Source organism: Pantoea sp. JK (assembly GCF_026130245.1).
GTDB classification, from domain to species: domain Bacteria; phylum Pseudomonadota; class Gammaproteobacteria; order Enterobacterales; family Enterobacteriaceae; genus Pantoea; species Pantoea trifolii.
This window is the reverse complement of record NZ_JAINFN010000003.1, coordinates 1-113,471: the sequence shown is the minus strand read 5'-3', so window position 1 is coordinate 113,471 and position 113,471 is coordinate 1. Positions and strand designations below refer to the sequence as shown.

Below are 113,471 nucleotides of genomic sequence, written 5' to 3'. Positions count from 1 at the left end.
CAATCTTATCGTCTCGCGCAAACTGGTGGTCACCATGGGCGCGGTTTTGATGATTGCGCCAGGCACCATCGGTTTGTTCACCAGTCCGTATGTCGCGATTGGGCTGCTGTGCGTCGGCGGGTTTGCCCATCAGGCGCTTTCTGGCGCGCTGATCACACTCTCTTCGGATGTGTTTGGCCGTAACGAAGTGGCTACCGCCAATGGCTTAACCGGCATGGCGGCCTGGACGGCGAGCACCATGTTTGCGTTGGTGGTTGGTGCGCTGGCGGATACGCTGGGCTTCAGCCCGCTGTTCGCGGCGCTGGCGGTGTTTGATCTGTTAGGCGCGGTGGTTATCTGGACGGTCCTGAAAAACCAGCCGGTTTCAGAACTCGACGATCGGTCAGCGGTGCAGTCCGCTGCGGTACGCACCTAAGCTCATCGGGCTGGCATCGGCCAGCCCATTTCCTCTGTGCGGCTGAAGTGGTATAACAACTCAACTTTCTCCCACAGCGGACCGCGCAATGGACCTGACCGAATCACGACGCCTCTATCAACAGCTCGCCAGCGAACTCAAACGCCGCATTGAAGCCGCCGATTACCGGGTTGGCGACAAATTGCCTGCTGAACGTCTGATTGCGGAAGAGATGCAGGTGAGCCGTACCGTGGTGCGTGAAGCGATCATCATGCTAGAAGTGGAAGGTTACGTGGAGGTGCGGAAAGGTTCCGGCATTCACGTCATCAGCAGCCAGCAGCAGAACCGCGTGGTGACGTCCAGCCTGCTGGAGTTCGCCAATTTCGGTCCCTTCGAGTTACTACAGGCGCGCCAGCTGATTGAAAGCAACGTGGCTGAGTTTGCCGCTACACAGGTAACGCGTCAGGACATCGTGGCATTAATGGGGATCCAGGAGAAAGCGCGTCAGGAAGATCATTCGCGCGATTCTGCGTGGGATATGGAGTTTCACGTGCGCATCGCGCAATCAACGCAGAACAGCGCTTTAGCGGCGATTGTCAAGAAGATGTGGCTACATCGTCTGCACAATCCTTACTGGCTAAAGCTGCACGAACACATTGATGCCAAAAATATCACTAGCTGGTGTGACGATCACGACCAGATCCTCAAAGCTCTAATCCGCAAGGATCCCGCCGCCAGTAAGCTAGCAATGTGGCAACATCTGGAAAATACTAAGCAGATGCTGTTTAACGCCACCACCGACGATTTTGAGTTTAACGTCGACCGTTACATGTTTGCTGAAAATCCGGTCATCCTGCCTGAAGGTAGCGAAAACCCACGCTAATCCTGCTTATTTTTCAGCCGTTTTGTTGCCGAAAAAGTCAGTTAGTCTGCAATAGTGTCAGCTCATGTAAAGCTCCTTTGGACCACCTGCGTCTAAAGGTAAAACTCCTGTGCGGCAGGCACTTTCCCCTGTCTGGATAACGTTATTTTTGTTACAGTTATCGCCCTTTTATTACCCTTTGCGACAGGGCTTTTATAAAGTCGCTGATTTAACAATCAATTCTGGAAGGATCCGGAAACTCCTGCTCAGGCTGCTTATCTAAAATGTATAACCAACGCCAGTCTGCGCCTAAGCCCCTCACGGGCACGTTTAACAATGATGTTCAGGAATGATTGATGGATATTTTGCAAGCATTGCTGCATGCCTTATGGCAGCAGGATTACGAAATGCTCTCCGACCCGACGCTGGTTTGGGCCATTTATGGCGTGCTGTTCATGATTCTGTTTCTGGAAAATGGACTGCTGCCCGCCGCGTTTTTGCCCGGCGATAGTTTACTGATTCTGGTGGGTGTGCTGATTGCTAAAGGCACCATGGGTTTCCCGCTGACACTGCTAATTCTGACCACCGGTGCCAGCCTTGGCTGCTGGGTAAGCTACATTCAGGGCCGCTGGCTGGGTAATACGCCTACCGTGCAAAAATGGTTATCGCACCTGCCTGCGCAATATCATCAACGCGCCCACCGACTGTTCCATCGCCATGGCTTGTCAGCATTGCTGGTGGGTCGCTTTATTGCCTTCGTCCGCACCTTGCTCCCGACCATCGCTGGGCTTTCTGGCCTGAGTAATGCGCGCTTTCAGTTCTTCAACTGGGTCAGCGGCTTCCTGTGGGTGCTGATTCTTACCGTGCTGGGCTTCGCGCTGGGCAAAACGCCGATTTTCCGTCGTTACGAAGATGAGCTGATGTTGTGCCTGATGCTGCTGCCACTGGTGCTGCTGGTAATTGGTTTGATCGGTTCTTTAGTGGTGATTTGGCGCAAACGTCAGTCGACGCGTAACGGGAATTCACAGTCATGATCAAATTCCGTGGATTCCCAAGGCGTTTCCTGCCTTGGGCGCTGGGTGGCGCGTTGGCGCTGCTGGCGATCTGTTTCGTTCCGACCCTGATGCAGCATGAAACCGTGGTGCAGATTCGTGTCGCCAACAGCGGCACCAATCTGCCCGATGGTTTTTATCTCTATCAGCAACTTTCCGCGCAGGGCGTGCGTATCAAAAGTATTACGCCTTCAGGCGATGCGCTGGTGATTCATTTTGAGAATGAAGAACAGAGCCTGGCGGCGCAGAAAGTGTTGAAGCGCCTGTTGCCACAAGGCTTTGTTGTTGCCGCTGGCCCGCAGGCCTCGCAGCAATATCCTGACGCCAGTCGCCCAACTTTTAGCTAAATTTCACCGCCTGACGTCAAGTCAGGCGGTGAGCTAATCCCCCGCTATCCCCGCGTCTTCTTTGAATTTTTTCGTCTGCTGTCTATCCTTAGAGATAGCGTAAGCCTAAGACATGCTGGGAAGCCTCTCTTGTCTACTCTCAGACAGGTCATCAACAATGGAAGGTCACAACCTGATGAAACATCAATTACTGCTAGGTGCTATTCTTTTTTCACTCTCGGGTTCGCTGCTGGCGGCTGAATCGCTCTGCCAACAAAAAGAGCAGGACATTCAGCGCGAGATCGATATGGCGAAACAGCACGACAACCAGCGCCGCGTTACCGGGCTGGAGCGCGCATTGACCGAAGTCCGCGCAGGCTGCACCGATGAGAAGCTGAAATCCGCACACAGTGAACGTATCGCTGATCAGAAGCACAAAATCGCCGAACGTGAGCGTGAGCTGAAAGAAGAGCGTCAGGATGGCGACAAGGACAAAATTGAGAAGCGCGAACGTAAGCTGGAAGAGGCGCAGCACGAACTGAAAAAGCTTGAAGCTGAACCTTATTAATCGGACTTAACTAAATGCTGTAAAAGGAGATTTCCATGGCTAAAGAAACAACATCTGAACATCTGCGCGCTGAATTGAAAAATCTGGCTGATACTCTGGAAGAAGTGCTGAGCAGCTCAGCAGATAAATCCAAAGGCGAGCTGGATAAGTTGCGTCATAAAGCGCGCGGCGCTATTGAAAGCTCCCGTGAACGTCTCGGCGATTCCGGCGAACGTATTGCACAAACCACGCGTGAAGCGGCGGAAAAAGCCGACGAATACGTACGCGATAATCCGTGGCACGGCGTAGGTATTGGTGCAGCGGTAGGTATTCTCATCGGCATTTTAATTTCACGGCGTTAATGATGAGTGATAGTCAGCAAAGCCACGGCCCCGGCAAAGGGGTCTTTAACATCGGTCAACGGGTCGTTACCACGCTGGTTAGCATGGTCGAGACGCGCGTCCGACTGGCGATTGTGGAACTGGAAGAGGAAAAGGCTAACCTGATTCAGATGCTGATGATGGTGGGCCTTACCATGCTGTTTACCGCTTTCGGTCTGATGAGCCTGATGGTATTGATCATCTGGGCGGTGGATGCACAATATCGCCTAATGGCGATTGCCATTACCACAGCGGTGCTATTTGCTCTGGCGCTGATCTTTGGTTTGTGGACATTGTACAAATCGCGCCAGTCAACGTTGTTGCGCCATACGCGTAAAGAACTGGACACCGATCGCAAACTGCTGGAGGAGCATCGCTCATGAGCCGCCGCGAACGTGAAGCACGCATTCACGAATTGCTCAATCAGGTGCAGCAGCAGCGGCTTGATCTCAGCGCCGACAGCCGCGACTGGCTGATTAGCACCGCGCAATACGATCGCGGCTGGTTAACCATCATTGGCATGCGTCGTTATCTGGCGATTGGCAGCAGTGCATTGGCCATCTGGTCGATTCGCAGCCCCAATCGCCTGCTGCGCTGGGCCAAACGTGGTTTCGGCGTCTGGAGCACCTGGCGCATGATCAAATCAACCCTGAATACTCGCTAATTCCTCTCTCTAAAACCGGATCTAGTCGATTCGGTTTCGCCCTCCTCAAATTTACTGAATAACATTGACAGTTTATCTCGCTTACAACTCTTTCAACCTGCGATTATCATCTCCCTCCATCAGCCCACTGAACTGAAACAACCGGTTCAAGGGGATTCAAAACCCGCAGGCCAACAACCTGCAACAAAAACCTTGTTGGAGTAGATGATGAAAAAATTCGAAGACTCAGGCCTGCTGGTAGCACGCGTATTAATGACCATTCTGTTTATCACCGCAGGCTGGGGCAAAATCACTGGCTACGCCGGTACCGCACAATACATGCAGGCGATGGGCGTCCCAGGCTTCCTGCTGCCGCTGGTTATTCTGCTGGAGTTCGGCGGCGGTCTGGCGATTCTGTTCGGTTTCCTGACGCGCTTTACCGCCCTGTTCACCGCTGGCTTTACTCTGCTGACCGCGTTCCTGTTTCACAGCAACTTCGCGGAAGGTGTTAACCAGCTGATGTTCATGAAAAACCTCTCCATCGCCGGTGGCTTCCTGGTGTTGGGTCTGGTAGGTCCAGGCGCTTACAGCATTGACCGTCTGATTCGTCAGCGCGTTCAGCCAGCGGCTGCACGCTAAGCAGCACAAGCGTTAGAGAACACATATACTGAATTGCAGGGGCGGGGATTTTCCTCGCCCCTTTTTATTATGGAGGGCTTATGGGACAGCTGATTGATGGTGTCTGGCACGACACCTGGTACGATACGAAGTCAACCGGTGGCCGCTTCAAACGCACAGAAGCCGTCTGGCGCAACTGGGTTACCGCCGATGGCAGCGCCGGTCCAACCGGCAAAGCGGGCTTCGCTGCTGAGCGTGATCGCTATCATCTTTACGTCTCGCTTGCCTGCCCGTGGGCGCATCGCACGCTGTTGATGCTTAAGCTCAAGGGATTAGAAGAGATGATTTCAGTTTCGGTGGTGCATCCGCTGATGCTGGAGAACGGCTGGACCTTTGACGCCAGTTTCCCTGACGCCACCGGCGACGCGCTGTATCAAAAAGAGTTTCTTTATCAGATCTATCTGCACGCCGATGCACACTACTCCGGCCGCGTGACCGTGCCGGTGCTGTGGGATAAAACCCAGCAAACCATCGTCAGCAATGAATCCGCCGACATCATGCGCATGCTTAACAGCGCGTTCGATGCGCAAGGTGCCCGTGCGGGTGACTATTATCCGGCGGCGCTGCGCGACAAAATTGATGAAGTGAACAGCTGGGTGTACGACACGGTCAACAATGGCGTATATAAAAGCGGTTTTGCCACTTCGCAGGCGGCGTACGATGAATCGGTAACGGCGCTGATCCATTCGTTAGCGCGTCTCGAACAGATTCTCGGCCAACACCGTTATCTCACAGGCGACCAACTGACCGAAGCGGATTTACGCTTGTGGACCACGCTGGTGCGCTTCGATCCGGTCTACGTCACCCACTTCAAGTGCGATCGTCACCGCATCAGTGATTACCGCAATCTGAACGGCTTCCTGCGCGACATCTATCAAATGCCGGGCATCGCCGACACGGTCAATTTGCCGCACATCCGCCATCACTACTATTGCAGCCACAAAACCATCAACCCAAGCGGCGTGATTTCGCTGGGCCCAGCATTTGACTGGGATGAGCCACACGGCCGGGGTTGATGCTCTTACCCTCTCCCAAGTGGAGAGGGAACCTTAGGCGAACTTAATCAGCACCATACCGAGCAACAACAATCCCACGCCCAGCCAGCCAACCCGACTCAACCGCTGACCAAACAGAATCCAGCCCGCCGCCACGGTGGCAACCAATCCCAGCCCACCCCACAATGCGTAGGCTACCGTTAAATCAATGCCTTTCACCGCCTGCGCCAGCGCGCTGAACGCTGCCAGCACCGCCACCAGCGATAACACGCCAAACAATGGGCGGCGGAAACCGTTGGAGTATTTCAGGAAGATATTGGCGACAATCTCCAGGCCAATGGCCAGCGCCAGCCACGCGATATGTAGCCCGTTAAACGTTGCCATGACGCAGCTCCTTGCGACTCAGCGTGCCTGATTTGATCAGCACAATGCCGAGGATCAGCGTCAGCAGGCCAGCGACTTTAACGGCGGATAAGGCTTCATCGAACAACAGCACGCTAAACAGCGTAATAAACAGAATGCCAATGCCTTCCCACATGGCATACGCCACGCCAAGGGCAATCCGCTTGATGGCGAAGGATAAACAAATATAAGACAGCGCGATCATCACCAGCATAAAAATATAGCCGGCGTTGCCACCGTTTACGCTGGCCCATTTCATTGAGACGGTGCCAATAATTTCCGCAGCGATCGCCAGCGCTAATAAAATCCAATACAGCATGATTTCTCTCCTGAACGAGAAATAAACGCCACCCACGCGAAAATAAGCGTGTTAGCAAAGTTAAATTAAAAAGTCAGAATAGGAGAGAACGGAACTAAAGCGCGAAGCGCCAGTGCTGATCGCAGATTGAGCAGTTTGATTCGAAGAGAGAGGAAGAGAGTGAAGCCTTATTTAGCGCGAACATTTTGTCCATAAAATTACAACTTATCCACGTTGTTGCTTCTCGTCAGTGTGGATTAAATTTGTCCTCAGTAGTTAAACACGCGCTTATTCTGGCATAGCGGCAATAATGTTTTTCAGGGATTTTCATTTCTTTACGTGGGAGGGTTTAATTAATTATGTGCGGGTTGATGCCCTCACCCTAGCCCTCTCCCAAAGGGAGGGGGGAACAGTCCGCTGCGATTTGGCGTATCGCTCGATCGGTCCCTTCTCCCGCCTGCGGGAGAAGGTTAGGATGAGGGCCAGCGCGCACCTGGCCCCAGAAAACACAAAACCCGCCGAAGCGGGTTTGTGTTTAAAAAAGTCGAAACTGACCGATAAGCCGGGTTCTGTCGTGGACAGTCATTCATCTAGGCCAGCAATCGCTCACTGGCTCAAGCAGCCTACCCGGGTTCAGTACGGGCCGTACCTTGTGAACCCCTATTTGGCCTTGCTCCGGGTGGAGTTTACCGTGCCACGAACTGTTGCCAGCCGCGCGGTGCGCTCTTACCGCACCCTTTCACCCTTACCTGATCCCATTACTGGGCCATCGGCGGTTTGCTCTCTGTTGCACTGGTCGTAGGCTTGCGCCCCCCAGGCGTTACCTGGCACCCTGCCCTATGGAGCCCGGACTTTCCTCCCCTTTGCCCGTCTCCCCTCGAAAGAGGACGACGACAAAGCGGCGACTGTCTAGTCAGCTTCGGCGCGGGATAATAGGCGATCTGGCAGCGTTTGTCACGCCTCTTGCTGCTCCAGCGCGTACTTATAAAGCGCGTTCTTCTTCACAGCATGAATTTCCGCCGTCAGCGCAGCGGCTTTCTTCAATGGCAGCTCTTTTTGCAGCAATGCCAACGTACGCAGCGCCTCCGCTGGCAACGCTTCTTCATCGGCTTTATGGCCTTCAACGATCAGCACCATTTCGCCTTTGCGACGGTTTTCATCTTCCAGCACCCACGCCAGCAGTTCGCCGACCGGCGCGCCCTGAATAGATTCCCACGTTTTGGTGATCTCACGCGCCAGCACCACATAGCGCTCGCCGCCCCACACGCTGACCATATCTTGCAGGCTATCGATCAGGCGATGGGTCGATTCATAGAAAATCAGCGTACGCGGCTCTTCACCCAGCGCACGCAGCACATCGCAACGTCCTTTGCTTTTGGCCGGTAGAAACCCTTCGTAACAGAAACGATCGGACGGTAACCCCGCCGCGCTTAATGCTGTAATCGCCGCGCAAGCGCCTGGCAACGGCACCACGCGCACGCCTGCTTCCCGGCAGCGACGCACCAAATGGTAGCCGGGATCGTTGATTAACGGCGTGCCGGCATCGGAGACCAGTGCGATGCTCTGGCCCTCTTGCAGCTTGGCTAGCAGCACCTCAGCTTTCTGCTGTTCGTTGTGGTCGTGAAGTGCGAAGAGTCGCGCATTGATGGCGAAATGTTGTAGCAACAGCCCGGTATGACGTGTATCTTCCGCTGCGACTAGATCGACGCTTGAGAGCACCGTCAACGCTCGTTGAGTGATATCACCCAGGTTACCGATCGGGGTAGGAACGATATAGAGCGTGCTGGCAGAAATCTCTGCCCGATCGAGTTGTTTCATTGTTTCATCCGAATTGCCGATTTAATATTGAGCATCTTGAAAAAAACATCACTGGATACAGTATGCTTCCTTCAAAAGTCGTACGTCATAAAGCAGGACGCTTAGTACCTGTTCTTCTCGCTGGGCTGATTTTATCCGCCTGTAGTGGTCAGGGACCGCAACAAACCTCTAACGTCAATATTCAGGGTCCTGCGACTGGCCGGTCTGACTATTATCTGCAACAGGTGCAGCAAAGCAGCGATGATAGCAAGACCGACTGGCAATTACTTGCCATCCGTGCCCTGTTGAAGGAAGGAAAGTATCCGCAGGCAGCGAATCAGCTTAATCAGCTGCCGCAGCAGTTAAGCGATGTGCAACAGCAAGAACTGCTGCTGCTGCGCGCGCAGATGCAGATTGGTCAGCAGAATTACAGCGGTGCACAACAACAGCTTGGTCAGGTGAAAGTCGGTGACCTGTCGCAGGATCAGCAGGTGCGCTACTACGCGTTGCAAATCGCAGCGGCGCAGAATCGCCCTTCACTCCCACTGCTGCGTGCCTATATTGCGCAGGAGCCGCTGCTGAAAGGCGCCGATCACCAAAGCAATATCGATGCAACCTGGCAAGCGCTGACGCAGATGACGCAGGATCAGATCAACAGTCTGGTGATCAATGCTGACGAAAATACGCTGCAAGGCTGGTTGGATCTGCTGAATACCTGGCGTGCAAACAGCCAGGATCCACAAATGTTGAAAGCGGCGATTCAGGACTGGCAGACGCGCTATCCGCAGAACCCAGGCGCGAAGACGCTGCCAACGCAGCTCAGCCAGGTGCAAAACTTCACTAAAGCGTCGACCAGCACCATCGCGCTGCTGCTGCCGCTTAACGGCCAGGCGCAGGTGTTTGCTAACGCGATTCAAAAAGGTTTCAACGATGCGCGCAATGGCGTGCTCAACGCGCCGGCACCGCAAGCCGCGTCAGCGCCTGCTGCAGCCGATGCCAGCGCACAGCCGCCAGCCGACGCCAATAGCGTTGTCAGCCCCGCCGTTGCCAGTAACACACCACCGCAAACCGAGCAGCCACAGCCAGCCGCACAACCGGCCGCGGCACAGGGCAACAGCAATGCGCAGGTAAAAGTGTATGACACCAGCAGTCAGCCGATTGCGCAGGTGATGCAGCAGGCTCAGCAAGATGGCGCTACGCTGGTGGTCGGCCCGCTCCTAAAAAATGACGTTGAAACCGTCGTTAATAGCAACACTCCGCTGAACGTGCTGGCGCTGAACGAACCCGAACAGATCCAGAACCATCCGAATATTTGTTACTTTGCGCTTTCTCCTGAAGACGAAGCGCGCGATGCCGCGCACCATATCTACGAACAAGGCAAACGCCAGCCGTTGTTGCTGGTGCCGCGCAGCAGCTATGGCGACCGTATTAGCAAAGCGTTCGCGCAAGAGTGGCAAACGCTGGGTGGTTCAACCGTACTGCAGCAGCGTTTTGGCGGCGTTGGCGAACTGAAGCAAGGCATCAACAGCGGTGCCGGTATCGCGTTAAGCGGCACGCCGCTGAACGTTGAGCCTGCGCAATCGCAGAGCGTGGCGATGGCGGGCCTTACGATTCCTGCGCCGCAAACCAGCGCACCGGCACCAGCGGCCGATGCCAGCAGCGGTAACGTGGATGCAGTGTACATTGTCGCTAGCCAGGATGAGCTGCAGCTGATCAAGCCGATGATTGCGATGCGTACCAGCAGCCGCAACAACACCGCGCTGTACGCCAGTTCGCGCAGTGCGCAGGCGGGCGCAGGTCCTGACTTCCGTCTGGAGATGGATGGCCTGCAGTTCAGCGATATCCCGCTGTTGTCCGGTAGCAATCCGGGCCTGATGCAGCAGGCGGCGAAGTCGTTTAACAACGATTATTCGCTGGTTCGCCTCTACGCGATGGGCATTGATGCCTGGACGCTGGCGAATCACTTTAACCAGATGCGTCAGGTGCCTGGCTTTGCCATTGATGGCAACACCGGCAAGCTGAACGCCGACACGGATTGCGTGATCAACAGGAAGTTGGCATGGAACCAGTATCGTCAGGGACAGATCGTTCCGGTGCAGTAAACCGCCAGCGCATTGGCGCTGAGCAGGAACAACTGGCGCGCCGCTATCTGGAGCGCGCCGGGCTGCAGTGGTTCGCCAGCAATGTACGCTGTCGCAGCGGAGAAATTGACCTGATTATGCGCGACGCCGATTGCTGGGTATTTGTTGAAGTGCGCTATCGACGCGATGCGCGCTACGGCGGTGCCGCCGCCAGCGTAACGCGCCAGAAACAACAAAAGCTGCTGCGTGCCGCCGCACTCTGGTTGCTGGCGCGTGGCGGCAGTTTTGATACGGTGAATTGCCGTTTTGACATCATTGCCATTACCGGGCGTGAGCTGGAGTGGCTGCCCAATGCCTTTAATGCCGATGGATAGAACCAGGTGGTCTTGTGCAGGACAGAATTAAAGCGTGTTTTACCGAGAGTATTCAGACCCAAATCGCTGCTGCCGAAGCGCTGCCCGATGCGATTTCCCGCGCCGCGATGACGCTGGTGCAGTCGCTGCTGAACGGTAACAAAATCCTTAGCTGCGGTAACGGTGCGTCGTCGGCGAATGCCCAGCATTTTGCCGCCAGCATGATTAACCGTTTCGAGACGGAGCGCCCTAGCCTGCCTGCGCTGGCGCTGAGCGCAGATAATGTGATGCTGACGGCGATTGGTAACGATCGTCTGCACGATGAAATTTACGCCAAGCAGGTTCGAGCGCTTGGTCAGGCTGGTGATGTGCTGCTGGCCATTTCCACCCGTGGCAACACCCGCGATATCGTCAAAGCGGTTGAAGCTGCGGTTACCCGCGATATGACCATCGTTGCGTTAACCGGCCACGACGGCGGTGAGCTGGCGGGCCTGCTCGGTCCGCATGATGTGGAAATTCGCATTCCATCACATCGCAGTGCGCGCATTCAGGAAATGCACATGTTGACGCTGAACTGCCTGTGCGATTTGATTGATAACACTTTATTCCCACACCAGGAATGACTGAAGGAGCTCAAATGAAAGCATTGAACGCTGTCGCCATTCTCTTAACCGCCATGCTGCTGCAAGGCTGTGTTGCCGTGGTTGCCGGCGGCGCTGCCGTCGCCACCAAAACCGCCACTGACCCGCGCACCGTGGGCACGCAGGTCGATGACGGCACGCTGGAGCTGCGCGTATCGAACGCACTGGCCAAAGATGAACAAATCAAAAACCAGGCGCGCGTGGTTGTCACCGCCTATCAGGGCAAAGTGCTGCTGACCGGCCAGTCGCCAACCCCAGATCTGGCGAGCCGTGCCAAACAGATCGCCATGGGCGTTGACGGTGCCACCGAGGTGTATAACGAAATCCGTAGCGGACAGAAAGTCAGCCTCGGCACCTCGTCATCCGATACCTGGATCACCACCAAAATCCGCTCGCAGCTGCTGGGCAGCGATCAGGTGAAATCCTCGAACGTCAAAGTGACCACCGAAAACGGAGAAGTGTTCCTGTTAGGTCTGGTCACTGCAGAAGAAGCGAAAGCGGCGGCCGATGTTGCCAGCCGTGTGAGCGGTGTGAAGCACGTGACTACCGCCTTCACCATTCTCAAGTAAGCGTTACCGCAACGTATCAGGGCGACTTCGGTCGCCCTTTTTTGTGGGTGAGGGTTAGGCGGGAAGGTCAATCACCAGCGCGCGCAGCGGCGTTCTGGCCTGCAGGCTAATCTGGCTCTCATCGCTGAGGAACGCGCCGTCGCCGCAGCTCAGCGGCTGCTGATTGGCACTGCTGGCCTGCACATCCAAAGAACCATGGATCGATTGCAGATAAGCGCGCGGCCCGTGCAATTTCACCGTGTACTGCTCGCCCGGCGCTAACGTCACCTGATGCACCCAAACCTGCTGGCGCAGTTGCAAGCTGCCCTGCGCGCCATCGGGCGAGGCGATCAGCACGCTGGTTTGCTGCGGCAAATCGCGCTTCTGCAACAGCGGATTTTCACGCTCCGGGCAGGCGGCCAGCCACAGCTGCATGCGGGTTAACGGGCGGTCTTTGCTGATGTTGATTTCGCTATAATTCACGCCCTGACGCGCAGAGAGCAGCATCGCCTCGCCTTCGCGTGCCACCAGATGATTGCCTTCGCTGTCGCGATACTCGGCTTCACCTTGCAGCACCAGATTCAGCACATCGACCTGCGGATAGCTGCGCGGCTGGAACGCCGCGCCCGGTGCCAGAATTTCCTGGTTGAGCACGCGCAGTGACGCGTAGCCCATTAATTTTGGATCGAAATAGTGGCCAAATGAGAAGCTGTAGCGCGCCTGCAACCAACCGAAATCGGCCTGGCCACATGCGGACGCGCAGCGGGTTGTCATCATGATAATCCTCCGACGCGCTGCGGTGAGATTCGACCGCAGGCTTGATGGGATCATGGTAAAAGTCTGGACGCCGGATTGTAAGCCAGTTAATCTGCCTGGCATGTTCAAATTTACTGACAGAGAATCGGCATGGCAAAAGACCGCGCGTTAACCCTCGAAGCTTTACGTGTGATGGATGCTATTGACCGTCGTGGCAGCTTTGCCGCCGCGGCCGATGAACTGGGTCGCGTCCCTTCCGCGCTGAGTTACACCATGCAGAAGCTGGAAGAGGAGCTGGATGTGGTGCTGTTTGACCGCTCCGGCCACCGCACCAAGTTCACCAACGTGGGCCGTATGCTGCTGGAGCGTGGCCGCGTGCTGCTGGAAGCCGCCGATAAACTCACCACCGATGCCGAAGCGCTGGCGCGCGGTTGGGAAACGCATCTCACCATTGTTGCCGAGGCGCTGGTTCCTACCGAGCGTTTGTTCCCGCTGGTTGAGAAGCTGTCAGAAAAAGCCAATACGCAGATTTCGCTGATCACGGAAGTGTTAGCCGGTGCCTGGGAGCGGCTGGAACAGGGCCGTGCCGATATCGTGATTGCGCCCGATATGCACTTCCGCGCCTCCACCGAAATCAACACCCGCAAGCTGTACAGCATTATGAGCGTCTATGTTGCCAGCCCGGACCATCCAATTCATCAGGAAGCTGAGCCGCTATCAGAAGTGACACGCGTGAAGTATCGCGGCATCGCGGTGGCAGATACCGCGCGCGAGCGTCCGGTGCTGACGGTGCAGTTGCTGGATAAGCAGCAGCGTCTGACGGTAAGCAGCATGGATGATAAACGCCGCGCGCTGCTGGCCGGTTTGGGGGTGGCGACCATGCCTTATCCGATGGTGGAGCAGGATATCGCTGAAGGTCGTTTACGCGTGGTGAGCGCCGAGTATACGCGCGAAGTGGATATTATTATGGCGTGGCGCCGCGACAGTATGGGCGAAGCCAAAGCCTGGTGTTTGCGTGAGATTCCGAGGTTGTTGGCGAAGCGCGGGTAGATTGTGCACACGCAGTCCCCCACCTCGGTCCTCCCCCATAAATGGGGGAGGAAGATGCTGCCACATGTCAGTGATGAAGCTGCATTTGGGAGGAAGATGCTGCCATATGCCAGTGATGGAGCTGCATGTGGCAGCATCTCCTTCCCCCGCAAGCGGGGGAAGGCCGGGATGGGGGACAGCGCGCACAAACCCTACAACCGGCTCAAACAATCGATCGCCACCGCTTTAAAACTGACAAAATCCGCGCAATCGCGCAGCCGCGTCATCGCTCTTTCGCGCAGGAAGGTGACGAACAGATCGTAAATCGCCATCGCCTCTTCGTATTCACTCTTGCTGATCGCCAGCAGGAAAATCACCGACGCCGTTTCCTCGCCCCAGCTAACGCCGTGCGGCGCCAGCACCGTGTAGACCACGGTTTTCTGCGCCAGCAAGCCAAGTGAATGTGGCAGCGCGATGCCTTCGCCGAGCAGGGTGCTGACAATTGCTTCACGCTCCTCGACCGACGGATAAAAATCCGCATCGACAAAACCTTCGCTCTCCAACTGATCGCACAGCAGACGGAACAGATCCGACTGCGCCATCGGCTTATCCAGCACCATAAAGTGCTGCGCGTCGAAGTACTTCTCCAGCATGTAGGGGCGCGTGCGATCCACCAGCACCAGCTTGCCGAGCTGCTCCAGCTGGAACTCGGTTGGGAATGGCGACATCACCGCAATCGGCTTGTTCTTCTCACTCAATCGGGCGGTGGAGATGACAAAATCTTCATCAATATGCTCGCGCAGTTCATAGTCGCGCTGCGACAGCCGCGCCGTGACCACTAGCTGCGGATATTTGCGCAGCAGCAGCGCCTCAATCATGCGCAGCGTGGAGTTACCGCTGTCGCACACCAGCAGCACCTGCGGATGGCGTTGATAGCCAACGTCGTAATGCCTCTCTAACCCAACGCCGATGTGCAGCACCAGAAAGCCGATCTCGTTCTCACTGATGGTGTAAGGCGTGTATTTACCCCAGCTGGTAACAGCCGCCAGCGTCACATCGTAGGCCATTGGATAGTGCTGCTTGATGTTGCTTAACAGCGGATTGGGGATGTGAATTTGGTAGCGCACCCGCGTGATCATGGTTTTGATATGGGTGAGCAGATCGGCGCGCAGCTGTTCGTCGTGCTGCAGCCGATAGTTGTAATGGGTGTTGATGTAGTTCAGCAGGTAATCGACCAGCGCATCGGCGTCGTCGGCGTTAATGGTGCTGGGTGCCAGCGCCTGAATCTGGCGCGCGGCGATGTTGACCCGCAGCCAGTTCTCTTCCGCCTGTGAAATCGGTTTGCCGACCAGCGGACGCATCAGGTTGATCAGGTCGTGCGCCGCCTCGCGCACTTCATCGCCGACATCTTCCGCACCCGGATCGTTAAGCGGGAAACCTTCACTGATGCGCCGCACCGCCACTGCGCAATAGATTTGCAGATAGCGATCGCCCTCATCGCTGAGGCGAATGGCATGCTGGGCAAAGCACTGTTGCAGCAAAGGTTCAAGCTGGGCCAGAATGCCGCTGTGCAGCGCTTCCACCGTCAGCAGCGGGCTGTCCGGCGTTTCCTGGTCGATCTGCCACAGCAGGTCGGTTAAGCAGGTGCGGATCGCCGCCTCGCTGCCAAACAGCTTCATGCCGTAATGCGGTTTGGTTTCGATATTGAGGTGATAGCGGCCCAGCCATTCGCGAACGATCGCCATATCGCTTTGCAGCGTGGCGCGGCTGACAAACCACTCTTCCGACAGGTCTTCCAGCTTGATCGAATACGCCGCCGTCAGAAAACGCGTCAGTAGATAGCGCACGCGCTCCTGTGAGGTACGCGGCACGCGCAGCGGCGTGGCGCTCTCTTGCTGTAAGCGGCCAAAGCGCGCCGCATCGTCAATTTTGAGTTGATATCCCGCGCCGCGCGCCAGCACAAACTGCGCGCCGTGCTGCTCCAGCAGCGCGTTCAGCGCGGTGATATCGGTGCGCACCGTGCGCGTTGAAACGGAAAAGCGGCGTGCCAGCTCATCCTGCGGCAGCGTTTCATTTTGCAGCGCAGCGAAAAGCTGGGTCAGACGCTGATTGGGAAATCTCACGGAGCCTCACCTGTTACTCATTTGTTACAGCAGTTTCTTGCACGTTGCCAGAAGCTGACGCATATCGTCAATGCGCGTGTCGCCGCTTGCACTATCAATAATCGAACTGTAGACGTGCGGGATCACTTTGCTCACGCCTGCGTCGAGCGCAATACGTACAATCTCTTCGAAGTTATTGAGGTCGATGCCGCCGGTGGGTTCCAGCCAGAAGTCGTGACGCGCACAGGCTTCCGCCACCGCACGATACTCATTCACCGCCTTCAGGCCGCCCATCGGGAAGTATTTCACCGAGCTGCCGCCCATGTCCTGCAACATGGCGATGGCGCTGTCGATCGGTACAATCGCGTCGGCGTTCTTTGAGCTGCGCGGTCCGGTAGAGATTTTCACCCTGCCTGGCGTGCCGGTGGGTGAAATCAAACCATTCACCACGGTTTGGTTCTGGCCGAGCAGCGCACGGCTGGTCGCCACGCCGGTGAATACCTGATTGACGTGCTGCGGTTGCAGCACCGCCGAGATCTCACTCACCATCGCTGACTGGTTCGGATCGCCCGCGCCCAACCCCACCGACAGTGCATTGTCGATCAGCGCCGCATACTCGCGCATATCGGCAATGGCGTCTTCATTGCTGGCGTAGTTTTTTGACAACACACCCACCAGCACATGGCCTTCAGCCGCCTGCCAGATCGCTTTGGCGTTCTGTTTCGAACCCGCCAGCACGTTAAGGCACAGGCGATCCTGATAGAAATTCGGGTTCAGACTCATGCGCGTTTTCCTCCGCTGATCAACGCCTGAATAGCGCTAAAGATGATGTGCAGCTGATCGGCGCTGACGCTGCGCACATCGGCTTCGATAATGCCTTCGTTGGCTTTGTAGCCACGGAAATAGATGGCGATGTCGCCGGTTTTCAGCGCCTGCACCAGTTCGCCAGTCGGCCAGCCGGTGACCCCTTCATCAAACTTGATTTCGGCACGCGCAATATCGCGTCCCGCCGCATCCCACACCACGCGCGCGCTGACGCCGTTCAGCGTGTTGAGGTTGTCGATGAAAGGCGTCATGTTGGCCACCATCTCGGCGCCGGTGGTTTTTGGCTGCACCAGATAGTTTTCAATCGCCTGCGTCAGGCCAAGAATGCCCTCTTTGCCGACTTTCATCGCGCGGCCAATGCCGTTGCTTTGACGTTTCACCCACTCAACGTATTGCGTGCGACCAATTACTAAACCGCTGGTCGGCCCTTCAATCGCCTTGGCGCCGCTGTAAATCACCAGATCCGCGCCCATTTGGTAGTAACACTGCAAATCTTCTTCTGCTGCCGCATCGACGATCAATGGAATGCCGTGTTTGCGCGCCACAACCGCTGCCTGCTCCACGCTGAGATGGCTTTTCTGCACGCAGTGATGCGATTTGATGTACATCAGCGCCGCCGTGGTCGGCGTGATCGCCGCCGCCAGCTGCTCAGGCGAACATTCGTTGCTGTAACCGGCTTCGATCAAACGACCGCCACCCAGCGCTACCATGCTGCCCACCGGCGCGCCGAAGTTCACGTTATGTCCTTTCGGCACCACGATATCGTGCGGCACGCTAAGCGGCGCGGCGTGCAGGTTCTCCAGCAACCAGTCGTTATCTTTCACAATCACCGCCGCCACGCTCTGCGCAATGCCCGCCGAGGCGCACGACACCACCACCGCGCTTTCCACGTCCAGCAGTTTGGCGATGTAAGCGCCGGTCTTGTTGACCAGATCTTTCATCTCGAAGTAGTGATTCAGACCGTAGCTGACGGTATCCACCACTTCTGCGGACGGCGTAGAAACACCGAGAATGGTCATGCGGCCCGAGGCGTTGATGACCTGCTTCAGGTCATATTTTTCATAAATCGAAGACATGATTGGCTTTCCCTTCATCAGTCAGATGCCAGTGACCGGCGATAACCACGGCCTGCGGCAAAATGTGTTGCTGACCCAAAATCTGTTCGCCTTCAGCATCGACGAACGGGCGGGCTTCCTCTTTGACGGTAAAAATGGTCAGGTCGGCGTCATAACCGGCGGTTAAGCGCCCTTTGCCCGCCAGACGCAGGCCTGCAGCGGCATTAACGGTGACGCACTCGATGATTTGCGGCAGCGTCATGCCAATGCTGAAGAATTTCGACATCACGTGCGCCAGGCTATGTACCGGGCCATTGATGCGGTTACGGCAGTAAATGTCGGAGCTGATGGTGTCGGGCAGAATGCCCTGCGCGATCGCCTGACGCGCCACCTCAAAACTGAAGCTGGCGCCGCCGTGGCCGATATCCAGCTTCACGCCGCGTGCGATGGCATTTTTCACCGCCGCTTTCAGCTCGCCCTGCGGCGACAAGATACGATTCGGCTTGCCGTTAAAGCAGTGCGTAATGATGTCGCCGGAGGTCAGCAGATCGGCGATCTCTTCCAGCACCGGCGGGTTGTTGCCGATGTGCACCATCAGCGGCAAATTGCCGGCTGCCTGCTGAATCGCCTTGGCCCGCACCAGCGGCTGAATGCCGTTCTCGCCCACCACGCTGCTGCTCATGCGCGCTTTCAGGCCGACGATAAAGTCCGGACGGCGCTTCACCGCCTGCACCACCGCATCGCCAGCGATCTGCGCCATATCGGCCAGCTCGTTTTGCGTCACAATGCCGGTGCGCGAAATGTTGATCAGCGCGCGCACTTCGGTGGTAGCCGAACGCGTGAGCTGATAAAAGTCGTCGATGTCATCAGCGCCGGTGCTGCCGGCATCCACCACCGTGGTGACGCCTTGCGCCATGCCAATGGTGTCGGCGTCGTCGTGATAAATTGGGGATTTGGGATAACAGTGCACGTGGCTGTCAATCCAGCCAGCGCTCACGTAGTAACGTCCCGCAAGATCGCGCTCCTGCTGTGCCGGGCCGCTCACCTCGCCGACGGCGGCGATTTTGCCGTGCTGAATGGCAATATCCACCAGCTGTTCGTCGCACAAACGTGCGCAGCGCAAAATCAGATCAAACATGCTTACTCCTTACGTGTAGGGTCGCCATTCATGGCGACCGTCCAACATCAGAGAGAAATTGGGAACATCGCACCCAACACCATCGCGCCTAAAATCGCGCCGCCGGTGATCGGCTTATTCCACAGGTAAAACAGCAGCGCACCCACCAGCGAACCGAGACCAATCGGAATCGATGCAGCCATCGCCGACAAGATAATCAACGGTCCAAGGAAACGGCCCGATGCGTTACCCGCGCCCATCATTACGTCTGCGCCGTAGGTTGAGTCGCTCTGATTGATGGTGAACTTACGCGCCAGGATGATCAGATAACCAATCGCTAAACCCACCACCAAACCGGTGGCCAGCGATGCGGCGAAGTTAGCGACCGGGAACACGATGCCCGCACCGAGCAGCAGCGCAGGTACGCCAAGGCCGACGCCGGTCTGGATCGCGCCGCCGATATCGAGAATCCCCACCAGCGAACCTTCGATAATGCGCGCGAACAGGAAGCTGGCACCGAATGCCGCCACCGCGCCGTACACGCCGGTTTCCATACCGGAACGCAGCATCGAGACAAACGCCACTTCGTTAAAAGCACCAATGCCGTACAGGTAATACATGTGCGTACCGGCAAACACGCCGGACGAGAGCAGGCCAACAAAAATCGGGAAAGACCAGTCGGCGTACCAGAACCCTTTGTTTTCGGTTTCGTTCATGCTGATGGCTCCTTATTTGCCGCTGACGCTGTTGTGGATCATATCCAGCCAGCCCGGAATACCCAGCTGGAAGGATTGCAGCAGTTTCATGTCGAAACCGCGGAAGAAGCCGCTCAAAGCAAACAGCAGCACGATGGCGAACATCATCACTTTGGTGACTTTGTTCCAGCCGCTCTCTTCCACACCTTTACCGATCAGGATCCCCAGCACCAAACCCGGTACGGCGTTGCCCATGATCAGCTGCGCCAGGCCGCCGAAGATGGTGGCCCAGAAGCCGGATTTCTTACCGGCATCAATCGCTGCCAGCCAGAAGATCACTGGCATCACGGTGTTCACCAGCAGGTTCGCTGCCGGCACCAGCACTTTCACTGCGGTGACCTGCAAGGCCGCCGGAACGGCAGATGCGGTGCTGTTAAGGAAGGCCACCACAATCATGCCGATGATGCCGCAGGCAATCGCCATGCGTTTCGGATTGTGCAGCGTTTCTGCCACGTTGCGGTTTTTCACCATCAATGCCGCCGCGCCCCAGTTCGGCAAAATGCGGTGATCGACGTCCTGCGTGAAAGAACCCGCTGCAACGGATGATGCCCAGGCGTTAAAGAAGAAGCCGAGACCAAAGGAGAAGTGCGATGCGGGATCGCCTTCGCAGGAATTGAGTTCACCCAAGGTACGGAATGCGCCCATACCTTGCGTGGTCGGTGCGTGGAACATGCGCGCTGCGCCCGCTCCCACCCCGACGCCAACCAATCCACCAATGATTAACGACTTAAACAAAATGATTAAAAACATGTCGTCGTACCCTTGTTGTCATTTTTATTACGTCGCTATGAAGTCCACCTTGTCGGTGTCGATCACAGTGACGCTGACGGTAATGTCCAGCTCAACGCTGTAATTCCGTCGCTCACGCGCGAGGAAGAAGAACAAGAATTTTTCCTTGCGCACGCTCTCCTGCGCGCGCAGCACCCGCACATCCATGGGTTCAATGCGCAACAGAATCTTTTGGCTGGTGCGCAGCACTTGCTGCTGCACCTTGCTCAGCGCATCGGCAAAGGCTTTTGCTTTACTGTCGCCTTTGCCCTGCACCGTTACCTGCGTCTCGTATTGCTGTTTCATACTTAGCTGCCGTGTTTTTTAGTCCAGGCCTGCACCAGACGCTCACCCAGCTCTTCTTTATCCATAAAGCCGAAGCCCAGCACGGTGGCACCTTCATTGATGGCGGTCACGCCTTCGTCAATCGAACGCATGCCGTGCTTGGCTTTGTAGCCATATTTGTTCTGCGCGGTAATCGCACCGGCGCCGCCGCTGCCGCAGAAGGAGATGCCGAAGTCAGCGTTTTCCGCTTTCATTACGTCGCCCAACTTCATGTCGGCTGCCACGCCCGGCACCACCACCGCACGACCACCGGCTTTCTCGATGCCCGCAGCCACTTTCTGACCTTTACCCAGACGATCGCCAATCACTACAGTTACCATGTTGAATTCCTTAAAATTTAAGCTTCGTTTGCACGTGCAACTTCGATATGTACGGATAACAGCCAGGCTTCCTCTTTGGGCAGATTGCCAAACAGATCAACCACCTGCTGCGCCAGCGCCATGGTTTCCGGCGAGATATCTTCAAACAGCTCAGCTTCTACCTCCGGCAGCGCTTCGCCCGTCAGGGAGCGCGATGCCATCGCCCGGACATGCGAAGCCAGCATCTGCTGCTGCACGGCGTTGGCTTCGATGTGATGCGCGGCGTAGATCGCTGCAATTTGGCTTAACACCTTATCCGCCAGCGCCTGGATCGCTTCCGGCGTGCTCTGTTTCAGCGGGACAGCTTCACTCCTCACCTTGTTACTCCTGTTTACAGCGGACAATTACAGATAATTCGCGTTGAAAAGAAATTACGCTTTCCGCTGCAGGCTGTTGAGACGCATCTTTTCCACCTCAAAGTGGAAATCCCACGGGCGAGTGTGCGCCAGATCTCAGGACGCACGAAGTGTGCGAAACCGGTCACAAAATGCGAGAAATGATGGATTTACGTGGAGTAAAGCGGTGAGAAGGCAAGAAGGAATAAGGCCAGCCGCAGGGCTGGCCGGTTTATCAGCGGAATTTCTTATGGTTGGCGTTGCGAATATCTTCCAGTTTCTTCGCTTCAGCCTTGGCTTCGTCCAGCTTGTTGGCTTGCGCCAGCTGATCGACCACATCGATCTGGGCAATCAGCGAATCCAGACCGGCGTGATAATCCTTGATCTGCGCGCTATCGGCCGCCTGACCTTCCAGTTTTTCCGGCGTGGATTGTTTAGCATCCGTCGCCGCCTGACGCATTTTGCCCAGCGCGGTATGCATTTCCTGCGCGTCGGAGGTTTTCTTCACCACGCTCAGACCATCTTTAAGCGCATCCATATCTTTTTCTAAATCGGCCGCAAACACGCTAGCCGAGGAGAACAACAGCGATAACGACAACACTGCAATCACATGCTTATTACGCATTGGTATTTCCTTTTATTATTGTCGGGCCAAAAAAAAAGCAGCCTTGCGGGCTGCTTTCAGAAAGCGATGACTCTTATTGTCCGGCGATTTTCATCTCCGGCAGCAGCACCGAACCGCATTGTATATTGCTGCGGGTTTCAATGTCGTTACCGACGGTTACCATATTGAGCCACATATCCTTGAGGTTGCCAGCGATTGTGATCTCGCTCACAGGATATTGAATCTCACCGTTTTCCACCCAGAAACCGGATGCGCCGCGTGAATAGTCGCCGGTCATACCGTTGATGCTGGAGCCCATCATCTCGGTTACCACTAAACCGGTGCCCATCTGCTTCAGCATGCCGTCAAAGCTGTGGCCCTGACCGGCAATACGCCAGTTGTGGATGCCGCCCGCGTGGCCGGTGCTCTGCAAACCCAACTTGCGCGCCGAATAGCTGGTTAACAGCCAGTTCTGCAGCACGCCATCTTTGATGATGTCACGCGATTGGGTGCGCACGCCTTCGCTGTCGAATGGCGTGGATGCGAGGCCTTTCAGCAGGTGCGGATGCTCTTCGATGGTCAGCCACTCCGGCAGAATCTGCTTACCCAGCGAATCGAGCAGGAAGGTCGATTTGCGGTAGACGCTGCTGCCGCTGATCATGCCGACCAGATGACCAAACAAACCGGTCGCCACTTCCGGCGCGAAAATCACCGGCGCTTTCATGGTCGAGAGCTTGCGCGGCGCCAGACGTGCCAGCACGCGGCGGGCGCACTCGGCACCGACCCAATCGGCGCTTTTCAGATCGTCAAATGAGCGGCCAATGGTGTACGCGTAATCGCGTTCCATGTTGCCGTCCTGCTCGGCAATCACACAGCTGGAGAGCGAATGGCGGCTTGAGCAGTAGCTCTGCAACATGCCGTGGCTGTTGCCGAACACTTTGATGCCAACGTGGCTGTTGAAGCTGCCGCCTTCGGTATTGGTGATGCGCTTGTCAGCTTGTAATGAAGCCTGTTCCGCCTGAGCGGCCAGTTCGATAGCGCGATCGGCATCGATCTCCCACGGATGGTAGAGATCCAGATCCGGCGCTTCAAACGCCAGCAGCTCGGGATCGGCCGGTGCGCCGAACGGATCCACCGAGGTGTAGCGCGCGATGTCGATCGCCGCCTGCACGGTGCGTTTGATCGCATCCGGGCTGAGATCGGTGGAGGAGGCGCTGCCTTTACGGTTTTGATGGTAGACGGTGATGCCGAGCGCACCATCGCTGTTGAATTCGACGTTTTCCACTTCGCCATAGCGGGTACTGACGCCGATGCCGGTGGTTTTCGTGACCGCCACTTCAGCACCATCGGTGCTGGCTTTTGCCAGTTCCAACGCCTGCGCGACAGCCTGTTCCAACACTTTACGTTGTTCTGCAACCTGAGTAGATACGTTCATCGACCTGCCGTCTAATCTTAAGTATGAATTGTTTGAGTCTATCAGACTCAGAGAACAATTTCGCAGTCGCCCGATAAACTGGTAGGATTAGCCTCTTTTTTTTGGGAGCCAAGAGATGACAAAGCAGCCCGATGACTGGCTCGACGATGTGCCGGATAATAATGACGAAGAAGACGAAGAGATTATCTGGGTCAGCAAAAGCGAAATTAAACGCGATGCCGAAGAGCTGAAACGCCTTGGCGCCGAGTTAGTTGATCTGGGGAAAAATTCCCTCGACAAGATTCCACTCGACGAACAACTGCGCGACGCGATTGAACTGGCGCAGCGCATCAAGAAAGAAGGCCGCCGTCGTCAGCTGCAGCTGATTGGTAAAATGCTGCGTGCCCGCGATGAAGATCCGATTCGCCAGGCGCTGGATAAGCTGAAGAACCGTCACAACCAGCAGGTTGCGCTGTTCCATAAGCTGGAGATGTTGCGCGATCGTTTGATCGAGCAAGGTGATGACGCGGTCGCTGAGGTGTTTAACCTCTATCCGCACGCCGATCGTCAGCAACTGCGCAGCATGATCCGCAATGCGCAGAAAGAGAAAGCCACCAATAAGCCACCAAAATCTGCCCGCCAGATTTTCCAGTATCTGCGCGAGCTGGCAGAAGCTTAAGACCGCTGCGGTTTTCCCCTCATCCCAACCTTCTCCCGCAAGCGGGAGAAGGGGCCGACTGAGCACCGCCTAAACATTCCCTCTCCCGCATGCGGGAGAGGGCTAGGGTGAGGGGAAACCGCTAAATCACCGCCCTAACCGCTCCAGCAATTTCTGGTGAATACCACCAAACCCGCCGTTACTCATCACCAGAATCGAATCGCCTGGCTGGGCTTTCTTCGCCACCATTTCCACCAGCGTATCGATATCCGCGCTCCACTGCGCCGGCTGGATGCACGCCTCGGCCACATCGGAAACCTGCCACGGAATATGGTGCGGCTGGAACAGGAACACTTCATCGGCGCGACCCAGCGATGGTGCTAACTCGTTCTTGCTCACGCCCATCTTCATGGTATTTGAACGCGGTTCCAGCACCGCCAGAATGCGTGCCGTGCCGCCCACTTTGCTGCGCAGCGCCGCCAGCGTGGCGAGAATCGCCGTCGGATGGTGAGCAAAATCGTCGTACACCTTGATGGCGTTCACTTCACCACGCAGTTCGAGACGACGACGGGCATTAATGAAACTGCTCAGCGCTTCACCCGCATCCACCGGTTTCACCCCAACATGACGCGCCGCTGCAATCGCCATCAGGCCATTGTGCATGTTGTGCTCGCCCACCAGCGCCCAATTCACTTCGCCGACTTTCTCGCCGTCGAGCCAGATCTCCCAATGTGACGAGTCCGGCGTCAGCTTTTTCGCCTGCCAGTGACCGTTATCGCCGACGGTTTCCTGCTCGCTCCAGCAGCCCATCGCCATCACTTGCTTGATGTTGTTGTCGTGCTCCGGCAGCAGGATCTTGCCCTGGCCCGGCACGATGCGGATCAAGTGATGGAACTGCTTTTGGATAGCGCGCAGATCGTCAAAGATATCCGCGTGATCGAATTCGAGATTGTTGAGGATCAGCGTGCGCGGGCAGTAATGCACAAACTTGGAACGCTTGTCGAAGAACGCGCTGTCGTACTCATCCGCTTCGATGACGAAGAATGGACTTTTTCCTAATTTTGCCGAAACCTCGAAGTTTCCTGGCACACCACCGATGATAAAGCCCGGTTCCAGGCCGCAGGCCTCGAGAATCCACGCTGCCATGCCGGCTGTGGTGGTTTTGCCGTGGGTTCCCGCCACCGCCAGCACCCAACGATCGCGCAGCACGAAATCGTGCAACCATTGCGGGCCAGAGAGGTAAGGAATGTTGCGTTCCAGTACCGCTTCCACACAAGGATTGCCGCGCGTCATCGCGTTACCAATGATAACCAGATCCGGTTGCGGATCGAGCTGGCTGGCATCGTAACCTTCTGTCAATTCAATGCCTTGCTGCTCCAGCAACGTGCTCATCGGCGGATAGACATTGGCGTCTGAGCCGGTAACGTCATGTCCCAGCGAGCGTGCCAGCATCGCTAGTCCACCCATGAAAGTGCCACAAATCCCGAGGATGTGAATACGCATAAAGAGATCCATTACTCAAAAGTTCGGCGCACAGTGTAACGCCGAGTTGAGAGGGAAGAAACGGATTAGGACTATGGTTTTTAAAGTTCAATCGGCTAAACTGCGCTCATACGTTGGTAGCTTGTTACAGCTGCTGCCACTCCATCGTAGATGCAGGGAATGTGTTATGAAAACGTTAGGCGAATTCATCGTCGAGAAGCAACACGACTTTCCACACGCCACAGGTGAACTGACGGCGCTGATTTCTTCCATTAAGCTTGGCGCTAAAATTATCCACCGCGACATCAACAAAGCGGGTCTGGTGGATATTCTGGGTGCCAGCGGCGTGGAAAACGTGCAGGGTGAGCAGCAGATGAAGCTTGATCTGTTTGCCAACGAAAAGCTGAAAGCCGCCCTGAAAGCACGCGGCGTGGTGGCCGGTATCGCGTCGGAAGAAGAAGACGAGTTCGTCATCTTTGAAGGCTCCGAGAATGGCAAATACGTTGTATTAATGGATCCGCTGGACGGTTCTTCAAACATCGACGTTAACGTTTCCGTCGGCACCATTTTCTCTATCTACCATCGCATCAGCGAGCCGGGCACGCCAATCACCGAAGCCGACTTCATGCAGCCGGGTAACAAGCAGGTTGCGGCGGGCTACGTGGTGTACGGTTCTTCCACCATGATGGTTTACACCACCGGCGTGGGCGTGCATGCGTTTACTTACGATCCGTCGCTCGGCGTATTCTGCCTGAGCCACGAGCGCATGACCTTCCCGGAGAAGGGTTACACCTACTCGATCAACGAAGGTAACTACATTCGCTTCCCGCAGGGTGTGAAGAAATACCTGAAGTTCTGTCAGGAAGAAGATATCGCCACCAAGCGCCCGTATACCTCGCGCTACATTGGGTCACTGGTGGCCGATTTCCACCGTAACCTGCTAAAAGGCGGCATCTACCTTTACCCCAGCACCGCCAGCCATCCGAAAGGTAAGCTGCGTCTGCTGTACGAATGCAACCCAATGGCCTTCCTGGCGGAGCAAGCGGGCGGTAAAGCCAGCGATGGTGCTAATCGCATCCTCGACATCCAGCCAGAAACGCTGCATCAGCGCTGCCCGTTCTTCTGCGGCAACGACGCGATGGTGGGCGACGTTGAACGCTTCATCCGTGAATATCCGGACGACCATTCAGCGTAATTTTTTCCCGCTGTAGCAAGCCCGCCTTAGTGCGGGCTTTTTGTTTTCATATTTCTGATTTTTGCCTGGCGATCAATTAACGCGCCATCTTCCGCATAATAACGACTAGGCCAAATTTCTGCGGGCGAAATACCAATCGCATCGGCAATTAATAATTCCCCTTTTGGCCACGGCCGCACTAATGCATTGGCGAGCGTGGTTGAACATAATCCAGATTGCCGCGACACCGCCGCCATTGACGTTCCTTTCTTTCGCAGAGCAGCAATAATATCGGCAGGATGCCAGTCTTGTTTTGCATTATTCACGTAACTCTCCTTAGTCCGCTTATCTGTTCTATTTACGATACTACGTTACTCGTAGTATCTGACAAGCAGTAAATCTACGATTCTCGTAGCCATGAAATCGACCTCCTCTCTCCAGCTAACCTTCCAAAGACGCTTGAAACAAGCGCGTCTGGCTAAAGGTTTGTCGCAAAAAGGATTGGGGATTGCAGCGGGGATCGATGAGTTTGTTGCCAGCACGCGAATTAATCGTTACGAGAATGGAATTCATCAGGTTGATTTGGATACAGCCCAGCGATTGGCGGATGTATTAGAAATTCCCGCTGCCTATTTTTACGCGGAAGATGATGCACTCGCCGAAATCATTCGCACGCATAAAACTAATTAAATTCCAGCTTAATGATTCGCTGCATCTAAATACGTGCGGCGATAAATTAATTATTGGGTCGCTATTTATCGCGACCCAACTTATTTCACGCCTGTTAACTTTATTACGCCGCAGACACGCGGAATTGCGCCATCGAATCCTGCAACTGCTGCGACTGCGCTTCCAGCGATTGGGTTGCGGCGCTGGCTTCTTCGACTAACGCGGCGTTCTGCTGTGCAGCTTCATCCATCTGCGTTACCGCCTGATTCACCTGTTCGATACCACGACTCTGCTCTTCCGAGGCGATAGAGATCTCTTTCATCAACGTGGTGACACGCATCACTTCGCTGGAGATCTCATCCATGGTTTCACCGGCGCGCGTGGCCATATCGCTGCCCTCTTGCACCCGCGTCTGCGATTCCGCGATTAGCTCGCGGATCTCTTTGGCGGCGGTAGCGCTGCGTCCGGCCAGCGTGCGTACTTCATTAGCGACCACGGCGAAGCCGCGCCCTTGCTCACCGGCACGCGCGGCTTCGACCGCGGCGTTCAGCGCCAGAATGTTGGTCTGGAAAGCAATGCCATCAATCACGCTGAGAATGTCGCCGATGCGATTGGAGCTTTGAGTGATCTCCTGCATCTTCTCCATCACGTAGCCAACCACTTCGGCACCGCGATCGGCGCTGTCAGAGACATTGCTGGCAAGCTGATTGGCCTCTTTGGCATTGCTGGCATTGAGACGTACCGTCGCAGTAAGTTGCTCCATGCTGGCGGCAGTTTGCTCCAGCGAGGCGGCTGACTCTTCGGTACGCTGGGAAAGATGCACGGTGCCCGCCGCTAACTCGCGGCTGCCCACATCAATCTGCAAGCTGGCTTCGCGCACCTGACTGACCGAACTGCTGAGCGCCAGCTGCATATTCGCCAGCGCCTGATTGAGACGACCTAACTCATTCTTTCCGGCGGCTGGCAGCGGCTGTGATAAATCGCCCGCCGCAATTTGCTCCAGATGCAGAATTGCACCATCGAGTGGACGCAGCAGCAGACGACGCAGCAGTTGCCAGGCCAGCACAATCAGCAGCAAGGTCAGCGCCATGGAAACGCCAATCAGAATCTTCAGCTGCAGCTCATCATGCGCGGCCTGCGCCAGGCGCGCTGCCGAAACGTCATTGGCGTAGACGCTAAAATCATTCACTGCTTTCGAGTAATTGGCTGCCAGCGCCGACTGTTTGCCTTCCAGCACCTGATAATATTCATCGGTGTACTGCTTTTTCAGGGCATCAATCATCGGTGTGATGCCCTCTTTCTCGTACGCGTTATAGGTCGCGACGACAGCGTCAGCCAGGGTTTTGCCGTGAGCGGTGACCGTGCCGGCCTCCACAAAGGCCTGCAAATACTTATGAGAACTTTCTACTGCCGCCTGGGTTTGTTTGGTGACAACATCGCCGTCATCCAGTAAACCAATTTCAATTTTACGCACCGCCAATGCGGCGCTAGCACGCGCGCGCATCAGTTCGGAACGACTTTGATACAAGGCATTGAGCTCAATCCCCTGTATGCGGTTGAGCGCATCCAGTGATTGATTGCCTGCGTTGATGGCCGAGATGCCCATCGCGCTGACTGCCAGCAGCAGCAGCGTCATAAAAGCCAAAAGCGTGAGTAATGCTGTACGAATTGATAGCTGTTTGAACATGATTATCCCCGTTTGCAAGAAAAGGCAGAAATCCGCTGGCCCTAAAACGGAAAGATTATCGGCCGTTGATCGCAGAAACTTTATCCATTGTTGATGGTCAATTGGCTGACGATCACCCAGACTTCATTTTTACTGAACTCTGCCCCAGCAAAATTTAAGGAATGAAACGATGAAAAAATGGCTCCCGATGGCGTGTTTGTTGGTCAGTGGTTTTGCTGCAGCACAACAAAACCCTATCGATCAGCAGCTCGATCAGTGTCTGAAAGAGGAATCCAGCACCGCCGGTATGTCTCAATGCTACGGCACGGCCAATAAAGCCTGGGATAAAGAGATGAACGCGCAATACACCCAAGCGATGAAAAAATTAACCGGCGCGCCTAAAGACAAATTGCGCAACGCCCAGCGCGCGTGGCTGACTTATCGCGACAGCTGGCTGGATGCCAGCCGCAGCTATTTTGTTAGCAGTCAGGGCACGATGGCCGCGCTGTCGGTTGGTGCGCAGGGCGTGAGTCTGGTGCGCAATCAGGCGCTGATGTTGCAATCAATTAACAAAGGCAGTTGCGCCAACCCCGAGGATTGTTGATTAATGTAAGCGTTTAATACGCTTAGCGCTGGCATCGGCCAGCGCGCCCATTCATCTGCAGGGAGAAACCATGGCTGCTTATGCCTCCACCATCATTCTTGTTTGCCTCGCCGTCCTCAGCTATTTCGTTCATAACAGCGCCGTTACCATTTCGATTCTGATCCTGCTGGCGATTAAGCTCACTCCGCTGTCGCAATTCTTTCCCTATGTGGAAAAACAGGGCATTCAGATTGGCATCATCATCCTCACCGTTGCGGTGATGGCGCCGCTGGCCAGCGGCACGCTGCCTGCTTCTTCGCTGTTGAAATCGTTCGCCAACTGGCAATCGATTATCGCGATTGTGGTGGGCGTTTTTGTCGCCTGGCTGGGCGGGCGCGGCGTGAACTTTATGAGCGTGCAGCCGTCGGTGATTGGTGGGCTGTTGATTGGTACGGTGATTGGCGTGGCCTTCTTCCGTGGTGTGCCGGTCGGACCACTGATTGCTGCGGGGATCGTCTCGCTGTTTGTCACCGCGAAGTAGCGCCTTGGAGCATTCCGAAACGCCAAAAAGGGGGCATACTTTCAGAGTCAGTTGGCTATAATAGCCGTCACTCAACATATGACTAATGAAGGAAAGCCAGATGAGTTTGAACCAGGTGCCTGCAGGTAAAGAGTTGCCAGAAGATATCTACGTTGTCATTGAGATCCCGGCTAATGCCGATCCGATCAAATATGAAGTCGACAAAGAGTCTGGCGCCCTGTTTGTAGACCGTTTCATGTCTACCGCCATGTTCTATCCGTGCAACTACGGTTACATCAACCACACGCTGTCTCTGGATGGTGATCCGGTTGACGTGCTGGTGCCAACCCCGTATCCGCTGGTGCCGGGCTCAGTGATTCGCTGCCGTCCCGTTGGCGTGCTGAAAATGACCGACGAGTCTGGCGAAGATGCCAAACTGGTTGCGGTTCCGCACACCAAGCTGAGCAAAGAGTACGATCACATCAAAGATGTGAACGACCTGCCAGAACTGCTGAAAGCACAGATCACCCACTTCTTCGAGCACTACAAAGATCTGGAAAAAGGCAAATGGGTGAAGGTTGACGGCTGGGACAACGCAGAAGCGGCCAAAGCTGAAATCATCGCCTCTTACGAGCGCGCGCAGAAGAAATAAGCCTCTTTCTGCCATGCATAAAAAAACACCGTCCAATGGACGGTGTTTTTATTTATGCCTCTGTTTCGCCATCTCGCCTTAACCAGTCACCGCTCGCGATATGCGTGCGACCCGCGACTGAGCGCTGATAGACATACAGCCAGGCACTGCCGTAAGGCGTCTGAATAAGCTGGCGTTTGTATTCGCCATTTTTGGTGCGCAAGGCATCAAGTTCGCCGAGCGTGCTGGCGTCAATGCGATACACCTCGCAATAGACGCTGCCTTCTCCTTCCACCACGCCCGGATAGTGACCCAGATTGTAGAGATCAAACCCCACAATCTGATGGTCGCCGAGCCACTGCGCATTCGTCATCCAATGACTGTTTCCCTGTTTGCGCCGTAAACTGCCATAGACAATTATTCGCATTGCTAAAACTCAAACTGATAGAGCAGATCCAGTGCCTGATCGAGACCCGACACGGCTTCTAAATAGAGTTTGGGCATCAGGCGATAACGCAAGGTTAAGGTCGCCAGTGAATCAAATATGCCAACACCGTATTTTACTTGTAGACCCGGCAACACGTAACCACTCACCTGCACCTGCTGGCTATCGCCTACGCCAGCGGTATCAACCGCGAGATTACTGACACCAAAGGTCTCGCCGATTTTACCCACAACCTGACCACTTTGCGCAACCCCCAATCCAACAAGCGCGGAAGTTAATGCGTTGCTGTCGCCATCGCTGTTGAGTCCCTGGCCGCGTAACAGGTAAGAAAGCGCTTCCTGCTGCGACATCGCCGGATCGGAGAACACTTCCACTTTCGGCTCATCCGCCAGCCCGGTTACCCGTAATCCGGCGGTGACATCGTCTTCGGTGGCCTCTGGATTACGGATCGCCTCGAGATTGACGTAAGGCTGATCTGGCGGCCCAGCGAACTGCAGCTCACCTTTACGCACCACCAAATCCTGACCATACGCATGGAAGCGGCCGGATGGGATATTGATCTGGCCGTTTAAGCCTAAGCCATTTTTATCCTGCACCAGTTTGAGATCGCCATTCAGCTTGGCTTTCAGGCCAAACGCCGAGAGCCGTACATCATTGCCGACGTGGATCACCAGATTGCTGTTGATCGGAATCGCGGCGGTTTTCGGCTTAATCGGTTTGAGATTTTGATCCAGCATCACCTCATCAGAAGAGACGCCGGTGGCGCTTTCCGGCACTTCCTGCACGGTAATGCGTGCCCACGGAATATCCACTCTGCCGTCGAGGCTGAATGCGGCTGGCGTGGCCTCAAACACCAGATCCGGCGAGACATCCATGCGCACCATCGGCGGCACGGTGACGCGGATACGGCTGCCTTGCGCCGCCACGCGCGCGCGCCAGTTATCCAGCTGGCTCCAGTCGGCGTTACCGCTCAGGTTAAGATTGCCCTGCGCCGTCTGAATCATGCCGTTGAGCGTTGAACTCATGCCGTTGAACACCATGTTGAGATTGGCGGCGGTGAGATCGACCGGCATAAAGCTGCCATCGACATCCACATCGCTCAGCCCCAACTGACCAAACACCTGCGGCTGCTGCAGCGTGCCGCCAAGGCGCAGATTGCTGTTCAGATTGCCTTTGATTTTCTCGCCCTGCATCAGCGCCGGATTCAGCATCGCCAGCGAAATATTGCTGATGCCGATGTTGCCCGACAGCTGACGCCGGTTCTCCGGATCGGCGATCTGCACATTGCCGCTCAGCTGGCCGTTGTTGACGATATGGATCAGCCAATCAAGCTGGGCGCGACCGTTACGCAGCGCGGCATTCAGGTTCAGCGTATCGAAGGCGATCGGCAAGGTGTTGCCCTGCACGTCCTGCTCCACTTTCACGCCGCTGCCTTTCAGCGCGACGGTGCCGGTTGGCAGCGCGCCGTCGGCGGTCCAGTTGACGCGCGCATCTCCGCTGAATACGCCGTTGAGTTTGGTGGCATCGGTGAGGAACGGTTTGATCATCGCCAGATCGAAGCGATTGAGCACCACATGCGCATGTCCGCTGGCACCGGCTTCAATCGGTTCCGGTACGCACAGCTGCGCGTTCGGGTTCTGCCAGCAGTGCGGCCCAATGGTGGCGCTTTGCTTGCTGTTGAGGTAATCAATCGCCATCGCGCGCGTCAGGCGCCATTCGCCCACTGGCGTGTCGAAACGCGTGTTGTTGAGATTGCCTTGCCAGCGCTCCGTTTTGCGATCAAAGCTGCCGTTCAGCGCCAATTGACCGGAAACCGGTTCGCCCTGCACGTCGAGCTTCAGTTGATGCTGCTTTTCGTTGCCGTCGGCGTTCAGCGTCAGCAGATTCACTTTCAGCGCGTCCTGCTGCAATTGTTCCACACGCAGTTGCAGCTTACCGGCGATCTGATCGCTGGATTTCACATCGCCCTGTAACGCCACGCGACGGATTTGCAGCTGCTGCCAGCGCAAACCGGTAGCGGTGAGATCGGCCAGCAGCTGCGGCGCCTGCAAGGTGCCGCGCGCTTTGATGGTGCCTTTGGCGACACCGCCCAGACCCGGCAGCGCGTTATCCAGATTTGGCGCATCAATGTTGGCATCGAGGTTAAGCGTGTCGCCCAACTCGCCTTTCACATCCAGATGGTTGCGACCCAGCGCAATGTTCAGGCCGGGCACTTTCCACTGGTTGTAGCTGTTGCCACTCAAGGTACCTTTGGCGCTCACCGCGTTCTGTTTGACGTTCCCTATCAGCTCCAACTGCGGCACGCTGAGCTGCCATGTTCCGCCGTACAGGCTGCCGCGCGTGGCAATTTTGCCATCCAGCTTCGCTGGCCAATCCGGGTACTGTTTGGCGGTGTTGATGCCGGACAGCGTCAATTCGCTGCGCCAGCTGATGGCTTTGCTCCAGTCCACTAGCGCCGTCAGATCGATATTGCCCTGCAGCGCCGCCACGCGCAGCTTATCGAGCTTGAACTGCTGTTCGTTGCCTTTGCCGTCCAGCGCAATGGTCGCGGGCGGCACGCCTTCGCCTTTCACTGCGGTGCGCAGCGACATCACGTAATCGGTGGCTTTGCCTTTGAACTGATAATCGAGATTATCCGCCTGATACTGCACCGCGCCGGTGAGCGGCCAGCGCAGCTGCGGGCTGGTGAGTTTCAGCGCCAGCGGCAAACCGGCGACCGCAAGTTGCGTGGTCGCATCCAGCTGCGCACGCACCGGACCGGAAAGATTCAGCCCGAGTTTCAGCTCATCGCGCATCGCGCCCGCAAGGTTCATTTTGATCGTCTCGCCCTTGATCGGGTCGAGATTGAGCGTGCCGTTGAGCACGAAATTCACCGGCCAGTTATCGGCCAACGTCGCTTCACCGCTGGCGTTCACCTGCCCTTGCGGCGAATCGACATCGAAGGTTTCCAGCTGCAGATGACGATCGGCGGTTTTGGCTTTTAACAACAGACGCGTAATGGATACGTCGGTATCGCCGGTAATACGCAGCTGTTCACCCAGCAGTTCCTGCACGGTGATATCCAGCGGCAGCTGGAAGTCCGGCATGTCTGGTAACAGCGGCTTAGCAAACATGGCTTGCAGCGTTTCGCCCAGCGGCTTTTCATCCGGCTGCGGCTGCTGCACTTTTGGCTGCACCACTTGCTCATCTACCACTTTGGCCGCTTTCGGCAGCGCAATCAGCAGGCTTTGGATATGGGTTGGCGTCAGCGTCAGCGCGCGATCCTGCCACTGCAGGCCAGTAGTGAAATCGAGCAGGGAAATCGCCGTGTCATCAACTTTAACGTTGATGTTGTGCAGGCCAACTTTGCTGAGCGTAATCGGATACGGCGTGCTGAGATTGGTGCTGCCGCTCTGCTCTTCCGGCGGCGGTGCGCTGGCCGGCGCCATTTTTTTGCTATCCACCACCACGCTGACATCCTGCAGCGCGATGTCATTCACACACACCGACGAATGCAGCAGGCAGTTGAGATTCAGCGCCAGATGGAAACGTCCGGCATCCACGCTGACGCCCGGCATTTCATACTTCACGCCGCTGAGCGTCAGGTCGCGCCAGCCACCTTCAACCTGTTTGATCGACAAACCTGGCACCCAACGATCGGCGCCTTTCAGCAGCAGATGCAAACCCGGCGTGGTGCCCACCAGAAACGCGATGCTGCCAAACAGCAGCACCAGAAAAATACCGATGCCAATCAGGACCTTTTTCCACAGCTTCATAGTTCAGGCCCCAATCCTACATAAAATTGCAATCCATGCTCCTTGTCGTCACCAATTGGCCGCGCGATATCAAACTTGATCGGCCCTACCGGAGATGACCAGCGCACGCCGAAGCCGGCGCCGGTTTTCAGGTTACTCTGCTTGATGTCGTTGACCGCTTCACCGGAATCGACGAACACCGCGCCCCACCATTTGCCGGTCACGTTGTATTGATATTCAAGTGAGCCGGTGGCCATTTTTGAGGCGCCGGTCAGCTTGCCGTTGTCATCACGTGGCGATACGTCTTTGTATTTGTAACCGCGAATACTGCGGTCGCCACCGGCGAAGAAGCGCAGATCCGGCGGCACTTTGTCGAAGTCGTTGGTTTCGATCCAGCCAACATTGCCGCGCGCCACAAAGCGATGCTTATCGGCGAGCGTGCGAATCCAGACGTTTTGCGCCTGCAGGATGACGAAATCAACGTCCGAACCCCATGTGGTATCCGACACGTCGACCGAGTAACGCTGCGAATCGCCCCACGTCGGCATCAAACCGCCGCGCGAACGGGTGCGGTTGAGGCTGACGCCCGGATAAAGCAGCATGGTGGTGTTGGTGACGCTGGCCTGGGTAAAGTGATCGAGGCTCCAGCGCAGGTTAATTGCTTTCTGCCAGCCGCTGCTGCTGTCCCAGTTACGCGACATCGCCAGCGTGGTGGTATCGGCTTTGGTGTCGTTGAGATCGGTGCGCTTCACGCCGCCAGAGAAGGTGTAATACTGCTCGAGCGGACTTTTCAGCAACGGGACTTTGTAGCTGAGATCGAGCTGCTGCTCCGGCGCAGAGACGTAGGCGCTGGCGGCCAGGCTGTGGCCGCTGCTGTTGATCCACGGTTTTTTCCACGTGCCTTTAATGCGCGGCCCGACATCGGTGGAGTAACCAACGCCGGTTTCAATGGTGTTTTCCACGCGTGGCGATACCACCGCATTCAGCGGCAGCACTTTGGTTTGACGGCCTTTATCAAATTCAGGCGCAACCACCACCGAGTTAAACCAGCCGGTGGCCGATAAACGGCGGTTGAGTTCCGCCAGATCGCGCGAGCTATAGTGATCGCCCTTTTTGAACGGTACCAGATTATGCAGATAGGCTTCGTCAATTTGCGAACCCTGGAAACTCACATCGCCGAAACGGTAACGGGGGCCGCTATCGTAATTGATGTCCCAGAAGGCTTCGCGCCGTTCGACTGATACGCCAAGCTGGCTTTGCTTAAAGTCACCGTCGAAGTAACCATTACGCAATGCCAGGCTGGAGAAGCCATTCTTAAATTTGTCGTAGTCGCCGTGATTGAGCTGCGTACCGACTTTCGGCGTGCCCTGTTTGACCCAGGCTTGATAATCCTTGTCGGTGCGGGCTTCACCTTCAATCACAATGGTGCTGCCGCCGATCTTGACCGGTTCGCCAGGCTTAACGTGCGCGATCAATACCGGACGGCCACCTTGTGGCGGTGCCGGGCGCGATTCGAAATCGATCTCAGGTTCGTAATAACCGAGCGCACGCAGGCCTTCTTTGATCGCCTCTGCAACACGCGCGCGGAAACGGCCGTCGTTCGACACTTCGTCACTGCCGATAGTGGACAAGCGTGCCCTGACGTTCTTCTGTAAATCCCCGCTAAGACCGTCCAACTGCAAGCGCACTTTGGCTGCCTCAACGGCAGGTGCAGCAAGCAACAGGCTGGCCAAACAATAAATATGAAATCGTGGCACACGTACTCCTGTTAATAATGCCGGCCCCTATTCCGCAGGGGCGTTTATTCTCTGGAAGGGTATCACCACCGCGCGTGTACCCATCAGCATAGCCGCCTTTTTTCTGCCTATCGGCTTAAACCCAGCGACTAAGCCAAATTGTGACCTATTGTCGGTAAATGGCATAAACGATACAACAACCAAGCGGCGCTTCTGCTAATTAGAGCTGTTCACTCGGATTAATCCGAGCGCTTATCATGCCCCTATAGCGGCATGATAAGCGCTGCTGCTATAATCAGCGACCAGCAGGCCTCGCCTGCATCTTTTTCTGCCCCGACGTTAACCTTATCTTGTCGATATGGCGCAGACATTTTTGGCACGGATAGCCTGTTTGACTGGCAAGTACCGGATGTACGCCCACTCCCGCGCTGCCCAGGCCAAAAATGACAAGTGATTAACCCAACGGATCTTTTATGCTCGATAGCTTGCTTGTCATTCTTTTACTGATCGTCATCAGTTCATTTTTTTCCCTTTCGGAGATCTCGCTGGCAGCCGCCCGTAAGATCAAGCTGAAGTTGCTGGCTGACGAAGGCAACATCAATGCCCAGCGCGTGCTGAAGATGCAGGAACAACCTGGCATGTTCTTCACCGTGGTGCAGATTGGCCTGAATGCCGTCGCCATCCTCGGCGGTATCGTCGGCGATGCCGCCTTCTCGCCCGCCTTTAATAGCCTATTCAGCCGCTTCATGGCACCCGAATTGGCTGAACAGCTCAGCTTTATCTGCTCCTTCACTATTGTGACCAGCCTGTTCATTTTGTTTGCTGACCTGACACCAAAGCGCGTCGGCATGATTGCCCCGGAAGCGGTGGCGCTGCGCATCATCAACCCGATGCGCTTCTGCTTAGTGGTGCTGCGTCCGCTGGTGTGGCTGTTCAACGGCCTGGCGAACGTCTTCTTCCGCCTGTTCAAACTGCCGATGGTGCGGAAAGACGACATCACCTCCGACGATATTTATGCGGTGGTAGAAGCCGGTGCGCTGGCGGGTGTGCTGCGTAAGCAGGAACATGAGCTGATTGAGAACGTGTTTGAGCTGGAATCGCGTACCGTGCCGTCATCGATGACCTCGCGCGAGAACGTGGTGTGGTTCGATTTACACGAAGATGAAACCACGCTGAAAACCAAAATCGCTCAGCATCCGCACTCCAAATTTATTGTCTGCGATGGCGATATCGACCACATCGTGGGCTATGTCGATTCCAAAGAGCTGTTGCTGCGCGTACTCGGCAACCAAAGCCTGACACTCAACAGCGGTGTAAATATTCGCTCTGCGCTGATTGTGCCGGATACGCTGACGCTCTCCGAAGCGCTGGAAAGCTTCAAAACCGCCGGTGAAGACTTCGCGGTGATCATGAACGAATACGCGCTGGTGGTCGGCATCATTACCCTGAATGACGTGATGACCACGCTGATGGGCGATTTGGTGGGCCAGGGTCAGGAAGAGCAGATTGTCGCGCGTGATGAGAACTCATGGCTGGTAGAGGGCGGCACGCCAATTGATGACGTGATGCGCGTGCTGGATATCGATGATTTCCCGCAGTCTGGCAATTACGAAACCATCGGCGGCTTCATGATGTACATGCTGCGCAAGATTCCGAAGCGTACCGACTTTGTAAAGTTTTCCGGCTACAAGTTTGAAGTGGTGGATATTGATAGCTACCGCATCGACCAGTTGCTGGTTACGCGTATTGATGAGCGTCCGCCGATGCTGAATGTGACCAAGAATGCGCTGGATGAAGCAGAGTCATCGTAGGGTCGCCATTCTTGGCGTTCAAGCCAACAACCGCACAAAAAACTGAGGGCGCCATCGGCGCCCTTTCTTATGCTTACTTAGTTGTACTCGGCTTGCAGCCGCAACACCTGGCGATTGATTTCTGACATCACGCTAAGATGCTGTTTATCTTTGACACGCGGCAACATCACTTTGCCCTTATCAAACTCGAACGCGCCCACATCCTTGATGTACAACCTTCCTCTAAATAGCGTTTTTACATATTTCGCAATTTGCAGCGGATTATAGCGCTGGAAGATCTTCATGCTGTTTAACTCCTGAAAATGTTTAATACGCTCCGTCGTGACCAAATTTGGTACGAACCCATGAAGCGCAAATGAGGCATAACTATAGAGCATCCTTTCTTACCCATGTTCCGAAAAGGTGAATTATTTACTGAATTGACACATCATTACAGAATACTCTGTTATCAGCCTCACGAAACCCAGTATAAACCTTCACTCATTATGGAATTGTGGCATAGGTTGCAAACCTGTTAACTCATTGCGACAGACGCATCATCCATGCCTAATATTGCAGAAACATGAATAACTGGTCGGATCACCAAGGAGTTTGATAAATGCATTTGAGACACACTGTGATAGCACTGGCGCTGCTGCTGCCTGGCCTGGCTTCGGCACATGCATTCAAACTGGGTGAACGCGTGCCCGCTGTTGGCGTTAACGACAAAGGAGAGCTGGTTTATCAACAAGATGAAGATAAGTTTAGCTACAAATCCTGGAATAGCGCGCAGCTGAGCGGAAAAGTTCGCGTCATCCTGCACATTGCCGGCCGCTCTTCGGCTAAAGAGCAGAACGCTGCGTTGATTGAAGCCATCAAAGCCGCGCATCTGCCGCACGATCGTTATCAAACCACCACTATCGTCAATACCGACGATGCGATTCCTGGTACCGGCATGTTTGTGCGCAGCAGCATTGAGAGCAATAAACAGCAGTATCCGTGGTCGCAGTTTATCGTCGATAGCAACGGCAGCGCGCGTCAGGCCTGGCAGCTGGAGAAAGGGGGATCGGCGATTGTGGTGCTGGATAACACCGCACATGTGCGTTACGTCAAAGATGGTCCGCTGACGCAGGATGAAGTGCAGCAGGCGATGAAGTTAATTCACGAGTTGTTGCAGAAGTGAGTGGAGGTCGCCATAAATGGCGACCCTACAGATCTTAAAACAGTGAGACGCGGAAACCGGGATTGAGGAACGATTCGCGCGGGGCGTAATCGAGGGTTTTGCCCTGCCAATCGTGGACATGCGCGCCGGCGGCAATCGCCACCGCATGGCCTGCGCCGGTATCCCAGATGTTAGTCGGCCCGAAGCGCGGATAAAGTTGCGCGCTGCCTTCGGCTACCAGACAGAACTTCAGCGATGAACCAATCGCGGTGGTTTGATGCTCGCCAAGCTGATGCAAATACTCCTGCAACTCCGTGTCGCTATCAAAATGCGAACGGCTAACCACCACTAACGGTGGGCGCGCTTCACGCGCATGAATCTGCGTCTTCTTGCCGTTCTCTTCTTTCCATGCTTTACCTTCCGCTGCCGAATACATCACGCCCAGCACCGGCGCGTACACCACGCCCAATACCGGTTTGCCGTTTTCGATTAGCGCGATATTCACCGTGAACTCGCCGTTGCGCTTGATGAACTCTTTGGTGCCATCCAGCGGATCGACCAACCAGTATTTCTGCCAGTGCTGACGCACATCCCAGCTCGGCGGATCTTCTTCAGACAGCACCGGCACCTCCGGCGAAAGCACCTTCAGGCCTTGCACAATCACGCGATGCGCCGCGAGATCGGCCGCGGTGACTGGAGAATCATCCGACTTGCGGGTCACATCAACCGGCTCTGCGCCGTTGTATACCTGCATAATGGCATCGCCCGCATCTCGCGCCAGCTGACAAATTTTATCTAACATTCTTTACCTCTTTTCCGCTGATTCTGCCTGTCAGACACCAACCGCCTATCTGCTGTTATTTTAGCAGTTGTCATTCAACAGCCTGCGACTGCGCTGTCTGCTGTGGCAATCTATATGAATATCAATACCATAGTTCATCAGCGGCGGCTATGGCGGGATGCTGAATACGCTATCACGGCGGCGTGACGGCAGATATTGGATGAAAGTCCGAGCTCCATCACAAATTGAAATGATAATTCGTCATGGTTTTACATTATTTTGAGAGGCCCATTGGACCGAACAAGGAGCAAGCGATGTTCAAAGCGAGCATGTCGTTATTGGCACTCTGTATTACTGCCGCCACGGTACAGGCTGCTACGGTGGATCTGCGCATTCTGGAAACCACCGATCTGCACAGCAATATGATGGATTTCGATTATTACAAAGATACGCCGACGGAGAAGTTCGGCCTGGTGCGCACCGCCACCTTAATTCAGCAGGCACGCGCCGAAGCGAAGAACAGCGTGCTGGTCGATAACGGCGATATTATTCAGGGCAGTCCGCTGGGCGATTACATGGCGGCGAAAGGGCTGAAAACGGGCGAAGTGCATCCAGTGTATAAAGCGATGAACACGCTGGATTACGCGGTCGGAAACCTCGGTAATCATGAATTCAATTACGGCTTACCTTATTTGCAAAAAGCGCTGGCCGGCGCGCGCTTTCCTTACGTCAATGCCAACATTATCGACGAGAAAAGTGGAAAACCGCTGTTTACGCCCTACTTAATCAAAGAAACCACGGTAACAGACCGTGACGGCAAGCCGCATACGCTGAAAATTGGTTACATCGGCTTCGTTCCGCCGCAGATTATGGTTTGGGATCGTAACAATCTGCAGGGAAAAGTACGGGTTGATGACATCACTGAAACAGCGAAGCGTTATGTGCCGGAAATGCGCGCAAAAGGTGCTGAAATAATCATCGCTATTCCACATTCCGGTTTGAGCAGTGAACCCTATCACGCCATGGCAGAAAATTCGGTTTACTACCTCAGCCAGGTTCCAGGCATCAACGCCATCATGTTCGGCCACGCTCATGCGGTGTTCCCGAGTAAAGAGTTCGCGGCGATTAAAGGCGCTGATATCGCTCAAGGCACGCTCAACGGTGTTCCGTCGGTGATGCCTGGCATGTGGGGCGATCATCTTGGTGTGGTCGATCTGGTGCTGAATAACGAGGGGGATAAATGGCAAGTCACGCAGGGCAAAGCCGAAGCACGCCCAATTTATGACAGCGCGGCGAAAAAATCGCTGGCCGCTGAAGATGCCGATCTGGTGAAAGTGCTTGAGCAGGATCACCACGCCACACGCGAGTTTGTTGCCAAACCAATCGGTAAATCTGCCGACGTGATGTACAGCTACCTGTCGCTGGTGCAGGACGATCCCACGGTGCAGATCGTTAATAACGCGCAGCGCGCTTACGTTGAGCATTTTACTCAGGGCGATCCTGATCTTGGTCGCTTGCCGGTACTTTCCGCCGCCGCGCCGTTTAAAGCCGGTGGCCGTAAAAACGATCCCGCCAGCTATGTCGAAGTGGAAAAAGGTAATCTCACCTTCCGTAACGCCGCCGATCTCTACCTCTACCCCAATACGCTGGTGGTGATGAAAGTCAGCGGTGCGCAGGTGAAAGAGTGGCTGGAGTGCTCAGCGGCGCAGTTTAATCAAATCGATCCGCAGAGCAGCAAACCGCAATCGCTGATTAACTGGGATTTCCGCACCTATAACTTCGATGTGATCGATGGCGTGCAGTATCAAATCGATGTCACACAATCGGCGCGCTATGACGCGGAATGTACGCTGATCAACAAAGGGGCTTCGCGCATTAAGGATCTTAGCTGGCAAGGCAAGCCTATCGATCCTGATGCCACTTTCCTGGTTGCCACCAATAACTACCGCGCTTACGGCGGCAAGTTTGCCGGTACCGGCGATAAGTATGTCGCCTTCGCGTCGCCGGATGAGAACCGCTCGGTGGTTGCCGCCTATATCAGCAGCGAAACCAAAGCGCATGGCGAAGTGAAACCGCAGGCGGATCACAACTGGCGTTTAGCACCGATTAATAGCACCACGCCGCTGGATATCCGGTTTGAAACCGCGCCTGGCGAAAAAGCGACGACGTTTATTGAGCAGCATGCCGATTACCCAATGAAAGCGGTGGGCAGCGATGAGATAGGTTTTGCGTTGTGGCAGGTGGATTTGCAGAAGAAGTGACAATTAAGGGCGGCGATGGCCGCCCTACAGCTACTTACAGAATTTCCAGCAGCTCAACTTCGAAGATCAGGGTGCTGAATGGCGGGATAGAGGCGCCCGCACCGCGCTCGCCGTAAGCGAGGTTGTGTGGAATCGCCAGTTCCCACTTGGAACCAACTGGCATCAGCGTCAGCGCTTCAATCCAACCCGCGATTACGCCGCTAACCGGGAATTCTGCCGGCTCGCCACGCGCGACTGAGCTGTCGAATACGGTGCCATCGATCAGTTTGCCGGTGTAATGCACGCGCACACGATCCTGACGTGAAGGGATTGGACCCTCGCCCTGGGTGATGACGCTGAACTGCAGACCGGTTTCGGTGCTGCTTACGCCTTCGCGCTGTGCGTTCTGCTCAAGGAAAGTCTGACCTTCTGCCGCCATCGCTTCTACACGCTCACGACGCACGCCTTCTGCGCGCTCGTGCACTTCACGCAGTGCGCGATGTACCACGTCAACCGGGACGGCCGGTGAGTTCCCTTCCAGCGCGTCGCGCAGGCCGGCGAGCAGTGCTTCTGGCTGCAGACCCTGCAGTCCAGACTCTTGCAGCTGCTGGCCTACCTGTAAACCGATACCGTAACTTGCTTGTGATTCGACGCTGTCGAATGAAGGGGTCGTCATCTTGATTCCTTAATCCCGGAGAAAAATAGAACCGGCAGCATACCAGCGCGGGCGGCTGGCGTAAAATCTCACGCGCCGCAGATGACATTTCCCGGCGAAACGGAAACAATACAGCGGTCAAATTTTTCAATGCTGCCAGGCACTTCCTGTCAGCATTGCTCATACTATAGCTGTGGCGAGGTTTTCACCTGCCACCGTCGGACACAAGAGAGAATACATGGGCCAGATCGCCCCACGACGTCGCAGGACGCGCGCACCGCGTACTTTATTACCTTGGTTGCAACGTTGGCTGCCGCGCATTCCGCGCAAAGCCGCCAGCGAGGAGGATTCACGAATGGCTTCCGATCACCCTTCCCGCGTTCCCGCCGCACTGCAGCGCGTCTGGCATTTGCTGGATGATGTGCGCTGGATGGATCCGCTGCCCGCTTTGCATCGTCGCGGCATTGTCATTGCCCTGCTGGTGCTGCTGCTGGCGTTTCTCTGGCCAAGCAGTACGCCGCAGTATCCGGTTGAGCGTCCGGCGGACAATAGCGCAAAAGAAGTGCCGATGCAGGCGGAGATTTACGATAACAATCAGCAGCAGAACACGCCGCCGAAAACCGATTCACAGGGCGAATGGCGCACCTACAATGTGGCATCAGGCCAGACGCTGGCGCAGCTGTTCCGCGACAACAATTTGCCGGTGAATGATGTATTTGCCATGGCGCGTGTCGAAGGTGATGGGCAGCCGCTGAGCGCGTTACAGAATGGTCAGCAGGTGAAGATTCGTCAGAACGCGCAAGGCGTGGTGACCGGTTTAACGGTCGATGGCAGCAACGGTCCGGTGCTGTTTACGCGTCAGCCGGATGGCAGCTTTATCCGCGCTCAGTAAAACGCAGAAACAAAAACGCCGGCGCAAGGCCGGCGTTTTCGCATTACCGAGTGAACTTACTCAGCAACTACATTCACAACCAGTTTAGCGAAGACTTCGCTATGGATCTGGAAGTCAACTTCGTGCTCACCGGTGGTGCGCAGTACGCCTTCTGGAAGACGAACTTCGCTTTTAGCCACTTCAACGCCAGCTGCAGTTACTGCATCAGCGATGTCACGGGTACCGATGGAACCGAACAGTTTACCAGCGTCGCCTGATTTAGACGCGATGGTTACGTTGCCCAGTGCATTGATTTTCTCTGCACGTGCGTTAGCAGCAGCCAGAACGTCAGCCAGTTTGGCTTCCAGTTCAGCGCGACGTGTTTCGAAGAACTCAACGTTTTTCTTGGTAGCAGGAACAGCTTTACCCTGTGGAACCAGGAAGTTACGAGCGTAGCCCGCTTTAACGTTAACCTGATCACCCAGGCTGCCCAGGTTTGCTACTTTATCAAGCAGAATAACTTGCATTACCTTATCCTCTTAAAGTCGTTAATGGACAACTACCGATTACTGATGACGATCAGTGTACGGAAGCAGGGACAGGTAGCGAGCGCGCTTGATGCAACGAGCGAGCTGGCGCTGGTATTTTGCACGAGTACCGGTAATACGGCTCGGGACAATTTTACCGCTTTCGGTAATGTAGTTTTTCAGTGTAGCGATATCTTTGTAATCAATCTCTACAACGCCTTCCGCGGTGAAACGGCAGAACTTGCGACGACGGAAATAACGTGCCATTTGGCTAGTCTCCAGAATCTATCAAATCAATCTGCTCGGCATGTAACACCATTCTGCTCTGACCATTGCGTGCCTGATGGCAGCTAATAAAGCCTTCGAGAGTGAGTTGCGTGCCGACCGTTATATGTTGAGTAATCACCTGATGGGTGCTGCCGCTGATAATCACCGGCATTTGACACCAGGCTTGCCGGTGGAAACCGGCTTCCTCTTGCACAGAACGATGCTCAAGCACGAACTGGCAGTGAGGAATCCCTGACGGACTGACTTTTCGAACCGGCGTCTTGCACACAGTGCCAGACAGGCGCAGTCGATTTGCCGTCATGTCGGATTACTCTTCAGAATCCCCAGCTTCTGAGTCATCAGCCGATTCGTTAGCAAAGTCTTCGCGGCGATCACGACGCTCGTCTTTAGCTTTAACCATCGGAGATGCTTCAGTTACCGCGTGCTTAACGCGCATAACCATGCTGCGGATAACGGCGTCGTTGAAGCGGAAGTTAGTTTCCAGCTCGTCAATCACTTCCTGCGGTGCTTCTACGTTCAGCAGAACATAGTGCGCTTTGTGCAGTTTGTTGATTGGGTAAGCCAGCTGACGGCGGCCCCAGTCTTCCAGACGGTGAATCGTGCCCTGTGCACCGGTGATAGCACCAGTGTAACGCTCGATCATACCTGGAACCTGTTCGCTCTGGTCAGGGTGGACCATAAATACGATTTCGTAATGACGCATCGATAGCTCCTTACGGATTATTCAGCCTCCTGTCAGGGTCAGCTGCGGCCCACGGAAGCAAGGAACGTTATAGGTTGCGAATCATTTAAAAATGAAACACACCTCTGAATGCAGCTGAAAAATTGACGCGTAATCATACTGGCGTCCTTGTGGAAACTCAAGCGCACATTTCATCAAATGGCGACTATCGTGCCAGCAGATGCGGCTTTTTGTGCTAAATGAGGTGTCTCAGTGAGTTAGCGGGCGTTTGATCAAATTCTCTGAACAAGGCGTTCAATGGGACGATCTGGCGGCAGGTTGGTTAAGAACTACACTATTTACAGGCGCAACGAATAATCCTATTTGCCGCGTCTGAGAGTGCAATCCCTGTGAGTCTGGAGTCGATTATGAAAATGATCATTTTCGCCACTTTACTGGGTCTCTTCCTGTCTCCACCCGCTTTTGCCAGCTCCGCTGACTATGCGCAGCAGATGAGAAGTAACAGCAACGCGGCATCAGGCTATGTCTACGTTAATCGGTTGGATGCGCCTGCAAGCAGTAACCCAGTCAGTGCCAATACCAGCGCCGCCGAACGGTTGTCATCACAACTTTAGTTCGGCAACATAAACGGGCTGGCGCCAATCACGCCAACCCGCATTTTTTATAAATGGTGTTTAAAGAAACTGACCAGCGCCGTCAGGGCCGCAGGTGTGATTTTGTGGCCGATGTTCTTTTCGGAAAGCGCGGTCACCTGTTGATTGAGTCCCGCCTCGCCTAACGCTTTCTGTAGACGCGCCGTTTCGGCAAAGGGCACCACTTCATCCGCTTCGCCGTGCCACAGCAGCAAAGGTCGATTCGCCAGTTTCTCCAGTTGCTCGCTGGGATCGTACGGCGCCAGCGGCGCTAAGCGCGCGGCAAAAGCTTCTTTCTGTTCTGGCGTGCGCGCCACCAGCGGCGGAAACAGCGTATGACTCAGCTGCATGAAGTAGCCGGAACCCATTAAACACGCCACGCTGTGGATTTGCGGATAGCGCGCCATTGCGCCCAGCGCGGTCATGCCGCCCATCGAGGCGCCCGCCACGGCAAAGCGCTCATCGGCAATCCAGTCGTTATCGCGCAGCGCCTTCTCCAGCAACGGCACTTCATCGATGTTCTGTTTGAGGATCTCCCAGAAGTGGGTCATACGTGCATCGGTATCGCCGTTATAACGCGCGCCGTGCATGTCCGCATCGGGCATGATCACGCGGAAACCGGCCTGCGCCAGCGCCACGGCAAAGTAGCTGTAAACCTCTTTTGATGAGGTAAAACCGTGATAGAACAATACCGTCGGCAAGCGCGCCTGGCGCTGACCAGCCGGTGATGCGTGAATACATTCGATGCCTGCCAGATGCTCCGTTGCCAACTCAATCATACCGCCTCCATTGAGAATGATTATCACTGGACTCAGTGTAAACGCTGCGTGACAAAATGCGAGCCACTTCACATTAAGTTTGAATAATTTCAGCCCTAAACATTTAGCCCGTTTTGCCGTTGATCTTGTACCCCTTCAATAATCTCAAAAGGTACTTTATGAAGCGTCTTTCTCTCAGCGCCATGGGTCTCGGAATCAAGCTGTCTGTATTGACGTCTTTGAGCGTGGCAATTGTGCTATTTACTCTAACCTTAACCCTGAGCCATAACGCGGCACGTCAGCTGGAGCAGCTGGCAACCGATGATATGCAGAATCAGGTGCAAGGCATTAATGAAATGGCCACCATGTTCAACGCCACGCTGTCGGAAGAGGTGGCGAATTACACCAAACTGTTCCAAAGCTTCCTGCCAAAACGTTTTAGCCGTGATGACAGCGAACGTGTTCAGGTGGGCGAATTCAGCACGCCAACACTGCGAGCGGGATTGAAAACCCTCAACCTCGATCAAATCGCGGTGGATGATTTTCTCGATCGCACCGGTGCGGTTTCCACCATCTTCGTGCGTGATGGCGAGGATTACATTCGTATCGCCACCTCGCTGAAAAAAGAGGATGGCAGCCGCGCGGTGGGCACCAAACTGGATCGCAGCAGCGCGGCCTGGCGCAGCATCAACCAGGGCACGGTGTATCGCGGCCTGGCGACGCTGTTCGGCCATCGTTACATCACGCAGTATCAGCCGGTGCAGGATAGCAGCGGCACGGTGATCGCCATCCTGTTCGTCGGGGTGCAGATCGATGCGCAATACGCGCTGATGCGTGACAAAGTGTTGGCGCGCCATCTTGGCGACAGCGGCACCTTCTCGGTTTTGAACGGTGCGCCGGGCAGTAGCCAGGGCCAATATCTGTTTGATCGTCACGCTGAAGGCAAACTGCCGCGCTGGGATAACGCCACGCAGCAGCAACTGCTAAGTCAGCCGAAGGGATTAGTGGCGGTTAAACTGGATGGCGAAACCAAACTGCTGGCGTGGCAGCAGCTTCCTGGCTGGAACTGGGTTATTGCCGGCGAAGTGAGCCGTGCCAGCCTGCTGGCACCAATCACGCACAGCCGTAACCTGTTTATGGCGATTGGGCTGGCGCTGGTGATCGTTTTTGCCATCGGCTTTATGTGGTACAGCCGCCGCGCCATCACGCGTCCACTGCAACAGGTGATTCATCTGGCAGAACAGTACGCCGCCGGTAATCTGCAGGCACATCTCGACTCTTCACGTCGTGATGAGATTGGTCAGTTGGTCAGCGCGATCAATGGCATTGGCGATGGGCTGGAGAAAGTCGTCAGTCAGGTGCGTTCGGCGGCGCGTGAAATCAGCAGCGGCACCGATACCATCGCCGCCAGCAGCTCCAGCATCAGCGAGCAGATTGGACGTCAGGCCAGCAGCGTGGAGGAAACCTCGGCCAGCATGGAGCAGTTTGGCGCGACTGTGGCACAAACCGCAGCCAATGTGCGTCAGGCGATGGCGCTGGTCGGTGAAGCGGCTAACACCGTGAATCACGGCGGCAGCACCGTGGCACGTTCGGTGGAAACCATGTCGGAGATTCGTGTGGCGTCGCAGAGCATCGCCGACATCACTCACGTGATTGAGTCAATTGCCTTCCAGACCAACATTCTGGCGCTCAATGCGGCGGTTGAAGCGGCGCGCGCTGGTGAACACGGTAAAGGCTTTGCGGTGGTGGCGGCGGAAGTGCGCGCGCTGGCACAGCGCAGTGCTACGGCAGCCAAAGAGATTGATGGCTTGATTGCCAGCTCAATCGATAAAGTGGCGGCCGGCCACACGCTATCCGAGCAGACACGCGATGCGATGAGCCATATCGTCAATCACATCGAGCAGGTTAAAACGCTGATGGGCGAGATCAATATTGCTGCGCAGGAACAGGCGGCGGGCATTGGTCAGGTGAATCTGGCGATGAATCACATCAGCCAGGCCACGCATCAAAGCAGCGATATGATTAACCAGTCAGAAATTACCGCCAATCATCTGAGTAAGAAAGGTCATCATCTGACGCAGCTGGTGAGCATTTTTCATCTGAAGGACTAAAAGCCACAGGAAGATGGCTTAAACTTGAGCCATCTTCCTGCTTCAGGAGTTGCTATGCGTACTCTCTATTTGGCCTTAACACTGCTGCTCAGCGGCTGCGCCGCGTTCACCACCACGCCACAAGCTCCGCCACCACCCACGCAGCAAGCGCAGGAGATTTCACGCGCGCAAAGTGTTGGTCTGCCAAAGCTCGGCAATATCACCGCCACCACACGCGGATCGCCGGATGATGCGCAGCGCGCTATTGCCGCTAAAGCCAATCAGGCGGGCGCGGTTTACTATCAAATTCTGATGCTGGATGAAACCACCATTCCCAGCTTCTGGTACGCCACCGCCATTCTGTATGGCGCGCCGTCAAGCGGCACTGCAGCGCAACAGTAAGCGCGCGCAGAGATCGTCGCTCAATGCACGCGTGCCGCGCAGATCGAGATGCTGCTGACACCAGCCATCGGCCAGCGGCGGCTCTGCCACTTTGAGCAGAATCGCGGCACTCGCCAGCTGCAGTAATTCGCGCGTGATCTCCCGCGCCTGCCCTTCGCGCGGGTTCGCGAGCTGCCAGCGTAACTGCCGCCAGCGGCGATCAAAATGACGATTACTGCCTTTCACCGCATCAAACTCATCGTGCAGCATGGTCATCACTTCGGCGTGACGACCGAGCACGCGCAGGACATCCAGGCACATCACATTGCCGGAGCCTTCCCAGATGCTATTGACCGGCATCTCACGATAAAGACGCGGCAACTCGCTCTCTTCGCAATAGCCAATGCCGCCCAGCACTTCCATTGCTTCTGCCAAAAAGGGCATGCCCGCCTGACAGACCACGAATTTGGCGGCCGGTGTGAACAAACGTGCGTACAAGCGTTCATGTTCGCTGGCCGGTGTTGACCAGGCGCGCGCCAGCCGCAACAGCAAGGCGGTTTGCCCTTCCAGCTGCAGCGCCTGTTGCGCCAGCACCGCGCGCATCAGTGGTTGATCGATAAGGTTCTTGCCCATCACCTGACGCTGCTGAGCATGGTGTACGGCAATCGACAGCGCTCGGCGCATCTGTCCGTGGCTGCCCAGCGCGCAGTCGAAGCGCGTCATGCCGCCCATCTTGAGGATCAGCCGCACTCCATCGCCCTCTTCCCCCATCAGCCAACCGATCGCATCCTGAAACTCCACTTCTGCGCTGGCGTTGGAGCGATTGCCAAGCTTGTCTTTCAGTCGTTCGATGCGAATAGCATTGCGCGTGCCATCCGGCAGCAAGCGGGGCAGGAAGAAGCAACTCAATCCTTGTGACGTTTGCGCCAGAATCAGATGCGCATCACTTTGCGGGACCGAGAAAAACCATTTGTGACCGGTGATGCGATACGCTTCGCCCGGCCCGCGCACGCCAAGCGGTTCGGCGCGAGTGGTGCTGCTCAACACATCGGTGCCGCCCTGTTTTTCCGTCATGCCCATGCCAATCAGCAGGCCGCGCTTCTTATTGCCCGGCAGATGATGCGCATCGTAACGATCGCTGAGCAGCGCTTCGCGCCAGTCAGCGTAGGGTTCAGGCAGATGATTTTGCAGCAGCGGAATGGCAGCGTGCGTCATGGTCACCGGACAGAGCGAGCCCGCTTCCACCTGTGCATGCAGGATAAAACGGGCGGCACGCGCCACCATCGCCTGCGGCTGCACGTCGGGCTGCCAGCTGAGATTATTAAGCCGGCTGGCGCACAAGCCCTGCATCAGCAGATGCCAGGCGGGATGAAAACGCACTTCGTCGAGGCGTTCGCCGCGCGCGTTGTAGCGCAACAGTTCCGGCGCTTCGACGTTCGCTAAGCGGCCTAACTCAAGGGATTCGGCGCTGCCGAGTTGCAAGCCGACGGAAGCCAGCCATTCGCGATCCCAGCTGGCACCTTCGCGTACAACGGCCTCGCACAGGGCGATATCACGCGTAAACAGGTTACTGTTGCTGAGCGGATGGGGCTGATTGAATACGGTGTGAGTGGTCCAAATCATATAACGTCCTCCTCATACTCATTTTTCAAGTATGAAGAGGATGTGCAGTTATGCCTGGCCTGGAAAATTTTTTGCGGCGGGGATCACGCCTGACGCTGACGAACGGCTTCAAACAAGCAGACGCCGGTGGCAACCGACACGTTGAGTGATGAGACGCTGCCGGCCATTGGGATGCTGATCAGCTCATCGCAATGCTCACGCGTTAAACGACGCATGCCTTCACCTTCCGCACCCATCACCAGCGCCATTGAGCCAGTCATTTTGCTTTGGTAAACGGTGTGATCGGCTTCGCCTGCGGTGCCAACGACCCAGACGTTGTATTCCTGCAGCAAGCGCAAGGTGCGCGCCAGGTTGGTGACGCGAATCAACGGTACGTTTTCTGCCGCGCCGCTGGCCACTTTCTTGGCGGTGGCATTCAACGGTGCTGCACGGTCTTTTGGCACGATGACCGCATGCACGCCAGCGGCATCCGCGCTACGCAGGCAAGCGCCGAGATTGTGCGGATCGGTAACGCCATCCAGCACCAGCAGGAACGGCTTCTCAAGGCTCTGCAGCAGATCCGGCAAATCACCTTCCTGATACTGCTTGCCTGGCTTCACGCGCGCCACGATGCCCTGATGCACGCCGCCTTCAACCTGACTATCAAGCCATTGACGGTTCGCCACCTGCACCGGGATTCCCTGAGCTTCCAGTGCGAGGATCAGCGGCTGCAGGCGACGATCTTCGCGGCCTTTAAGGATAAAGACTTCCTGAAAACGCTGAGGATCGCGCTCCAGCAGCGCCTGCACGCTATGAATACCAAAAATTATTTCACTCATTACTTTGCTCAAGGTTGGATTTAGATCGTTGAATACGGAGGTTCAGGTGCGCATTGATGCGCACCCTACAACGGTTTCGTCAGGTCGCCCTGCAAGGCGACCTAACTATCAGGCTTCGTCAGGCTGCTTCTTCGACGCGCGCTTGGACTTGGTGGCGGCGGCGATTTTACGGGTTTTCTCGGAGACTTTTTTGCCTTTTTTCTCGCTTTTAGCCGGTTTCTCAGCAGCGGCAGGCTTTTTCTTCTCGCCACGGAACGCGGAATCAGGCTCGAAAGTGCCCTTCTTACCGGCATCACGACGACGCTTAGCTGGCGGTTTGCCGCCGCGTTTCTCACGCTCGCGCTCGGTTTTGCCTTCGCCGCGCGGTACACGCTTGCTGGAAATCAGCGCGAAGTCGATTTTACGCTCGTCCATATGTACCGCATCAACGCGCACTTCTACCGCATCGCCCAGACGATAAGTGCGACCGCCGGATTCGCCAATCAAACGCTGGCCCACCGCATCGAAGCGATAATAGTCATTATCCAGCGTCGAGACGTGCACCAAACCATCGATAAACAGATCGTTGAGACGTACGAAGAAACCAAAGCCAGTCACGCTGGAGATTACGCCGTTGAACACGGTGCCAACCTGATCCTGCATGAAGTCACACTTCAGCCAATCAGCAACATCGCGCGTGGCTTCATCAGCACGGCGCTCGGTCAGCGAACAGTGCTGGCCCAGCTGCAGCATTTGCTGCATGTCGTAGTGATAACCGCCGGTCGGCGTGGTGATGCCATCGACTTCGCCGCGCTCTTTTGCCAGCAGATATTTGATGGCGCGATGCAGCAGCAAATCCGGATAGCGGCGAATCGGCGAGGTAAAGTGCGCATAAGACGCCAGCGCCAGACCGAAGTGCCCCCGGTTTTCAGGATCGTAAACCGCCTGTTTCATCGAACGCAGCAGCATGGTTTGCAGCATTTCCGCGTCTGGACGATCGGCCACTTGTTTCAGCAAGGCGGCATAATCGGTCGGATGCGGCTTAGCGCCGCCCGGCAGGCTTAAGCCCAGCTCGTTCAGTACGGTACGGAAGCTTTTGATGCTGTCTTCGCTTGGACGATCGTGATCGCGGAACAGCGCAGGCTCTTCATTTTTCTCAACAAAACGCGCCGAGGCGATGTTGGCGAGAATCATACATTCTTCAATCAGCTTATGCGCATCATTGCGTGAGGTGCGCTCAACGCGCTCAATGCGACGCTCGGCGTTGAAGATGAACTTGGGTTCATCGGTCTCAAACGAAATGCCGCCACGCTGCTCACGCGCGGTTTCCAGCACCTGATACATGTTGTGCAACTCGTGCAGATGAGGAACCTGCGCCGCGTATTGTTCACGCAGATCGGCATCACCTTGCAGAATGTTCCACACTTTATTGTAGGTCAGTCGCGCATGGGAATTCATCACCGCTTCATAGTGTTTGAAACCGGTAAGTTTGCCGCTGGAGGAGATGGTCATCTCACACACCATGCACAAACGATCAACCTGCGGATTCAGCGAGCACAAGCCGTTGGAGAGAATCTCCGGCAGCATCGGGATAACCTGCGACGGGAAATAGACCGAGGTGCCGCGCTGATGCGCTTCATCGTCCAGCGGCGTGCCCGGACGCACGTAATAGCTGACGTCGGCAATGGCCACCCACAAACGCCAGCCGCCGCCGCGCTTTTTCTCGCAGAAAACAGCATCATCAAAGTCACGCGCATCTTCACCATCAATGGTGACCAGCGGCAACTTACGTAAATCAACACGCCCAAGCTTCGCCTCTTCCGGCACTTCTTCTTTCAGCTTAGCGATCTGCTTCTCAACTTCTTCCGGCCATGTGTGCGGGATTTCATGGGTGCGCACCGCCATATCGACCGCAAGGCTGGTGCCCATATCGTCACCCAGCAGCTCGGTCACTTTGCCGATCGCTTTGGTGCGACGCGTCGCACGTTGGGTGATTTCAACCACCACCACTGAACCCATACGCGCGTTAAGCGTTTCTTCTTGCGGGATCAGGATGTCGAAACTCAGGCGGCTGTCATCCGGCACCACAAAACCGGTACCTGCATCGGTAAAGTAGCGGCCGACGATCTGGCTGTTACGTGGCTCAAGCACGCGCACCACGCGCGCTTCACGACGACCTTTACGATCGGCGCTGCCCGGCTGCGCCAGAATTACGTCGCCGTGCAGGCAGAATTTCATCTGTTCGGCTGAAAGATAGAAATCATCCTTCTGGCCTTCTACGCGCAGGAAGCCATAGCCATCGCGATGGCCAATCACTTTACCGCGAAGCAGATCAAGACGTTCTGGCAGGGCGTAACATTGACGGCGAGTAAACACCAGCTGACCATCGCGCTCCATAGCGCGCAGACGACGACGCAGCGCTTCCTGCTGCTCTTCGCTGGTGATATTCAATTCCTGCGCGATGTCATCGCGGCTGGTCGGCTTTTCGCGTTTTTCCAGCAGTGCCAGAATAAATTCGCGGCTTGGAATTGGGTTTTCGTATTTTTCAGCTTCTCTATCCTGATAAGGATCTTTTGACATTACGGTTCCTCCGATGTCATTTAATTTGGATTGCCACCGGCGGTTCGGACAATAAAAGTTGGTACAGCGAATCGTTATCTTTGACCAAATCGGCCAGCGTATACTTGTCCAGTTCCTTGAGGAATAGCTGGACCGCATCGTGCAATGCTTTACGCAAACGACAGGCCGGCGTGATCACACACTCGTCGCAGTTCACGAGCTGCAACGGCTCCATTCTTCGCACCACATCGCCAATGACGATTTTTTCCGGGTCCATGCCTAAACGAATTCCGCCGTTTTTACCGCGTGTTGCGGCGACAAAGCCAGCCCGGCTCAGTTGATTGATGATTTTAACCATATGGTTACGCGACACCCCGTAGGTATCGGTGACTTCGGTAATGTTGGTCTGCTTACCTGCCGGTAACGTCGCCATGTAAATCAGGGCACGCAGACCATAATCGGTGAAACTTGTTAGCTGCACATATACCTCAGTGAATCATCGAACGTTATGGTTATGCGCCGGTCGGCGTGATGTTTAAATATGATGATAAACCAGAGCGTGGTGGCCGGTGCGTTTTTTCTGGCAAGTATCGATATCTGCAAGAAAAAATAGAGTGAGTGGAGTCAAAGATTAGAAATACAAAGGCCGGACAGAGTCCGGCCTGAGGAGATTATGCGTCGAACGGGTCGCGCAGAATCATGGTCTCACTGCGGTCTGGGCCGGTAGAAATAATATCAATCGGCACACCGGTCACTTCTTCTACACGTTTGATGTAGTCACGTGCAGCTTGCGGCAAACCTTCCAGCGTCTTAACGCCGAATGTGGTCTCGCTCCAGCCTGGCAGGGTTTCGTAAATCGGCTCAATGCCTTCCCAGCCTTCAGCTGCCAGCGGCGTGGTGGTCATTTCGCGGCCATCTGGCATACGATAAGCCACACAGATTTTCACTTCTTTCAGGCCATCCAGCACGTCCAGCTTGGTCATGCAGAAACCTGACAGCGAGTTGATCTGCACGGCACGGCGAACGGCAACCGCATCCAACCAGCCGGTACGACGACGACGACCAGTGGTCGCGCCGAACTCGTTACCTTGTGCACACAGGAACTCGCCGGTTTCGTCGAACAGTTCGGTCGGGAATGGACCTGCACCAACGCGCGTTGAGTAGGCTTTGACGATACCCAGCACGTAATCAACATAGCGAGGACCAATACCTGAACCCGTCGCTACGCCACCTGCGGTGGTGTTCGATGAGGTCACGTACGGATAGGTACCGTGATCGATATCCAGCAGCGTACCCTGTGCACCTTCGAACATGATCAGGTCGCCACGCTTACGCGCCCCGTCCAGCAGATCAGAGACGTCAACCACCATACTGGTAATGATATCGGCAACCGCCAGCGTATCACTCAGCACTTTTTCGTAGTCAACAGCATCAGTTTTGTAATAGTTAACCAGCTGGAAGTTGTAGAAATCGACGATCTCTTTCAGCTTCACCGCAAAGGTTTCTTTGTTGAAGAGATCGCTCACGCGCAGACCGCGACGTGCCACTTTATCTTCATAGGCAGGACCGATACCGCGACCGGTGGTGCCAATAGCTTTGGCGCCACGCGCTTTCTCGCGCGCCACATCCATTGCTACGTGGTATTGCAGAATCAATGGGCAGGCTTCAGAGATCAGCAGACGTTCACGTACCGGCACACCGCGCTCTTCCAGACCTTTCATCTCTTTCATCAGCGCTTCAGGCGACAGTACAACGCCGTTACCAATGATGCTGGTGACGTTTTCACGCAGGATGCCAGATGGAATTAAGTGGAGGACGGTTTTTTCACCGTTGATGACAAGTGTGTGGCCTGCATTATGGCCACCTTGGTAACGCACGACGTAATTCGCGCGCTCTGTCAGAAGGTCTACGATCTTACCTTTACCTTCGTCACCCCATTGGGTGCCCAGTACGACGACGTTCTTACCCATTTTTTCAAAATCACCGATTGCTTAAAAATGGATTCTACCACCTGACTTTTACTCTTTCAGCACTTTTAGCATACGATTGCGCTGTTTTTTGCCTGAGTTTTGCTCAGCTCACAACATGTTGGGGGAACAGCGGCCAACAGACACAATTGAGTCGCGCGGCATCACAAAAAATTTACGCTGATTAACGCGCGTGCATACTGATCATCGCGTAAATCACCACGCCGGCCACCACTAAACCGCCACCAAAACGGTGCAAGAGACGATCGGGTAACTGCGTCATCGCCAGAATCATGCGTCGCCAGGCGCGTGGCATAAACATCGGTCCAAGTCCTTCCAGCACCAAAACCAAAGCCAGCGCCATCCAGATGGTTGAATTCATGATTTTTCCCAAAAAAAAGGCCGACAACATTGTCGGCCTGGACTTTATATCAGTTCTTAACGCGTGGCGTTAGAGGGCGCTTTCATATAGCGGAAGAAATCGCTATCCGGGCTCAGCACCAACACATCCTGATTGTCTGAGAAGCTGTTCTCATAGGCACGCAGGCTGCGGATAAAGGCATAGAAATCCGGATCCTGGCTGAAGGCATCAGCAAACAGTTTTGCCGCTTCACCATCACCTTCACCACGAGAAATCAGCGCTTCACGCTGTGCTTCTGCCAGCGTACGTGTGACCTGATAATCGGCCTGCGCACGCAGTTTCTCTGCCTCTTCCTGACCTTGTGAACGCTGACTACGCGCTACCGCTTCACGCTCGGCGCGCATACGGTTATAGATCGCGTCAGAAACTTCAGTCGGCAGGTTGATCTGCTTGATGCGCACGTCGACAACTTCAATACCCAACGCAGCCATACTGTTCGGATTTGGAGCAGGCTCGCTGCTGTTGGTTTCACGTTCTACACGTGCTGCCGCACTCGCAATTGCGTCATCCGCAGCGGGCGTCTGAACGTCATCATCGTTGCCAGCGCTGCCGGTGTTCAGGGCGTCACGCACGTCGGTGGTTAAACGGCCACGCGAATCAGTCACGATGTCTTTCACATCCAGACGACCCATTTCAGAACGCAGACGGTCACTGAACTTACGTTTAAGCAGCACTTCAGCCTGAGAAACGTCGCCACCACCGGTTGCCAGGTAGTAACGGCTGAAGTCACTGATGCGCCATTTGATGTAAGAATCAACGATCAGGTCTTTCTTCTCTTTGGTAACAAAACGGTCAGCCTGGTTATCCATGGTCTGAATGCGCGCATCCAGTGATTTCATGGTTTCGATAAACGGAATTTTGAAATGCAGACCCGGTGCGTACACCAGCGGTTTGTTTTCGTCATCACGCAGAACCTTACCAAAGCGCAGCACGATGCCGCGTTGGCCTTCCTGCACCACGAACAGTGACGCGTAAAGCACCACCAGCACTACAATAATTACGGCGATGATTGGCTTACGCATCGATTACTCCCTCCCCTGGCGCTGGGTATCGTTGCGCAGCGCATTGGCGCGACGCTGATCCATGATGCTGTCTGGACTGTAAGATGAAGAATCTCCACGGCTCGCATTGCTATCGGACGACGAAGGAGACTTCATTAAATTCGTCATTTTCTGACCGCCCTGGCCAGATGCCTGACCACCGCGCATCAGTTGATCCAATGGCAGAACCGTCAAATTGTTACCACGATCGCTGATCAACACCTTGCGGGTATGGCTCAGTACACGTTCCATGGTTTCAATGTAAAGACGCTCTTTCGTGATTTCTGGTGCAGCTTTATATTCAGGCAGCAAGCGAGCAAAACGTGCCACTTCACCCTGCGCTTCTAACACCGTACGTTCTTTGTAAGCACGACCCTCTTCGAGGATACGTTGCGCCTGACCATTAGCACGCGGCTGAACTTCGTTCGAATAAGCTTCAGCTTCACGAACGTACTGTTCACGGTTTTCACGCGCGGCAATCGCATCATCAAACGCGGCTTTTACTTCTTCTGGTGGGCGCGCCGCCTGGAAGTTTACGTCCAGCAGGGTAATCCCCATGTTGTACGGACGGATGGTCTCGTCGAGCTCACGCTGAGTTTCGCTACGTACCACGGTACGGCCTTCCGTCAGGATGCGGTCCATGGTTGAGCGACCAATCACGCCACGCAAGGCGCTGTCGGTGGCCTGACGCAGGCTGTCATCGGCACTGGTCACGGCATACAGATAACGCTCAGGATCCGTCACGCGGTACTGCACGTTCATCTCAACGCGCACTACGTTCTCATCCGACGTCAACATCACGCCAGACGCCGCCAGTTCACGTACGGCTTCTACGTTTACGGCGCGAACCTGATCGACGAAAGTCGGTTTCCAGTTGAGGCCTGGCTCAACCAGATGGCTAAATTTGCCAAAGCGCGTGACGACGCCACGTTCCGCTTCTTTGATGGTGTAGAAACCGCTAGCCGCCCAGATAACGACTGCCGCTACGGCAACAATGCCAACCACTTTGCCACCGCTACCGCCGCTGCGCTGGCCATTGTCATTCTGTTTGCCACCGCCCAGTCCGCCGAGTTTTTTACTCAACTTTCGGAAGATATCATCCAGATCAGGTGGTCCCTGATCGCGACCTCCTTTATTTCCCCCAGAGTTGCCGCCTTGATTATTGCTGCTTCCCCACGGGTCGCGGTCCTGTCCGTTATTTCCGGGCTGATTCCACGCCATGTTTCTACTCCATTTATTGTATTTACGGCTTACCCTTCATCTTTCAGATTGTAGCGGCGTTGGCTGCTTTCACTCATCCCGGTCACTTACTGATGTAAGCTCCCGGGAATTCGTTCAATTGCCGCCTTGCTACAACCTGAAATCTTTTGGGTAAGATCGGTTAGGCAACGGTCAAACAATATAACTGGCTAGCGACGGCTCTTGTTTACACAGACGACGCCAATCAACGATCGGCATACGCACGTGCAAACTCACACAGCCATCATCTTCATTCCATTCTTTTTCTATAGCATGCAACTGATAAAAACGACTGCGTAAACGGCCCGCTTCCGGCGGCAGACGTAAATCGTACTGCGCAATTTCACCGGCCAAACGCTCAGAAAGCGCCTGCCACAGTAACGGCAGACCCACGCCGCTCTGTGCAGATAACCACACGCGAATCGGTTGGTTCTCTTCGTTGCGATCGATACGCGGCTCAAAGTCCTCCAGCATATCGATTTTGTTCATGACCATCAGGGCTGGAATTTCATCGGATTCTATTTCTACCAGCACTTCATTCACGGCTTCGATGTTGTCATTGATACGTAAATCAGCCGCATCAACCACATGGAGCAGCAGCGCGGCCTGACGCGTTTCCTGCAGCGTAGCTTTGAACGCAGCCACTAAGTCATGTGGCAAATGACGAATAAATCCCACTGTATCAGCCAGAACCACTTCACCAACGTCTGCAACATTCAGGCGACGTAAAGTCGGATCAAGCGTCGCAAACAGTTGATCTGCCACATAAACATCAGCGGAGGTTATCGCATTAAACAGAGTAGATTTGCCTGCGTTGGTGTAGCCCACCAAAGAAACGGTTGGCACGTCAGCTTTAGCACGTGATTGGCGACCCTGATCGCGCTGCTTCTCAACACGCTCAAGACGGGAAAGGATCAGGCTAATTCGATTGCGAAGTAAACGACGGTCCGTTTCCAACTGGGTTTCACCCGGACCACGTAAACCGATACCGCCTTTTTGGCGTTCAAGATGCGTCCATCCACGCACTAAACGTGTTGCCATATGGCGTAACTGTGCCAGCTCGACCTGTAATTTACCCTCATGGGTACGGGCGCGCTGAGCGAAAATATCAAGAATTAGGCCGGTGCGGTCGACAACACGACATTCACACACACGCTCTAAATTACGTTCCTGAGCAGGCGTTAAGGCATGATCGAATAAAACGACCGATGCTCCACTCGCTTTCACCGCATCGGCAATTTCAACTGCCTTTCCTTCACCGACAAAATATTTGGGATGTGGCGCTTTACGGCTGCCCGTAATGACTTGCAGCGCTTCAACGCCCGCAGAAGAGACAAGAGTTTCAAACTCCTGCAAATCTTCCAGCTCTTTGTCTTGGGAGAACCAGATGTGTACCAGTACGGCCTGCTCACCGGCATCATAACGGTCAAACAAGCTATAACCTCGCTAAAATAAAATAACCAGGACAGGAAAACGTGCTCGTTCTCCAGCCCTGGCTTTACGGCAGCGCAAAATTATTCTGCGTTATCGCCGTCTTGTTGTGGCTGCGACTGAGCGCTTTGATTGCTTCCGCTGTGATGATAGTTGCTGCTACCACCGCTGCCGCCCGCGTTATTGCTATGGTGCGACACTGGACGAGAAGGAACCACTGTAGAGATGGCGTGCTTATACACCATCTGGCTGACCGTGTTTTTTAACAGAATGACGAACTGATCAAAGGATTCAATTTGCCCTTGCAGCTTAATACCATTCACCAAATAGATCGAAACCGGTACACGTTCACGACGCAATGCGTTCAAAAACGGGTCTTGTAAAGATTGCCCCTTAGCCATTCTATCTTTTCCTTATATGCTTGTTGTTTGTTGCTTTAAGAACCGTGGTTCAGAAAAACTGCGTAAAAATTTGCGCACGATAACGGACCAATTGTACACAATCATCCCTGCTACGCACTAACTACCTTAAGCACCGCATTACGCGCTAACTCTGGCTCATCACTGTTTAACCAGTGTACTTCAGACCAGCCACGTAACCAGGTCATCTGGCGTTTAGCGAGCTGCCGAGTGGCGCAAATTCCCCGATAAACCATTTCGTCGTAATCGATTTCACCTGACAAATAAGACCACATCTGGCGATAACCGACACAACGAATGGAAGGCATGTCCGTATGCAAATCACCTCGCGCAAACAGTGCACGAGCCTCCGCTTCAAATCCTGACGCTAGCATCTGGTCGTAACGCAACGCAATGCGTTGATGTATCAGTTCGCGACTCGCAGGGGCGATTGCAAACTGGTACACGTCGTAGGGTAACGCTTCGCCGGAGGTTTTTGTCAGTTCCGTTAAAGTTTTACCCGAAATAAAAAAAACTTCCAGTGCTCGCGAAAGTCTCTGCGGATCATTCGGATGAATACGACTACCGGCGACCGGATCGATTTCACACAGCTGACGGTGCAGGGCTTCCCACCCTTTCTCCGCCGCCATTTGCTCTATTCGCTGACGCACCTCGGGATCGGCCGAGGGCAACGGCGACAATCCTTCAAGCAACGCCTTGAAGTAGAGCATGGTTCCACCAACAAGCAACGGAATCTTCCCCTTACGGGTGATCTCCGCCATTTCTGCCAACGCATCGCGACGAAATTCAGCGGCGGAATAGGCCTCCGCCGGATCGCGAATGTCCAGCAAACGATGGGGCGCCAGTGCTAACTCTTCTGCCGACGGTTTCGCCGTGCCAATATCCATCCCGCGATAGATTAAGGCAGAGTCAACGCTAATAAGTTCCACCGGAAGTTGCTGACGCAGCGAAATCGCTAATGCCGTCTTACCGGAGGCGGTAGGCCCCATCAAAAAAATTGCCTTTGGCCGGCTAGCCTGGTTTAGTTCACTCATGCTTCAACGCGTTCAGCGCGCTCTCAATCTCAATGGTCTGTAACAGACCTGAAGGCGGCGACTTCAGCAGTTGCGGGCAGAGCCTTTCCAGCTCTGCCAGCAGTGCAATCGCCTGCGAGTGATTCCAGTGAGCGTCTTCTGCATCATCGCGACGCGCCAGCCATTGGGCCAATGTGGATGCAGAAACCTCTTGCTGCCGGGCCAGGTAGCCTAACAGTTCTGGAATCAAGATTTGTAAATTTTGTGTTCGTAACGGTAAAGGCACCGCACGTAGCATCACGTGCTGCCCTTCTCGTTGTAAATCAATGCCCATCTGGCTTAGCAGCGCGGCGTGCTCGGCGATAGCGGCCAGCTCCGGCGCGGCAATTTTCAGGCGTACCGGGATCAGCAATGGCTGCGGTTTTAAGCCCTCATCGCCTGGTTGCAGCTGGGCCTGTTTTAACCAGCGTGCCGCCACGGCCAGCGATAACAATTGCAGCGCACTCCCCCGTTCCAGCAGCGCATAACGATCCTGTAAAACGCTTAACACGCGGCCAAAACTTTGCGCGTGGGCGGCCAGCGGTGCTTCACGCGTTTCCGCCTGACGCACCGGAGCCGCCGCAGGAACTGGCGCAGCGCACGGCGTTTCTACCACCGGCGTTTTCATCAACTGCTTATACGCATTGCCTTCACGCGCACTGTAAACCGGCTCTTTATTCTGCCAGTTTGCACCCGCCGCCGCAGAAGTGCCGCCGCTGCGTGGCGTGTTGCTGGGCTGGGCAAAGTGGTTCGCACCTGCCGCCTGGCGGTTTTCTGGCTGCCACTTCGGTGCCGGCTCTTCGGCGTGGGCGATGGGCAATTCCGGCGCGCGGCTGGCTTGCAGCGCACTCATCACGCCTTGCCAGATAAAATCATGTACCAAACGCGACTGATGGAAACGCACCTCATGCTTAGCCGGATGGACGTTGACATCTACCTGATGCGGATCGATCTCCAGATAGAGCACGTAAGCCGGTTGCTGATCATCACCCAGCTGCGTTTGATACGCCTGACGAATCGCGTGATTGATCAGTTTGTCGCGCATCATGCGTCCGTTGACGTAGCAATATTGCAGGTCGGTAACCTGGCGCGAGCCGTTAGGATCGGCGACCCAACCGCGCAGCGCTAAATCGTCGTGCTGCCACTCAATGCGTAAAGCGTGCTGCATAAACGTGGTGCCGCAAATGGCACCTAAACGCCGCTCCCGCTGCGTATTTTCACTGACCGCGCGATACTGGCGCATCAACTTACCGTTGTGGCTAAGCGAGATGGCGACGTCAAAGCGTGCCAGCGCAATGCGACGAATCACCTCATCGATGTGGGTAAATTCGGTCTTTTCGGTGCGCATGAATTTGCGGCGTGCGGGCGTGTTGTAGAACAGGTCGAGCACTTCCAGCGATGTACCCACCGGATGCGCAGCCGGTTTCACCGTCACATCCATATCGCGCCCTTCCGCGTAGGCTTGCCAGGCTTCGCTTTGATTGGCGGTGCGTGAAGTCAGCGTTAAACGAGAAACAGAACTGATACTGGCAAGCGCTTCGCCACGAAAACCGAGGCTCATGATCGCCTCAAGGTCATCGAGCGAGGCTATTTTGCTGGTCGCATGCCGCGCCAGCGCCATCGCCAGTTCGTCTTTGGCGATGCCGCAGCCGTTGTCGCGAATGCGGATGAGCTTCGCGCCACCTTTCTCGATATCGACATCAATGCGCGTGGCACCGGCATCCAGGCTGTTTTCCACCAGCTCTTTTACGACCGACGCCGGACGCTCAACCACTTCGCCTGCGGCAATCTGGTTCGCCAGCTGCGGCGGTAAAATCTGTATTGGCATGGTGGTGATCCTTCTGGCTGGTTGGCTCACGAGGAGCCAACAATCAGGATTGCGGAATTTTTAAGTTTTGCCCCAGCATCACATTGCTCGACTTCATATTATTCGCCTGCATGATGGCTTTCGAGCTCACGCCATAGCGCGCGGCAATGGCCGTCAGCGAATCGCCGCGCACCACTTTATGCCGGGTTGGACGACTCGCCGCCGCCACGCTAACGCTGGATTTCGCGGGCACCTTCAGGCGCTGTCCTACCCAAACCACATCGCGCTTCAGGCTATTCATCTCACGTAACGTCGCCATGCTCACGCCATATTTTGCCGCGATGCCGGACAGCGTCTCGCCACGCGTCACGGTATGACGCTGCGTCGCGCCGGTATATTGCACCGTGCCGGTCGCCGGGTTGCTGGCGACGCTAACCGCTGGTGCGCTGTCCAGCGGCCGGTTTTCCTCCTTTGGGATCGATTGCAGCGGATGCGTAAGGAAATAATTGCGCAGGCCTTTATAAATCGACTGAGCAATCTTCTCCTGATACGCGCTGCTGCCAAGCAGCCGCTCCTCCGCGGCATTACTAATAAAGCCGGTTTCGACCAGTAAAGAAGGAATATCCGGGGAACGTAAAACGCCAAGGCTGGCATGTTCCGGCAGACGTTTGTGCAGCGGCGTAATACCGCGCAGCTGCTGCAGGACTTTGACGGCGACGTCATAACCTACACGCTGTGAATGACCAAACTGCAAATCCAGCACCGCCTGGCTGAGATAGGGATCGGCCTGACTGTTCGCCAGCAGATCGCCTGCGCCGCCCAGCAGCTCAGATTGTTTCTCTTTCTGTTCCAGCCAGTTCGCCATTTCGTTATTGGCGCGGCGGTTAGACAGCACCCAAACCGATGCGCCGGTGGCCGAATGATTCGGTGCGGCGTCGGCGTGAATGGATACCAGCAGATTCGCGTTCTCTTTACGCGCCACTTCGGAACGGCCCATCACCGAGATGAAATAGTCGCCGTTACGCGTCAGCACCGGTTTGAACATCGGATCCTGATCCATCAGCGCTTTCAGTTTACGCGCAATCGAGATGGTGACATTTTTCTCGTGCAAACCGTGCTGACCTGATGCACCAGGATCCTGGCCGCCGTGTCCGGCATCAATCGCCACAATCACCACATCGTTGCGGCTGACCGAGTTGCCGGGACGCACGGTGGTATTGCTGCTGGTTACCGCAGTCACCTGATTGGCGTTGAACGGATTGCCCTGGCTGCTGCTTTGTGGCTGGCTTTCACGTGCCGTGGTGACAGGTGCGGCAACGGCCGGACGCTTCGCTGGCTGCGTCCCACGAATGGTGAACACCACGCGATAATTACTGCCATCGCGCTGGGTGCTGGCGCGCGTCTGTGCGGCCTGCGTCAGTTCGAACACTAAACGCAGGCTTTGCTTATCCTTTGGCTGGCTATGGCGAATGCGCTGCACAATATTTTCGCCGCTAAAATTCAGCGGCAAACCTTTAATCGCGCCGCTTTGACGAATATCCAGCACCACACGATTGGGATTATGCAGCGGGAAAAAGCCATACACCGGCTGACCGTTAAAGCTCAGCGTGACGGTGGCCTGGCTATCGCCATTTTCAACTTTGATATCTGATAACGTGGCAGACAACGCCGAGGCAGAAAACAGACACAGCAAGCCCAGTACAATGATTCTCATCCGTGACATCATGCCGGATCCCTGCCTTGCTGGAATTGGGTTAACAGCGCTTCACCCGTGGCGGAAACCGCGCTAATTTCGGCTTCACGCGCTGCATCAACATAGCGCAACGTCAGCGCTAAATCGGGCTCAGGCAGCACGCCGGTGCCCTGCTGCGGCCACTCCACCAGACAAAGCGCATCGCCGGTGAAATAGTCGCGGATGCCCATGAACTCCAGCTCTTCGGGATCGGCAAGACGATAGAGATCGAAATGGTACAACGTGCGAGAGCCGAGCTCGTAGGGCTCGACCAGCGTATAAGTTGGGCTTTTGACATTGCCTTGGTGGCCGAGCGCCTGCAGAAAACCACGGCTAAAGGTGGTCTTACCGGCCCCCAAATCGCCATAAAGATAGATCACCAGCGCGCTGTTGCAGACGCGCGCCAATTGCGCACCCAGATTCAGGGTTGCCGCCTCATCGGGCAAAGGGATAACACAGGTCTTCATGCTTTATTGTTGGATCATCTCTGGATTAACAAACTGCCACAGCAGCTCGAACAAATCAGTGGCTAACATGCCGCGTGTACCGCGCTGACGCGCGACGGCATCGGCTGTTGCCCCATGCGCGACACAGCCTGCGCAGGCTGCATCAAGTAAAGTCAGTTTCTGGCCGAGCAGAGCGGCGATAATTCCGCTCAACACATCGCCCATGCCGCCGGATGCCATGCCGGCGTTGCCCACATCAGCAATCGCGATGTCACCTGCCGCGCTGGCAATCACCGTGCCCGCGCCTTTTAATACCACCACGCCGCCGTAGCGTTTCGCCAGGGCGCGCGCAGCATGTAAGCGGTCACTCTCAATCTCGCTGGTTTTCACCCCCAGCAAGCGCGCAGCTTCGCCGGGATGCGGCGTAATGATGCGATTCTGACGGTTATCCTGCTTGATTGCCAGCAGGTTAAGCGCATCCGCATCCCAAAGCATCGGCTTTTCACTGGCCGCAATCTTTTTCAGTGCCTTCTGCGCCCAATCACGCTGGCCAAGCCCCGGTCCAACGGCGATGACATCCGCCCACTCCAGCGCCTGATTCAGACGTTCATCGCTCAGCGCATCAACCATTAGCTCCGGTCGCGCGGTGAGAATCGGGCCAATATTATCTTCATGCGTCAGCACGCGCACAAGTCCGGCACCGGTTCGCAATGCGGCTTCACCGGTCATGCGAATCGCACCCGCCGTGCCGCTATCGCCACCGACCACCAACAGCCGACCTTGATCGCCTTTGTGTGAGGTCGCACGACGCGGTTTCAGCCAGCGCGTTAAATCCCCGGCGTCATAGCGTGAAATCGGTGCCTGTTCAGCGGCAAGGTACGCCGACAAACCCAACTCATGGTTATGCAGCACGCCAACGTAATCACGTGCTTTGCCGGTCAGTTGGCCGGGTTTCAGCGCAATCATGCTCAGCGTGTGGTCGGCGATGACCGTTTCACCCGGCGCCGTGCCGTTAGCCGCCAGCAAACCGGAGGGAATGTCGATCGCCAGCACTGGTGCGGCATGCGCGTTAATCAGCGTAATCAGGCGATCGTAGGGATCCGCAGGCGCACGATTCAGGCCGGTGCCGAGCAACGCATCGACAATCACATCAACCTGCTCCGGCCAGGGCGCATCTGCCGCGTGAATCACACCGCCCGCCGCCAGCCATGCGTCCTGCGCCTGCTGTGCTTCTTCTGGCAAGGCTTTGCTGCCCGCGCACGCCAGCAGCGTTACGTTCAAACCTGCTGCTTGCGCCAGTCGCGCCACTACAAAACCATCGCCGCCATTGTTGCCGTGCCCGCACAGCACCAACCAATGTTGCGCCTGCGGCCACAGCTGGCGGCCTAATTCATAGCTGGCCTGGCCAGCGCGTTGCATCAGCTCAAACAGCGTTAAGCCCAGGCTATCGGCGGCATCGCGTTCCAGTTGTGCCATCGCCTGCGCAGGCCAGACAGAGTGTGGTAAACTGCGCGCGTTTGCTTCAATTGCCTGGTTTCTCATGTCATATCCTCTCGATCTTCAACAGCTCGCTCAACAAATCAAACAGTGGGGACGCGACCTCGGCTTCCAGCAGGTGGGTATTTGCGATACCGATCTGAGCGCCGAAGAGCCCAAACTGCAGGCGTGGCTGGATAAGCAATATCACGGCGAGATGGATTGGATGGCGCGCCACGGCATGATGCGCGCGCGGCCACATGAACTGCTGCCTGGCACGCTGCGCGTGATTAGCGTACGCATGAACTACCTTCCAGCCAAAGCCGCCTTTGCCAGCACCTTGAAAAATCCGCAGTTGGGCTATGTAAGCCGCTATGCGCTGGGCCGCGACTATCACAAAGTATTGCGCAATCGACTGAAAAAGCTCGGAGAAATGATTCAGGCGCACTGTGGCGAACTCAATTTTCGCCCGTTCGTCGATTCCGCGCCGATTCTTGAACGCCCGATTGCCGCTAAAGCCGGTTTAGGCTGGACCGGCAAACATTCGCTAATCCTTAACCGTGAAGCGGGCTCCTGGTTCTTCCTCGGCGAATTGCTGATTGATCTGCCGTTACCGGTTGATCAGCCACAGGAAGAGCAGTGTGGACGCTGTGTCGCCTGCATCACTATCTGCCCCACTTCCGCTATCGTCGAACCTTACGTGGTCGATGCGCGTCGCTGCATCTCCTATCTCACCATCGAGTTGGAAGGCGCAATTCCTGAAGAGTTCCGTCCGCTAATAGGTAATCGAATTTATGGCTGCGACGATTGCCAGCTAATCTGCCCGTGGAATCGTTACGGTCAGTTAACTGATGAAGACGATTTCTCACCGCGCGCGGTGCTGCATGCGCCGCCACTCACCGAACTGTTCAAATGGGATGAAGCCAAATTTCTGCGCATCACTGAAGGTTCAGCGATTCGGCGTATTGGGCATTTGCGCTGGTTGCGAAACATTGCGGTGGCATTGGGCAATGCGCCCTGGACAGAAGAAAATATGGCGGCATTAGCATCGCGCAGCGGCGAACATCCACTGCTTGATGAACATATTGAATGGGCGATTGCACAGCAGTTGCAGAAACGCGCGGCGCAAGCGGTGGAAGTGCAGCCTGCGAAGAAACAGCGGCTGGTGCGCGCGGTCGAAAAGGGCCTGCCACGTGATGCGTGATTGAGCAGTCGCACAGGATAAAACGCTTTTCCACATGCTGTGAATAAAATTATCCAACGGAATAGTGACGGAGATCGTAATTTCGTCTAAAGGATAAGATTACAGTCTGAAATAGGTTTAAACCCTTACAAATCAATTAATTAAGCGATTATTGTAAATATTCACGTCGTGTTTAGCGCGCAGGGGTTTGTCCAGAGCTTGTGGATAACTCTGTTCAAAACAGTTTTAAACAACGGGGAAAACGCCGTCAGAACCTTGCAGGCACATTGTGGATAACCTGTAAGATAACTGCGTCAGACAACAAGCATTATCGATGCTAGCGAGGCGTGCAAAATTTCCAGAAAAAACGATGATGCATGCGATAAAAATATCAGCAGCAGTTTTAATTCTGATTGCGCCTAAGGGCAAATAACATTAGTGAATATAAAAATTTGGAGCGGGAAACGAGACTCGAACTCGCGACCCCGACCTTGGCAAGGTCGTGCTCTACCAACTGAGCTATTCCCGCATAATCTTCGTATTTTAGTCTGCTACTGCGTTGGCTGCCTTCGCTCACCCAGGTCACTTACTGATGTAAGCTCCCAGGGATTCGTTCAGTTGCCGCCTTGTTGCAAACGAAAATACTCGATTCTGCATCTTCGTATTTTTGTCACAACAATCACGCTAACGACTAAATCCGTGATTTGGATGGTTTACTACAAACTCTGGAGCGGGAAACGAGACTCGAACTCGCGACCCCGACCTTGGCAAGGTCGTGCTCTACCAACTGAGCTATTCCCGCATTAGAGGTTTACTACGCAACGAAAGTTTGGAGCGGGAAACGAGACTCGAACTCGCGACCCCGACCTTGGCAAGGTCGTGCTCTACCAACTGAGCTATTCCCGCATAATCTTCGCCTGTTTATTTGCTGCTGCGTTGGCTGCCTTCACTCGCACAGGTCACTTACTGATGTAAGCTCGCTGTGACTCGTTCAGTTGCCGCCTTGCATCAAACAAACATGCTCGATTCTGAACTTCGTTTTACTTCTCCGTTCCGAATTCCGAATTAAATTCTTCACCGGTACGGGGTGCGCATTATACGAGAAATCCTTTCAGTCGCAAGAGTCTAAAAGCAAAATTTTGCGCTTTCCGCGCGTTCGCTGCTTTTATCGACAACCTGATGATTTCCTGCGCACCCACTGGCGATTAAAGCTGCAGGAAGTGTTCGCGATAGTACGCCAGCTCGGCGACGGACTCGCGAATGTCATCCAGTGCCTGATGGCTACCGGACTTTTTGAAGCCTGGCAAAATATCGGGTTTCCAGCGACGCGCCAGCTCTTTCAGCGTGCTGACGTCAAGATAGCGATAGTGGAAATAGGCTTCCAATTCAGGCATGTACTTAAACAGGAAGCGACGATCCTGACCAATACTGTTGCCGCAAATCGGCGAGGTATTCGCCGGCACCCACTGCTTCAGGAACTCGATGGTGGCCAATTCTGCTGCACGGTCGTCATGCTCGCTGGCTTTAACACGCGCCACCAATCCGCTATTGGTGTGCGTGCGCACGTTCCAGTCATCCATCAACGCCAGCTGCTCGTCAGATTGATGCACCGCGAACACCGGACCTTCTGCCAGGATGTTCAGGTTGGCATCGGTCACGATGGTGGCGATCTCAATAATGCGATCGCGCTCCGGATCTAATCCGGTCATTTCGAGGTCGATCCAAATCAGGTTGTTTTCATTTCCAGCTGTCATGCGTTTCCCGCCTGTTGCCAAAGTCGTCATTAAACTCATTTCAGGTGTATCATAGACGTTTTGCCCAGCAGGGCGAAACCTGGCGAAAGCCGTGAGAGGATGCGTGAGTAAAAACAAACTGTCGAAAGGTCAACAACGTCGCGTAAGCGCCAACCATCAGCGTCGTCTGCAGCAACGGAGCGATAAGCCGGAGCCGGATGATAGCCTGTTTGGGGAAGCGGCTGATGGCGTGGTGATCAGCCGTTTCGGCATGCACGCAGACGTGGAAGATAGCGAAGGCGTTGTGCATCGCTGTAACATCCGCCGCACCATTCGCTCGCTGGTCACCGGCGATCGCGTTTTGTGGCGCGTCGCCATTGGCGGCGGTAAAGGGATCGTCGAAGCGGTACACGACCGCAAAACCGTACTAACGCGCCCAGACTTCTATGACGGCGTGAAACCGATTGCCGCCAACATCGATCAGATCATTATCGTTTCGGCGATCCTGCCGGAACTGTCGCTCAACATTATCGATCGCTATCTGGTCGCCAGCGAAACGCTCGGCGTGGAACCGCTACTGGTGCTCAACAAAACCGATCTTTTGGATACCGAAGGCCGCGCGTTTGTTGATGAGCAGATGGAGATCTATCGCAATATTGGTTATCGCGTATTGATGGTTTCCAGCCACGCCAAAGATGGTCTGGTTGAACTGGAAAGTGCTTTAACCGGCCGCGTCAGCATCTTTGCCGGTCAATCGGGCGTAGGCAAATCGAGCCTGTTGAATAACCTGCTTGGCCTGGATGTGGCGGCGGAAATTCTGACTAACGATGTGTCGAACGTCTCCGGTTTGGGTCAGCACACCACCACCGCCTCGCGCCTTTATCACTTTCCGGCGGGCGGCGATGTGATCGATTCACCTGGCGTGCGAGAGTTTGGTTTATGGCATCTTGAGCCGGAACAAGTGACGCGCGGATTTGTCGAATTCCGTGAATTCCTGGGCAGTTGCCGTTTCCGCGACTGTAAGCACGATACCGATCCGGGCTGCGCCATTCGCGAAGCGGTAGAAGAAGGCAAGATCGATATCTCGCGCTTCGATAACTACCACCGAATTCTGGAAAGTATGGCGCAGGTAAAGACGCGTAAAAACTTTTCCTCCGACGCGGATTAAGCAGTACAACGGCACATTCGCCAACGCGCTGGGGCGCTGCTACAATCCGCCCCCTTTTTGTTAACGATACGTAATTAAGCCAGGAGGCAACGGTGTTTGATCGTTTTAAACTCGGCCTGAATCATATTTTGCCCAAAAAAGGGCTCACCGAACTCGCCGGTTGGGGCGCCAGCCGTCGTGGTGGCTGGCTCACTAAAGCGGTCATCGACATATTTGTCTGGTACTACAAAGTGGATATGGCAGAAGCCAGCAAGCCACATACCGGCAGCTACCGCACCTTCAATGATTTCTTCGTGCGTCCGTTAAAAGAGGGCGCGCGTCCTGTCGATCCTGACGCCTCTTTACTGGCGCTGCCCGCCGATGGCGCGATCAGCCAGCTGGGCCGCATTGCTGGCGATCAGATCTTCCAGGCCAAAGGCCACACTTACAGCCTGCAGGCGCTGCTGGCCGGTAACGACGATCTGGCGGATCAGTTCCATGACGGCGAGTTTGTTACCACTTACCTCGCACCGCGCGATTATCACCGCGTACACATGCCGTGTAACGGTGTCCTGCGCGAAATGATCTATGTGCCTGGCGATCTCTACTCAGTGAATCCGCTGACCGCGCGTAACATCCCGAATCTGTTTGCGCGTAACGAGCGCGTGATCTGCGTATTCGATACCGATCATGGCCCGATGGTGCAGATCCTTGTCGGTGCCACCATTGTCGGCAGCATCGAAACTGTGTGGGCGGGCACCATCACGCCACCGCGCGAAGGTGTAATCAAACGCTGGCGCTATCCGTCTGCCGATCATGACGGTGCGGTGGTGCTGCTGAAAGGCCAGGAAATGGGTCGCTTCAAGTTGGGTTCAACGGTGATCAACCTGTTCGCGCCGAATCGCGTGAAGCTGGCGGAAAGCCTTGAAGCCGAAAGCAAAACCCGTCTCGGTCAGCCGCTGGCCATCGCCCTGCCTCAGCCTGGCGACAGCGTCTCACTTAGCAAATAACCCGGAACCTCTCCCGTGCGTGTTCTCCTCTCCCTGCTGCTGAGCCTTGTGCTCAGCAGTTCTGCATTTGCAGCCACCGTTCCGCAATCCAGCCAGCTTAAGCAGGAACTGGATGCGGCTAAATCCGCAAAAAGCTCCCCCGCGCAAACCGAACAGGTGCAGGCGCTGGAAGCGGCGATCAACTTCCTCAACGAGCGCGATGAGTCGCTGGCACGCGCGAAGCAGTATCAGCAGGTAATTGATGATTTCCCGCGCCTGGCGCGTGAATTACGTCAGCAGATCGCCACGCTGACGGACAGCAGCAAGGCGGTGCGCAGTAATATGAGCAGCGCCGAGCTGGATCAGGAGCTGTTGCAGGTCAGCAGCCAGCTGCTGGAGGAAGGCCGTCAGGCACAGCAGGAGCAGGATCGCGCGCGCGAAATCAGCGATTCCCTGTCGCAGCTGCCACAGCAACAAACCGACGCACGCCGGGCGATGACCGAAAGCGATCGCCGCGCGCAGAGTTCCTCGACAGCCACCACGCCGCTGGCGCAGGCACAGATATACGCACGTCAGGCGGAAAATGCTGCCAACAAAGCGCGCGTGGACGAGTTAGAGCTGGCACAGCTGTCAGCGAATAATCGTCAGGAACTGGCGCGTATGCGCGCCGAAGTACATCAGCGCAAAGCCACCCAGCTGGATAACTATCTGCAGGCGCTGCGCAATCAACTCAACAACCAGCGCCAACGTGAAGCTGAACTGGCGCTGGAGCGTACCGAGCAGCTGGCCGAAAACAGCGGCGATCTGCCGAGCTCGATCAGCGATCAGTTCCGCGTTAACCGCGAACTCTCCGCTGACCTCAACCAACAAGCGCAGCGCATGGATTTAGTTGCCTCGCAGCAGCGTCTCGCCACCAATCAGACTTTGCAGGTGCGTCAGGCGCTGAGCACGCTGCGTGAGCAGTCGCAATGGCTGGGCGCGTCCAATCTGTTGGGTGAAGCCCTGCGCGCGCAGGTCGCGCGTCTGCCCGAGATGCCGAAATCTCAGCAGATCGACAGCGAAATGGGCCAGCTGCGCGTGCAGCGTCTGCATTATGAAGATCTGCTCGAGCGCCAGCAGGATCTGCGTAAAGCCAAGCAGGATGATGGCACGCCGTTCAGCAGCGATCAGGTGCGCATCCTCGAAGCGCAACTCAAAACCCAGCGCGAACTGCTGAATTCATTGATTTCCGGTTGCGATACGCTGATTCTGGAAATCACCAAGCTCAAAGTTTCCAATACGCAGCTGCAGGATGCCTTAGCCGAAGTTAAAGATGCGACGCATCGCTATCTGTTCTGGACCGCCGACGTCAACACCATCGGCCTGAATTTCCCGGTCGAGATGGCGCAGGACCTTAAGCGTCTGCTGTCGCTGGATACGGCGGGTCAGCTCGGTAAAGCGCTGGCGATGATGTTTACCAATCGCGAAACCGTGTTGCCGATTATTGGTGCGGTACTGCTGGTAGGCTTCAGCATCAGTTCGCGTCGTCATTACAACGCCTTTATGGAGCGCTCCGCCAGCCGCGTCGGCAAAGTCACGCAGGACCGCTTTAGCCTGACGCTGCGCACGGTATTTTGGTCGATTCTGGTGGCGGTGCCGCTGCCGGTGCTGTGGGCCGCGCTTGGTTACGGTTTACAGCATGCCTGGCCTTATCCGTTCGCCGTGGCGATTGGCGATGGCATCACCGCCACGCTGCCGCTGCTGTGGGCCTTTATGATCAGCGCCGCCTTTGCGCGTCCCGATGGCTTGTTTGTGGTGCACTTCCGCTGGCCGCAAGCGCGCGTGGCGCGTGCGATGCGCTATTACTCGCTGTCGGTTGGGCTGATTGTGCCGTTGATCATGCTGCTGATCGCCTTTGCAAACCTCGACGATCCGCAATTCTCCGGCACGCTGGGACGCGTGTGTTTCATTCTGATTTGTGGCGCGCTGAGCATCGTTACCGTTAGCCTGAAACGCGCCGGTATTCCGCTCTATCTGGATAAAGAGGGCAACGGCGATAACTTTGTAAACCGCATTTTGTGGAACCTGATGATCGCCCTGCCGCTGGTTGCTGCCCTCGCCTCCTGCATCGGTTATCTCGCCACCGCGCAGGCGTTGCTGGCGCGTCTGGAAACCTCGGTGGGTATCTGGTTCTTCCTGTTGGTGGTGTATCACATTATCCGCCGCTGGATGCTGATTCAGCGCCGCCGCATCGCCTTTGACCGTGCACGTCAGCGTCGTGCCGATATGCTGGCCAACCGCGCGCGCAGTGAAGAAGAGAAAGAGCAATCGACGCCGGCGAATGCCGACACCATCGAAATCGATGAGCCAAGCATTGATCTCGATGAGATCAGCGCGCAGTCGCTGCGTCTGGTACGTTCAATCCTGACGCTGATCGCGCTGGTTTCGGTGATTGTGCTGTGGTCAGAAATTCACTCGGCGTTTAGTTTCCTCGATAACATTCCGCTGTGGAATGCCAGCACCACCATTCAGGGCGTTGATAGCGTGCAGGCGATTACGCTGGGTGCGGTGCTGATTGCGATTCTGGTGCTGATTATCACCACGCAGCTGGTGCGCAATATGCCCGCGCTGCTGGAGCTGGCGCTGTTACAGCATCTCAGCCTGGCACCGGGCACCGGCTACGCCATTACCACCTTGACCAAGTATGCGTTGATGCTGATTGGCGGCTTGATTGGCTTCTCGATGATGGGCATTGAGTGGTCGAAGCTGCAGTGGCTGGTTGCCGCGTTAGGTCTGGGTTTGGGCTTCGGGATGCAGGAGATTTTCGCCAACTTTATCTCTGGCCTGATTATCCTGTTTGAGAAGCCGATCCGCATCGGCGATACCGTGACCATTCGCGATCTGACCGGCAGCATCACTCGCATCAACACGCGCGCCACCACCATCACTGATTGGGACCGCAAAGAGATCATCGTGCCGAACAAGGCCTTCATTACGGAGCAATTCGTAAACTGGTCGCTATCGGATTCGGTGACGCGTGTGGTGCTGACGATTCCGGCGCCAGCCAGAGTCAACAGTGATGAAGTGACCAACATTCTTAAACAGGCGGCCGATCGCTGCACCTACGTGCTGGATATGCCGGCGCCGGATGTTTTCCTTGTCGATTTGCAGCAAGGTATTCAGCTGTTTGAACTGCGCGTGCATGCGGCGGAGATGGGACATCGCATGCCGCTGCGCCATGAACTGCATCAGCTGATTCTGCGCGGCTTTGAGGAGCACGGCATTGAGATGCCATTCCCGCCGTTCCAGGTACGCATGGAGACGCTAGGAAAACAAAATCCCGCCAGCAACGGCGCGCCCGCCAATAAGACCTTCAAATCTGGCGGCTTATAAAAACAAAACGCCCGGCAATTGCCGGGCGTTTTTTATTGCAGCTCAGAGCCGATCACTTCACAAACTCTTCGCCCTGCGCGATATCTTTCTTCAGCGTTTCCAGCATGCCGTTTAGCGCCTGCTGTTCAAAGGCACTTAGCGTGCCCAGCGGACGGCGTTCAACGATGCCGTTTTTGCCCAGCAGCAGCGGCTGCGAGAAGAAGCGGGCATATTCGCCATCGCCTTCCACATACGCGCACTCCACCACGTTGGCTTCGCCTTGCAGGGCACGAATTAATGACAGGCCAAAACGGGCCGCCGCCTGTCCCATCGACAGCGTCGCCGATCCGCCACCGGCTTTCGCTTCCACCACTTCGGTGCCCGCGTTCTGAATACGTTTGGTGAGATCCGCCACTTCCTGCTCGCTGAAGCTCACGCCTTTCACCTGCGACAGCAGCGGCAGAATGGTTACGCCTGAATGCCCGCCAACCACCGGCACTTCAATCTCATTAGGCTGCTTGCCTTTCAGCGCCGCGACAAAGGTATTAGCGCGGATGATATCGAGGGTGGAAACACCAAACAGGCGATTCTTGTCATACACGCCGGCTTTTTTCAGCACTTCGGCCGCAATCGCCACCGTGGTATTCACCGGATTGGTGATGACGCCAATCAGCGCTTTTGGCGCGGTGCTGGCAACCTGTTCGATCAGGTTACGCACGATACCGGCGTTAACGTTAAACAGGTCGGCGCGATCCATGCCCGGCTTACGTGCCACACCCGCGGAAATCAGCACCACATCAGCACCATGCAGCGCAGGCGTAGCATCTTCACCGCTAAACCCTTCCACGGTGACTGCCGTTGGGATGTGACTGAGATCGACCGCCACACCCGGCGTTACCGGGGCGATATCGTAAAGTGAGAGAGCTGAGCCTGCGGGTAATTGCGTTTTGAGCAGCAGTGCGAGCGCCTGGCCAATACCACCAGCGGCACCGAGAACGGCAACTTTCATCCTGAACTCCTTATTAAGGTGGGGCAGAGATATGCCGAAAATCCATCAGGTTACGAGTTTAATCAACTTCTCAGGCGATAGCGACTAAACCTGTCGCGCACTTAACACTACGCCGCAATCGGCTCCCGAGACATCTCCACTTCAGAAGTCGCCTGAATGATTCATTCGCAGCCAGAAGACAATGGACGGCAATGATCATCGATATTGTTGTTACCACCTCAATAATATAACAACTTTGCAACCTTCGCTTTGCGCGCCCACCCGCGATTTTGGTGCGACATCATATTCTGTTATTATGCCCGCCCCGCAGGTCATTACCGCGATTCTCTCATCAGACTTATTGCATAAAAATTCATCTAAATGCATAATAATTTATCTGCCGTGGGCCTGTTGCCCTCTGCAACCCTCTTTTAATTGGTAGCTTATGCGAAACCCATCGAAACAAGACGACTTGATTAAGGCGTTTAAAGCCTTATTGAAGGAAGAGAAATTCAGCTCCCAGGGCGAAATCGTGCAGGCGCTGCAGGAAGACGGCTTCGAGAATATCAATCAGTCCAAAGTTTCTCGCATGCTGACCAAGTTCGGCGCGGTGCGTACGCGCAACGCCAAGATGGAGATGGTTTACTGCCTGCCTGCTGAACTCGGCGTACCCACCACCACCAGCCCGCTGAAGAATCTGGTGCTGGATATCGATTACAACGATGCGTTAGTGGTGATTCACACCAGCCCGGGCGCTGCGCAGCTGATTGCGCGTCTGCTGGATTCGCTGGGTAAAGCGGAAGGGATTCTCGGCACCATCGCCGGTGATGACACCATCTTTATTACGCCTGCGCGCACCTTCTCAGTAAAACAGCTGTACGACGCGATTCTGGTTTTATTCGAACAAGAGCTATAAAACCCTGCTGCATACCGGCAGATCCTCTGCCGGTTATCTTGCCCTTCCCGCTTCATTCGTAACCAATCTGTTACAAACCCCTTGGTAAATAATAAGTTATCCATATGCTTAGCGGTTCTTTTCAGGCTAACAGATTGGTACGACCTTTGCGCCTGCTTAACCTTATGCGCTATTTTACACTGCTTTACACATCGTGCTCAGTGTCATTCCCTTTCCTCTGCGTATCAGCCAGCGAGATCAACCATGATCTTTCGCACTAAAAGATAATTTGATGTAGATCATTGTTTTTACGTCTAAATAACCATCAATGGTTAAGATCCAGGCGTTTTTTATAACTTCAGGTTCTAAAAAAGTGCCATAAGGATAAAGAATTACAACCAAACATTATTAGCTCGGTATTAATTTCCTGGGTGATTAGATCTATACTTGTTTTCGTGATGCAAATCACACGAAAGAAAAAGATAAAAATATACGACGAGGAAAAATATCATGAACGTTAAAACTACTATCGCGACTTTGAGTGTTCTCTCTGCCCTGTCATTTGGTGCTTTTGCAGCAGATTCTATTAACGCCGAACAGGCAGCGAATCTGCAACCCGCAGGCACCATTAGCGTCAGCGGCGTGGGCGGTTCTCCAATGGATATCCGTCAGCAGTTAAACGATAAAGCCGATCAGCAAGGTGCGAAAGCTTACCGCGTGATCGAAGCGAATACCGGTGACAGCTACCACGCAACCGCTGAGCTGTACAAATAAGTTATTGACTTAAAAAGCAATGTGAACGGCGACCCGTTTGAGACGCGCTTGCCTCTCAGGTTGCCGGCCCCCATTTCAGGAGAGTGAATCATGAAAACCAAATTAGCTATCGCAGTACTGGGCCTGGCTTCTGTTCTTTCTTTTGGCGCGAGTGCCGCCAGCCTTGTTTCAAACCAACAAGCTGAACAGCTGCAATCTCTGAACCAAACCATCAGCGTGAGCGGTGTTGACGGTGACCAGACTAACGTTCGTCAGGAACTGTCACAGAAAGCTGATGCGCAGGGTGCCAGCCATTACCGCATCATCGAAAGCAACCGTGGCGATACTTTCCACGTCACTGCTGAACTCTACAAATAATCACTAATTGAACGTCCGGTGCCTTGATGGCGCCGGGCAATAGATCGACGACCCGCCACCCCTTTTCTGCCGCAGGTTGTTGATTAAACGAGGAGAAAATTATGAAAATCAAAACAACCATCGCAACTGCTACCCTGCTTTCCCTGTTCGCCTTTGGTGCTTCTGCAGCACAACTGGTCACCGAACAACAGGCGCAGAATCTGCAACCTACCGGCAGCACCATTTCAATCAGCGGAACCGGCGGTTCGCCAATGGACTATCGTGCCGAGCTTTCTCAGAAAGCGGATGAGCAAGGTGCCAGCGCTTACAAAGTGATTGAAGCGAAAACCGGCGACAGCTACCACGTGACAGCTGAGCTGTATAAGTAATTCCTCGTCAATTAAGACGAACCCTTTGGCCCCGCTCGCCGGGGCCCTTTTTACTTTATATTGAAGCGGAGCTGGCCTTCCAGCTCCTCTTCTGCTTCATCAAATAGCAGGATCAATGCGCCATACCGGCGTTTCTGCCCTTTCCCCAGATTTACAAATTCAATCTCCAGCGGCAACGGCAGTTGCTCACCGACAATCGCATCCCAAAGATCGTCAAGATCGTTGATGGCGAGATCGGCTAGCGCAAAACGATCGCTAAACTGTCGATAAAAATGGGCTTGATCGACAATCTCGTCGAAATCGAAACGCTCGGTTCTCATCATGACGCCCTCTTGGTTGTTGCGGCTAGCTGAGTCCGCCGAGGTGCAACGCTTTAACTTCCAGATACTCTTCCATCCCCAACACCGATCCTTCGCGTCCCAGTCCAGACTCTTTCACGCCGCCAAACGGTGCCAGCTCAGTGGATACCGCGCATTCGTTAATGCCGATCATGCCCGCTTCCAGCGCCGCTGAGACGCGGAATACCCGCTGCAGATTCTGCGTGTAGAAGTAAGCCGCCAGGCCAAATTCGGTATTGTTGGCACGCGCAATCACCTCGGCTTCATCGTCAAAGCGGAAGCAAGCCGCAACCGGACCAAACGTCTCTTCCTGCGCCAGCTTCATCTCTTCATGCGCTTCGCCAATCACCGTTGGTTGCCAGAAGTTGCCGCCAAGAGGATGACGTTCGCCGCCGACCAGCAATTTGCCGCCTTTACTCAATGCATCTTTGACGTGCTCTTCCACTTTCTCCAGCGCGGACGGCTCAATCAGCGGGCCAACGATCACCCCTTCTTCCACGCCATTTCCGACTTTTAGTTTGCCCACCGCATCGGCCAGTTGATTAACGAAGCGATCGTAGACCGCGTTATGCACATAGAAGCGGTTGACGCTGACGCACACCTGTCCGGCGTTGCGGAATTTGTTGGCAATCGCGCCCTGCACCGCCGCATCAATATCGGCATCATCAAACACGATGTAAGGCGCGTTGCCGCCTAACTCCATCGAGACTTTTTTCATGGTTTCGGCGGCATTACGCATCAGCGTTTTGCCCACCGCGGTGGAACCGGTAAAGGAGATTTTGCGTACTGCTTTGCTGGCCATGATCGCGTCGCTGATGGCATGCGTGTCGCCCGCCACCGCATTGAGCACGCCATCAGGGACGCCGGCTTTCTGCGCCAGCGCCAGCAGCGCGAAGGCACTCAGCGGCGTGTTATTCGCGGGTTTAATAATGCCGGTACAGCCCGCAGCCAACGCGGGACCGAGTTTGCGCGTCAGCATCGCCATCGGGAAATTCCACGGGGTGATCGCCGCGACCACACCAATTGGTTCACGCGTCGCCAGAATGCGCGAGCCCGGTTTAGCTGGCGGGATGATTTCACCGTTGGCGCGTTTCGCCTGCTCGGCAAACCACTGAATAAAGCTGGCGGCGTATTCCACTTCACCTTCGGCTTCTTTGAGCGGTTTACCCTGCTCGGCCGTCATCAACTGGCCGAGCCAGCTTTTGTTCTCGATGATCAGCTGATACCAGCGATTGAGGATGTCGGCACGCGCCTTGGCGGTTTTGTCGCGCCAGGCGGGAAATGCACGCTGCGCGGCGGCAATCGCCTGTTCGGTTTCGTGCTGGCCGGCTTTCGCTACGTTGGCGATGACTTCGCCGGTAGCGGGATTGGTCACCTCAAAGGTCGCGCTGGCGTTATGCCACTGACCATCAGCGAAATAGCCGGTCTTGAATAAGTCGTGTTGTTGCAGGGAAGTGGACATCGGTTTTCTCCTGTCAGTTTGCGTCCTGTCAGGAAAGTATAGATGCCAATATCAGAGGTTTTTGTGTCAGCGTGGGATCTAAAAGGCCGCTGCAGGCTGCAGCGGCCAGTTTCAGATTTGTATTAAGGTGTTCTGATACTTATCCAGCATCAGCGCCAAACGTTTCACCGGTTCGGTGACGTTATCAGGTGCCGAATAATACTGCAGCTTCTCCTGATATACCTCCAGCTCCTGCAACAGCCGCTCGAAGTAATAGCGGCGCTTGTCATCGCTGGTCGCCGAAATAATGCGATCGGCGGTGGAGCGCAGCTGGCGGTGATAAGCCGAGAGATCGGCATTCACCGGCACTTCGGCATTACGCAGGCGTTGATGGCCGATAATCAGCGTCAGCGCGATACGGTATTTGTCGATATCGCCGGGGAACAGATTAAGCAGCAAGAACAGTTGCTGATACAGCGCCGGCAAGTGGTTCTCACGACGACGCGCCTGATTGGTGGTGAGCGCGGCTACTGCTGCATACATAAAGCGGTTTAGCAGCTTACGTCCGGTACGATCGCGTGATTTATCACGAATCAGCAGAATCACCATCATCGCCACAAAGCAGCCAATCACCTGGCCCAACACGTTATCAAGGAACACGTTGAACTCGAACTTCATCGGGTTATCCAGTACCAGCACGTTGATGGTACCAATCAGCGCGCCCAGCGTACCTAACTGGCGGCGCTGCACGAAGATGCCGCCGATAAAGCCCAGCGCGCCGATGGCGATACACAACAGCAACGCACTTTGCTGGGTCGCGGGTAGAATAAAGATGAAGTAAAGCGCGCCGAGCGGCACCGCAACCGTCATGCCGTAAAGGAAGTCTTTCGCCATCATCAACGGATTCGGCATACGCATCGCCAGCGCGGTAATCACCGCCAGCATCACCATGCAGCCGCTGCCCGATGTCCAGCCGGTATATAACCAGAACAGCGAACCCAGCGCGGTGGCGACAAAGGTACGCACGCCATTGATCATTGCGTGATGGGTTTCAGCGGATCGCGCCTGAACCACCACTTCGCGCTGCAGAATGCTCTCTTCCAGCGTGGTGATGCGGCTGTTGCTTTTGATGCCGTTGATCAGCAGCAGATATTCGGTGGCTGCGCCGACCCAACTCGCCAGCGTTACCGGCACAGTTTTGCTGCTTACGCCAATCAAGCGACGCATCACCTTCATGCGTTTATGCACATCGTTGACGTCGTTGACCTCTTTTTCGATCAGCAAACGATAGTGCGGTGGAATGTATTCCGGGCGCGAGTTTTGAATCAGGAAGGTTTCGGCGGCTTGGGTAATCAGCGTCAGCGATAAGGTGTTAAGCATTTGCAGGCGGCGGCTGGAGTTTTTCCAGCGTGACGATTCCATCATCAGTTGGCCGCGCATGCCGTTGAGCGCCGTGGTGCGACGCACTAACGCGCTCCAGGCTTTATCCACTTCGTCTTTATCTTCATGCGCTACGCACAGCTGTAGCAGTTTGTAGTGCGCCACCAGCAGCGCATCCACTTCCTGCTCAATCACTTTTTTGATTGAACGCGGCGAGAACAGCATGTCGGCGAGAATCGCACACAGAATACCGATGACGATTTCACTGCAGCGCTCAACCGCAAACTGCGGAGCCAGCGTTAAGCCACCGCTGGCATCCGCCGTGACCACGATGATCAGCGCGGTGTAACCGGCAAGGCCGAGCGCATAGGAGTTTTCGACTTTGATCAGCGAAGAGAGCCACACGCACATGCCAGCCCACATACAGCACAGCAGCAGCATCACCACCGGCGCACGCACCGTGGCAATCATGATGGTGAGCGCGGCGATACAGCCAATGAAGGTTCCGATGATGCGCAGAATGCCGCGATAGCGCAGTGCGCCAGAATAGGGATCGCCCCCCGCAGCAAAGGCGGTACCACCGGCCACGATGCCGGCGGTCATCACCGCCCAACGCGGCGTTTCCAGATTGAAGTGAAAGCCAATCATCAACGCTGCAACCAGCGCGAAGGTGAGCTTCACCGGGAAACGCAAAAACTCAATCATATCGCCCTCGCTTAACCAAACTCACGCAGGCGATTGAACAACTGCGCCAGCGGCGAGACTTTGGTTTCGCGATCCTGCGCACCGGTAATCACCACCGTTGCGGTGGTACCGGCCGGGAAGCGGTTGCCCGGTTGCTCATCGAGACGAATACGCACCGGCACACGCTGCGCCAGACGCACCCACTCCAGATTCGAGTCGATGGTCGCCATGCCTTTGCTGTCGCTGCTGCTGCTGCTGTTGGTTACGCCTGCCGCGATGCTGTCGACGGTGCCGCGCAACACTGCGTTGCTACCCAACGGCGTGATTTGCGCGCGGAAGCCAGGACGCACGCCATCCAGCTTGGTCTCTTCCATATAGGCCAGCACATAGAAGGAGTGCTGCTGTACCAGCGCCACGGCGACTGAACCGCGCGTGATAAATTCGCCCTGATAAACATTAAGGTTGGTAACCCAGCCGTCAGATGGCGCTTTGATGGTGGTGCGATCGAGATCGATCACCGCCAGATCGCGCGTGGCAACAGACTTCGCCAACTGATGCTCGCTGGTTTGCAGATCGTTGTTGGATTGCTCAATCGCTTCACGCGACATCGCGCTGGTCCCCAACTGATTGCGACGCGTGGCTTCACGGCGTTTTTCACTCACCAAAGCCTGGTAATATTCGACGTCCGCCTGGGCTTCATCCAGCGCTTTTTGGTAGCGCGGACGGTCAACCACAAACAGCGTATCGCCTTTTTTCACCAGTTGGTTATCGTGCACCGGCACGTCAGTGATGATGCCGGTGACGTCAGGCGAGATCGCCACCACATCGGCAGAGAATTTGGCATCACGCGTCCACGGTGATTCGGTGTAGAACACCCACGCGCGGAAGATGATCACGATGGCGATGACAACCAGCAGGAGTGTAATCGCGTATCGCGCGATTTTTCTTATTAGCGCTTTCACTTAAAGAACCTCAGACGAATAAACGGGATACAAGGTAAAACACACAGCAATACAGCGCGGTGTTAAACAGTGCGGGATGCCAAACCAGATCGTAGATCCCGCTGGGCGTCAGCACGCGTTTCACCAGCCAGAACAGCGCCAGTGAAACTAATAGTTCAACGAAGATGGGCGGAAAACTCAGCCCAAATACGACAAATACCGGAAGCACACTCATTTCGGATCCTTAGTTCGACCTTGCCGGATTGCACCGATACCTGCCCACATGCCGTGCGGCACGTTGGGTTTACGATCAGGGGATGACGGATAAACTGATGGCAACATTCAGGCCGCGTTGAGCTAATCATAGCGTATCATCGGGTTAACACAGCCATGTACAGGTGCAGTGAAGAGACCCAGCGACGCGTATAGTAACGCGCTTGACTATACGTTTTCTACATATTGTGAGCTAAATCACTTTTTAGCCAGAGTAAACAATGGATCGACTTAAAAGCATGTCCATTTTCGCCAAAGTGGTTGAATTGGGTTCATTTACCGCCGCAGCGCGCCAGCTACAGCTTAGCGTTTCGTCTATCAGCCAGATTGTCGCCAAACTGGAAGATGAGTTACAGGTCAAATTGCTTAACCGCAGCACGCGCAGCATTGGCCTGACCGAAGCAGGAAAGATCTATTTTCAGGGCTGTCGTCGCATGTTAGCGGAGGCATCGCAGGTGCACGAGCAGCTGTATGCCTTCAACAACACGCCGATCGGTATTCTACGCATCGGCTGCTCATCAACGATGGCGCAAAATGTGTTATCGGCGATGACCAGCGAAATGTTACGCGAATATCCGGGTTTGAGCGTCAATCTGGTGACGGGCATTCCTGCACCCGATCTGATCGCCAACGGGTTGGATTTGGTGGTGCGCGTGGGTGCGTTACAGGATTCGAACTTGTTCTCGCGTCGGCTGGGTGCGATGCCGATGGTAGTGTGCGCAGCGAAGAGCTATCTGGCGCAGCACGGCACGCCAGAGAAGCCCGGCGAGATCGATAATTTTTCCTGGCTGGAATACAGCGTGCGACCGGATAACACGTTTGAACTGGTTGCGCCGGAAGGATTGGTGACGCGCCTGACGCCGCAGGGCCGTTTCGTCACCAACGATTCGCAGACGCTGATTCGCTGGCTAAAAGCAGGTTGCGGTATCGCTTATGTGCCGTTGATGTGGGTGATTGATGAGATCAGCGCGGGTGAGATCGATATTCTGTTCCCGCAATATCACTCGGAGCCGCGCCCGGTATATGCGCTCTATACCGAGAAAGATAAGCTGCCGCTGAAAGTGCAGGTGTGCATTGATTATCTGACCGAGTATTTTAAGCAGGTGGCGCAGCAGTATCAGCAGCATCGGAAGGGTTGATTTGTTTTGTGTTTAGAGCGGGAGCTGCAACGTCTGCTGCTGGATAGTGAAAACTTTGAATTGATCTAACACTGCACAAATGTTGAAAAGCTGACTGAGCCGCGCTGGGTTGTGGCAATCCGCAGCGCTGAACAGAGTGAGGCGGCCAGGATAAGCTCGCAGGACGCGAACTTAAGGCGAAGCCGGGGCAGGAAGCCCCGTCTGAGCCGGTCCGTAAGGCTGCCGAACGGCGTGAAGGCACCGCGTAAGCGGCGCGAGGACCGCCACAACCCAGCGTGGTTCTGGCAGCGACGCACCAAGGTCGCCATGAATGGCGACCCTACAAGTTTAGGCGGTACCGCCTACGGTGATTTTATCCAGCTTCAGCGTTGGCTGGCCCACGCCAACCGGCACGCTTTGTCCCTCTTTACCGCATACGCCGACGCCTTTATCCAGCGCCAGATCGTTGCCAACCATCGAGATCTGCTGCATCGCTTCAATGCCAGAGCCAATCAGCGTGGCGCCTTTGACTGGCGTAGTCACTTTGCCTTTCTCGATTAGGTAAGCTTCTGAGGTGGAGAACACAAACTTGCCGGACGTGATATCAACCTGGCCGCCACCAAAGTTCGGCGCGTAAATGCCGTATTCCACGCTTTCAATGATATCTTGCGGCGTCGATTTACCCGCCAGCATGTAAGTGTTGGTCATACGCGGCATTGGCAGGTGCGCGTAAGATTCACGGCGACCGTTGCCGGTTGGATTGACGCCCATCAGACGCGCATTCAACTTGTCCTGCATGTAGCCTTTCAGCACGCCATTTTCAATCAGCATATTGTACTGGCCCGGCACGCCTTCATCATCGACCGCCAGCGAACCGCGCAGACCTTCAATGGTGCCATCGTCAACCACGGTACACAGCTCTGAAGCCACCAGCTGGCCCATTTTGCCGCTGAATACCGACGTCGCACGACGGTTGAAGTCACCTTCCAGACCATGCCCGACCGCTTCATGCAGCAACACGCCCGGCCAGCCTGCGCCCAGCACCACCGGCAACATGCCAGCGGGCGCCGCCACGGCGGAAAGATTGACCAGCGCCATGCGCACCGCTTCACGCGCCCAGGCATCGGCACGCACATCACCGCTCTCGTCGGCGAGGAAGAATTCATAACCGGTACGCGCACCGCCGCCGCTTGAGCCACGCTCCCGTTTACCCTGATCTTCCACCTGCACGCTGATGGACAGACGCACCAGCGGACGAATATCTGCTGCCAGCGTACCGTCAGTTGCCGCCACCAGCACTTGTTCGTAGACGCCGCTCAGGCTGGCATTCACTTCCTGCACGCGCGGATCGGCAGCACGCGCCACTTTATCGACGCGATGCAGCAGGGCAATTTTGTCTTCACGCGTCAGGCTATCCAGCGGATTGACGGGCGCATACAGCGAACGGTTCAGGACTGCCGACAAGGTGTGCGCTTTACCGTTGCCTTGTTCACGCACAATGCTGCGCGCCGCTTCAGACGACTGACGCAGTGCATTCAGGGAAATCTGGTCAGCATAAGCAAAACCGGTCTTCTCGCCGCTGACGGCGCGGACGCCCACGCCCTGATCGATGTGGTAAGAACCATCTTTAATAATTTTGTCTTCCAGCACCCAGGATTCGTGGAAACTGGACTGGAAATAGAGATCGGCATAATCCAGACGACGTTCTGAAAGCTGCCCTAACAGGGAGTAAAGGTCCTGCTGATTAATGCTGTTCGCAGTTAGCAACTGCTCACTTACCAGATTCAGAGTCATCGTTTCTCACTCATTATGTGCTCGGATAGTCATAGCCTGCGGCAATTACCCGACGGCGTCAAATTCACTTCTTATCGTCTACGCGCGGTTTACGCAGTACTTCATTGATTTCCGGCTTATCCAGCGGTCCGCTGATGTGATAACGCAGCAGCGAAATCTTATTCCACAGCGGCCCCAGCACTTTACTGGCGGCGAACACCGCTGCGCCGACCACCGGATTGATCACAAAGGCGGTGGCGACGCCGACCGAGGCGGAGATTTCCGGGGCGACCACCGCTTCCATGTCGATCTGACGCTTCACCAAATCGATGTTGCCCTTCATGGCGATATCCGCTTCAAGGCCATCCACCAGCAGGTTATCGGTGCGCATCACGCCGTTTTCAATCCATGCGGTGCCGTTAATCGAATCGAAATAGAAACCATCACTAAAGGTGTCGCTAAAATCGAAGCGCATCTTACGTAGCAAGGCATCGAAGCTAAACAGACGCAGCAACTGTCCCGCGCGACCGGTATTAACATCGGCGATCTGGCCTTTGCCAAAGTGGCTTTTCAGCGTACCGCTCAGCGTCTCTACCGAGGGTTGCCACGGCGCAGAACGCCAATGCAGATCGTAATCGAGTTTGAACGGTGCGTCGCGCAGCGGCGTGTTCATGCCAAACCAGTTGGCGGCGTCATTGATATTGTCACCGCTCAGGCTGCCCTTCAGCGAAGTGCGCTGATCGCCGGGTTTATTCACCCATTCACCCGCCACGTTGAGCTTCGAGCTGCCAGAATCAATCGAACCGTTAGTAAGTGCTAACGTATCGCCTTGCGGCTGCAGCTTCGCCTGCATGTGACCGAATTTCTGTCCGCGCAACCAGCACTCATCACAGTTAAGCTGCAATGCTGGCCAACTACTGAAGTTGATGTTGCTGCTGTTGCCGCCAAACGGCGATGATTTTCCATCGCTTTTCTCAGTCCATTCAGGATTGTAGTAAAGATAGCTCAGGTTGATCTGCCACGGTGACTGCTGCGCCGTCTGCAAACTGCCGCGTGCTTCACGGCTCTCCAGCTGCAAACGCGTGTTGCCGCCTGCGCCCTGCGTGACGGTGGCGTTAACGTCGTGCCACTGCTGACCACCCAGCGTCAGCGCCGGTGTCCGCAGAATAAAATCGCCAGGCAGCAATGCGCCGCCCACTTCAGGCTCGCCCTGCGCACTGCGTGAACTGCCCGCGCCAGCCATCATCCCTATCCAGGCTTCGCCATCCAGCGGCGGGAGATTCAGCTCCATGCCGCGTTTTTCCGGCAGCTTCGGTGTGCTTTTCGCATCGTTAAGCCAGATACCGCGATCAACGCGCAGCTGCGGCTCCAGAATCCAGCGGCTATTGAAACGATGGTGATCGCGCACGCTACCGCTCAAGGTAAAGCCTTTGAGATCGCCCTCCGCATTGATAGTAATCGGCATCGCTTCACCGGCCGCTTTATCCAGCGGTGCTGGTAAGTGACTACTTACTGCTTTGCCCTCGCCTTGCAGTGCAACTTTGTAAGTCGCGCCACCTTTGTGCGGCAGCGTGATATCGACATTGCCCTGCCACGGTAAAGAGCCACCTAACTGACGCGTGATGGCGTCCGGCAGCACCTTGAGTTTACCTGGCTGCCAATCGCCCAACAGCTTGACGTTCACGCCAAAGTCGTTGGGATTCTCTTGCGTGCTAAAACTCACGCCGGTTGGCTGCCCGAACCAATTGGCTTGCAACTCTTCACTCTCCAGATTGCCGTTGTTGTAACGGAAACGGCCGGTGAGATTGTTCAGCGTGGTTTTTAACGGTTTGATATGCAGCGTGTTGTTATTTAGCACCACATTGCCGCTGGCGTGCACCTGCTCGCCATCCAGCGGAATATCGAGATTGAGTTTGCCGCGCACATTGCCGCCAATCTGCAACTCCTGCAACGCCGCGCCGAGTGTTGGTTTCAGTGGCGTTTGCTCGAAATAGTCGGCGATTTTTTTGCCTTCGCCGCTGATATCGCCATCGATAATCAACTTCTCTTTCAGGTAATCCGGGATCACCGCGCTGACGTTGCGCGCATCAACTTCGCCGAGTTTGGTTTGATCGGCTTTCATCCACAAACCGTTGTTGAGGAAGTCGAGATTAATGTCGAGATTTTCCAGTGCAGGCCAGCCGGGCTGGAACTGGAAGGTGGAGTTACGCAGCGGTACCCAAACTTCAAACATGCCGTCATTGTGCTTAAACGGAAATAGCGCGGGATCGCCAGCAAACAGCAGCGTGGCGTTATCCACTTGCCCGCCTTTAATCGCGTCGCTGAGATAGTGCGTAAGATCGTGGCCCATCAGCTGCTGCGGGAAGTAGCGCCACGCATCGCCGGCATTGGTGACACGAATCCCGGCGAGAATATCAAGGCGCGGCGCGGTCCCCAAATTCTGCTGGTAGCGGAAATCGCCGCGTGCCCACAGCGAGCGCGCCTGCACATCCAGCTGATGTCCATCCAGCGTTAAGCCGTTGGCATCACGCAGCCAGTTAAGCTGGCCAGTGATCTGTTTAATCTGCAGCGGAGCCTGGAACATATCGCCATACGGTACTTCCGCCTGGCCCATCGCCACATCCAGCAAACCGTTGTTTAAGCTGCCGCTGGCGCTACCGCTGAGATTGCTGATACCCGGCAGCAATTCCCACTGTTGCCAGGCGAGATCGCGCCATTTCGCCTGCAAACGCGTTTGCTCCGGCTGCTGCAACGGGATATCCAGCGCCAGCGCATCAATGTGGCCGCGCGGCTGTAACGAACGCCAGTTATCCAGCAAAGTGGGGGAAAGTGGCTTAAACAGCGGCACGATCGGTGCCAGACGTTCTAAGTCGAGTTGGGTGGCACGCACGCGCATTTCCGCCGCACTGTTGGCGCCAATCATCTGCTTATCTTCCGGCTTCCACAGCAGAGAAAAATGCCCCGGCGCCCATGCGATGCCGTCGGTGCTCAGTCGCGTTTGCGGTACCGAAAGGCTCCAGCCATTTTGATAGCGCGACAAGTGCGCGGTTAAGCCATCGACCTGTAATTGATGATCGCCCTGCTCGCCGCGCCAGCGCGCGCCGCCTTTGCTCAGCAGCAAATCACCGGCGTAGAGATCGCCATCACGCAAATTCGCCCACGCAGCCAGACTGAAACGTGCGCTTTCAAGGCTGGTATTGTCACGCAGCCACGGGCCAATCCACGGCCGCACATCAACATCATCGGCCTGCATCCAGATGCGGCCATCGCTGAGTAAACCGTTGCTGTCGTTCAGATCAAGCCGCACCTGTACCACGCCATGCTGGCCGGTAAAACTGGAGAGGCTCACTTCGCCTTCCGCGCGATGACGGGTATTTTCGTTCAGCCAGGTAAGGCGTGGAATCGCCAGTTCGGCATGCTGGCCGGACGGCGTCAGAAAACGGATGCTGCTGTCGCGCAGATCGAAGTGATCGAACTGACGCAAAAACAGATCGTTAATTTGCGCCGGTTTGAAGCTGTTCTTCTGTTCATCGCTGGTGAACAGCGGATGGTTGGTTTCGAGATGCAGCTGCCAGAAGGTGAGATCGCGGAATTGCCAGCGCCAGTGCAGCAGCGATTGCCAGACATTGAGCGCCAGATTGACGCGGCCGATGGTGAGTTGACCATCTTCCTGCATCGAGATGTTGAGATCGCGCACCTGCAGCGTCGGGCCGAAATTCTCCCATTTCCCTTGCAGTTCGCTGGCATCGACCGTGACGCCGCTGACGCGTGAGATCGTCTGCAGAATATCGCTGCGATAACTGTTGAGGTGCGGCATCACGAGGCGCAACCCGCTGACCAGCAGCGCCACAATTACGATGATTGCGGCGAGCAGCAGTAACAAAATCCTCGGCAACCGCCTCACACACCTCTCCTTGCAGTCCGTTGGCTTACGGAACTTAACCTCACGATCACATCATGACGACATCAAACTGCTCTTGGGTATAGAGCGGTTCAACATGAACTTTCACCTGCTTACCGACGAAGATTTCCACTTCCGCCAGCGCGTGTGACTCCTCGCCCTTCAGCGCGTCACCCACCGCCGGGGAAACGTACACCAGGAAACGGTCAGAATCGTAGGCGTGATGCACGCGCACAATTTCACGCATAATTTCATAGCAGACGGTTTCCACCGTTTTCAAGGTGCCGCGCCCTTTGCACACCGGGCAATCGGCGCACAGCACATGTTCAATACTTTCTCGCGTACGCTTGCGCGTCATCTCCACCAAACCCAGCGCAGAGAAACCGTTGATGCCGGTTTTCACCCGATCTTTGCTCAGCGCACTCTCCAGCGAATGCAGCACGCGACGGCGATGTTCGTCGTTACTCATGTCGATGAAATCGATAATGATGATGCCGCCGAGATTACGCAGTCGCAGCTGACGCGCGATAGCTTGCGTCGCTTCAATGTTGGTATTGAAAATGGTTTCGTCAAGATTGCGGTGCCCGACAAACGCGCCGGTATTGATATCCACCGTGGTCATGGCTTCAGTTTGATCGATGATCAGATAGCCGCCGGACTTCAGCTCGACCTTGCGCTCCAGCGAACGCTGGATTTCGTTCTCAACATCGAACAGATCAAAAATCGGCTGCTTACCGCTGTAGAGCTCCAGCTTGCTGGCCATTTCCGGAATGTATTCGCTGGTGAATTCCACCAGCAAATCGCAGGTCAAACGTGAATCCACGCGGATGCGATCCAGCGCAGCACCGGCGAAATCACGCAGTACGCGCTGTGCTAACGCCAGCTCACCGTACAGCAGGCAACGCGTCTGATTACGCTTTTTACGCTCGCTGACTTTGGTCCACAAACGTTTCAGGAAAGCGGCATCCTGCGACAACTCTTCCGAACCAATGCCTTCGGCGGCGGTACGAATAATAAAGCCGCCGAGATCGTCACAGTGCGCCGCAACCACCGTTTTCAGTCGTTCGCGCTCGGCTTCGGTCTCAATACGCTGTGAGACGCCAACGTGTGATGCGCCAGGCATGAACACCAGATAGCGCGAAGGCAAGGTAATGTCGGTGGTAAGGCGCGCGCCTTTGGTGCCAAGCGGATCTTTCACCACCTGCACCATCAAATCCTGGCCGGGACGCACCAGTTCGCCGATGTCGCGCACCACAAAATTTTTCTTCTCATCACCCGCCACGCATTCGGTGTGCGGCATGATGTCGGACGCGTGCAGAAAGGCGGCTTTTTCCATGCCGATATCGACAAAGGCCGCCTGCATACCCGGCAAGACGCGACTGACGCGTCCTTTATAGATGTTGCCCACGATGCCGCGTCGTGCTTCGCGCTCAATGTGGATTTCCTGCAGAATGCCGCCATCAATGTAGGCAACACGGGTTTCCGAAGGTGTCACATTTACCAGCAGTTCAGCCGTCATCTTGTCCCCTTAACGCTCGCAGTGACTGAAAATGACTCAGCAGCTCACCGGTCTCAACCAGCGGCAATCCCACCACGGCGTGATAGCTTCCATTAATCTTGCGGACAAAATTGCCGCCAAGGCCCTGAATTCCGTACGCGCCGGCTTTATCCATCGGCTCGCCACTGGCGATATAGTGCGAAATTTCCTCCGCCGTCATCTTGCGGAAGGTCACGTCCGTGGTCACCAGGCAATCCAGTTCACGCTGTTTATCAGCCAGCGCTACGGCGGTCATCACCTGATGAGTTTGTCCCGACAGCTTACTCAGCATCGCGGCGGCGTGCGCGGCATCCTGCGGCTTTTCCAGTACTTCACCGTTCAGTACCACAATGGTATCGGCACCCAACACCGGCAGATCCTGCGGTGCGACCGCGACGCCCGCGTGCGCCTTATCTGACGCCAGACGACGCACGTAAACTTCAGCCGCTTCTTCTGGCTGACGCTGCTCTTCTACGTGGGTAATCAGGCGTTCAAATTGCAGACCAAGCTGCGTTAACAGCTCACGTCGACGCGGTGAACCGGATGCGAGGTACAGGCTAATCATAGTATTCCTTACTGAACAGCGAATTGACGGCGAATCTTTCTCATCAATAAGAATAGCCAGGGCCACAGGACGCCGTCGACCACACTACTCCAGAAGATTTCCGGGCGGAATGAGACGTTGATCACCAGGAATTCTGCCCAGAAAACAATCACATCCACCGCAAGGGACAGCACCATAACCATTAATGCCTGCTGCCACAACGCTAAGTTTCGGAATAACTGAAATTTAAAGGCCACCAGATACGCGATGATGCTGAATGCCAGCGCACGCACGCCCAGCGTTGAGCCTGCCACCAGATCCATGATGCCACCGAGGAAAAAACCGGTACCAACATTCACCCGATGCGGCAGCGCCAGCACCCAGTAAATCAGGATCAGCAACAGCCATGAAGGCCGGAACATGAAGATCTGTTCCGGCCACGGCATGATTTGCAGGATAAGGGCAATCAGAAAGGACAGCCAGATAACCCATCGGCCCTGGCTGCGATATCGACTCAAGGCTGGCCTCCGCGTGTGTTCGCAGAATTCCCTTGCGAACGACTGCTATTAGCGGGTTGCGGTGGCCCCATTTGCTGCGATGACTGCAAAGTATCCGGTGCCGGTGGGCCCATTTCGCCTGCTGGCGGCAGAACCTGCGGCATCATCTGCATCAAACGTTCGTTGGCAACGCGATGCACTTCGTCCGGCGCCATCGGTGCTACGCCGTTACGATCCGCGCCCCACAGCAGCAGCAGATAGCGCAAACGCTGCAAGCCAGCCGCTGGACGCGCCTGAATCACCGTGTAAGCACGCTGTGTATCGACTTTCACCGAGGAGACCACGCCAACCGGATAACCTTCCGGGAAGCGACCGCCCAGGCCAGACGTGACCAGCACATCGCCGACGCGAATGTCAGTGTTGCCCGGCAGATGTTCCAGCTGCAAATCTTCGCTGCAGCCATTACCGGCGGCTATCACGCGAATATCGTTACGCAACACCTGAATCGGCAATGCATGCGAGGCATCGCAAATCAGCAATACGCGGCTGGTAACCTGACCGACTGCAACCACCTGACCGACAACCCCTTTATCACTGATCACCGGCTGACCTTCGTAAACACCGTTTACGCTGCCCTTGTCGATAACTACCTGATCGGTGTAAGGATCGGTGCCGGTGGAGATCACCTGCGTCACCATCTTGTGCTCATCCTGGCGCAGCGGCGAGCCAAGCAGTTCACGCAGACGCGCGTTTTCCTGCTTATATTGCCCCAGCATCAGCAAGTCACTGTTTTTCAGGAAGAGCTCACGGCGCAGTGCTTTATTTTCCAGCTCCAATTGCTGACGTGACGCCAGCGTTTCGGAAACGCCATCAAGAAGTTGTCTTGGCCCGTTGGCCAAAAAATAAAATGGACTGACCGACGTGTCCAGGTAGTTACGAATCTGGGAAAAGGAGCTCACGCGGCTATCAGCGATAATAATCGCGATAGCCACAATGACTGCCAGAAAGAGGCGCAACTGCAGGGAAGGTCCCCTGCTAAAAATCGGCTTCATAAATTCTGCGTGTTCCTCGACATCAGGGAAGAAGCGTTAGCCTTATAGCCAACGCCTCCAGGGCTGGACGCATCTCGCCGTCGTGCGTTGCAGCAGCAGCGTCAGCATAGGCGCTATTCCCTGCGCAATTTGACCAGGGCCTTAGCCGTTGAGGAATTACTCCTCGCTGAACAAATCGCCGCCATGCATGTCGATCATTTCCAATGCTTTACCACCGCCGCGTGCTACGCAGGTCAGCGGATCTTCTGCCACGACCACCGGAATACCGGTCTCTTCCATCAGCAGGCGATCGAGGTTACGCAGCAATGCGCCACCACCGGTCAGCACCATACCGCGCTCGGAGATGTCAGAAGCCAGTTCTGGCGGGCACTGTTCCAGTGCGACCATCACCGCGCTCACGATACCGGTCAGCGGTTCCTGCAGCGCCTCAAGAATCTCGTTCGAATTCAGGGTAAAGCCACGTGGCACACCTTCTGCCAGGTTACGGCCGCGCACTTCAATCTCGTGCACTTCATCGCCCGGATAAGCAGAACCGATACCGTGCTTGATGCGCTCCGCAGTCGCTTCACCGATCAGGGAACCGTAATTGCGACGGACATAATTAATAATAGCTTCATCGAAGCGGTCACCACCAATACGCACAGAAGAGGAGTAAACCACGCCGTTCAGCGAGATCACTGCCACTTCAGTGGTACCACCACCGATATCCACTACCATCGAACCGGTCGCTTCAGAAACCGGCAGACCTGCACCAATCGCCGCAGCCATTGGCTCTTCAATCAGGAAGACTTCACGCGCGCCTGCACCTTGTGCAGATTCACGGATGGCACGACGCTCAACCTGGGTCGCACCCACCGGTACGCAGACCAGCACACGTGGGCTTGGACGCATAAAGCTGTTGCTATGCACTTGCTTGATGAAGTGCTGCAGCATTTTTTCGGTGACGAAGAAGTCGGCGATAACGCCATCTTTCATAGGACGGATAGCAGCGATATTGCCCGGCGTACGGCCAAGCATCTGCTTAGCGTCATGACCGACAGCCGCTACGCTCTTTGGGGAGCCGGCACGATCCTGACGAATAGCAACCACAGAAGGCTCGTTCAACACGATGCCTTGTCCTTTCACGTAAATCAGGGTATTCGCGGTACCCAGGTCAATGGACAAGTCATTGGAAAACATGCCACGAAATTTTTTAAACATACTAAGGGATAATCCTGCAAGCTGGGGGCGGAAAATAAAATCCGCCTACTTTACCAACCACGCGAAGCCGCTACAAGGCGCAAAAACGTTCTGCTTCGGTGAAAAAATACGCTGAATACTTTTTTGGCCTGATGGTAGGGTCTTTTGCCGCAGTTAAATGGCGTTAACACGCCGTTTTAACCTAAATTGCCCCGGCGCTAGCCGGCAAATTTCGACATAAAATCTAACATTTCCAGCCTCCAGCATCGCGCGCTCCGGCACAAATAAGCGAGAAAAACAGCCATCAGCCTGCATTTCGCGCGCTGAAGGTTTAAATTCGATAACGTTGTGAGTGTTTCTTTACGTTACTGTTGACCGGCAACGAGGGCGCAAAGAAATCGCCCTGCCCGCCAGAGACACCCAATCCCGACAGCGTTTGCCACTCCGCGCGCGTACGCACGCCGGCGGCGAAAACCTGTGTCGGTGATGACTTACACACTTCCAGCAAACTCTGCACAAACAGCTGGTTTTCAGTACGCCGTTCAATATTGCGTACCAAACCCGGCGCAAGTTTAATCACTTCTATCGGGAATTGCTTAATATAGGCGCTGCTCACCACCGTCAATCCGGCCTGAACCACCGCAATGCGACAACCAAATGCGGTTAACATGTGAAAAACCGGCACTAAACGGCTGATGTGTTGACAAACGTCGGCCTCAGCAAGTTCAAATAAAAAACGTTTTCTTTGCGATTTGCTGCACTGCAGCAGCAGTTTTTGCAGCCAGCGCTGAAAAGGCCGCTGCAACAACGAGTCAATATTGACGGGTAGTGCCAGAGTTTCATCCGGCCACATTTCAGAGAGCGCCGCAATGCGCGCCACCAGTTGGCGATCCCAGCTGTCGGTCATACCCAGCTGCAGCACCAGCGGCATAAACTCCGCCGATACCACTTCTTTGTCGCCATCGAACACGCGCGTCAGCAATTCGCGATGATGGACTTTTCCATCCAGCAGTACCGCCGGTTTCTGGTACAGACGCGGGCCACCACGATTGAGTGTATTCTCCAGCAAGGTCCGCCAGCGCACGCTGCCGCGCCCCATGTCCAGCGTATTGCCTTCGCCAACCGACCAACTATTACCGCCCTGCAATGTCGCACGCCGCGTGGCCATCTCCACATTTTCCATCACCTGCGAGACACTTTGTCCGCTGCGCCACGCGCTGATGCCAATGTGGATCAAATCATCGCGATCGACCATGCGCATCGGCGGCAGTGAATCGACGGCATTAATCAGTTGATCGGCAATGCTATTGGCTTCTTTTAAAGTGCGATGCGGCAGCAAGACGGCGAAGTCACTGCGGAAATATCGCGCCAGCAGCGCGCCCGGATAGCGCAGCACAAAGGTCGACAGCATATTAATCAGGTCAAAAAGATACTCTTCCACCAGCGTTGGGCCGAGGGTTTCGTGCAGGGTATCGAGATCCGGCAGGCGCACCATCATCACCACGCCGTGCGTGCCAACATCTTCCTGATCTTCCAACAACGTCGCCAACTGGTTATCGAAGAACAAGCGATTGTTGAGACCGGTACGCGGATCCTGCGCCGCAAAGGTGCGAATTAAGGTATCGATGCGTAAACGCTGCTCGCCCGCTTCCTGCAAATCGCCCAGAAGCGTATCGATGGCGCGACTGGCTTTCGGCGGCCATTCCGCCGCATGGTCACCCTGCGAATGACGTTCACCGGTCAGAATGCGATCGGCGCGCGCTTCTAACTGTTCCATATCCTGCCAGCGCCGCTTGAGCCAACGGTTGGTCATGACCAGCAGCACGCACATGATCGCGACGACCGTAAACAGGACCACCAGCGTATAAGTGCCGGTAAAGGAGCGAATCAGCGTTTTGGCCGGATCCAGCACCACCACGCGCAGTTCGAGGCCCGGCGAATGCGTCAGGGGCAAATCGAACTGCACAAAGCGATTAGGCTCATCTTCTAACATCGGATTTTCATGGCGGGCTAAACTGAACACTAACGTATCGCCGTTCAGCAGTTGCACCTGTTCGGCATTGACCACCGGCATCATGCGCGTCAGCCACTGCGTGATTTCCTGCGGCGATTGTGAAGCCAGTGCTTTATCCACTTCAGTCGCCAGCGTTTGCATCCGCGTTTCCACGCGCTGCTGCGATAGCCAGATAAAACTAAAAGCGCAGCCCACCAGCATCAATATCATCGCCAGTAAGCTTAATAAGGTAATAAACGCAGAAAATTTAGTTGTTAATCGCATCCCTGTGCCTGCATTACTGCGGTTATGAACGGTGTTAATCCGTTGGCGCCACTCCGACCACTGGCGCAAACCTGAGCAAAATAGCACAAATCAAGGTGTGATTCAGCGCCAGACTGGCATCAAAATCGCACATAACACAGCTTGATAAGCGCTACGGCGCGAGTATAGCGTTAAACCGTGATGGCCTGACTTTGCTACGGGCTTTTTCGTCCTATTCTCAAAGAGTGCGTTTTGCCAGGAAATTTCACATTTTTCCCCGCAAGTTCGCGCCTGACGCTGAAGTTGAGCATGCTGGTAATAACTTACTATTCACAGGAGAACGTCATGAAGCTGAAGCACTTGCTCACAGAAGCCGACGTCACGCCAGAAAGCGTCTTTAATATGCGCCGCCGTCAGGTGTTAAAAGCGTTGGGATTAGGCGCAGCAGCAGCGAGTTTACCAGGCACGGCGCAAGCCGATGTGTTGAGCTGGTTTAAAGGTAATAACCGCCCGCCCGCGCCCGCTGGCAGAGATTTAGATTTCACTAAACCGGCCGAATGGCAGGCCGATTTGCCGCTCACGCCGTTTGATAAGGTGTCGGGTTACAACAACTTCTACGAATTTGGTCTGGATAAAGCCGATCCTGCCGCCAATGCCGGCACGCTGAAAACCGATCCGTGGAAACTGCGCATTGAAGGTGAAGTGGCCAAACCGATCACGCTGGATATGGATGACATCTTCAAGCGTTTCGCCATGGAACAGCGCATCTATCGCATGCGCTGCGTCGAAGCCTGGTCGATGGTGATTCCGTGGGTCGGCTTCGAGCTCAACAAGCTGCTGAAACTGGCTGAACCCACCAGCAATGCACGCTATGTGGCGTTTGAAACGCTTTACGCACCTGACCAAATGCCCGGTCAGAAAGATCGCTTTATCGGCGGCGGGCTGGATTATCCCTATGTAGAAGGCTTGCGTCTTGATGAAGCGATGCATCCACTGACGCTGCTGAGTACCGGCGTATACGGCAAAGCGCTGCCACCGCAAAATGGCGCGCCGATTCGCCTGACGGTGCCGTGGAAATATGGCTTCAAAGGGATTAAATCGATCGTGAAGATCACGCTGACGCACGATCGTCCACCAACCACCTGGAGCCAGATCGCTGCCAATGAGTACGGTTTCTATGCCAATGTGAACCCGCATGTGAATCATCCGCGCTGGTCGCAGGCTACCGAACGCTTTATTGGCGCGGGCGGCATTCTAAAGGTTGATCGCCAACCTACGCTGCTGTTCAACGGCTACGCGAAAGAAGTGGCTTCACTGTATCGCGGGCTGGATTTACGGGAGAACTATTAAGTGCGCCTCACTTTACGCCACATCACCGCGTTAAAAGTCGTGCTGCATCTGGCGGCTTTTCTGCCGTTTGTTTATCTGTTTATGGCGGCGAGTCAGGGCTGGCTGAGCGCCGATCCGGCGAAAGATATCCAGCATTTTACCGGCAGAATGGCGCTAAAGTTGCTGCTTGCCACGCTGCTGGTCAGCCCATTAACGCGCTACCTGAAACAGCCGCTGCTGATTCGGACCCGCCGCCTGCTCGGCGTGTGGTGTTTTGCCTGGGCCACTTTACATCTCACCAGCTACTACTTGCTGGAACTTGGCTACGATCATCTGCGTTTACTCGGCAGTGAGTTGGTTTCTCGTCCTTATTTGTTACTGGGGATGATCAGCTGGACGATTCTCTTCGCCCTCGCCATCACTTCATTTCAACGCATGCAGCGCAAACTGGGTCGTCGCTGGCAAACGCTGCATAACGGCATCTATCTGGTCGCGATCCTCGCTCCTATCCACTATCTTTGGTCTGTGAAAGTCGTGTCCCCGCAGCCGGTAATCTACGCCGCGCTGGCCATCGCGCTGTTAGCGTGGCGTTACAATAAGTTGCGTAAACTTCTCTCCAGATAATCCCCGCACGGTTGTGTTCCTCCCGCGAGATCTGTTAAAAAGTGTGGCCTTCGGGCCGCATTCGATCAACTTCGCAGATAAGACCAGTATTTTGCTGCGAATGTCGACGAAACGGATATAATGCCCGGCTTTATTGCAAACGAAGTCTTCTTTTTCATCCTCAAGGGTGACAAACGCAAGATGGCGCGGTATTTTACGCGATGCCTTACTGATTGCAGGAGATAGCAGCAAGATGGCGCACAAATTTCACATACTGCTTTTGAACGGTCCCAATCTGAATTTACTGGGAACGCGCGAGCCTGATAAGTATGGTCACACCACGCTGGCGCAAATCGTCGGCGATCTGACGCAACAGGCCGATCAGCACCATGTGAAATTGAGTCATTTGCAATCTAACGCAGAGTTTCAGCTGATTGACCGTATTCACGAAGCCCGCGGCAACGTGGATTACATCATCATCAATCCTGCTGCGTTTACGCATACCAGCGTTGCACTGCGTGATGCCCTGTTGGCGGTTAGCATTCCTTTTATTGAGGTGCATCTCTCGAACGTGCATGCACGCGAACCGTTCAGACATCACTCCTATCTTTCCGATGTATCTGCTGGCGTCATCTGTGGACTTGGCGCTGATGGATACTCGTGGGCTTTACAAACGGCAGTAAAACGCCTGTCACATTCCAATTAAACAGAGTACGGAACCACACTCATGGATATTCGTAAAATTAAGAAACTGATCGAACTGGTTGAAGAGTCTGGCATCTCCGAGCTGGAAATCTCCGAGGGCGAAGAGTCCGTTCGTATCAGCCGTTCACCTGCAAATGCCGGCTACCCAATGATGCAGCAGGCTTATGCTGCGCCAATGATGCAGCAGCAGCAGCCTGCGCTGGCGACCGCTGTGGCACCTGCCGCACCGGCTGCAGCAGAAGCTAAACCAGAAATCAGTGGCCATATCGTGCGTTCTCCGATGGTGGGCACCTTCTATCGCACCCCAAGCCCAGACGCGAAAGCCTTCGTTGAAGTTGGCCAGAAAGTGAATGCCGGCGACACCCTGTGCATCGTTGAAGCGATGAAAATGATGAACCAGATCGAAGCCGACAAATCCGGCGTTGTGAAGGCGATTCTGGTCGAAAGCGGCCAACCGGTTGAATTTGACGAGCCGCTGGTCATCATCGAATAACGAGGCGAAGCATGCTGGATAAAATTGTCATTGCTAACCGTGGTGAGATCGCGCTGCGCATTCTGCGTGCCTGCAAAGAGCTGGGCATTAAGACTGTTGCCGTGCACTCCACCGCGGACCGTGACCTGAAGCACGTGCTGCTGGCAGACGAAACCGTCTGCATCGGCCCACCACCTTCGGTCAAAAGCTACCTGAACATCCCGGCACTGATCTCCGCCGCTGAAATTACCGGCGCGGTCGCTATTCACCCGGGTTACGGCTTCCTCTCTGAGAACGCCGATTTCGCCGAGCAGGTTGAGCGCTCAGGCTTTATCTTCATTGGCCCGAAAGCCGATACCATTCGCCTGATGGGCGACAAAGTGTCTGCGATCACCGCAATGAAGAAAGCCGGCGTACCCACCGTACCAGGTTCTGATGGCTCGCTGACCGACGACATGGAAAAAAACCGTGCCTTCGCTAAGCGCATCGGTTATCCGGTGATCATCAAAGCCTCTGGCGGCGGCGGCGGTCGCGGTATGCGCGTTGTGCGTAGCGACAAGGATCTTGAGCAATCCATCAACATGACGAAAGCGGAAGCCAAAGCGGCTTTCAACAACGACATGGTGTACATGGAGAAGTACCTCGAGAATCCACGCCACATCGAGATTCAGGTGCTGGCCGACGGCCAGGGTAACGCGATCTATCTGGCCGAACGTGACTGCTCAATGCAGCGTCGTCACCAGAAAGTCGTTGAAGAAGCACCAGCGCCAGGCATTACGCCGGAACTGCGTCGCTATATCGGCGAACGCTGCTCTAAAGCCTGTATCGACATCGGCTATCGCGGTGCAGGTACGTTCGAGTTCCTGTACGAAAACGGTGAGTTCTACTTCATTGAGATGAACACCCGTATTCAGGTTGAGCATCCGGTGACAGAAATGATCACCGGTGTCGACCTGATCAAAGAGCAGCTGCGTATTGCTGCTGGTCAGCCGCTGTCGATCAAACAGGAAGACGTGGTGATTCGCGGTCATGCGGTGGAATGCCGTATTAACGCCGAAGATCCGAATACCTTCCTGCCAAGCCCAGGCAAGATCACCCGCTTCCACGCGCCGGGCGGCTTCGGTGTTCGTTGGGAATCGCATATCTATGCCGGTTACAGCGTGCCACCGTACTACGATTCCATGATTGGTAAGCTGATTACCTACGGTGAAAACCGTGACGTGGCAATCTCGCGCATGAAGAATGCGCTGGCGGAACTGATCATCGACGGCATCAAGACCAACATTGAGCTGCAGATGAAAATCATGTCCGACGAAAACTTCCAGCAGGGTGGGACTAACATCCACTATCTGGAGAAAAAACTCGGCCTGCAAGAGAAGTAATCGCAGCGCAGAGCAAGACAGAGGCCGGCTAACTCCGGCCTTTTTCATTTTTGTCGCCTTTGAGGTTACATAATGGATTGGCGTTTTTTACAAGCGAACAAAGAGGCGCGCTGGTCGTTTTATTTGACGCTGGCCTACCTTGCCGTTTGGGGACTTTCTGCCTGGCTGGGCGGCAATGAGATCGGCTTCTTTGGCTTACCAAGATGGTTTGAGCTTTCGTGCCTGTTCGCCCCGCTGCTGTTTATTGTGTTGTGCTGGCTAATGGTGCGCGTGCTGTTCCGCGACATGTCGCTGGAGGATAACGATGGACTCTGAAATCATTCTTCCGCTGTTGGCCTATCTGGTGCTGATCGCTGCGCTGTCGGTGTTTGCGATGCGCAAGCAGCGTCAGGGCAACTTCCTGAGTGAATACTTCCTCGGTAGCCGTTCGATGGGCGGCTTTGTGCTGGCCATGACCATCACCACCACTTACATCAGCGCCAGCTCATTCATTGGCGGTCCCGGCGCAGCCTATAAATATGGTCTTGGTTGGGTGCTGCTGGCAATGATTCAGGTGCCCGCCGTCTGGCTTTCTCTTGGCGTATTAGGCAAGAAATTCGCCATTCTGGCGCGTCGTTACAATGCTGTGACGCTTAACGACATGCTTTATGGCCGCTACGGCAGCACGTTACTGATTTGGCTCTCCAGTATCAGTTTATTGGTGGCGTTTATTGGCGCGATGACCGTGCAGTTCATCGGTGGCGCGCGTCTGCTGGAAACCGCTGCGGGTATTCCTTACGACACCGGCCTGCTCATCTTCGGTGGCACCATCGCGCTCTACACTGCTTTCGGTGGCTTCCGCGCTAGCGTGCTGAACGATGCGATGCAAGGCATGGTGATGCTGATCGGCACCTTCCTGCTCCTCTTCGCGGTAATTCACCAGGCGGGCGGGCTGGAAAGCGCAGTAACCAAACTGCACAACATCGATCCACAACTGACGTCGCCGGAAGGCGTTGGCAATGTCATCAATCCAACCTTCCTCAGCTCGTTTGCGGTACTGGTGTGTTTCGGTGTGATTGGTTTGCCCCACACTGCGGTGCGCTGTATTTCGTATAAAGACAGCAAAGCGATGCATCGTGGCATTGTGCTCGGCACCATTGTGGTAGTGATCCTGATGCTTGGCATGCATCTGGCCGGTGCGCTGGGCCGCGTGATTTTGCCCGATCTCACCATCCCCGATCGCGTGATCCCCACGCTGATGATTACCGTGTTACCGCCGATGGCGGCGGGCGTATTTCTTGCGGCGCCAATGGCGGCCATTATGTCGACCATTAACGCGCAGCTGCTGCAATCCTCCGCTACGCTGATCAAAGATCTCTACCTGCGTATTGCACCGCAGCACAGTGAAAATGAGGCGCGCCTGCGCATGCTGTCAGGCACTATCACTTTCGTGCTTGGCGTGCTGCTGCTACTGGCGGCGTGGAATCCACCCGATATGATTATCTGGCTGAATCTGCTGGCATTTGGTGGTCTTGAAGCCGTGTTCCTGTGGCCGCTGGTACTGGGCTTGTATTGGGAGCGCGCCAACTCTACCGGTGCGATCAGCGGCATGCTGGTCGGCGCGGGATGCTATACGCTGCTTGCCAGCCTGAACATTGAATGGTGGGGTTTCCACCCAATCGTTCCGTCATTGACCTTAAGCCTGCTGGCCTTCCTGGTGGGTAATCTGTTTGGCCGCACGCCTGCAACGCATGCAGCGGCACTGGAATAAAGAGAAACGCTATGCCTTGGATTCAAATCAAAATTAACAGCACCGGTGAAAACGCCGAAACCCTGAGCGATGCGCTGATGGATGTTGGCGCGGTGTCGGTCACTTTCCAGGATACGCACGACAATCCGGTTTACGAGCCGCTGCCGGGCGAAACGCTGCTGTGGGGCGATACCGATGTCATCGGCCTGTTCGACGCCGAAACCGAAATGAGCGATGTGGTGGCCGAGTTAAGCCAGCATCCGCTGCTGGGATCCGCGTTTCGCCATAAGATCGAGCAGATCGAAGATAAAGACTGGGAACGTGAATGGATGGATAACTTCCACCCAATGCGTTTCGGTGAGCGTCTGTGGATCTGCCCGAGCTGGCGCGATGTGCCGGATCCAGATGCCGTCAACGTGATGCTGGATCCGGGCCTTGCATTTGGCACCGGCACGCATCCCACCACGTCGATGTGTTTGACCTGGCTTGATGGGCTGGATCTGCAAGGCAAAACGGTGATCGACTTTGGCTGCGGCTCCGGCATCCTCGCTATTGCCGCACTAAAATTAGGCGCAGCGCAGGCGATCGGTATTGATATCGATCCGCAGGCGATCCAGGCCAGCCGCGATAATGCCGAACGTAATGGCGTCTCTGAGCGTCTGGCGCTCTATCTGCCCCACCAGCAGCCGGAAAACCTGCAGGCTGATGTGGTGGTCGCCAACATCCTCGCTGGTCCGCTGCGCGAGCTGGCGCCGCTGATTAGCGTGCTGCCGAAAGCCGGTGGGCATCTTGGATTGTCCGGCGTGCTGGCGAGCCAGGCCGAAAGCGTGTGTGAAGCTTACGCCGATCGTTTTGCACTCGACGCGGTTGCCGAGAAAGAAGAGTGGTGCCGCATCACCGGCGTACGCCGCTAATCTGCCCGCTTGCCAGTCGGGCTAACTGACTGGCAAGCCGTTCTATTTTTCTGAGACCCGTCTCAAAGCGCCAGCCCTTCTCATCTACTGCCGTTTCTTTACATTTCAATCATTACAATCCTGCTTCAGGCGATAGCGCTATCCCTTTTGGCAATGTCTTTTAGGGCATTTCACTTCGATAAATCGCTGAAAGTAATTGATTATGATAAAGAAACTTTGTTTGCTCGCTTTTCTGACAAGCATGGCGTCGTTCACGCACGCCCATAGCTCCAACTGGTCTTATGAAGCACCAGATGAGTGGGGCAACTTGCACGCCGATTATCACACCTGTAAAAGCGGTGTGAACCAGTCGCCTGTCGATATCCGCAAGGTGGTGAATGGACAACTGCCGCCGCTGACGTTGAGCTATCAAGCCAAACAAAAATCCATCATCAATAACGGTCACACCATCCAGATCAACGTCAAGGATGGCGATGCGCTGACGCTGGATGGCGAAGCTTATACGCTGCGTCAGTTCCACTTCCATACGCCGAGCGAAAATCTGATTGATGGCAAACGCTTTCCGCTGGCTGCGCATTTCGTCCATGCTAGCGAAGAGGGCCATCTGGCGGTGGTTGGCGTGATGTTTGAAGCCGGGTCGGAAAACCCTGCGCTGGCAGAGGTACTGCGTGAGTTACCCGCTGAAGTTAACAAAGAGGTGGCCCTGCAACAGCCACTCAATCTCAGCGCTCTGATTCCGGGTCAAAAGAACTACTTTCGCTTTAGTGGTTCGCTTACGACGCCACCTTGCACCGAAGGTGTGCGCTGGTTAGTGATGAAGCAAACTGTTTCGGCATCTGCTGAACAGCTCAAAACGTTCACCACATTGTTGGGTGAACATGGCAACAGTCGTCCTGTGCAGCCGCTGAATGGTCGCGTGATTATTGAATAGTGACTTGATAACTGAGGTTACATCCGTCACTCCCTCTGCATGCGCGCTCCAGGGGAGTGACATTCAATCCACTATTGGCGGAAAAGACGTTAAGCTAACGTAACTAAGTAGCTCAATTAATAATCATTGTGGCGTCATTTCTTTCGCTAATTACCTGAAGTGGCGGTTTTTATGTTGTGATTTTGGTCATGTTTTGAGAAAAATTTTTGTACACAATTCCATCATATTTTTTTAATCATATGAAATATAATGATTAATACCTTTCCTTGTGGCTGATAAGTTGATTTCCCCTCTCTCTAACGGCGAATTGTTCAAAGTTTGGCCTTTCATCTTCTTTAAAAAATGCGTAATATACGCCGCCTTGCGAACAGTTAGGGTCACTTCTTTTTCATGCGCATTGGACAACATCAGCTACGTAATCGACTCATTGCTGCGCCTATGGCCGGAGTATCCGATAAGCCATTTCGCACCCTGTGTTATGAGAACGGCGCCGGTATGACTGTCTCCGAGATGCTGTCGTCGAACCCGGAAGTTTGGGCCAGTGACAAATCCCGTTTGCGTATGGTGCATAGTGACGAGCCTGGTATTCGCGCCGTGCAAATTGCCGGTTGCGATCCTGATGAGATGGCTGCTGCCGCGCGCATTAATGTGGCGTCTGGCGCGCAGGTTATCGATATCAACATGGGCTGCCCAGCCAAAAAAGTGAATCGTAAGATGGCAGGTTCAGCGCTGCTGCAACATCCGCAACTGGTGGAGTCGATTCTCACCGCGGTCGTCAATGCAGTGGATGTACCGGTTACGCTGAAGATTCGCACCGGCTGGGACAAAGAAAATCGTAATTGTGTAGAGATTGCCCAATTGGCTGAACGCTGTGGCATTCAGGCTCTCACCATTCATGGCCGCACGCGCGCCTGTTTGTTTGAGGGATTTGCTGAATACGACAGCATTCGGACAGTTAAGCAGAGCGTTTCCATTCCGATCATCGCGAATGGCGACATTACTGACCCGCATAAAGCCAGAGCGGTGCTCGACTATACCGGAGCCGATGCTCTTATGGTTGGCCGTGCCGCTCAGGGAAGACCGTGGATCTTCCGGGAAATCCAGCATTATCTGGACACAGGGGAGCTGCTGGCACCGAAGCCGCTGGCTGAAGTGAAGCAAATGCTGATTGGACACATACGGGAGCTGCACGACTTTTACGGTCAGCGCAAAGGATACCGTATTGCCCGAAAACACGTTTCCTGGTATTTGCAGGAAAGTGCTCCTGATGACCAGTTTCGGCGCACATTCAACGCCATAGAGGATGCCAGCGAACAGCTGGAGGCGTTGGAGGCATACTTCGAAAATCTTGCGTAAACGAAATAAAGAGCTGAAAGAACTATGTTCGAACAACGCGTAAATTCTGACGTACTCACCGTTTCTACCGTTAACTCTCAGGATCAGGTGACCCAAAAGCCACTGCGTGATTCGGTTAAACAGTCACTGAAGAACTATTTTGCTCAACTGAACGGTCAGGATGTGAGTGACCTGTATGAGCTGGTATTGGCAGAAGTCGAGCAGCCTCTGTTGGACATGGTGATGCAGTACACCCGTGGCAACCAGACCCGTGCAGCTCTGATGATGGGTATCAACCGCGGTACCCTGCGTAAGAAGCTGAAAAAATACGGCATGAACTAATCTGTTCGTTGCTGCGATAACGCCAGCCTTGCGGCTGGCGTTTTTGTTTCTGCAGCACGGATAATTTCCTGACGTTAGCAACGCATGAAACAATTGGCGCGATAATGGTAACGATAGTTGCAATTTCCGTAGTGATATCCCCTCCCCCTTAGCAACACCTTTTTCTCCATTTTACTTCGCGCCTATTTATCCTTCATCACGCTTCAGCCCGCTCTCTCTGTGATCATTAACCGCTTCGGCCGTAAGCGTGCAAACTCATACACCCACTCCTGAGCGTTAGCTCACACTGCTTCCATATAGTGAAACTTTTTGCACTATTTGTGATCGTGTCGTCTCGTCATGCTGCCTTTTGGTGCGCCATATTAGTCAGAATCTTCTGAGTGCTTCAGTTTATTAAAAGATCTTTCCAGAGAATTCAGGATTCTGCAAACCTGGCATCAGGTTTGCAGAGTTATGAATGGCTAACCACCACAGACAGAAAACAGCGCACATTAAAGTGCGCGCAAACATAACAACACACGATATCGCCACACAGGATGCTTTATGAAAAAGATGATGCTTTCCACTTTGGTTGCTGCAGCCTCGCTGTTCGCCGTTGCTCAACAAGCGCACGCTGGCACCACGCTGGATGCCATTAAAAAGAAAGGTTTTGTACAGTGCGGCATCAGTGACGGCCTGCCAGGCTTCTCTTATGCTGACTCTAACGGCAAATTCACCGGTATTGACGTGGATGTATGCCGCGCAGCGGCTGCCGCAGTATTTGGCGACGCAACCAAAGTGAAATACACCCCGTTGACCGCAAAAGAGCGCTTCACCGCGCTGCAGTCCGGTGAAGTGGACATCTTGTCTCGTAACACCACATGGACCTCATCGCGCGATGGCGGCATGGGCTTCCTGTTTGCAGGCGTGAACTATTACGACGGTATCGGCTTCCTGACTCACCAGAAAGCCGGTCTGAAAAGTGCTAAAGAGCTGGATGGTGCCACCGTGTGTATTCAGGCCGGTACTGATACCGAGCTGAACGTGGCTGACTACTTCAAAACCCACAAAATGCAGTACACGCCAGTGACCTTTGACCGCTCTGACGAATCCGCCAAAGCGCTCGACAGCGGCCGTTGCGACACCCTCGCATCCGACCAATCTCAGCTGTATGCGCTGCGTATTAAACTTGGCAAGCCAGACGAGTTCATCGTACTGCCAGAAGTGATCTCCAAAGAGCCGCTGGGTCCCGTTGTGCGTCGCGGTGATGACGATTGGTTCACCATCGTTAAATGGTCGCTGTATGCCATGCTGAACGCGGAAGAGATGGGTATCAGCTCTAAAAATGTCGATGACATGGTAGTCAAGCCAACTACACCGGATATGGCACATCTGCTGGGCGCGGAAGGTGACTTCGGTAAAGACCTGAAGCTCGATAACAAGTGGGCTTACAACATCATCAAACAAGTAGGTAACTATCAGGAAGTGTTCGACCGTAACGTCGGTAAAGACAGCGCACTGAAAATTAAACGCGGCCAGAATGCGCTGTGGAATGCGGGCGGCATCCAGTACGCTCCGCCAGTTCGTTAATTCCGTCCTGCCAGTCGGGCACCGCATCCTGCGGTGCCCACGCGTAATCTTCACTGAGGTTTTAACATGTCGCAACGCCCAACCGTAAAAAGGGATTTTTCGTTCGGTAATCCTACGGTTCGCGCCTGGCTTTACCAGATCGTCGCGATTGTTGCCGTGCTTGCTGTGGTGGGATATCTAATCCACAACACCGTAATCAACCTGGCCAATCGTGGCATCACTTCCGGATTCGGGTTTCTGGATCGCAGTGCCGGCTTCGGCATTGTCCAGCACCTGATCGAATACACCGAAGGCGACACCTACACGCGCGTGTTTATGGTGGGGTTGACCAATACCCTGCTGGTTTCCGCGCTCTGTATTGTTTTCGCTTCGATCCTTGGCTTTGCCGTTGGCCTGGCTCGCTTATCTGAGAACTGGCTGCTGCGCAAGCTTTCAACCATTTACATCGAGACCTTCCGTAATATCCCGCCGCTGCTGCAGATCTTTTTCTGGTACTTTGCGGTACTGCGTAACCTGCCCGGCCCGCGTCAGGCACTCAACGCGTTTGATTTAGCATTCGTCAGCAATCGCGGTTTGTATATCCCGTGGCCCGAGTACGCGCCTGGCACCTGGCCATTTCTGATCGCGCTGGCGTTAGCGGTGCTGGGTTGCGTGGCGCTGTTCCGCTACAACCGTAAGCATCAGCTTAAAACCGGTCAACTGCGTCGCACTTGGCCGGCTGCGGTTGGGCTGCTGGTTTTGCTGCCGCTGATTGCTCATACCCTGTTTGGCGCTGCCATGCATTGGGATGTGCCAGAACTGCGTGGATTTAACTTCCGCGGCGGTTTCGTAATGATCCCTGAGCTCGCTGCGTTGACTCTCGCGCTGTCGGTTTATACCTCGTCGTTTATAGCCGAAGTAATTCGCTCTGGTATTCAGTCGGTACCGCATGGTCAAAATGAAGCCGCACGTTCGCTCGGTTTACCTAATCCAGTAACCATGCGTCAGGTGATTATCCCGCAGGCCATGCGTGTGATTATCCCGCCACTGACCAGCCAGTATCTCAATATCGTGAAAAACTCATCGCTGGCGGCCGCTATCGGCTATCCAGACATGGTTTCGCTGTTTGCCGGCACCGTGCTGAACCAAACCGGTCAGGCGATTGAAACTATTGCGATTACCATGGCGGTCTACCTGATTATCAGCCTGATCATTTCACTGCTGATGAACTTCTACAATCGCAAAATTGCGCTGGTTGAGCGTTAAGAGAACGGGATCATTATGTCTGTTACTACACATGAAACACCGCCGATTCCGACCAACCCACTGAGTAAGGCTTGGCTCTGGGCACGCAAAAATCTGTTCTCCAGTTGGCTGAATACGCTGCTGACGCTATTCAGTATCTGGCTTATCTGGAACGTGATTCCTCCGGCCTTGAACTGGCTGGTATTTCAGGCTAACTGGATTGGTGAGACGCGCGCAGATTGCACCAAAGAAGGCGCATGTTGGGTGTTTATCCATGCACGCTTTGGCCAGTTTATGTATGGACTCTATCCGCATGAGCTGCGCTGGCGCATCAATCTGTCGCTGGTCATCGGCTTGCTCTCGATCATTCCGATGTTCATCAAATCAATGCCGCGTCGCGGTCGCTATATCGCCTGCTGGGCGGTGGTCTATCCGATTGTGGTTTGGTTCCTGATGTATGGCGGCTATTTCGGTTTAGAGCGCGTAGAGACTCGCCAGTGGGGCGGCCTGACATTGACGCTGATTATCGCGTCAGTGGGGATTGCCGGCGCACTGCCGTTGGGGATTTTACTGGCGCTGGGACGCCGCTCAGAAATGCCGGTGGTGCGTACACTTTCGATCATCTTCATTGAGTTCTGGCGTGGCGTACCGCTGATAACCGTACTGTTTATGTCATCGGTGATGCTGCCGCTGTTTATGGCGGAAGGCACCACCATCGACAAACTGGTGCGTGCACTGGTTGGCGTGATCTTGTTCCAGTCCGCTTATGTCGCAGAAGTGGTACGCGGCGGTTTGCAGGCGCTACCGAAAGGCCAATATGAAGCTGCGGAATCACTGTCGCTGGGTTACTGGAAAACCCAGATGCTGGTGATTTTACCGCAGGCACTCAAGATGACCATTCCCGGCCTGGTGAATACCATCATTGCCCTGTTTAAAGATACCAGCCTGGTGATCATCATCGGCCTATTCGATCTCTTCAGTAGCGTGCAGCAAGCCACCGTCGACCCAACCTGGTTGGGGATGTCGACAGAAGGCTATGTGTTTGCTGCCATGGTTTACTGGATTTTCTGTTTTAGCATGTCGCGCTATAGCCAGTATCTGGAGAAGCGTTTTCACACCGGGCGTGCATCGCACTGAGGTTTAACATGACACAAACTATGACTAATGCGGCTGATGCCATGATGATTACACTCGAAAACGTTAACAAATGGTACGGCCAGTTCCATGTACTGAAAGACATCAACCTAAAAGTAAAACCACGTGAACGTATCGTACTGTGCGGACCTTCTGGTTCGGGTAAATCGACGACAATTCGTTGCATCAACCACCTCGAAGAACATCAGCAAGGACGTATCGTGGTGGATGGTATCCATCTCAATCACGATGTGCGCAATATCGAACGCGTTCGTACCGAAGTAGGTATGGTTTTCCAGCATTTCAATCTTTTCCCGCATCTCACGGTTCTGCAAAACTGTACGCTGGCGCCGATTTGGGTACGCAAAATGCCGAAGAAAGAAGCGGAAGAGTTGGCCATGCATTACCTCCAGCGTGTGCGCATTGCCGAGCATGCGCATAAGTTTCCCGGCCAGCTTTCGGGTGGTCAGCAGCAGCGCGTGGCTATCGCTCGTTCACTCTGTATGAAGCCGAAAATTATGCTGTTTGATGAGCCAACTTCAGCGCTCGATCCTGAGATGGTCAAAGAGGTGCTCGATACGATGATTGGCCTGGCAGAAGATGGCATGACCATGCTGTGTGTTACCCATGAGATGGGATTTGCGCGTACCGTGGCGGATCGCGTGATCTTTATGGATCGCGGTGAAATCGTGGAAGAAGCTCCACCTCAGGAGTTCTTCGCTAACCCGAAATCAGAACGTACGCGTGCGTTTCTGTCGCAGGTTATTCATTAATATCCAGATAGTGAGATTGAAAAGCGCCTCTGCTGCAAAGCAGGGGCTTTTTTATAACTGCAATTTTAATGGGGTGCTTTTGGCGGGCATAGACGGTTTTGATGCATACAAAAAAGCCCTGAACTTTCGTTCAGGGCTTTTGTGTTTGATGCCTGGCAGTTCCCTACTCTCGCATGGGGAGACCCCACACTACCATTGGCGCTACGGCGTTTCACTTCTGAGTTCGGCATGGGGTCAGGTGGGACCACCGCGCTAAAGCCGCCAGGCAAATTCTGTAATTTACCGAACTCACGCTTTAAAACTGGTGCTGATACCCAGAGTCGAACTGGGGACCTCACCCTTACCAAGGGTGCGCTCTACCAACTGAGCCATATCAGCACACTTTAATTTGATGCCTGGCAGTTCCCTACTCTCGCATGGGGAGACCCCACACTACCATCGGCGCTACGGCGTTTCACTTCTGAGTTCGGCATGGGGTCAGGTGGGACCACCGCGCTAAAGCCGCCAGGCAAATTCTTTGCGCAAAAACGAATAACATCCGCTTCCGCTAAATCTTTAATCCGTAAAACAAGCTGAAAATCCGGTCTCTCAGACCAAAACGCCTCTGGCGTTGTAAGGTTAAGCCTCACGGGTCATTAGTACCGGTTAGCTCAACGCATCGCTGCGCTTACACATCCGGCCTATCAACGTCGTAGTCTTCAACG

At 55.0% G+C, this 113,471-nt stretch carries 111 protein-coding genes, 4 tRNA genes, 3 rRNA genes and 1 other RNA gene (1 of these 119 running past the window's edge); 52 read left to right on the top strand and 67 right to left on the bottom strand.

Annotated elements, in window-relative coordinates; translation table 11 throughout:
* The 10 genes from PanJK_RS08050 to PanJK_RS08005 form a co-directional block, all read left to right on the top strand.
* Positions 1–415, top strand: partial view of an MFS transporter gene (locus tag PanJK_RS08050; RefSeq protein ID WP_256697551.1) — the 3' portion only. 887 nt of this gene lie to the left of the window's left edge; 415 of the gene's 1,302 nt are visible here — the last part of the coding sequence; its start codon lies beyond the left edge, outside the window; it ends in the stop codon at positions 413–415.
* 88 nt (positions 416–503) lie between these two features.
* Entirely contained in the window at positions 504–1,277 is a 774-nt protein-coding gene (gene exuR, locus PanJK_RS08045; protein ID WP_265298752.1) for a transcriptional regulator ExuR, read from the top strand.
* A 335-nt stretch (positions 1,278–1,612) separates the two neighbouring features.
* Entirely contained in the window at positions 1,613–2,290 is a 678-nt protein-coding gene (locus tag PanJK_RS08040) for a DedA family protein (protein WP_265298750.1), read from the top strand.
* A complete protein-coding gene (gene mzrA / locus PanJK_RS08035) occupies positions 2,287–2,655 on the top strand; it encodes an EnvZ/OmpR regulon moderator MzrA (RefSeq protein WP_256697553.1) in 369 nt (122 codons plus the stop codon). The genes PanJK_RS08040 and mzrA overlap by 4 nt, the downstream gene beginning before the upstream one ends.
* A 175-nt stretch (positions 2,656–2,830) precedes the next feature.
* Entirely contained in the window at positions 2,831–3,202 is a 372-nt protein-coding gene (locus tag PanJK_RS08030; RefSeq protein ID WP_139221405.1) for a DUF1090 domain-containing protein, read from the top strand.
* Positions 3,203–3,237: 35 nt separating this feature from the next.
* Positions 3,238–3,543 (top strand): DUF883 family protein, encoded by a 306-nt coding sequence (locus PanJK_RS08025; protein ID WP_007890363.1) that lies wholly within the window; start codon positions 3,238–3,240, stop codon positions 3,541–3,543.
* 2 nt (positions 3,544–3,545) lie between these two features.
* Positions 3,546–3,944 (top strand): phage holin family protein, encoded by a 399-nt coding sequence (locus PanJK_RS08020; protein ID WP_192236531.1) that lies wholly within the window; start codon positions 3,546–3,548, stop codon positions 3,942–3,944.
* Positions 3,941–4,225 (top strand): YqjK-like family protein, encoded by a 285-nt coding sequence (locus PanJK_RS08015; protein WP_256697554.1) that lies wholly within the window; start codon positions 3,941–3,943, stop codon positions 4,223–4,225. The genes PanJK_RS08020 and PanJK_RS08015 overlap by 4 nt, the downstream gene beginning before the upstream one ends.
* A gap of 207 nt (positions 4,226–4,432) precedes the next feature.
* Entirely contained in the window at positions 4,433–4,843 is a 411-nt protein-coding gene (locus tag PanJK_RS08010; RefSeq protein WP_064738422.1) for a DoxX family protein, read from the top strand.
* 80 nt (positions 4,844–4,923) lie between these two features.
* A complete protein-coding gene (locus PanJK_RS08005) occupies positions 4,924–5,898 on the top strand; it encodes a glutathione S-transferase family protein (RefSeq protein ID WP_265298737.1) in 975 nt (324 codons plus the stop codon).
* A 33-nt stretch (positions 5,899–5,931) separates the two neighbouring features.
* On the opposite strand, the gene mdtI is transcribed toward PanJK_RS08005, so the two are convergent.
* From mdtI to rsmI, 4 genes are all read right to left on the bottom strand, one after another.
* Positions 5,932–6,261 (bottom strand): multidrug/spermidine efflux SMR transporter subunit MdtI, encoded by a 330-nt coding sequence (mdtI, locus tag PanJK_RS08000; RefSeq protein WP_265298735.1) that lies wholly within the window; start codon positions 6,259–6,261, stop codon positions 5,932–5,934.
* Entirely contained in the window at positions 6,248–6,598 is a 351-nt protein-coding gene (gene mdtJ, locus PanJK_RS07995) for a multidrug/spermidine efflux SMR transporter subunit MdtJ (protein WP_061720162.1), read from the bottom strand. The genes mdtI and mdtJ overlap by 14 nt, the downstream gene beginning before the upstream one ends.
* 521 nt (positions 6,599–7,119) lie before the next feature.
* An RNA gene (gene rnpB, locus PanJK_RS07990) (RNase P RNA component class A) lies at positions 7,120–7,498 on the bottom strand.
* Between the two features lie 33 nt (positions 7,499–7,531).
* Complete coding sequence (gene rsmI, locus PanJK_RS07985; RefSeq protein ID WP_265298730.1) at positions 7,532–8,395, bottom strand: 16S rRNA (cytidine(1402)-2'-O)-methyltransferase; 864 nt, start codon at positions 8,393–8,395, stop codon at positions 7,532–7,534.
* Positions 8,396–8,457: 62 nt separating this feature from the next.
* Between rsmI and PanJK_RS07980 the strand changes: the two genes are divergently transcribed.
* Genes PanJK_RS07980 through dolP form a run of 4 tightly spaced genes read left to right on the top strand, consistent with a single transcriptional unit; the run spans position 8,458 to position 12,018 of the window.
* Positions 8,458–10,476, top strand: coding sequence for a penicillin-binding protein activator (locus PanJK_RS07980; RefSeq protein WP_265298728.1), 2,019 nt, complete (start codon positions 8,458–8,460; stop codon positions 10,474–10,476).
* Positions 10,434–10,829: a YraN family protein gene (locus PanJK_RS07975; protein ID WP_265298726.1), complete on the top strand. Its 396-nt coding sequence runs from the start codon at positions 10,434–10,436 to the stop codon at positions 10,827–10,829. The genes PanJK_RS07980 and PanJK_RS07975 overlap by 43 nt, the downstream gene beginning before the upstream one ends.
* A 14-nt stretch (positions 10,830–10,843) precedes the next feature.
* Positions 10,844–11,431, top strand: coding sequence for a DnaA initiator-associating protein DiaA (diaA, locus tag PanJK_RS07970; RefSeq protein ID WP_007890352.1), 588 nt, complete (start codon positions 10,844–10,846; stop codon positions 11,429–11,431).
* Between the two features lie 14 nt (positions 11,432–11,445).
* The gene (gene dolP / locus PanJK_RS07965) at positions 11,446–12,018 is read left to right on the top strand and encodes a division/outer membrane stress-associated lipid-binding lipoprotein (RefSeq protein WP_008103536.1); all 573 of its coding nucleotides are present in this window, start codon (positions 11,446–11,448) and stop codon (positions 12,016–12,018) included.
* 54 nt (positions 12,019–12,072) lie between these two features.
* On the opposite strand, the gene PanJK_RS07960 is transcribed toward dolP, so the two are convergent.
* Positions 12,073–12,774, bottom strand: a complete 702-nt coding sequence (locus tag PanJK_RS07960; RefSeq protein ID WP_265298719.1) for a pirin family protein — start codon at positions 12,772–12,774, stop codon at positions 12,073–12,075.
* Positions 12,775–12,903: 129 nt separating this feature from the next.
* Between PanJK_RS07960 and PanJK_RS07955 the strand changes: the two genes are divergently transcribed.
* Positions 12,904–13,803 (top strand): LysR family transcriptional regulator, encoded by a 900-nt coding sequence (locus PanJK_RS07955; RefSeq protein WP_008103540.1) that lies wholly within the window; start codon positions 12,904–12,906, stop codon positions 13,801–13,803.
* A gap of 191 nt (positions 13,804–13,994) precedes the next feature.
* On the opposite strand, the gene PanJK_RS07950 is transcribed toward PanJK_RS07955, so the two are convergent.
* The 11 genes from PanJK_RS07950 to pmbA form a co-directional block, all read right to left on the bottom strand.
* Positions 13,995–15,905: a BglG family transcription antiterminator gene (locus tag PanJK_RS07950; RefSeq protein ID WP_265298717.1), complete on the bottom strand. Its 1,911-nt coding sequence runs from the start codon at positions 15,903–15,905 to the stop codon at positions 13,995–13,997.
* A gap of 24 nt (positions 15,906–15,929) precedes the next feature.
* Positions 15,930–16,667: a 2-dehydro-3-deoxy-phosphogluconate aldolase gene (gene dagF, locus PanJK_RS07945; RefSeq protein WP_265298715.1), complete on the bottom strand. Its 738-nt coding sequence runs from the start codon at positions 16,665–16,667 to the stop codon at positions 15,930–15,932.
* Complete coding sequence (locus tag PanJK_RS07940) at positions 16,664–17,785, bottom strand: DgaE family pyridoxal phosphate-dependent ammonia lyase (RefSeq protein WP_265298713.1); 1,122 nt, start codon at positions 17,783–17,785, stop codon at positions 16,664–16,666. Before PanJK_RS07940 ends, dagF begins: the two co-directional genes overlap by 4 nt.
* On the bottom strand, positions 17,769–18,902 hold the full coding sequence (locus tag PanJK_RS07935; RefSeq protein WP_265298710.1) for an amidohydrolase/deacetylase family metallohydrolase: 1,134 nt from the start codon (positions 18,900–18,902) through the stop codon (positions 17,769–17,771). Before PanJK_RS07935 ends, PanJK_RS07940 begins: the two co-directional genes overlap by 17 nt.
* Positions 18,903–18,949: 47 nt before the next feature.
* Entirely contained in the window at positions 18,950–19,597 is a 648-nt protein-coding gene (locus PanJK_RS07930) for a DUF4310 family protein (RefSeq protein ID WP_008103548.1), read from the bottom strand.
* Between the two features lie 12 nt (positions 19,598–19,609).
* Complete coding sequence (locus PanJK_RS07925; protein WP_007892190.1) at positions 19,610–20,386, bottom strand: DUF4311 domain-containing protein; 777 nt, start codon at positions 20,384–20,386, stop codon at positions 19,610–19,612.
* A 27-nt stretch (positions 20,387–20,413) separates the two neighbouring features.
* The gene (locus PanJK_RS07920; protein ID WP_256697562.1) at positions 20,414–20,710 is read right to left on the bottom strand and encodes a DUF4312 family protein; all 297 of its coding nucleotides are present in this window, start codon (positions 20,708–20,710) and stop codon (positions 20,414–20,416) included.
* A gap of 2 nt (positions 20,711–20,712) precedes the next feature.
* Positions 20,713–21,069: an SFCGS family glycine-rich protein gene (locus PanJK_RS07915; RefSeq protein WP_008103553.1), complete on the bottom strand. Its 357-nt coding sequence runs from the start codon at positions 21,067–21,069 to the stop codon at positions 20,713–20,715.
* Between the two features lie 17 nt (positions 21,070–21,086).
* Complete coding sequence (locus PanJK_RS07910; protein ID WP_008103555.1) at positions 21,087–21,425, bottom strand: glycine dehydrogenase; 339 nt, start codon at positions 21,423–21,425, stop codon at positions 21,087–21,089.
* A 253-nt stretch (positions 21,426–21,678) separates the two neighbouring features.
* Positions 21,679–22,068: a cytochrome b562 gene (gene cybC, locus PanJK_RS07905; protein ID WP_061720170.1), complete on the bottom strand. Its 390-nt coding sequence runs from the start codon at positions 22,066–22,068 to the stop codon at positions 21,679–21,681.
* A gap of 73 nt (positions 22,069–22,141) precedes the next feature.
* The gene (gene pmbA, locus PanJK_RS07900) at positions 22,142–23,482 is read right to left on the bottom strand and encodes a metalloprotease PmbA (protein ID WP_265298704.1); all 1,341 of its coding nucleotides are present in this window, start codon (positions 23,480–23,482) and stop codon (positions 22,142–22,144) included.
* A 115-nt stretch (positions 23,483–23,597) separates the two neighbouring features.
* Here pmbA and yjgA point away from each other — a divergent pair, with 115 nt between their 5' ends.
* Complete coding sequence (gene yjgA / locus PanJK_RS07895; protein ID WP_154154971.1) at positions 23,598–24,140, top strand: ribosome biogenesis factor YjgA; 543 nt, start codon at positions 23,598–23,600, stop codon at positions 24,138–24,140.
* Positions 24,141–24,266: 126 nt separating this feature from the next.
* Here yjgA and mpl read toward each other — a convergent pair whose 3' ends face one another.
* Entirely contained in the window at positions 24,267–25,622 is a 1,356-nt protein-coding gene (gene mpl / locus PanJK_RS07890) for a UDP-N-acetylmuramate:L-alanyl-gamma-D-glutamyl-meso-diaminopimelate ligase (protein WP_265298699.1), read from the bottom strand.
* A 166-nt stretch (positions 25,623–25,788) separates the two neighbouring features.
* Here mpl and fbp point away from each other — a divergent pair, with 166 nt between their 5' ends.
* Positions 25,789–26,796: a class 1 fructose-bisphosphatase gene (gene fbp / locus PanJK_RS07885; RefSeq protein WP_008103565.1), complete on the top strand. Its 1,008-nt coding sequence runs from the start codon at positions 25,789–25,791 to the stop codon at positions 26,794–26,796.
* A gap of 26 nt (positions 26,797–26,822) precedes the next feature.
* Here the strand turns inward: fbp and PanJK_RS07880 are convergent, their stop codons facing one another.
* A complete protein-coding gene (locus tag PanJK_RS07880) occupies positions 26,823–27,101 on the bottom strand; it encodes a helix-turn-helix domain-containing protein (RefSeq protein ID WP_256697567.1) in 279 nt (92 codons plus the stop codon).
* A 91-nt stretch (positions 27,102–27,192) separates the two neighbouring features.
* Here PanJK_RS07880 and PanJK_RS07875 point away from each other — a divergent pair, with 91 nt between their 5' ends.
* Entirely contained in the window at positions 27,193–27,465 is a 273-nt protein-coding gene (locus PanJK_RS07875; protein WP_265298695.1) for a helix-turn-helix domain-containing protein, read from the top strand.
* Between the two features lie 103 nt (positions 27,466–27,568).
* On the opposite strand, the gene PanJK_RS07870 is transcribed toward PanJK_RS07875, so the two are convergent.
* A complete protein-coding gene (locus PanJK_RS07870) occupies positions 27,569–29,131 on the bottom strand; it encodes a methyl-accepting chemotaxis protein (RefSeq protein ID WP_265298693.1) in 1,563 nt (520 codons plus the stop codon).
* 169 nt (positions 29,132–29,300) lie between these two features.
* Between PanJK_RS07870 and PanJK_RS07865 the strand changes: the two genes are divergently transcribed.
* From PanJK_RS07865 to ppa, 3 genes are all read left to right on the top strand, one after another.
* A complete protein-coding gene (locus PanJK_RS07865) occupies positions 29,301–29,714 on the top strand; it encodes a lysozyme inhibitor LprI family protein (RefSeq protein ID WP_265298691.1) in 414 nt (137 codons plus the stop codon).
* A 70-nt stretch (positions 29,715–29,784) separates the two neighbouring features.
* Positions 29,785–30,234 carry a DUF441 domain-containing protein gene (locus PanJK_RS07860; RefSeq protein WP_008103576.1) on the top strand — a complete coding sequence of 150 codons (450 nt, stop codon included), beginning with the start codon at positions 29,785–29,787 and terminating at the stop codon, positions 30,232–30,234.
* 100 nt (positions 30,235–30,334) lie between these two features.
* Entirely contained in the window at positions 30,335–30,865 is a 531-nt protein-coding gene (gene ppa / locus PanJK_RS07855; RefSeq protein WP_007892166.1) for an inorganic diphosphatase, read from the top strand.
* A gap of 52 nt (positions 30,866–30,917) precedes the next feature.
* On the opposite strand, the gene PanJK_RS07850 is transcribed toward ppa, so the two are convergent.
* From PanJK_RS07850 to tamA, 3 genes are read right to left on the bottom strand one after another with little or no spacing between them, the layout of a single operon-like run.
* Complete coding sequence (locus PanJK_RS07850; protein ID WP_101762883.1) at positions 30,918–31,271, bottom strand: gamma-glutamylcyclotransferase; 354 nt, start codon at positions 31,269–31,271, stop codon at positions 30,918–30,920.
* Positions 31,272–31,273: 2 nt separating this feature from the next.
* Positions 31,274–35,044 carry an autotransporter assembly complex protein TamB gene (gene tamB, locus PanJK_RS07845; RefSeq protein ID WP_265298687.1) on the bottom strand — a complete coding sequence of 1,257 codons (3,771 nt, stop codon included), beginning with the start codon at positions 35,042–35,044 and terminating at the stop codon, positions 31,274–31,276.
* A complete protein-coding gene (tamA, locus tag PanJK_RS07840) occupies positions 35,041–36,780 on the bottom strand; it encodes an autotransporter assembly complex protein TamA (RefSeq protein WP_265298685.1) in 1,740 nt (579 codons plus the stop codon). Before tamA ends, tamB begins: the two co-directional genes overlap by 4 nt.
* A gap of 452 nt (positions 36,781–37,232) precedes the next feature.
* Between tamA and PanJK_RS07835 the strand changes: the two genes are divergently transcribed.
* Entirely contained in the window at positions 37,233–38,570 is a 1,338-nt protein-coding gene (locus PanJK_RS07835; RefSeq protein ID WP_256697574.1) for a hemolysin family protein, read from the top strand.
* A 77-nt stretch (positions 38,571–38,647) separates the two neighbouring features.
* Here the strand turns inward: PanJK_RS07835 and PanJK_RS07830 are convergent, their stop codons facing one another.
* Positions 38,648–38,854 (bottom strand): DUF1107 domain-containing protein, encoded by a 207-nt coding sequence (locus PanJK_RS07830; RefSeq protein ID WP_007892150.1) that lies wholly within the window; start codon positions 38,852–38,854, stop codon positions 38,648–38,650.
* A 314-nt stretch (positions 38,855–39,168) separates the two neighbouring features.
* Between PanJK_RS07830 and PanJK_RS07825 the strand changes: the two genes are divergently transcribed.
* Positions 39,169–39,732 (top strand): YtfJ family protein, encoded by a 564-nt coding sequence (locus PanJK_RS07825; RefSeq protein ID WP_265298682.1) that lies wholly within the window; start codon positions 39,169–39,171, stop codon positions 39,730–39,732.
* Positions 39,733–39,766: 34 nt separating this feature from the next.
* Here the strand turns inward: PanJK_RS07825 and cysQ are convergent, their stop codons facing one another.
* On the bottom strand, positions 39,767–40,513 hold the full coding sequence (cysQ, locus tag PanJK_RS07820) for a 3'(2'),5'-bisphosphate nucleotidase CysQ (RefSeq protein ID WP_256697575.1): 747 nt from the start codon (positions 40,511–40,513) through the stop codon (positions 39,767–39,769).
* Between the two features lie 293 nt (positions 40,514–40,806).
* On the opposite strand from cysQ, the gene PanJK_RS07815 reads away from it, so the two are divergent.
* Positions 40,807–42,753 (top strand): bifunctional 2',3'-cyclic-nucleotide 2'-phosphodiesterase/3'-nucleotidase, encoded by a 1,947-nt coding sequence (locus tag PanJK_RS07815; RefSeq protein WP_265298679.1) that lies wholly within the window; start codon positions 40,807–40,809, stop codon positions 42,751–42,753.
* A gap of 34 nt (positions 42,754–42,787) precedes the next feature.
* On the opposite strand, the gene fklB is transcribed toward PanJK_RS07815, so the two are convergent.
* Positions 42,788–43,408, bottom strand: coding sequence for an FKBP-type peptidyl-prolyl cis-trans isomerase (gene fklB / locus PanJK_RS07810; protein ID WP_008103590.1), 621 nt, complete (start codon positions 43,406–43,408; stop codon positions 42,788–42,790).
* A 217-nt stretch (positions 43,409–43,625) separates the two neighbouring features.
* On the opposite strand from fklB, the gene PanJK_RS07805 reads away from it, so the two are divergent.
* A complete protein-coding gene (locus PanJK_RS07805) occupies positions 43,626–44,279 on the top strand; it encodes a LysM-like peptidoglycan-binding domain-containing protein (protein WP_321161843.1) in 654 nt (217 codons plus the stop codon).
* Between the two features lie 56 nt (positions 44,280–44,335).
* Here the strand turns inward: PanJK_RS07805 and rplI are convergent, their stop codons facing one another.
* The 4 genes from rplI to rpsF are packed head-to-tail and all read right to left on the bottom strand — an operon-like array spanning position 44,336 to position 45,776.
* Entirely contained in the window at positions 44,336–44,785 is a 450-nt protein-coding gene (gene rplI / locus PanJK_RS07800; protein ID WP_008103594.1) for a 50S ribosomal protein L9, read from the bottom strand.
* 39 nt (positions 44,786–44,824) lie between these two features.
* On the bottom strand, positions 44,825–45,052 hold the full coding sequence (gene rpsR / locus PanJK_RS07795) for a 30S ribosomal protein S18 (RefSeq protein ID WP_002210155.1): 228 nt from the start codon (positions 45,050–45,052) through the stop codon (positions 44,825–44,827).
* A 4-nt stretch (positions 45,053–45,056) separates the two neighbouring features.
* Positions 45,057–45,374: a primosomal replication protein N gene (gene priB / locus PanJK_RS07790; RefSeq protein WP_007892027.1), complete on the bottom strand. Its 318-nt coding sequence runs from the start codon at positions 45,372–45,374 to the stop codon at positions 45,057–45,059.
* 6 nt (positions 45,375–45,380) lie between these two features.
* The gene (gene rpsF / locus PanJK_RS07785; protein ID WP_256697577.1) at positions 45,381–45,776 is read right to left on the bottom strand and encodes a 30S ribosomal protein S6; all 396 of its coding nucleotides are present in this window, start codon (positions 45,774–45,776) and stop codon (positions 45,381–45,383) included.
* Positions 45,777–46,162: 386 nt separating this feature from the next.
* On the opposite strand from rpsF, the gene PanJK_RS07780 reads away from it, so the two are divergent.
* Complete coding sequence (locus PanJK_RS07780; protein WP_061720184.1) at positions 46,163–46,369, top strand: hypothetical protein; 207 nt, start codon at positions 46,163–46,165, stop codon at positions 46,367–46,369.
* A 47-nt stretch (positions 46,370–46,416) separates the two neighbouring features.
* Here PanJK_RS07780 and yjfP read toward each other — a convergent pair whose 3' ends face one another.
* Complete coding sequence (yjfP, locus tag PanJK_RS07775) at positions 46,417–47,166, bottom strand: esterase (RefSeq protein ID WP_265298671.1); 750 nt, start codon at positions 47,164–47,166, stop codon at positions 46,417–46,419.
* A gap of 158 nt (positions 47,167–47,324) precedes the next feature.
* Between yjfP and PanJK_RS07770 the strand changes: the two genes are divergently transcribed.
* Both PanJK_RS07770 and bsmA read left to right on the top strand, forming a co-directional pair.
* A complete protein-coding gene (locus PanJK_RS07770; RefSeq protein WP_265298667.1) occupies positions 47,325–49,256 on the top strand; it encodes a methyl-accepting chemotaxis protein in 1,932 nt (643 codons plus the stop codon).
* 54 nt (positions 49,257–49,310) lie between these two features.
* Positions 49,311–49,637 carry a biofilm peroxide resistance protein BsmA gene (gene bsmA, locus PanJK_RS07765; protein ID WP_265298665.1) on the top strand — a complete coding sequence of 109 codons (327 nt, stop codon included), beginning with the start codon at positions 49,311–49,313 and terminating at the stop codon, positions 49,635–49,637.
* Here the strand turns inward: bsmA and PanJK_RS07760 are convergent.
* The 15 genes from PanJK_RS07760 to nnr all read right to left on the bottom strand — a co-directional run bounded on the left by PanJK_RS07760 (position 49,611) and on the right by nnr (position 67,691).
* Positions 49,611–51,239 (bottom strand): isovaleryl-CoA dehydrogenase, encoded by a 1,629-nt coding sequence (locus PanJK_RS07760; RefSeq protein ID WP_265298663.1) that lies wholly within the window; start codon positions 51,237–51,239, stop codon positions 49,611–49,613. The two genes, bsmA and PanJK_RS07760, sit on opposite strands and share 27 nt — an antisense overlap.
* An 83-nt stretch (positions 51,240–51,322) precedes the next feature.
* A complete protein-coding gene (gene rlmB / locus PanJK_RS07755) occupies positions 51,323–52,057 on the bottom strand; it encodes a 23S rRNA (guanosine(2251)-2'-O)-methyltransferase RlmB (protein WP_265298661.1) in 735 nt (244 codons plus the stop codon).
* Between the two features lie 108 nt (positions 52,058–52,165).
* The gene (rnr, locus tag PanJK_RS07750; protein WP_265298659.1) at positions 52,166–54,616 is read right to left on the bottom strand and encodes a ribonuclease R; all 2,451 of its coding nucleotides are present in this window, start codon (positions 54,614–54,616) and stop codon (positions 52,166–52,168) included.
* 16 nt (positions 54,617–54,632) lie between these two features.
* Positions 54,633–55,076, bottom strand: coding sequence for a nitric oxide-sensing transcriptional repressor NsrR (gene nsrR, locus PanJK_RS07745; protein ID WP_256697585.1), 444 nt, complete (start codon positions 55,074–55,076; stop codon positions 54,633–54,635).
* 190 nt (positions 55,077–55,266) lie between these two features.
* Positions 55,267–56,565: an adenylosuccinate synthase gene (locus PanJK_RS07740; RefSeq protein WP_256697586.1), complete on the bottom strand. Its 1,299-nt coding sequence runs from the start codon at positions 56,563–56,565 to the stop codon at positions 55,267–55,269.
* Between the two features lie 181 nt (positions 56,566–56,746).
* Positions 56,747–56,944: a DUF2065 domain-containing protein gene (locus PanJK_RS07735; RefSeq protein WP_008103612.1), complete on the bottom strand. Its 198-nt coding sequence runs from the start codon at positions 56,942–56,944 to the stop codon at positions 56,747–56,749.
* Between the two features lie 56 nt (positions 56,945–57,000).
* Positions 57,001–58,005, bottom strand: coding sequence for a protease modulator HflC (gene hflC / locus PanJK_RS07730; RefSeq protein WP_101762865.1), 1,005 nt, complete (start codon positions 58,003–58,005; stop codon positions 57,001–57,003).
* 3 nt (positions 58,006–58,008) lie between these two features.
* Complete coding sequence (gene hflK / locus PanJK_RS07725) at positions 58,009–59,244, bottom strand: FtsH protease activity modulator HflK (RefSeq protein WP_101762864.1); 1,236 nt, start codon at positions 59,242–59,244, stop codon at positions 58,009–58,011.
* A gap of 171 nt (positions 59,245–59,415) precedes the next feature.
* Positions 59,416–60,696: a ribosome rescue GTPase HflX gene (gene hflX / locus PanJK_RS07720; protein ID WP_265298652.1), complete on the bottom strand. Its 1,281-nt coding sequence runs from the start codon at positions 60,694–60,696 to the stop codon at positions 59,416–59,418.
* A gap of 80 nt (positions 60,697–60,776) precedes the next feature.
* Complete coding sequence (gene hfq / locus PanJK_RS07715) at positions 60,777–61,094, bottom strand: RNA chaperone Hfq (protein WP_101762863.1); 318 nt, start codon at positions 61,092–61,094, stop codon at positions 60,777–60,779.
* A gap of 110 nt (positions 61,095–61,204) precedes the next feature.
* Positions 61,205–62,146 (bottom strand): tRNA (adenosine(37)-N6)-dimethylallyltransferase MiaA, encoded by a 942-nt coding sequence (gene miaA / locus PanJK_RS07710; RefSeq protein ID WP_265298647.1) that lies wholly within the window; start codon positions 62,144–62,146, stop codon positions 61,205–61,207.
* The gene (gene mutL / locus PanJK_RS07705; protein WP_265298645.1) at positions 62,139–63,992 is read right to left on the bottom strand and encodes a DNA mismatch repair endonuclease MutL; all 1,854 of its coding nucleotides are present in this window, start codon (positions 63,990–63,992) and stop codon (positions 62,139–62,141) included. Before mutL ends, miaA begins: the two co-directional genes overlap by 8 nt.
* Positions 63,993–64,035: 43 nt before the next feature.
* Complete coding sequence (gene amiB, locus PanJK_RS07700) at positions 64,036–65,697, bottom strand: N-acetylmuramoyl-L-alanine amidase AmiB (RefSeq protein WP_256697589.1); 1,662 nt, start codon at positions 65,695–65,697, stop codon at positions 64,036–64,038.
* Positions 65,694–66,170, bottom strand: a complete 477-nt coding sequence (gene tsaE / locus PanJK_RS07695) for a tRNA (adenosine(37)-N6)-threonylcarbamoyltransferase complex ATPase subunit type 1 TsaE (protein ID WP_061723444.1) — start codon at positions 66,168–66,170, stop codon at positions 65,694–65,696. The genes amiB and tsaE overlap by 4 nt, the downstream gene beginning before the upstream one ends.
* A 3-nt stretch (positions 66,171–66,173) precedes the next feature.
* Entirely contained in the window at positions 66,174–67,691 is a 1,518-nt protein-coding gene (gene nnr / locus PanJK_RS07690; protein WP_265298641.1) for a bifunctional ADP-dependent NAD(P)H-hydrate dehydratase/NAD(P)H-hydrate epimerase, read from the bottom strand.
* Here nnr and queG point away from each other — a divergent pair.
* Entirely contained in the window at positions 67,690–68,829 is a 1,140-nt protein-coding gene (gene queG / locus PanJK_RS07685; RefSeq protein ID WP_256697593.1) for a tRNA epoxyqueuosine(34) reductase QueG, read from the top strand. The genes nnr and queG overlap by 2 nt on opposite strands.
* A 432-nt stretch (positions 68,830–69,261) precedes the next feature.
* On the opposite strand, the gene PanJK_RS07680 is transcribed toward queG, so the two are convergent.
* The 4 genes from PanJK_RS07680 to orn all read right to left on the bottom strand — a co-directional run bounded on the left by PanJK_RS07680 (position 69,262) and on the right by orn (position 70,562).
* Positions 69,262–69,337 (bottom strand) — tRNA-Gly (locus PanJK_RS07680).
* A 197-nt stretch (positions 69,338–69,534) separates the two neighbouring features.
* A tRNA-Gly gene (locus PanJK_RS07675) sits at positions 69,535–69,610 on the bottom strand.
* 28 nt (positions 69,611–69,638) lie between these two features.
* A tRNA-Gly gene (locus PanJK_RS07670) sits at positions 69,639–69,714 on the bottom strand.
* Positions 69,715–70,013: 299 nt separating this feature from the next.
* Positions 70,014–70,562, bottom strand: coding sequence for an oligoribonuclease (orn, locus tag PanJK_RS07665; RefSeq protein ID WP_008101955.1), 549 nt, complete (start codon positions 70,560–70,562; stop codon positions 70,014–70,016).
* Positions 70,563–70,665: 103 nt separating this feature from the next.
* Between orn and rsgA the strand changes: the two genes are divergently transcribed.
* The 3 genes from rsgA (at position 70,666) to mscM (ending at position 76,049) form a co-directional block, all read left to right on the top strand.
* The gene (gene rsgA / locus PanJK_RS07660) at positions 70,666–71,709 is read left to right on the top strand and encodes a small ribosomal subunit biogenesis GTPase RsgA (protein WP_256697594.1); all 1,044 of its coding nucleotides are present in this window, start codon (positions 70,666–70,668) and stop codon (positions 71,707–71,709) included.
* Between the two features lie 92 nt (positions 71,710–71,801).
* Entirely contained in the window at positions 71,802–72,698 is an 897-nt protein-coding gene (gene asd / locus PanJK_RS07655; protein WP_256697595.1) for an archaetidylserine decarboxylase, read from the top strand.
* A 15-nt stretch (positions 72,699–72,713) separates the two neighbouring features.
* The gene (gene mscM, locus PanJK_RS07650; RefSeq protein WP_256697596.1) at positions 72,714–76,049 is read left to right on the top strand and encodes a miniconductance mechanosensitive channel MscM; all 3,336 of its coding nucleotides are present in this window, start codon (positions 72,714–72,716) and stop codon (positions 76,047–76,049) included.
* Positions 76,050–76,101: 52 nt separating this feature from the next.
* Here mscM and mdh read toward each other — a convergent pair whose 3' ends face one another.
* Positions 76,102–77,037 carry a malate dehydrogenase gene (gene mdh / locus PanJK_RS07645; protein WP_097095873.1) on the bottom strand — a complete coding sequence of 312 codons (936 nt, stop codon included), beginning with the start codon at positions 77,035–77,037 and terminating at the stop codon, positions 76,102–76,104.
* Positions 77,038–77,461: 424 nt separating this feature from the next.
* Here mdh and argR point away from each other — a divergent pair, with 424 nt between their 5' ends.
* From argR to yhcN (PanJK_RS07625), 4 genes are all read left to right on the top strand, one after another.
* Positions 77,462–77,932, top strand: coding sequence for a transcriptional regulator ArgR (argR, locus tag PanJK_RS07640; protein ID WP_008101964.1), 471 nt, complete (start codon positions 77,462–77,464; stop codon positions 77,930–77,932).
* Between the two features lie 489 nt (positions 77,933–78,421).
* Positions 78,422–78,685 (top strand): peroxide/acid stress response protein YhcN, encoded by a 264-nt coding sequence (gene yhcN, locus PanJK_RS07635; protein ID WP_256697598.1) that lies wholly within the window; start codon positions 78,422–78,424, stop codon positions 78,683–78,685.
* 90 nt (positions 78,686–78,775) lie between these two features.
* On the top strand, positions 78,776–79,042 hold the full coding sequence (locus PanJK_RS07630) for a YdgH/BhsA/McbA-like domain containing protein (RefSeq protein WP_007891990.1): 267 nt from the start codon (positions 78,776–78,778) through the stop codon (positions 79,040–79,042).
* Positions 79,043–79,143: 101 nt separating this feature from the next.
* A complete protein-coding gene (yhcN, locus tag PanJK_RS07625; RefSeq protein WP_008101968.1) occupies positions 79,144–79,410 on the top strand; it encodes a peroxide/acid stress response protein YhcN in 267 nt (88 codons plus the stop codon).
* A 50-nt stretch (positions 79,411–79,460) separates the two neighbouring features.
* Here yhcN (PanJK_RS07625) and PanJK_RS07620 read toward each other — a convergent pair whose 3' ends face one another.
* The 5 genes from PanJK_RS07620 to aaeX form a co-directional block, all read right to left on the bottom strand.
* Positions 79,461–79,730: a hypothetical protein gene (locus tag PanJK_RS07620; RefSeq protein ID WP_036647722.1), complete on the bottom strand. Its 270-nt coding sequence runs from the start codon at positions 79,728–79,730 to the stop codon at positions 79,461–79,463.
* A gap of 25 nt (positions 79,731–79,755) precedes the next feature.
* Positions 79,756–81,210 carry an NAD-dependent succinate-semialdehyde dehydrogenase gene (locus tag PanJK_RS07615; protein WP_265298630.1) on the bottom strand — a complete coding sequence of 485 codons (1,455 nt, stop codon included), beginning with the start codon at positions 81,208–81,210 and terminating at the stop codon, positions 79,756–79,758.
* A gap of 111 nt (positions 81,211–81,321) precedes the next feature.
* A complete protein-coding gene (gene aaeB / locus PanJK_RS07610; protein ID WP_265298629.1) occupies positions 81,322–83,274 on the bottom strand; it encodes a p-hydroxybenzoic acid efflux pump subunit AaeB in 1,953 nt (650 codons plus the stop codon).
* A gap of 11 nt (positions 83,275–83,285) precedes the next feature.
* Positions 83,286–84,215 carry a p-hydroxybenzoic acid efflux pump subunit AaeA gene (gene aaeA / locus PanJK_RS07605; RefSeq protein WP_008101975.1) on the bottom strand — a complete coding sequence of 310 codons (930 nt, stop codon included), beginning with the start codon at positions 84,213–84,215 and terminating at the stop codon, positions 83,286–83,288.
* Positions 84,216–84,225: 10 nt separating this feature from the next.
* A complete protein-coding gene (gene aaeX, locus PanJK_RS07600) occupies positions 84,226–84,429 on the bottom strand; it encodes a p-hydroxybenzoic acid efflux pump operon protein AaeX (RefSeq protein ID WP_007891984.1) in 204 nt (67 codons plus the stop codon).
* Between the two features lie 259 nt (positions 84,430–84,688).
* On the opposite strand from aaeX, the gene aaeR reads away from it, so the two are divergent.
* Positions 84,689–85,606 carry an HTH-type transcriptional activator AaeR gene (gene aaeR, locus PanJK_RS07595; RefSeq protein WP_008101977.1) on the top strand — a complete coding sequence of 306 codons (918 nt, stop codon included), beginning with the start codon at positions 84,689–84,691 and terminating at the stop codon, positions 85,604–85,606.
* 327 nt (positions 85,607–85,933) lie between these two features.
* On the opposite strand, the gene tldD is transcribed toward aaeR, so the two are convergent.
* The 8 genes from tldD to csrD all read right to left on the bottom strand — a co-directional run bounded on the left by tldD (position 85,934) and on the right by csrD (position 98,346).
* Positions 85,934–87,379: a metalloprotease TldD gene (gene tldD, locus PanJK_RS07590; RefSeq protein WP_061720201.1), complete on the bottom strand. Its 1,446-nt coding sequence runs from the start codon at positions 87,377–87,379 to the stop codon at positions 85,934–85,936.
* Between the two features lie 64 nt (positions 87,380–87,443).
* On the bottom strand, positions 87,444–91,262 hold the full coding sequence (gene yhdP / locus PanJK_RS07585; protein ID WP_265298624.1) for an AsmA2 domain-containing protein YhdP: 3,819 nt from the start codon (positions 91,260–91,262) through the stop codon (positions 87,444–87,446).
* A gap of 46 nt (positions 91,263–91,308) precedes the next feature.
* Positions 91,309–92,778 carry a ribonuclease G gene (rng, locus tag PanJK_RS07580; protein ID WP_061720203.1) on the bottom strand — a complete coding sequence of 490 codons (1,470 nt, stop codon included), beginning with the start codon at positions 92,776–92,778 and terminating at the stop codon, positions 91,309–91,311.
* On the bottom strand, positions 92,768–93,361 hold the full coding sequence (locus tag PanJK_RS07575) for a Maf family protein (RefSeq protein ID WP_265298621.1): 594 nt from the start codon (positions 93,359–93,361) through the stop codon (positions 92,768–92,770). Before PanJK_RS07575 ends, rng begins: the two co-directional genes overlap by 11 nt.
* A gap of 8 nt (positions 93,362–93,369) precedes the next feature.
* Positions 93,370–93,858: a rod shape-determining protein MreD gene (mreD, locus tag PanJK_RS07570; protein ID WP_008101987.1), complete on the bottom strand. Its 489-nt coding sequence runs from the start codon at positions 93,856–93,858 to the stop codon at positions 93,370–93,372.
* Positions 93,855–94,889 (bottom strand): rod shape-determining protein MreC, encoded by a 1,035-nt coding sequence (gene mreC, locus PanJK_RS07565; protein WP_008101989.1) that lies wholly within the window; start codon positions 94,887–94,889, stop codon positions 93,855–93,857. Before mreC ends, mreD begins: the two co-directional genes overlap by 4 nt.
* 156 nt (positions 94,890–95,045) lie before the next feature.
* Positions 95,046–96,089 carry a rod shape-determining protein MreB gene (gene mreB / locus PanJK_RS07560; protein ID WP_007891976.1) on the bottom strand — a complete coding sequence of 348 codons (1,044 nt, stop codon included), beginning with the start codon at positions 96,087–96,089 and terminating at the stop codon, positions 95,046–95,048.
* 310 nt (positions 96,090–96,399) lie between these two features.
* Positions 96,400–98,346, bottom strand: coding sequence for an RNase E specificity factor CsrD (csrD, locus tag PanJK_RS07555; protein WP_265298608.1), 1,947 nt, complete (start codon positions 98,344–98,346; stop codon positions 96,400–96,402).
* A 324-nt stretch (positions 98,347–98,670) separates the two neighbouring features.
* On the opposite strand from csrD, the gene msrP reads away from it, so the two are divergent.
* From msrP to PanJK_RS07480, 15 genes are all read left to right on the top strand, one after another.
* Positions 98,671–99,675 carry a protein-methionine-sulfoxide reductase catalytic subunit MsrP gene (gene msrP / locus PanJK_RS07550; protein WP_256697607.1) on the top strand — a complete coding sequence of 335 codons (1,005 nt, stop codon included), beginning with the start codon at positions 98,671–98,673 and terminating at the stop codon, positions 99,673–99,675.
* On the top strand, positions 99,676–100,278 hold the full coding sequence (gene msrQ, locus PanJK_RS07545; protein ID WP_265298605.1) for a protein-methionine-sulfoxide reductase heme-binding subunit MsrQ: 603 nt from the start codon (positions 99,676–99,678) through the stop codon (positions 100,276–100,278).
* A 232-nt stretch (positions 100,279–100,510) separates the two neighbouring features.
* Positions 100,511–100,963, top strand: a complete 453-nt coding sequence (aroQ, locus tag PanJK_RS07540; protein WP_007891972.1) for a type II 3-dehydroquinate dehydratase — start codon at positions 100,511–100,513, stop codon at positions 100,961–100,963.
* Positions 100,964–100,984: 21 nt separating this feature from the next.
* Entirely contained in the window at positions 100,985–101,455 is a 471-nt protein-coding gene (gene accB, locus PanJK_RS07535) for an acetyl-CoA carboxylase biotin carboxyl carrier protein (RefSeq protein ID WP_265298602.1), read from the top strand.
* 11 nt (positions 101,456–101,466) lie between these two features.
* On the top strand, positions 101,467–102,816 hold the full coding sequence (accC, locus tag PanJK_RS07530) for an acetyl-CoA carboxylase biotin carboxylase subunit (protein WP_008101999.1): 1,350 nt from the start codon (positions 101,467–101,469) through the stop codon (positions 102,814–102,816).
* 72 nt (positions 102,817–102,888) lie between these two features.
* The gene (locus PanJK_RS07525) at positions 102,889–103,131 is read left to right on the top strand and encodes a YhdT family protein (protein WP_008102001.1); all 243 of its coding nucleotides are present in this window, start codon (positions 102,889–102,891) and stop codon (positions 103,129–103,131) included.
* Positions 103,121–104,566: a sodium/pantothenate symporter gene (gene panF, locus PanJK_RS07520; protein ID WP_061720208.1), complete on the top strand. Its 1,446-nt coding sequence runs from the start codon at positions 103,121–103,123 to the stop codon at positions 104,564–104,566. Before PanJK_RS07525 ends, panF begins: the two co-directional genes overlap by 11 nt.
* Positions 104,567–104,577: 11 nt before the next feature.
* Complete coding sequence (prmA, locus tag PanJK_RS07515) at positions 104,578–105,459, top strand: 50S ribosomal protein L11 methyltransferase (protein ID WP_256697611.1); 882 nt, start codon at positions 104,578–104,580, stop codon at positions 105,457–105,459.
* Positions 105,460–105,661: 202 nt separating this feature from the next.
* Positions 105,662–106,390 carry a carbonic anhydrase gene (locus tag PanJK_RS07510; protein WP_265298597.1) on the top strand — a complete coding sequence of 243 codons (729 nt, stop codon included), beginning with the start codon at positions 105,662–105,664 and terminating at the stop codon, positions 106,388–106,390.
* A 390-nt stretch (positions 106,391–106,780) separates the two neighbouring features.
* Positions 106,781–107,746: a tRNA dihydrouridine synthase DusB gene (dusB, locus tag PanJK_RS07505; protein WP_036648759.1), complete on the top strand. Its 966-nt coding sequence runs from the start codon at positions 106,781–106,783 to the stop codon at positions 107,744–107,746.
* A 24-nt stretch (positions 107,747–107,770) separates the two neighbouring features.
* Positions 107,771–108,067, top strand: coding sequence for a DNA-binding transcriptional regulator Fis (gene fis / locus PanJK_RS07500; protein ID WP_007891954.1), 297 nt, complete (start codon positions 107,771–107,773; stop codon positions 108,065–108,067).
* Positions 108,068–108,610: 543 nt separating this feature from the next.
* Positions 108,611–109,636, top strand: coding sequence for an amino acid ABC transporter substrate-binding protein (locus PanJK_RS07495; protein WP_265298590.1), 1,026 nt, complete (start codon positions 108,611–108,613; stop codon positions 109,634–109,636).
* Between the two features lie 66 nt (positions 109,637–109,702).
* Positions 109,703–110,881, top strand: a complete 1,179-nt coding sequence (locus tag PanJK_RS07490) for an amino acid ABC transporter permease (RefSeq protein ID WP_265298588.1) — start codon at positions 109,703–109,705, stop codon at positions 110,879–110,881.
* A 15-nt stretch (positions 110,882–110,896) separates the two neighbouring features.
* Positions 110,897–111,997 carry an amino acid ABC transporter permease gene (locus PanJK_RS07485; protein WP_061720212.1) on the top strand — a complete coding sequence of 367 codons (1,101 nt, stop codon included), beginning with the start codon at positions 110,897–110,899 and terminating at the stop codon, positions 111,995–111,997.
* Positions 111,998–112,005: 8 nt separating this feature from the next.
* The gene (locus tag PanJK_RS07480) at positions 112,006–112,767 is read left to right on the top strand and encodes an amino acid ABC transporter ATP-binding protein (RefSeq protein WP_061720213.1); all 762 of its coding nucleotides are present in this window, start codon (positions 112,006–112,008) and stop codon (positions 112,765–112,767) included.
* A gap of 150 nt (positions 112,768–112,917) precedes the next feature.
* Here PanJK_RS07480 and rrf (PanJK_RS07475) read toward each other — a convergent pair.
* The 4 genes from rrf (PanJK_RS07475) to PanJK_RS07460 form a co-directional block, all read right to left on the bottom strand.
* Positions 112,918–113,033, bottom strand: a 5S ribosomal RNA gene (gene rrf / locus PanJK_RS07475).
* Between the two features lie 36 nt (positions 113,034–113,069).
* Positions 113,070–113,145: transfer RNA gene (locus PanJK_RS07470), tRNA-Thr, on the bottom strand.
* A 15-nt stretch (positions 113,146–113,160) separates the two neighbouring features.
* Positions 113,161–113,276: ribosomal RNA gene (rrf, locus tag PanJK_RS07465) — 5S ribosomal RNA — on the bottom strand.
* Between the two features lie 105 nt (positions 113,277–113,381).
* Positions 113,382–113,471, bottom strand: a 23S ribosomal RNA gene (locus tag PanJK_RS07460); the annotation flags it as partial.

Excerpts from the sequence above, each read along its gene's own strand:
- exuR (WP_265298752.1), top strand. The coding sequence starts at position 504 with ATGGACCTGACCGAATCACGACGCCTCTATCAACAGCTCGCCAGCGAA.
- PanJK_RS08040 (WP_265298750.1), top strand. The coding sequence starts at position 1,613 with ATGGATATTTTGCAAGCATTGCTGCATGCCTTATGGCAGCAGGATTAC.
- mzrA (WP_256697553.1), top strand. The coding sequence starts at position 2,287 with ATGATCAAATTCCGTGGATTCCCAAGGCGTTTCCTGCCTTGGGCGCTG.
- PanJK_RS08030 (WP_139221405.1), top strand. The coding sequence starts at position 2,831 with ATGAAACATCAATTACTGCTAGGTGCTATTCTTTTTTCACTCTCGGGT.
- PanJK_RS08025 (WP_007890363.1), top strand. The coding sequence starts at position 3,238 with ATGGCTAAAGAAACAACATCTGAACATCTGCGCGCTGAATTGAAAAAT.
- PanJK_RS08020 (WP_192236531.1), top strand. The coding sequence starts at position 3,546 with ATGAGTGATAGTCAGCAAAGCCACGGCCCCGGCAAAGGGGTCTTTAAC.
- PanJK_RS08015 (WP_256697554.1), top strand. The coding sequence starts at position 3,941 with ATGAGCCGCCGCGAACGTGAAGCACGCATTCACGAATTGCTCAATCAG.
- PanJK_RS08010 (WP_064738422.1), top strand. The coding sequence starts at position 4,433 with ATGAAAAAATTCGAAGACTCAGGCCTGCTGGTAGCACGCGTATTAATG.
- PanJK_RS08005 (WP_265298737.1), top strand. The coding sequence starts at position 4,924 with ATGGGACAGCTGATTGATGGTGTCTGGCACGACACCTGGTACGATACG.
- mdtI (WP_265298735.1), bottom strand. The coding sequence starts at position 6,261 with ATGGCAACGTTTAACGGGCTACATATCGCGTGGCTGGCGCTGGCCATT.
- mdtJ (WP_061720162.1), bottom strand. The coding sequence starts at position 6,598 with ATGCTGTATTGGATTTTATTAGCGCTGGCGATCGCTGCGGAAATTATT.
- rsmI (WP_265298730.1), bottom strand. The coding sequence starts at position 8,395 with ATGAAACAACTCGATCGGGCAGAGATTTCTGCCAGCACGCTCTATATC.
- PanJK_RS07980 (WP_265298728.1), top strand. The coding sequence starts at position 8,458 with ATGCTTCCTTCAAAAGTCGTACGTCATAAAGCAGGACGCTTAGTACCT.
- PanJK_RS07975 (WP_265298726.1), top strand. The coding sequence starts at position 10,434 with ATGGAACCAGTATCGTCAGGGACAGATCGTTCCGGTGCAGTAAACCGC.
- dolP (WP_008103536.1), top strand. The coding sequence starts at position 11,446 with ATGAAAGCATTGAACGCTGTCGCCATTCTCTTAACCGCCATGCTGCTG.
- PanJK_RS07960 (WP_265298719.1), bottom strand. The coding sequence starts at position 12,774 with ATGATGACAACCCGCTGCGCGTCCGCATGTGGCCAGGCCGATTTCGGT.
- PanJK_RS07955 (WP_008103540.1), top strand. The coding sequence starts at position 12,904 with ATGGCAAAAGACCGCGCGTTAACCCTCGAAGCTTTACGTGTGATGGAT.
- dagF (WP_265298715.1), bottom strand. The coding sequence starts at position 16,667 with ATGAGTCTGAACCCGAATTTCTATCAGGATCGCCTGTGCCTTAACGTG.
- PanJK_RS07940 (WP_265298713.1), bottom strand. The coding sequence starts at position 17,785 with ATGTCTTCGATTTATGAAAAATATGACCTGAAGCAGGTCATCAACGCC.
- PanJK_RS07935 (WP_265298710.1), bottom strand. The coding sequence starts at position 18,902 with ATGTTTGATCTGATTTTGCGCTGCGCACGTTTGTGCGACGAACAGCTG.
- PanJK_RS07930 (WP_008103548.1), bottom strand. The coding sequence starts at position 19,597 with ATGAACGAAACCGAAAACAAAGGGTTCTGGTACGCCGACTGGTCTTTC.
- PanJK_RS07925 (WP_007892190.1), bottom strand. The coding sequence starts at position 20,386 with ATGTTTTTAATCATTTTGTTTAAGTCGTTAATCATTGGTGGATTGGTT.
- PanJK_RS07920 (WP_256697562.1), bottom strand. The coding sequence starts at position 20,710 with ATGAAACAGCAATACGAGACGCAGGTAACGGTGCAGGGCAAAGGCGAC.
- PanJK_RS07915 (WP_008103553.1), bottom strand. The coding sequence starts at position 21,069 with ATGGTAACTGTAGTGATTGGCGATCGTCTGGGTAAAGGTCAGAAAGTG.
- cybC (WP_061720170.1), bottom strand. The coding sequence starts at position 22,068 with ATGCGTAATAAGCATGTGATTGCAGTGTTGTCGTTATCGCTGTTGTTC.
- pmbA (WP_265298704.1), bottom strand. The coding sequence starts at position 23,482 with ATGAACGTATCTACTCAGGTTGCAGAACAACGTAAAGTGTTGGAACAG.
- yjgA (WP_154154971.1), top strand. The coding sequence starts at position 23,598 with ATGACAAAGCAGCCCGATGACTGGCTCGACGATGTGCCGGATAATAAT.
- mpl (WP_265298699.1), bottom strand. The coding sequence starts at position 25,622 with ATGCGTATTCACATCCTCGGGATTTGTGGCACTTTCATGGGTGGACTA.
- fbp (WP_008103565.1), top strand. The coding sequence starts at position 25,789 with ATGAAAACGTTAGGCGAATTCATCGTCGAGAAGCAACACGACTTTCCA.
- PanJK_RS07875 (WP_265298695.1), top strand. The coding sequence starts at position 27,193 with ATGAAATCGACCTCCTCTCTCCAGCTAACCTTCCAAAGACGCTTGAAA.
- PanJK_RS07870 (WP_265298693.1), bottom strand. The coding sequence starts at position 29,131 with ATGTTCAAACAGCTATCAATTCGTACAGCATTACTCACGCTTTTGGCT.
- PanJK_RS07865 (WP_265298691.1), top strand. The coding sequence starts at position 29,301 with ATGAAAAAATGGCTCCCGATGGCGTGTTTGTTGGTCAGTGGTTTTGCT.
- PanJK_RS07860 (WP_008103576.1), top strand. The coding sequence starts at position 29,785 with ATGGCTGCTTATGCCTCCACCATCATTCTTGTTTGCCTCGCCGTCCTC.
- ppa (WP_007892166.1), top strand. The coding sequence starts at position 30,335 with ATGAGTTTGAACCAGGTGCCTGCAGGTAAAGAGTTGCCAGAAGATATC.
- PanJK_RS07850 (WP_101762883.1), bottom strand. The coding sequence starts at position 31,271 with ATGCGAATAATTGTCTATGGCAGTTTACGGCGCAAACAGGGAAACAGT.
- tamB (WP_265298687.1), bottom strand. The coding sequence starts at position 35,044 with ATGAAGCTGTGGAAAAAGGTCCTGATTGGCATCGGTATTTTTCTGGTG.
- PanJK_RS07835 (WP_256697574.1), top strand. The coding sequence starts at position 37,233 with ATGCTCGATAGCTTGCTTGTCATTCTTTTACTGATCGTCATCAGTTCA.
- PanJK_RS07830 (WP_007892150.1), bottom strand. The coding sequence starts at position 38,854 with ATGAAGATCTTCCAGCGCTATAATCCGCTGCAAATTGCGAAATATGTA.
- PanJK_RS07825 (WP_265298682.1), top strand. The coding sequence starts at position 39,169 with ATGCATTTGAGACACACTGTGATAGCACTGGCGCTGCTGCTGCCTGGC.
- cysQ (WP_256697575.1), bottom strand. The coding sequence starts at position 40,513 with ATGTTAGATAAAATTTGTCAGCTGGCGCGAGATGCGGGCGATGCCATT.
- PanJK_RS07815 (WP_265298679.1), top strand. The coding sequence starts at position 40,807 with ATGTTCAAAGCGAGCATGTCGTTATTGGCACTCTGTATTACTGCCGCC.
- fklB (WP_008103590.1), bottom strand. The coding sequence starts at position 43,408 with ATGACGACCCCTTCATTCGACAGCGTCGAATCACAAGCAAGTTACGGT.
- PanJK_RS07805 (WP_321161843.1), top strand. The coding sequence starts at position 43,626 with ATGGGCCAGATCGCCCCACGACGTCGCAGGACGCGCGCACCGCGTACT.
- rplI (WP_008103594.1), bottom strand. The coding sequence starts at position 44,785 with ATGCAAGTTATTCTGCTTGATAAAGTAGCAAACCTGGGCAGCCTGGGT.
- rpsR (WP_002210155.1), bottom strand. The coding sequence starts at position 45,052 with ATGGCACGTTATTTCCGTCGTCGCAAGTTCTGCCGTTTCACCGCGGAA.
- priB (WP_007892027.1), bottom strand. The coding sequence starts at position 45,374 with ATGACGGCAAATCGACTGCGCCTGTCTGGCACTGTGTGCAAGACGCCG.
- rpsF (WP_256697577.1), bottom strand. The coding sequence starts at position 45,776 with ATGCGTCATTACGAAATCGTATTTATGGTCCACCCTGACCAGAGCGAA.
- PanJK_RS07780 (WP_061720184.1), top strand. The coding sequence starts at position 46,163 with ATGAAAATGATCATTTTCGCCACTTTACTGGGTCTCTTCCTGTCTCCA.
- yjfP (WP_265298671.1), bottom strand. The coding sequence starts at position 47,166 with ATGATTGAGTTGGCAACGGAGCATCTGGCAGGCATCGAATGTATTCAC.
- PanJK_RS07770 (WP_265298667.1), top strand. The coding sequence starts at position 47,325 with ATGAAGCGTCTTTCTCTCAGCGCCATGGGTCTCGGAATCAAGCTGTCT.
- bsmA (WP_265298665.1), top strand. The coding sequence starts at position 49,311 with ATGCGTACTCTCTATTTGGCCTTAACACTGCTGCTCAGCGGCTGCGCC.
- PanJK_RS07760 (WP_265298663.1), bottom strand. The coding sequence starts at position 51,239 with ATGATTTGGACCACTCACACCGTATTCAATCAGCCCCATCCGCTCAGC.
- rlmB (WP_265298661.1), bottom strand. The coding sequence starts at position 52,057 with ATGAGTGAAATAATTTTTGGTATTCATAGCGTGCAGGCGCTGCTGGAG.
- rnr (WP_265298659.1), bottom strand. The coding sequence starts at position 54,616 with ATGTCAAAAGATCCTTATCAGGATAGAGAAGCTGAAAAATACGAAAAC.
- PanJK_RS07740 (WP_256697586.1), bottom strand. The coding sequence starts at position 56,565 with ATGGGTAAGAACGTCGTCGTACTGGGCACCCAATGGGGTGACGAAGGT.
- PanJK_RS07735 (WP_008103612.1), bottom strand. The coding sequence starts at position 56,944 with ATGAATTCAACCATCTGGATGGCGCTGGCTTTGGTTTTGGTGCTGGAA.
- hflC (WP_101762865.1), bottom strand. The coding sequence starts at position 58,005 with ATGCGTAAGCCAATCATCGCCGTAATTATTGTAGTGCTGGTGGTGCTT.
- hflK (WP_101762864.1), bottom strand. The coding sequence starts at position 59,244 with ATGGCGTGGAATCAGCCCGGAAATAACGGACAGGACCGCGACCCGTGG.
- hfq (WP_101762863.1), bottom strand. The coding sequence starts at position 61,094 with ATGGCTAAGGGGCAATCTTTACAAGACCCGTTTTTGAACGCATTGCGT.
- miaA (WP_265298647.1), bottom strand. The coding sequence starts at position 62,146 with ATGAGTGAACTAAACCAGGCTAGCCGGCCAAAGGCAATTTTTTTGATG.
- mutL (WP_265298645.1), bottom strand. The coding sequence starts at position 63,992 with ATGCCAATACAGATTTTACCGCCGCAGCTGGCGAACCAGATTGCCGCA.
- amiB (WP_256697589.1), bottom strand. The coding sequence starts at position 65,697 with ATGATGTCACGGATGAGAATCATTGTACTGGGCTTGCTGTGTCTGTTT.
- tsaE (WP_061723444.1), bottom strand. The coding sequence starts at position 66,170 with ATGAAGACCTGTGTTATCCCTTTGCCCGATGAGGCGGCAACCCTGAAT.
- queG (WP_256697593.1), top strand. The coding sequence starts at position 67,690 with ATGTCATATCCTCTCGATCTTCAACAGCTCGCTCAACAAATCAAACAG.
- nnr (WP_265298641.1), bottom strand. The coding sequence starts at position 67,691 with ATGAGAAACCAGGCAATTGAAGCAAACGCGCGCAGTTTACCACACTCT.
- orn (WP_008101955.1), bottom strand. The coding sequence starts at position 70,562 with ATGACAGCTGGAAATGAAAACAACCTGATTTGGATCGACCTCGAAATG.
- mdh (WP_097095873.1), bottom strand. The coding sequence starts at position 77,037 with ATGAAAGTTGCCGTTCTCGGTGCCGCTGGTGGTATTGGCCAGGCGCTC.
- argR (WP_008101964.1), top strand. The coding sequence starts at position 77,462 with ATGCGAAACCCATCGAAACAAGACGACTTGATTAAGGCGTTTAAAGCC.
- yhcN (WP_256697598.1), top strand. The coding sequence starts at position 78,422 with ATGAACGTTAAAACTACTATCGCGACTTTGAGTGTTCTCTCTGCCCTG.
- PanJK_RS07630 (WP_007891990.1), top strand. The coding sequence starts at position 78,776 with ATGAAAACCAAATTAGCTATCGCAGTACTGGGCCTGGCTTCTGTTCTT.
- yhcN (WP_008101968.1), top strand. The coding sequence starts at position 79,144 with ATGAAAATCAAAACAACCATCGCAACTGCTACCCTGCTTTCCCTGTTC.
- PanJK_RS07620 (WP_036647722.1), bottom strand. The coding sequence starts at position 79,730 with ATGAGAACCGAGCGTTTCGATTTCGACGAGATTGTCGATCAAGCCCAT.
- PanJK_RS07615 (WP_265298630.1), bottom strand. The coding sequence starts at position 81,210 with ATGTCCACTTCCCTGCAACAACACGACTTATTCAAGACCGGCTATTTC.
- aaeB (WP_265298629.1), bottom strand. The coding sequence starts at position 83,274 with ATGATTGAGTTTTTGCGTTTCCCGGTGAAGCTCACCTTCGCGCTGGTT.
- aaeX (WP_007891984.1), bottom strand. The coding sequence starts at position 84,429 with ATGAGTGTGCTTCCGGTATTTGTCGTATTTGGGCTGAGTTTTCCGCCC.
- aaeR (WP_008101977.1), top strand. The coding sequence starts at position 84,689 with ATGGATCGACTTAAAAGCATGTCCATTTTCGCCAAAGTGGTTGAATTG.
- tldD (WP_061720201.1), bottom strand. The coding sequence starts at position 87,379 with ATGACTCTGAATCTGGTAAGTGAGCAGTTGCTAACTGCGAACAGCATT.
- rng (WP_061720203.1), bottom strand. The coding sequence starts at position 92,778 with ATGACGGCTGAACTGCTGGTAAATGTGACACCTTCGGAAACCCGTGTT.
- PanJK_RS07575 (WP_265298621.1), bottom strand. The coding sequence starts at position 93,361 with ATGATTAGCCTGTACCTCGCATCCGGTTCACCGCGTCGACGTGAGCTG.
- mreC (WP_008101989.1), bottom strand. The coding sequence starts at position 94,889 with ATGAAGCCGATTTTTAGCAGGGGACCTTCCCTGCAGTTGCGCCTCTTT.
- mreB (WP_007891976.1), bottom strand. The coding sequence starts at position 96,089 with ATGTTTAAAAAATTTCGTGGCATGTTTTCCAATGACTTGTCCATTGAC.
- csrD (WP_265298608.1), bottom strand. The coding sequence starts at position 98,346 with ATGCGATTAACAACTAAATTTTCTGCGTTTATTACCTTATTAAGCTTA.
- msrP (WP_256697607.1), top strand. The coding sequence starts at position 98,671 with ATGAAGCTGAAGCACTTGCTCACAGAAGCCGACGTCACGCCAGAAAGC.
- aroQ (WP_007891972.1), top strand. The coding sequence starts at position 100,511 with ATGGCGCACAAATTTCACATACTGCTTTTGAACGGTCCCAATCTGAAT.
- accB (WP_265298602.1), top strand. The coding sequence starts at position 100,985 with ATGGATATTCGTAAAATTAAGAAACTGATCGAACTGGTTGAAGAGTCT.
- accC (WP_008101999.1), top strand. The coding sequence starts at position 101,467 with ATGCTGGATAAAATTGTCATTGCTAACCGTGGTGAGATCGCGCTGCGC.
- PanJK_RS07525 (WP_008102001.1), top strand. The coding sequence starts at position 102,889 with ATGGATTGGCGTTTTTTACAAGCGAACAAAGAGGCGCGCTGGTCGTTT.
- panF (WP_061720208.1), top strand. The coding sequence starts at position 103,121 with ATGGACTCTGAAATCATTCTTCCGCTGTTGGCCTATCTGGTGCTGATC.
- prmA (WP_256697611.1), top strand. The coding sequence starts at position 104,578 with ATGCCTTGGATTCAAATCAAAATTAACAGCACCGGTGAAAACGCCGAA.
- PanJK_RS07510 (WP_265298597.1), top strand. The coding sequence starts at position 105,662 with ATGATAAAGAAACTTTGTTTGCTCGCTTTTCTGACAAGCATGGCGTCG.
- dusB (WP_036648759.1), top strand. The coding sequence starts at position 106,781 with ATGCGCATTGGACAACATCAGCTACGTAATCGACTCATTGCTGCGCCT.
- fis (WP_007891954.1), top strand. The coding sequence starts at position 107,771 with ATGTTCGAACAACGCGTAAATTCTGACGTACTCACCGTTTCTACCGTT.
- PanJK_RS07495 (WP_265298590.1), top strand. The coding sequence starts at position 108,611 with ATGAAAAAGATGATGCTTTCCACTTTGGTTGCTGCAGCCTCGCTGTTC.
- PanJK_RS07490 (WP_265298588.1), top strand. The coding sequence starts at position 109,703 with ATGTCGCAACGCCCAACCGTAAAAAGGGATTTTTCGTTCGGTAATCCT.
- PanJK_RS07485 (WP_061720212.1), top strand. The coding sequence starts at position 110,897 with ATGTCTGTTACTACACATGAAACACCGCCGATTCCGACCAACCCACTG.
- PanJK_RS07480 (WP_061720213.1), top strand. The coding sequence starts at position 112,006 with ATGACACAAACTATGACTAATGCGGCTGATGCCATGATGATTACACTC.